Source organism: Asticcacaulis currens (assembly GCF_028550395.1).
Classification (GTDB): Bacteria; Pseudomonadota; Alphaproteobacteria; order Caulobacterales; family Caulobacteraceae; genus Asticcacaulis; species Asticcacaulis currens.
The window spans coordinates 400,055-490,502 of sequence record NZ_JAQQKW010000002.1; the positions used below are offsets into that span (position 1 = coordinate 400,055).

Below are 90,448 nucleotides of genomic sequence, written 5' to 3' on the forward strand. Positions count from 1 at the left end.
CGCTTGCGGATATCTTCAGCCAGTTCCGGCGTCGAGTCGGTGATGGTGGGCGCGAACTTGTCCGACAGGCCCGGCCACAGGCTCTTGTTACCGCCCGCTTCCGGATAGTCGTAGAAGCCCTTGCCATTCTTGCGCCCCAGACGCCCGTCGGCGACCATCTGCGCCACCTCTTTTTCGCCGGGGATGGGCACATAGGCATCGCCCATAGCCTTGGCGGTTTCGGAGGTGATCTTGACCAGCAGGTCGAGCGCCACATCGTCCATCATCTCCAGAGGCCCGCGCGGCATCCCCGTGGCGCGGCCGACATTGTCGATCAGGGCCGGGGCATAGCCTTCGGCCCACAGGTGCAGGCCTTCGGCGGTGAACGGGATGAAGCAGCGGTTGGCGTAGAAGAAGCGCGCGTCATTGACGACGATCGGCGTCTTGCGGATCTTCAGCACGTAGTCGATGGCCTTGGCCAGAGTCTCGTCCGAGGTTTCCTTGCCGCGGATAATTTCGACCAGCATCATCTTGTCCACCGGCGAGAAGAAGTGAATGCCGATGAATTTAGAGGCATCGACCGAAGCCTTGGCCAGCAGCGAAATGGGGATGGTCGAGGTATTGGTGCCAAAGATCGCCGTTTCGGCCTTATCGCCCGTATAGAGCTGGGCCTCGGCGTCCTTGGTGACCTTTTCTTTCAGTTCGGTGTTTTCAAACACCGCTTCGACCACCAGATCGGAACCGGCAATCTGCGTATAGTCTGAGGTCGGCACGATCAGGTCGAGCAGGGCCTGCGCCTTTTCCTGAGTCATCTTGCCGCGCGATACGGCCTTTTTGACAAGGGACTCGCAGTGAGATTTTCCCTTCGACGCGGCTGCGTCGTCACGGTCGATCAGGATGACGCGGATACCGGCCTGCGCCGACACATAGGCAATCCCCGCCCCCATCATGCCGGCGCCGAGAACGGCGACCTGTTTCGGGTCGGTCTTTTCCACGCCCGCCGGGCGGCCGGAGCCCTTGCCCAGTTGCTGCATGGAGAAGAAGAAGGTGCGGATCATCGCCTTGGCCTGCGGGGTTTGCAGGGTGTTGACGAAGTAGCGGCTTTCGACCTTGATGGCGCTGTCGAACGGCAGTTGCAGGCCTTCGTAAACGGCGCGCATCAGGTTCACCACGGCGGGATAGTTGCCATAGGACTGCTTGCGCAGCAGGGCATTGGCCATGATGAAGATTTGCGCACCCGCCGGATGGTAGGGGCCGCCGCCGGGAATCTTGTAATCCTTCTTGTCCCACAGGGCGACCGGATCGCCTTTGGTCCTGATCCAGGTTTTGGCCGCCTCGACCTCCTGACCGACCGGCACCACCTCGTGCACGATACCGGCAGACAGGGCGTCCTTCGGCTTGAAGCTCTTGCCTTCCGACATGGCCATCAGCGCCGCCTGCGCCCCGATCAGGCGCGTCAGGCGTTGCGAGCCGCCGCCGCCGGGGAAAAGACCGATCTTGATTTCCGGCAGGCCCACCTGCGTCTTGGGGCCGTCATTCAGCACGCGATAATGACAGGCGAGCGCCAGTTCCAGACCGCCGCCCAGCGCCAGCCCGTTAAGCGCCACCGCCACCGGCTTGCCGCAGGTTTCAAGCTGGCGATAGACGCGGTTCATCTCAAAGGCGGCGGCGAAACCGGCCTTCAGCGCGCCTTCGGGATCGCTAGGATCGGATTTGGCTTCCCACGCCCCGCCCAGCATTTCTTCGAGGTCAGCCCCGGCGCAGAAGCCGGTCGTCTTGCCCGACGTGATCACCATGCCCTTGACCTCGGCGTCGGTTTTGGCGCGCTCAGCAATAGCCAGCAGGTCGGCCAAGGCCTGCTTGGTAAAGGTGTTCATGGTCTTGCCCGGCACGTCGAAGGTGCAGAGCAGGATGCCATCGGCGTCGAGTTCGGTTTTGAAGCATTCCATTGTGTTTTCTCCCTCGACTGTTCTTAAATCCGCTCGATGACCGTGGCCGTAGCCATGCCACCGCCGACGCACAGCGTGACCAGTGCCGTTTCCTTGCCCGTGCGCTCCAGCTCATCGAGCACGGTGCCGAAGATCATGGCACCCGTGGCCCCCAGCGGGTGCCCCATGGCGATAGCGCCGCCGCAGACATTGATCTTGTCATGCGGAATATCGAGCGCCTGCATGTAGCGCAGCACCACCGAGGCAAAGGCTTCGTTCAGTTCGTAAAGGTCGATATCCGACACGCTCATGCCGAGCTTTTTCAGCACCTTTTCCGTGGCAAAGGATGGCCCGGTCAGCATGATCGACGGCTCAGAGCCGATGGAGGCCATGCCCTTGATGCGGGCGCGCGGCTTGAGCCCCGAAAGGGCAGCGGCTTCGGCCGAGCCGATCAGGACAGCCGCGGCGCCATCGACGATGGCCGACGAATTGCCCGGTGTATGCACGTGATTGACGCGCTCGATTTCGGGATAGCGCTGATTGATCACCGCATCGAAGGCCATTTCGCCCATCATGGCGAAGGACGGGTTGAGGCCGCCCAGCGTTTGCATATCCGTATTGGGGCGGATGGTTTCGTCGTGATCGAGACGGGTGACGCCCATCTGATCCTTCACCGGCAGGATCGACTTTTTAAAGCGCCCTTCGGCCCAGGACTGCGCCGAACGCTTATGCGATTCGACGGCGTAGGCATCGACGTCGTTGCGCGAAAAGCCCCACTTGGTGGCGATCATGTCGGCGGACACGCCCTGCGGCACGAAATAGGTCGGGAAGGCGGCATTGACGTCGATGGCCCACGCCCCGCCGTCTGAGCCCATCGGGACGCGACTCATGGCTTCGACGCCGCCGCCAATAGCCATGGTGGCCTCGCCCGAAATGACCTTACCGGCCGCGATATTGATGGCCTCAAGGCCCGAGGCGCAGAAGCGGTTGACCTGAATGCCGCCGGTCGTTTCCGCATAGCCCGCCGCCAGCACCGCCGCACGGGCGATATCACCGCCCTGCTCGCCCACCGGGGTCACGCAGCCAAAGGCCACATCATCGACTAGTGCCGTATCGAGACCGTTGCGGTCCTTCAGCCCCTTGAGCACCTGCCGCGACAGGTCCAGCGCCGTGATTTCGTGCAGGCTGCCGTCCTTCTTGCCTTTGCCGCGCGGCGTGCGCACCGCGTCGTAAATATAGGCGCCTGGGCTTAAGCTGGCCATTGCCATCCTCCTGAGTTTTGTTTTTGATCGCGCATCCTGAATACCGCTTCACACGTTCGGGGGGATGCGCGCATGGTGTTGCTTACTTGCGCCCGCTTTACGCAAACGTCAAGATAGACGTAAGGTAACATTCGCGAGACTTTTTCGTAGCGCGCTGATTTGACACAGCATTATTCCTTGATGACGAAGGCCTTGTGACTCTTCACCAGAGAGGCTTATTTGTCATACAAAGTTGACGCCCGGCCCGGATTTCTATAGTCCCTGAAAGGTGAGGCCACATAAAAACCGGAGGAACCCCATGACCGATGCTATTCTTCGCCGCTCCAAACCGGGGGCCGCTCTGGGTGAAGGCCTGTTGTGGTCGCGCCGCGACGCGTGCGTCTATTGGGTGGACATTCTGGGCAATCGTCTGCACGCCTTTTATCTGGCCGACGGGTCGGAAAAGACCTGGTACTTTCCCGATCATATCGGCTGGGTGATTGAGCGCGAAAAGGGCGGTTTTATCGCGGGCCTGATGAGCGGCTTTCACGAACTGAGCCTTGAGCCCTTCATCCTCAAGCACCTTCTCAATCCCTTCCCGCACGAGCCGGGTAATCGTCTGAACGACGCCAAGGCCGACGATCAGGGCCGCATCTGGGCCGGCTCGATGCACAAGCCGCAGGAAAAAAAGTCCGGGGCCCTGTACCGCCTGAATACCGATCTCAGCCACATCGAGGTGGATGGCCCGTATCAGGTGGCCAATGGCCCGACCTTCTCGCCCGATCATACCAAAATCTATCACACCGACTCAGGCGAAAACGACGTCTTCGTCTTCGACATCATAGACGGTGAAGCGGTCAACAAGCGGCTGTTTGTGCACTTCCCCGACGACTGGGGGTCGCCCGACGGCATGACCACCGACGCGCAGGGCGGCATCTGGATCGCGCACTGGGGCGGTGGGAAGGTCAGCCGCTTTACGCCGGACGGCGCGCTCGATTTTTCGATCGCCCTGCCTGCCAAACAGATCACCAATATCTGCTTCGCCGGTGACGCACTGGACCGCGCCTTCGTCACCTCCGCTGCCGTCGATCAGCCCGATGATCGTGAAGCGGGGACTTTGTTTGAAATCCCAAGTGAACTGTTGCGGGGCCATACCGGCCTTGAACCGCAAAAGTTCAAGGGGTAGGAACACCCAGCCGCCACCTCTCTTCGCCACGCAGGGGAGGAGATTTCAGGAAAAGCCATGACCACACCTTCGCTGATCGCCGCCGACTGGGGCACCACCAATTTCCGCCTGTTCCTCTATGATGAGGCCGGTCAGGTCATCGCCCGTCACGCCGCCAATATCGGCCTGAAAAACCTCGGCGTCCTGAGCTTTGAACAGGCGCTCCTCAGCGTGCTGAAAGGCGATTTCGCCGGTCTGGAGCACCTGCCCTTTCTGCTGTCCGGCATGGTGGGCTCGCGTCAGGGCTGGGTCGAAGCCCCCTACGCCGCCTGCCCGGCCAGCCTGCAAACCCTCGCCGACGGCCTCGTCAAGGCCCCGTCCGAGCTGGACGTCGCCATCGTCCCCGGCCTGTTCGCCGAAAGCCCCGGCACGGGCCTGCTCAACGTCATGCGCGGCGAGGAAACCCAGATTTTCGGCATTCTTCAGTCCGATCCGTCTGACGGCTTCTTCGTCCTGCCCGGCACCCATTCCAAGTGGGCGCTGGTGCGCGGCGGCAAGGTCGAATCCTTCTCGACCCACATGACCGGTGAAATGTTCCAGGTGCTCAAGGCCCACTCCATCCTTGGCCTTTTGATGGAAAACAGCACCGACAACGAAGAGGTGTTCCTGAAAGGCGTTGAGCGCGGCATGTATAACCGCGCTTTCCTGTCGGTCATCTTCTCGGTGCGCACCGAGGCCCTGTTCAATCACATCGCGCCGGAGCATCTGGCGACCTATCTGTCGGGCATACTGATCGGCGCGGAAATCGTCGCTGAACTGGAGCGCCACGGCAAGAGCCCGGTGCGACTGGTCGGTGACGGCGCGCTGGTCGATCTCTACGAAAAGGCGCTGGCCTTCGCCGGCTTCACCGACGTGACCCGCTTCGACGGCAATGCCGCCTCTGAATCAGGCCTTTGGGCGATTCACAAGCTCCGGAGTTCCAAATGACCCTTACCCAACGCTGGCAGGACACGCTGGCTACCCTGCCGCTGGTCGCCATCCTGCGCGGCCTCGGTCCCGATGAAGCGCTGGACGTCGGTGACGCCCTGATCAGCGCCGGCTTCAAGGTGGTTGAGGTGCCGCTCAACTCGCCGCAGCCCTTTGTCTCCATCGAAAAGCTGGCCGCGCATCTGGGCGACAAGGCCATTGTTGGCGCGGGCACGGTGTTGAAGCTGGACGACGTGCAAAAGCTGCACGATGTGGGCGGGCAGATCTGCATTTCGCCGAACACCAATCCTGAAATCATCCGCTTTGCCAAGGCGCTGGGCCTGATCTCCTTCCCGGCCTTTTTCACCCCGACCGAAGCCTTTGCGGCCATCGACGCGGGTGCTGACGCGCTTAAGCTGTTCCCCGCCGAACTGGCCGGCCCCAAGGGCCTGAAGGCCGTCAAGGCCGTGCTGCCGCGCAGCCTGCCGGTCTTCCCGGTCGGCGGCGTCGAGCCCGGCAATATGAAGGAGTTTGTGGCCGCCGGTGCCGCCGGCTTCGGCATCGGCTCCAGCGTCTATAAGCCCGGCGACACGCCGGAAATCGTCCACGCCAAGGCCACCGCCTTTGTGGACGCCTGGAACGCCTTAAAGGCCTAAGCCACAAACCCCTCTCCTTTTTAAAGGAGAGGGGTTTTTCATGCGGCGTCGAAGGTCTGACGCGCTTCGGCGATGCGCGGGTGATTATCCACTGCCCAAGCCACCAGTGCTGTCAGGGCGGGCATCAGCGACTCCCCCAGCGGCGTCAGGCGATATTCGACGCTGGGCGGCACGGTGGCGAAGACATGGCGGCTGATATAGCCGTCGCGTTGCAGATCGCGCAGGGTCTGGGTCAGCATCCTTTGTGAAATATCCGGCACGGCGCGCTTCAGTTCCCCGAAACGGTGCGGTTTGGTCGAAAGCACCAGCAGCAGCAGGCTCGACCACTTGCCGCCAATATGGTCCATCACATCACGTACCGGGCATGTTGATATATCGAACCCGGCATTCAGCACAGCCTCGGCAATCGTCGGTTCTTCCGCGCTCACGATTCTGAGGGGTTGCGCAGCCGAGTCCAGAAACCGGTTCCCACGTTTTGGGCTGCGCGCCAATGGTTCCCTTTTCATCCCTATCTCCCGAAATAGTGCCGTCTTTACAGGTACACAAAACTTCCTATTTTGCACATGATCTCGTTTTGAGACTAATGCGAAATATATAGAGAAAGGACCACTCCATGTCCACCATCCTCGTGACCGGCGCTTCGGGCCAACTGGGCCAGCTTGTCCTGAAGGCGCTCGAAGACAGCCCGCACACCGTCATCGCCGCCTCGCGCGACCCGTCGAAGCTGAACACGCCTTTTGCCACCCGCACCGCCGATTTTGACCAGCCCGACACCCTCGTTGCGGCCTTCACAGGCGTGGACCGCGTGCTGATCATCTCGACCGACGCCCTCGCTGTGCCGGGTCAGCGCCTGAAACAACACACCGCCGCCATCGACGCCGCCAGGGCGGCGGGCGTGCAGCACATCGTCTATACCTCCCTGCCCAATGCCGAGCCGGGTAACAAGATCACCTTCGCCCCGGATCACTACGGCACCGAACAGGCGATCAAGGCGTCCGGGATCGCCCATACGATCCTGCGCAATAACTGGTACATCGAAAACCTGATGATGAGCCTGCCGCACGCGCTGGAAACCGGTCAGTTCTATACCTCTGCGCCCGAAGGCCGCGTGGCCTATGTAGCGCGCGAAGACGCCGCCCGCGCGGCGGCGGCGGCCCTCAGTGACGCCCCCGGCGGCACCGTTACCGTCACCGGCCCTGAAGCCCTCACCTATGGCGACGTCGTGGCGATCGCCAACGAGCTTACCGGCAAGCCGATCAGCCTGATCCCCCTCACCGATGAACAGTTCGGCGGCGGTCTGAAGGCGGCGGGCCTGCCCGACTTCGTGGCCGACATGCTGACCTCGGCCGAAGCCGCCATCCGCGCCGGGCAGCTCGACGGTGTCACGGATACGGTAAAGACCCTGACCGGTCAGGCCCCGAAGACGGTGCATGAGGTGCTGACGGCGCTTCTGAAAGCGTAATCTCAAGTCGGGCGGCGGAGTAGCCTCCGCCGCCCGTCCGGTCTATACAGACGTGCATGTTGATTCATCCTGTGCACAGCGAAGACCTGAACGACCTGTCCCGACTGGGCCGCGACACCTTCACCGATACCTTCGGCCATCTTTATCCGCCGGAGGATCTGACGACCTATCTGGACGCGACCTATGCGCCGCAGGTGCTGGCCGAAGAGATTGAGGGCGTCGATCAGTTCTGGCGCCTCGTGCGCGACGATATGGGCCGCGCCATCGCCTATATCCAGGCCGGCCCCGTTGGCCTGCCGCACCCCGAAGCCGACCCGCAAACCCAGGGCGAAATCAAGCGCCTCTACGTGCGCAATGACGCGCAGGGATTGGGTCTTGGCAAGCAGTTGCTGGAAATGGGGCTCGCCTTTCTTAAGGCGCGTTATGGCAATGCGCCGCAGTGGATCGGCGTGTGGAGCGAAAACTACCGCGCCCAGAAACTCTATGACAGCTATGGCTTCACGCGCGTCGGAGACTATGGTTTCAAGGTCGGCGGCAGCACCGATCTGGAGTTCATTCTGCGTCGATAAGACCGTGGCGCAGCGCCTGAAGCAGGACCGCCGCATAGCCGTCCTTTTCCAGCGCCAAAAGGGCATCGGCCGGGCTCAGCCACTCGGTTTCGTGGTCCATTTCGATCTTGGTTTCAGGCCGCTCTGCCACAATGTCCGCCAGATAGATGCGGGCGTGGTTGGCGTAGGGCTTGCCGTCTGTATTGATAAAGTACTGCAACACCTCGCCCGCAAAGGCCCCCACTGACACCTCGAACCCGCCCTCTTCGCGGCATTCGCGGATCACGGCGTCTTCGGGGGTTTCGTCACCCTCGATGCCGCCGCCGGGCAGGTCCAGCTTACCGTCCTGCCGCATCAGGGCCAGACGCCCATCCCGCATAATGAGCGCATAGGCCGCGCTGCGGGCCAGATAGGTCAGGCCGGGCACCTTTATGCCATAAGCATTGAGCGCGGGCAGCGGCATTACTTGTCGTCTTCGCCGCGCAGGGCCTTCCACGCATCGCCGCGCCCGGCCACCACGTCCTCATAGGTCACGGCCGGATAGCCGAAGCCCATCGCCTTCGATTCGCGCCAGGCGTCGAGCAGAGCGTCGCGCAGGTCCGAAGCCCCCTGCCCCAGCCGCCCGACCATAAAGCCCTTGCCGCGCGTGTCGCCGTCATTGAAGCCGCCCGCCTTGTACAGTTCATAGAGCGGCGTGACATATTTCCAGTTGCGATCCAGACGCGCGCTGAAGCAGCGTTCCGCCGTATCGGTGCAGGCTTCGCTGGCCGACATGGCGGCGCGCACGTCCTCATTATTGATGTTGGCGCTGACGAAGGCGCTTTCCAGCGGCCCGTGGATCGGCTCCAGAGTGAAGTTCTGCGGGTTCGGATACTCCTTGCCCCAGCCATTATAGTGGATCGACAGGTGCAGGGGCTGAGACGCGTCGCCCACATAGTGCGACAGGATACCAATATCGCGCAGCGTCAGGGCTTCACGACGGCGGATCGCCTCTTTCAGCCACGCCTTGCGCTTGGGGTCGGTTTCATGCGCTTCCATGTAGGTCATGCCGCGCCAGTAGGCGAAATCCTTGACCACCTGCTGCCACGCATCGACCAGCGCATAGTTGAGATAGCCCGACTTCCACGGCATGACGTTCTTTGAGCGCAGAAGGGCGTCAAAGTCCGAGCGCGAGGCCGGTACGTCCTGAAGACGCACACCGGCGAGGGTCTTGCCCTCGTCGTCGAGGTCGATAAAGTGTGCCGAATCCCGTTCGAAATCGTGCACCTTGCCCGCCCCTTTCCAGGCGTCGGGCTCATTGGAATAGAAGCCGATATCGCCAATGCCTTGGGTGCTGCGCAGAAACTCCGGCATATAGGTCGGCAGGGCGCGTGCCGCCTCTTCGCCGACGATGCGGTGGCCGGTCGGGCCCCAGGCGAAGGCCGAGCCCGCCGAAAGCAGGGCCGCAGCGGTGAGCAGCAGAGAACGAAGGGTCTTCATGCGGGGAAACCTTTGAGAAAGGGTCATTTCCCCTCTCGAATAGCCGATTTACCCCGGCAACGCCAGTGCGGCTTGGGCAACCCGCGTTATCCCTCAGGTGCCAGAGTGACCTCAAGGCCATTGAGATCGTCGCGCATCAAAATCTGACACGACAGGCGCGAATTGCGCTTCACAAGGAAGGCTTCGTCCAGCTTTTCCTCTTCCTCGTCAGACTTTTCGATCAGTTTGGGCAGCCAGTCCGCGCCGACATAGACGTGGCAGGTGGCACATTCCAGCGCACCCCCGCATTCCGCCTTGATCGGCAGGCCGTTGTCGCGGATGATCTCCATGATGCGCCAGCCTTCGATGGCCGGCAGGGTGTGCTGCACGCCCTCGCGGTCGGTGCACAGGATATGGAGTTCGTCGCTCATGAGGGTGCCTTATCAGGGTTTGGTGGCGCATGGGGTTTGACGCGCTTTTCGTCCGAAACGTGCATCACACGTTTCGAAAAGCGCTCTAGCGGCCACGACCGGTGCCGACAAGCGATTTCAGCTCTTTAAACGGTTTAGCTCAAGTCCATGCAGATAGGCCGCGACATCCATCAGGGCCGCATCAAGGGCCGTCCTGACCTTATCCAGACGCCCTGCCGCCCCGGCCTCATCGCCACGTTCGGCCGCCTCGGCCGCCGACGAAAGCGCATTGGCCCCGATCCCGGCTGCAGCCCCTTTTAGCGTGTGGGCCGCGTCGCGCCAGCCGGGATGGCCCGTATCGAGCAGCGGCGCCCACAGTTCGGCCTGCTGCCGAAAGAGGTTCAGCACCTCTTCGATAACCGTCGTATCGTTCAGCGTATAGGCCTCAAGGTGTGCGAAATCGACCGCGCCGGACAGATCGCGAAACGCCATGATAACCCCTCTGTTGCTATGACCCTGTCACAGTGCGGCGCTTCGCGGCGCATGACAAGCGCTCAGTTCAGCCCCGGTTGAACCCGCTGCAAGGAGGCTTCCATGCCGTCCAGAAACACCGACCGCACATTGGCCATGCGACATTCGGAAATGAGATGGCGGGCCATCTGGGCATGGTCCAGCAAGGCCCGCTGCCATGCCTGCGTACAGGCTTCGGGCGTGATGTCCTGATTAAGGGGACAGACCTCGGCCCGCAGGCGGTCGTTAAAACGGATCAGTTCCTCAAGGGCCGCATGGTGGCGATATCCGCTCATCGTCTTACGCTTACTTTCTGTGACAAGCTTTTTGTGACGTGTCGGCCGGAAGCCCCGCGTCAAACTGTTACAGATGTCATTACTCTTTTTCGCATACCCGTGCAATCGCGATGCGTGCAAACCTCACGTGTGAACATAAAAAGGCCCCGGTCTCTCTACCCGGGGCCTTTATACCAACGGCCGAAGCGACTGAGCGCATTCGTCCGTTGAAAACTCGCGACGGTCCATGGCCAGGTGGAGAAAGCCCTCAGCCCGATGCGATAAATCCAGAATAGTCCGAACCTGATAAAGGGACGATAGGGGGAAGCCCCGAAAAGCACGAAGGCCCCGTAGAGAGACCAGGGCCTTCGGGCCGCAGCTTGACCGTTGCAGGTGGATCTGGATCAACGACCTTTTGCGGCGCGTGAAGCATAGAGGTTTGCGCATAAACATTCGATATGCCGAAAGGAAACCGTCCGTTCACAGCAGACTATCGGCCTCGCGCGCCCCGAAATGACGGGTGAAACCGAGGCTCAGGGTAAACACATGGCGCGATCTCAGCGCGGGTCTGCGCCAGTCGTCCCCATAGAGACGGTCGGCGCTGCCCTGAACAAAGGCCGTGGTCCGCTCATCGAGCCTGTGCCCCAGCGTGACTTCACTGCCCAGTGTAAAGTAACTGGCGCGGCGCGTGGGCGGAAGGCCAAGGAAAGGGCCTGAAAAGCGGGAGTCGGCCCATGCCCCGCGCAACTCCACGCCGATGGCGGTCCGCGACGACAGCCGCGCTCCGGCGTCATAGGACAGGTCGCCGGACCAGCCCTGATAACTGTTCAGGGCGCGGCGCAGGCGCAGTTCGACATCGCCGAAACCCGTCTGCCACTGGGAAAAGCCGCCAAATTCAACCGCGTCAGGCAAGGGGCGCGCGCCGCGCGGCAGCTTATCACGATAGGCTTGCCGATATTCCAGAACCGGCCCCACGCGCCAGCGGCCCCTTTCGGCGGCGGTCCACCTGACACCCTCATCCAGACTGACCTGCCAGCGATCCCCGACCCTGAGTTCGACAATGGGATAAAGGTCGCTGACCGCCTCAACCGCTCCGATATGGGCGGGACGGCGACGCCAGATAACCCCCACATCGCCACTGGCGCGCATTCCGAAAAGCGTGCTAAGTCCTTTGGGCACGACCGCCTCAGGGCGCTCAAACGACATGGATGACCGCTGAGAGGCCCCGGCCGTGTCGGGGGTGGCGACCACGCAGGCCACCGGCACGGAAGACGCGGTCACCATCGCCGGTGCCGCGATCACGCCTCGCCCCTTTCACCCCGCGCCAGAAGACCGATACCGGCGAGAATGAGAACGGAGCCGCCGACCGTCGCCAGATCGACCCGTTCATGGAAACCGAAAATGCCGATAGCGATGACCAGACAGTAGCTAATGGCCGTCAACGGGAAGGCGCGCGCCAGGTCCAGACGGTTCAGTATGGCCAGCCAGGCCAGAAGCCCGATAATCTCCACGCCGATCAGCGTCCAGAACAGCGGCGAAGTCGCCAGATGCAGGGCCAGAGTCAGGGCATCGCCCTGACCCAGCCCGTTACCGAGTGCCTTGGCCAGATACTGATAGGCGGCCACGCACAGGGGCTGGGTGATCATTAGCGGCACAAGCGCCCATTTTGACCGGGAGGGCGTCATGCCGCATCCCCGACCGGGTCGGCGGCAAACAGGGGCGACAGGCGCTTCAGCACGCGCGACACAAGGGCATTGCGATGGGTAAAGGCCATATCGGTGCGCACAAGCTGGCAGCCCAGCCGCAGCTTGTTGGCATAGGCCGCCTGCCCGGCCTGAAAAACGCGGATGCCGTTGTCCAGACACCACTCGATATTGTCGAACCACGACACGAAGTAGAGATTATGCGCGCGGCCGGCCTCGCCCATTACGAAAAACTTGTCGATCAGGGTGGTGTCGTCGTGCAGCAGCAGGTTGGCGGCCAGAAGCTCATCGCCCTTTAGATAAAGCGTGCAAAAGGCCCGGCCCGGCTTCGCGCTCAGCACCCGACGGAAATAGTCGGGGGTCAGTTCCTCCAGCACCATCTCGGCCCGTTCGCGGGTGGCGCGATAAAGAGCCATCAACGCCTCTTCAAAACCGTCAAGGCGGGTGACACGACGGACCTCCACGCCCTCACGGCCGCGCAGCTTGCGCCGCATGTCCTTGCGCGTGGCGTGCGACAGGCGCGCCAGATAGGCGTCCATGTCAGGAAAGTCGATCGGCAGGCAGGCGATCGGCAGGCCGGAGACCACGCCAAAGCCACGTTCGGCCAGCACCGGCGACCACAGGGCACGATCCGTTTCCACCAGATCTTTCACCGCCATCAGCGCGCCCCCGCGCTCACGCGCGGCCTGCAAAAACCCGTCGCGCAGGCCGCACGCAATCTCTGGCGCCCGTGAGGCATCGGCAATCCCCAGCATGGCCCTTTCGCTACAGGGCGAGCCCAGCGCCGCCAGAGAGGCCCGCAGAACCCACGGGGCCACTGTCTTGATCTGCGTGAGGGCGCGGCGCAGTTCGGGGGGATCCAGCGTCGTTTCGAGGTCATAGGACGTCAGGAAGGCCGGGGCGGCACCCACCACCCGCTTCCCGTCCAGTACACTGACGTAGAAGAAGCGAAACCCCGCAAGGCCGGACCGTTCAACCGCCAGATGGTAGGCATGATCCTCAAGCGCTCCGTCGAAACAGCCATCCCAGTCATCGGCGGCGATCCCGGCCAGCGAGTCGTGAACGCGGACCTCAAGCATCCGACGCCGGCTCCGCAAACCCCGGCATAACCGCATGAATGGCTTCAAGCGTGGCCGCGACGACCTTACCGCGCTCCTGATCGACGTGGACCATGTGGTAGCTGTTCTCCAGCACGACGAGGCGCGCCGAAACACCGGAGGCCTCCCGAAGGCGATGGGCGTTGGACAGGCTGCCGATATCATCTTCGCGGGCATGAACGAGGGTCAGCGGGGTGCGGTTATCCGGCGCGGCGCGCAGCACGGCCTGACCCAGTCGCCACGAGCCGGCCAGACTCTTGTAGGGCATACCCTCAAGCGCGCCGGGGATCAGCGCCTCCTGAGACGTCGCCGCCAGTTCGCGCAGGCGTTCGTCCTTGAGACCGAAAGGATGGCTTTCCTCTACGACATGCGCGCGCAGCCCCGGCAGGTACATGAGCGGCCAGGCCAGCGGGATGATCGCATAATGGGCCTTCATCGCCCAGCCGTCGAAGGCGAACAAGGGCGAATAGACGGTGCAACTGGCGATCGCACGCTTCTGGGCCAGCATAAAGCCCAGAAGACCACCGACGCAGATACCGGCCACATGCACCCGCTCATAGGCCGTGGCTTTTTCGTCATAGAGGCGGATCAGGCTGTCGAGCCAGTCGCGCCAGTCGGTTGCGATCAGGGCCGCATAATCGTGACCATGCCCGGCCAGGAGTGGGGTTTCCACGGCAAGCCCGTGCTGCGCCATCTTTCTGGCCACATAGCGCATTTCCGCCGGCATCCCGGTCAGGCCGTGCACCAGAATAACCAGATCGCGTCCGGTCTTCTCATGCGACAGGTCGCCCGTCATCATATTCATGCGCCCCTCCCCGCCACCAGCGCCACGCCGGACGCGATCAGGACGCAGGCCCCGACCTGCCGGGCGGTCAGTTTTTCTTTCAGAACCACAAGGCTGGCCAGAGGCACGGTGACATAGGTCAGGCAGTTGACCGGATAGGCCACGGCCAGAGGCAGGCCCCTCAGCACCAGAATCCACGCAATGGCCTGCACAGCCCACAGGCCAAGGCCCAGCCACGTCAGGGGATGGAGCAGCGCAGCCACCACGCCGTCCGTGGCATCGGCGGCGCGCTTGTAGCACAGTTCCAGCGCCGTCTCCGCGACGATGCACAGCCCCAGAAGCAGAAGGGCAATCATGACGCCCTCCGGATGTGCGGCAGCAGGCAGTCGCGCAACTGACGATTGGCTGCGGCGTTGATGCGCACGCTCTCCGTATCGAGTTGCACCTGCCACGGCTGGTCCATGGCCGCCTCTACCCGCTTCAGAACCGAGGCAAACAATCCCGGCCCATAGACGGGCAGGCTGGCGTCCCCGACGATATCCGCCCCACGCAGGCGGCGTCCGTCCAGCAGATGCGTCATCCAGCCGATCAGGCGGCTGAGGCGCAGATCGCCCTGATCCCAGTTGGTTACGGCGTCCAGCGGCGACAGGACATCCTTGTCTATGGTGATATAGACATCGTCCGAACCGATCATGCGATCTACGTGCTCAAGGAAGAGGGCGTCGCCTAACGTCTCAATTGTGAGAATGCGACGGCCAGCCACGACGCACTCTTCCCTGGCACCTGCGCGGAGGGGAAACGGGGTGAGAAGCCCCTCGCGCACAACACTGAGGTCGGCCCCCTTACGGGCGCTGCCCTCCATATCCGGACTGCACATGGCTACCGAAATGACCTGACGCACACCGCTGAAGCGCGCGACCTTCGCCGCCCAGCTTCCGCAGTGCATACCGGGCGAAAACCTGACCCAATCCGGGTGGTTATCGAAATGCAGCACCGTCATCCGCCGTTCGGGGGCCGTGTCGGCCGCCCGACGGATCAGCAGGGCGGACACATGGTGAAAATCCCCCGAACCGGCAAAGACCAGCGCCGGGCCCGACCCGTTCAGGGCCTCACGTACCCTCAGATCCAGCGCTTGCAGTGCCGCCGGACGCGACCACAGCCTGAGTGCCGGGCCCAGATCGCGCGCGTCGATGCGACCCGATTCCGCTACAAGGTCCGGCTGAAGGTCGAAAGCACCGTCCAGATCAAGAAGTCGCGCCGTCACTTTATTGTCCAACACACCGCCGCAACAGGCTGTCGAGCAGGCGGATAGCCAAGTCGATCTCGCCCTCAGTGATTTCGAGCGAGGGGGCTAAGGTGATGACATTCTTGTGGTAACCGCCGACATCGAGAATGAGGCCGTATTTTTCGCCGTCGATCTCGATCCCGCCGCGCAGCCCTTCCGCCTCCATGGCGTCCAGCAGGGCCTTATCGGGCGTGAAGCCGTCTTCCTTGCAGATTTCGCAGCGCAGGGCGAGGCCCAGACCATCGACATCGCCGATCTGCGGCCAGCGCTTTTGCAGATCTTTCAGCGCCTCAAGGAAATAGGCGCCTTTGCGCATGACCTTGGCGCCATAGTCCTCTTCGGAGACCATGCGCAGGGTTTCCAAGGCCACCGACGTGCCCATCGGATTGGCGTTGAAGGTGGAATGGGTCGATCCGGGCGGGAAGATGCCGGGATTGATCAGGGCCTCCTTGGCCCACAGGCCCGACAGGGGATTGAGCCCGTTGGTGATCGCCTTGCCGAAGACCAGAACGTCCGGCGTCACGCCGAAATGTTCTATGGCCCACAGCTTGCCCGTACGATAAACGCCCATCTGGATTTCATCGACGACCAGCAGGATACCGTACTGATCAAGGACCGCCTTCAGTTCGCTGAAGAAGTTCATCGGCGGCACGACGTAGCCGCCCGTCCCCTGAATGGGCTCGACATAGAAGGCGGCGTACTCGCACTGACCGGTCTTGACGTCCAGCACGCCATTATATTCGGTCTCAAAGAGGCGCTTGAACTTCTGCACACAGTGGTGACCGTACTCTTCCTTGGTCATGCCCTTCGGGCCGCGGAAATGGTACGGAAATTCGATAAACTGCGCGCGATCGCCGAAATGGCCGAACCGACGGCGATAGCGGTAGGACGAGGTGATGGCCGAGGCACCCAGCGTGCGGCCATGATAGCCGCCCTCAAACGCAAACATCAGGCTTTTGCCGCCGCAGGCATTGCGCACCAGTTTCAGCGAATCTTCGACCGCCTGAGCCCCGCCGACATTGAAATGGACGCGGCCCTTTTCGCCGAACTTGGTCTCCATATCGCGGGCGATAAGCGTCGCCAGCTCGATCTTCTCGCGGTGCAGATATTGCGAGGCCACCTGCGGCAGTGTGTCGAGCTGCCGGTGGGCGGCGGCGTTGAGGCGCGCATTGCGGTAGCCGAAATTGACGGCGGAATACCACATCTGAAGGTCGAGATAGCGCTGCCCCTTGGCATCCATCATGTAGGAACCGTCGCAGCCCGTAAAGACGCGCGGCGTGTCCATATAGTGGACGGTATCGCCATGGGAGCAGTATCTGGCCTCAAGCGCCAGCAGGTCGGATTCCGACAGGTCCTGTGAATCGTACATAGGTTTGATCCTTAGAGCGCTCTTCAAACAAAAAGCGATTTAAACCAAAATATTAGGGGGCTCAGGCCATCAGGTTACGGGTACCATCCCCGACGAGAGCGATACGGATATCGTCGAAGGTCTCGAACGGAATGAAGGTCCGGTTGCGTTCAGCGGCGTAGGTGGCCAGTCGGTCGCGGGCGAACAGGATGTCGGCGCGCTGGCTGACGCAGAAGTCGGAGCGGCCATCACCGATAAAGACCACCGGGCGTTTATCCGTCAGTTCGCGAACCACTGCGCATTTGCAGACCCCTGAGCCGGCGGCACAGCCCGGAACGGCGTGCGGCTGATCCAGACGGTAGGCTTCGCCTTCGAGGATCAGCCGGTTGGACACAACCGGCAGGCCCTCCAGCCCGTGCCGCGACAGGATACGCCGGATAAAACGATCCACGCCGTCACTGACGATGGTGAGCGAGATGCCCGCCCGGCGGCACCAGCCGGCAAAAGCGACAAAGCCTTCGCGCAATTGACAGCGATCCAGCACGGCATCGAGCGCGTCCTCATCCGTGTCGATCAGCGCAATCTGTCCCCGCATACACTCCGCCGCACTGATCCGCCCGGCGATCCAGGCCTCTTCCAGCGCCTGCCAATGGGGGTCTGCGCGATGCGTCAGCACCTGATCGGTCGTGTCGAGAACGGTAATCGTCCCGTCAAAATCGCAAAATACGCGCATGTCGTCGTCCTGTTGACCTTGCTGAGGGCGAAGCTAAACGGGCTGACTGACGCGAAACTGACGAGACGACGACGAAATCGCCTCCCCGCGAATTATATATTATTGAATTTAGTCATAGACTTGCCACATTTTTCTCTGGCACCGCCTCTACCAGGGGTCATTTCCAATGCCGCTTGGTATTAGGCATCTATTTTGGGTAGCATCAGGCGCGCAACCAGACCGGACAGACCGTCGCTACGGTCCACAAGCCGGATACGCCCCCCCAGCAGATCGGCCGCATCGCGCGCAATCGCCAGCCCCAGCCCCGTACCGTTGCGCGTATTGGTCGGCGCCCGCCAGAAGCGGTCAAACGCCTTTTCCTTGTCTTCGTCGCTCATGCCGGGGCCACGGTCGCGGATTTCGATATAGCCCGACGGCAGATTGACCGCCCGCTCGATGTCGATCACCAGCTCTGAGCCCGGCGGCGTATGGCCCATGGCATTTTCGATCAGATTGGCCAGCGCCAGCCGCAAAGCCGTATCCGAGCCGCGGAAGGCAAAGTCGCCCCCCTCCAGAGCGACATCGATGCGGCGCTCGGCAATGACCGGCGCAGCGTCGGCCAGCAACTGCCCCACAACCTCGCGCACGCTGGGGATCAGGGCGTCACTCTCTCCGGCCGCCCCAAGGCGGGCCAGAACCAGCAACTGATCGGCCAGCCGGGCGATGCGGTCGGTGGCGGCATTCAGGGCCATCAGACGCGGCTTCAATTCGGCAGGATCGTCGATACGGGCACATAGCTGCGCTTCGAGACTAAGCGCGGCCAGGGGCGTGCGTAACTGATGGGCGGCCATTTCGATAAAGGTCCGCTCGTGCAGCAGGCCGTCCTCTATGCGGCGAAACAGGCCGTTGATCACAGCGGTCAGTTCGCCCAGTTCGGCGGGCCAGTCTTCGGAACGCACGGGTATAAAGGGCGGGCTGCCCTGCTGCTGCGCCAGTCGCGCACTATAACCATCCAGATCGCGCAACCCGCTTCTCAGGCTGATCCAGATGATGACAAGCAGCAACAGGGCAATGCCGACAAACGGAGCCGCCAGTTGCAGCGCAATATTGTGCACCAGTTGCTTGCGCACCCCCAGACGCTCCCCCACCTGAACGATCGGATAGCCGCCAGGTGCTGCAAGCGTGTAGATACGCCAGACCTTGCCGCCGGAGCGCACATTATGAAAGGTCGAGTTTTCGCTGTCCTGCGGCGCTTTGACGTCCGGGCCGGTATCCGACCTGAACTGCAAGCGGTCCTGATACCAGATACGGAACATCCGCCAGTCGGCATAGGCGTCAAAGGCCTCACGGTCTTCGGCTGACAAGAGCGGCATGTCATCAACCGCCACCACCGAGCCTGTGGTCTTGCGCAGATCGCTCAGTTCGTCGCGCATAAGATTGACCAGCAGATTGGCCCCCAATACCAGTTGCTGATCGAATATCTCATCCACCTCGGACCTGACGGCGGTCGCGGCCACCCCGACAATGGTCAGGGCCCCCACGAGCGTGACCAGAGTCATACGGGCAAACAACCCCCGCGACAGGGATCGCGGCGTCAGAAGCAACTGAAGAAGATCGGGTATGCGCATCAGCGTATCACCATATAGCCCAGCCCCCGCGCACTGACGATGGTCTCCATACCCAGCTTCTTGCGCAGACCGTACACTGCCGACTCGACCGTATTGCTTTCGACGTCCGTGGCGTCGTCATATATGCCGTTTTCGATATCGGTTTTCGACACCCAGCGCCCGGCGCGCGTCACCAGCAGCGACAGGACGCGAAATTCGCGCGCTGTCAGCTTGATGGGGCGGCCCTCCTGACGCACGATCCGGCCTTCTATATCGAGTTCATAGACCCCAAAGCGCACAGCCCCGTTGATTTCGCCGCGCGTGCGACGGATCACGGCCCTCAGGCGGGCCAGCAGTTCATCGAGATCATAGGGCTTGGTCACATAGTCATCGGCCCCGTCATTGAGCGCCTGAAGACGGGTATCGCGCTGGCTGCGGGCGGTGATCACCAGTATGGGCAGGCCATGGCCGCGCTTGCGCAGGCGGCGCAGCAGGCTCAGACCGTCGCCATCGGGCAGGCCAAGATCGAGAAGGGCCGCGGCGAAGTCGCCATAGTCGAGGGCCTGAAGCGCCTCATCAAGCGTCAGCACCCAGTCCACGCCATAGCCCAGTTGTTCGAGCGCCGCCTTCAGCCCGGCCCCCAGACCCCGATCATCCTCTATCAGCAGAACCTGCATAAGGCCGCCATCTACTCCACGCGCGACACAATGAGTGAGGCATTGCTGCCGCCGAAGCCAAAGGCGTTACACAGGCTGTGGCGGATGTCCACACCTTCGCGCGCCGCATTGGGTACGTAATCGAGGTCAAGCTCCGGGTCAGGCGTACCGAAATTGACAGTCGGGACAACGAAGCCTTCGCGCACGGCCAAAAGACTGGCCAGCAGGCTGACTCCACCCGCCGCCCCCAGCAAATGCCCGTGAAAGCTCTTGGTCGCCGATACCGACAGACGGGCGGCGTGCGCACCAAACACCGCCTTGACGGCCTTGGTCTCCGATATATCCCCCGCCAGCGTCGCCGTCCCATGGGCGCTGACGTGGCCCAGCGCCTCCGGAGAAAGACCGGCATCCGTCAGGGCCAGAGTCATTGTTCGCGCCTGACCGTCGCTATTGGGGGCGGTCATATGCGTCGCATCGGACCAAGCCCCGTAGCCCGAAAGCTGCGCCAGCGGCTCAGCCCCTCGCGCGCGTGCCGCCTCAAGGGTTTCCAATATGAAAAAGACGGCCCCTTCCCCCAGCAGAAGCCCGCCCCGCTCATAGCAAAAGGGGCGCACAACCGCTTCCGGCCCTTGCCCCAGCAGGCGCATGGCCGTCCATATCCGCAGCATGGTCTGGGTCAGCGGGGCTTCGGTGCCACCGGCAATAACCCGCTGGCAACGACCAGACTGAAGGCGCGTCACCGCTTCGCCGATCGCATGGGAGGCCGATGAACAGGCCATGGCATAGCTCAGGCTCGGCCCCTTGCAGCCCCATGTGATGGATATCTGGGCCGCAGGTGCGTTGGCCATGCAGCGCATCAGGGTCTGGCTTTTGACGTCCTGCCGCTGGTGCCAGTCGAGCACGCTCTGTTCGATCGACTCCAGCCCGCCCCCGCCGCAGCCAACATAGACACCGGCCTCGTCAAGGCCGGGGCCCTTTCCCAAACCTGCCATGGCGAGGGCATCTGTGACCGCGGCCAGAGCCAGGACGGCACAGGCGTCCATCTGTTTGGTGCGGAGGGCATCCAGCCCCGGATCCCCGACCCGCCCGCCGGCAAAGCCCGTCAACTCACCGCCAAGCGGCCGCGTCGCGGCCTTACCGGAACGGTACAGTCGGAGGAGCTCCGCCATCGAATTGGCACCGGGCAGGCGCAGGCCGAACCCGGTGATGACAACCGCCGGCCGCGCCATGTCAGGCCGCCGCCTTTTTCGGCGATCGCTCGATCAGGGCCAGCAATTCGGGCATGGAGCCGACCGCATGGAGTTCACGGTCATTGATGGATATGCCCAGACGGTCTTCCACCGCCATGACGATTTCGATCATTTCGAGGGAATCTATACCCAGTTCTTCGAGGCTCGTAGCCTGACGAACGGCCGCTTCGGTCGTATTCATTTCCTTGGCGACGACCTGATAGAGAACGGTCGAGGGGGTCTGATCAATAGACACGGTCAATGCTCCCGGACACGCCGCGTCACAGCCGCGCACGCAGTCCAACAAAGGCCGTCACATTCTCACGAGGCCCTGTGTGACCTAAAGGGATGGCGATATCAAGGCAGGCCCGATTTTTCTACCAACGGCCGAAGATGCTGACCGCATCCGGCCGTCGAAGAAACGAGAATGTCTCATATGTGTCAGTGACATGAGACATTCTCGAATGGAATACCAAGGGTCATTTTCAATGACCCTTGGTATTCGGCCCTGTTTTTTGCCGGATTTGTGGTGTTGTGTATGTCTGACCAAGGAGGGCGAAATGTGGATAGGGATTGTGGCGCTACTGGGGATAGGGGCAACCACGCCCGCGGGTGTGTGGGTGACGCAGGACCGCGACGCCTGGGTCCGCATCGCCCCCTGCCCTGGTCAGACCGCCGTGCTGTGCGGGCGAGTCGAACGCCTCCTCGATCCCGCCGAGGCCAGTGCGAAGGACGAACACAATCCCGATCCGTCGCGCCGCCATCAGCCGGTGACCGGCCTGCAAATTCTCAGCGACTTCAAACCGACGGCACAGGGCTGGACCGACGGTAAAATCTACGACCCGGAAGACGGCCGCACCCATACGGGACTCACCTTACGTCTGGAGGGCAAGGACCGTCTGATCATTTCAAAGCCGCTGGGGGTTCTTAAGGCCGAGGTCGGACGACAGGTCTGGACGCGCGTGGCCCCCTAAAGCTCATGAAAACAGACGATCCGCCATCGGACATGACCGGAGGATCACACCGATAACCCATCATAATTTGAGGATTTTTTCAACTTCGCCGGACGCTGGCGGCAGCATCCCGACTCCCTCGACTTCCTGAACCGGAAAAAGGCGTCCCCTCACGGCGTCGGGACCGCTTCAAGCGCGAGCGTCTTTTGACGGCGAAATACACCCGTGGGCATTCTGTGCCTTTTTGAATTTCATCGCTTTGTACACACGCACTCATCCATGGCGTGTACGGCGACGAACAGGCCTGCACAATCTCATTCTCGAATAAGGCGCTGAACCCGTTATCCCGCCTCGGCGGCATCGCAAGCACCCGCACCGTTACGATCGTATCGCCAACGCTTGGCTCAATCTTTCAAGCTGAAGCGAGTGGTGACGTTCAGGGACAGAACCTCGCCCGTCAGACTATCCGGTGGGCGAGGTAGGGGTTGCGCCTCATTCAGCATGGCAAGTGCCGCACGATCAATATCCGCCGAGCCCGATCCACGCTCGATGCGCGACGTCAGGACGCGCCCCTGGCGACCCATCTGAAAGCTGAGGACGACCTCGCCTTCGACGCGACGGCGTTTGGCCTGCGGCGGATATATTTTGAACTGTTCAATATGGTGGCGAAGACGCGCGGCATAGGCCGCTGGGGGCGGGGCTTGAACCTCGCTCGGACGCGACGCACCGGCTGCGGCGAGCGGGGAAGTGGAGGCCGCGGCCGCAGGCGCACCCGCCGACGGAGGGGCCGCGGCGGGCTCGGTCCGAGCGGAGGCCGGAACCGCTTGCGCGGAGGGCATGGCTGCGGCGAGTGCCGACGAAGACGACGGCTGTGACGTCGAAACCGCTGTCTTCACAGGGTTTTCAGAGGGTTTGATATCCGCAGAGGGGGGTGTCTGTATCTCTGCCGCTGGCGGGGCCGTCTTCGCCACGGCTGGGCGCACCTCCATTGCCACCTCGAACACCGGGCTTTCAACCGGCGGGGGTGTCGGCTGAGGCGCCAGCCCCGCGACGGCCAGCAGGAAGCCCCCGTTCACCAGAACGGAGGCCCCCACAGCCAGGCTTTTTTGACCCTTGCTCGTCACCGCTGGTTTCAGAACGTTTTGGCGAGGCTCAGGCGGACCGTCTGACCCGCGGCCGGCAGATAGCTGAGGTGCGGCTGATAATAGGTGTCGAAAATATTGTCCCAGTTCAGACGCGCCTCGATCCCGGCGAGCGGGCCGGACACCGGGCGATAGTTGGCAAACAGGTTATGCACCGTGTAGGACTTGCTGGTGGCCGAAACGACGCCGGTGGTGGCGTTGTAGCTATACTGTTTGTCGGCGATATCGCCTTTCCAGCCGAGCGTGACCCCCGTTTCAGGGAACACCCAGCCCGCCGTGAGGTTCAGTTGCTCTGCCGGGAGGGTGTTAAACGCGATATTCGTCAGCTTGTTATAGCCATTGACCGTGGACCATGCCGCGCGCCCGAAGACATGGCGTGAGGCGTATTCGGCCTCCAACTCGGCCCCTTCGTAGCGCGCCTCACCGACATTGGTGTAGGCCGAGGCCGTGGTCGAGGTGCGCGTCACCAGGTTTTTGATATCGTTCTGGAACACGGTCAGCTTGAGGTTCAGACCGTCGCCTTTAGAGAACAGACCGCGCTTCGAATAGCTGGCGCCCACCTCGCGGTTTTCCGACTCTTCCGGCTTGAGATTGAGGCTGATGGTCTGGGCCGCACCGCGCGTGTAGATCTCATCCAGCACGGGCAGACGCTCGGTATGCGACAGCGAACCGAATAGTTTGACCTGATCCGTCAGCGTATAGAGCACCGCCAGCTTGGGCGAGGTAGCGTCCAGTTCGACGGAGGAAGGCACGCCGGTCGTGCCCACCACATAGGTACCCGCCCCCGGTTTCAGCTTCGACTTATCGTAGCGGATACCGGGTATGAGCGTCAGCTTATCCCCGATCAGGATTTCATCCTGCACATACAGGCTGACGCGGTTCATATCGCCTTCGGGGTGGGTGGTCGCGCCATTGGTCAGGCTGCCCGTCGCGCTGTAACGCGGGTTGCGGCGCTCCTGATGATAGGTCTGCACGCCGACGGTCAGGAAGTGCTCGACGGGACCGGTGGTGAAGGTCGAGACGTTCTCCACCTTCGCCTGCACGGTCTTGTAGCTGTACTGCGAGGTATAGCCGAGCGCGGCAGGCGAAAACTGGTTGTCGCGCTGATCCGTTTTCGATTCGTCGAAGGCGATCTGCGCCTTGAGGTCCAGCCAGTCATTGCCCTCAAAGGCGTTGTCGTAACCGATGACATAGTTGGTGTCGTCGGTCTTGCGGCGTACCTGACTGGTCGTAAAGGCCGCCTGCTGATCATATATCTGCCAGGAATCGTCGCTCCATTTCTGCGCTGAGGCCCAGACGCTGTGCTTGCGGTCGCCGCCGATATAGTAGCGGCCCTTGAGCAGCACCGACTCGCCTGCCGCTTGCGACGGGTTGACGATCTTGCCATTGCCATCGGTGTAGTTGCCGAAGTCCCGCTTATTGGCGACCAGCAGCACGTCGAGGTTTGGCATCGGCTTGGCCGCCAGAGTCGCCGACAGCAGCGTCCCCTCGCTGTTGCTGTCGTAGCCGCCTTTCAGACGCACCGCGAAGCGATCATCGCCTCTCAGGAAGTCCGAAGCGTCCTTGGTGGTGAAGTTGACCGTCCCGGCCAGCGCGCCGGAGCCATAGACGGTCGATGAGGACGGCCCGCGCAGCACCTCAACGCGCTTGTACAGTTCGGTATCGGTGAACAGGCTGCCCATGCGGTAGCCCTCAAAAAACTTGGTGACGCCATCGACCGTGAAGACCACGCGGCTGTCCGATTCTGACAGGGCGGTGCCCATGCCGCGGATGTTCAGCCCCTGCCCCAGAGATGAGACGCCTCCGGCCGCATCGACCCCGGCTACGCCTTCCAAAAGTTCGCCCACCGTACCGGCCTGCGCGTTTTCGAGGTCCTCCTGATCGAGCACCGTCACCGACTGCGGCGTATCGGTGGCGACCTTTTCCTTGCCCGCCGAGACGACGATGCGCCCCAGCGACAACTGGGTGGTGGCGTCGGCTGTCTTGTCCGCTTCCTGCGCCAGCACCGGCGCGGCAGACAGGATCAGGGCGTTAAGCGCCAGAGTACTGACGGCCGGCAGACGGTATGATTTGAGTGACATCCCCATACTTCCTTTCAGAAAAAATCGGCTGAGATTCGCCATGGACCCCACGTCCATAATTGCGAATAATTCTCATTTACTCGCCGACTACACCCTGAGGCGATGCGACGTCAAGCCACTTGCAAATAATAATGATTCTCATTATTGGATTCATGTCTTTCGGGCCACAGGGCTCTTTCAGGGATCACACGACATGACCGCCTATCGCTTTATCGGCATTACCCCGTTGCTTTTCTTTGGTTTATTGACGGCGCCCGCCCTGGCGCATTCGCCCTATCTCAAGCCCGCGGCCTTTACGGTCCCGGCACCACGCGACCACGTAACGATCGAAGCGGCCTTCTCGGACGGCGATCTGCGTCCTGACGTGGCCATGAAGTCGGACGCCTTCCATATGATCGCGCCGGACGGGACCGACACCCCCCTGCCCCCGGCAGCGACGCTGAAGGACGCGGTATTTCTCGAAGCGCCGCTAAAGGCCGAAGGCACCTATCTGATCTCGTCCGGCGTGCGTAAGGGCCGCGTGGCCAAGGGCGTCCTTCGCGACGGTGAGGTGCACTTTCTCGAAGGCCCCAATGCCGCCCGATCCGGCGAAACCGTGATCGACGTGCAGAGCCTTACGCGCGCCGATGTTTATGTGACACATGGTCGCCCCAGTCGTCCCGATTTTCGCAGCGACGGCGTCGAACTCTTCCCCGTTACCGCGCCCTATGACGCCTATGCGGGTGAACCCTTCACCGTACGCGTGCGTGAAAATGGCCAGGGTCTGTCGGGTCAAGGCGTCACCATCATCACCGATGGCCAGACCTATGCCACGCCCAGGGTTGGCGAACAGACGTTGCGCACCAATGACGCGGGCGAGGTTACCTTCACGCCGAAGACCGCCGGTCTCTACCTCCTTCAGGTGCGCGTGCGTCGCCCCGCTGAAGGTCAGGCGAACCTGTGGCTGAGCCACACCGCCACCCTCACCCTTGAAGTCCTGCCCCAATAACCTGTTCTGTAAGGATAACCCAGATGAAAACGTCTCTTCTCATAACCGCCCTCATCGCGGCCTCGGCCCCGGCGCTGGCCGCCTCACACTCCACCTCGACCTTTATCGAGGAACAGGACCTCAATGGCGACGGCAAGGTGTCGCTTGAGGAATTCAAGGCCGGTCGCGCCATCGAATTTCGCAAGGCCGACTTCAACGAAGACGGCAGCTTGAGCGAGGCCGAATACATCGGTGAATACGAAGGCCGCCTGATGGCCAGACTCAGCCGCATCGGCGACCCGGAAAAGCGTCTGGAGGAACAGCAACGCCAGATGCGTCAGGCCAAGGTCCGATTCGGCGTCCTCGACAGCGACAAGAACGGCGCCATCAGTCAGGCGGAACACCTCGCTTCGGGTCTGCGTATGTTCGACCTGCACGACCGCAATAAGGACGGGGTGGTGGATCACAAGGATGTGGTTCTGACCGAAGAAGCGGCAAAGAACGGCAAAACGGGCGAGTTTGTCAATCCTTAGAAAGATACGCGGAAAGGCCGTCAGGCGAGATCCAAAATGAGGATGCTTTTCCGAAAACGCTGCAACCAAAGAATCTGGAGCGGAATGTCAATGCCTGTAAACCGCATTCCGCTCTAAAGATTTAATTCCCAAATCATCGGCTTGCCGGTTTCCACCACAAAGCCTGCCAGAGCGAAACTGTGGCATGGGGTCGCCATGGGTCATTTCGGTGGTGATCATGTGTCGAACCTCAGGACGGAAACGGTTTAGTGTCGATGCGGCAGGCGGGCATTGAAGAGGTGCATGGTCGCTAACAGCGCCGCCCCCGTGACGCTCAGGGGCGTTTCCCAGGCTTCGGCCGGCGCATAAAATGCCGCCACGCTGAGCAGCCCCAACCCCGCAAAGGCCATCGCGCTCAGCCCTGCCCGTCGCCAGCCGCCGGAGCGGATCAGGGCAAACAGGCTCACCGGGGCGGCCAGCCCCACCAGCACCTGATGGACGAGCGGGTTGTCACTGAACACCCCCAGAAACGGCAGGGCCGCAAACACCAGCGGCATCACGAGGCAATGCGCCACACATAAACTCGACAGTCCCATAGCCAGCGCATCAAGGGTCCGGCTTTTGGAAACTTTACGCGCGGCCGACATGAGGCCTCCTTTTCAGTTGCGGTCCGATTGCGTTATATTATAACATATCAAAATTCAAGCACGCATGAGGCGCCCGTGACCAAACTTCCCGTGACTGTTCTGTCTGGTTTTCTGGGGGCCGGTAAGACGACCCTCCTCAATCACGTCCTGCGCAATCGCGAAGGCCTGCGGGTGGCGGTGATCGTCAATGATATGAGCGAGGTCAATATAGACGCCGCTCTGGTCAGGGGCGGTGACGCCAACCTGTCACGCACGCAGGAAAAGCTGGTCGAAATGTCCAATGGCTGCATCTGCTGCACCCTGCGCGAAGACCTGCTGGAAGAGGTGCGCGTGCTGGCGCAATCCGGACGCTTTGATTATCTGCTGATCGAAGGCACGGGCATAGCCGAGCCCATGCCGGTGGCGGCGACCTTCGATTTCGTTGAAGAAAGCGGCGTGTCTCTGGCCGATCTGGCCCGCGTGGATACCATGGTCACGGTCGTCGATACATTCAACTTCCACCGCGATTACGGCTCCTCCGATTTTCTGGCCGATCGTGGCGAAAGTCTCGGCGAAGACGATACCCGCACCGTGGTCAATCTGCTGGTCGAACAGATAGAGTTTGCGGATGTTATTGTGCTCAACAAGCTCGACCTCGTCACCGACGACCAGCGGCGTGACGTCGAAGGCATCTGCCGTCAGTTCAATCCGCTGGCGCGCATCGTCTATGCCGAAAAGGGCGTGGTGCCGCTAAGCGACATACTCAACACGGGTCTGTTCAATATGGAGCGCGCCCAGTCGGCCGCCGGCTGGCGACAGGCGCTGGAGTTCAACACCGTCCCCGAAACCGAAGAATACGGCATATCGAGCTTTGTGTACCGCGCCCGCCGTCCGTTTCATCCGGCGCGGCTGAAGGCGGTTCTCGACCGAGAATGGCCGGGTGTGTGGCGCTCAAAGGGCTTTTTCTGGCTGGCTTCGCGCATGGACTATGTGGGGTCGTGGTCGCAGGCCGGGGCCGCGGCCACTCATGAGTGGGGCGGCCACTGGTGGGCGGCCATCCCGCCGAACCGCCGCCCGAACGACCCGGAGTCGCGCGCCTTTCTGGATCAGGTGTGGCGCGCCCCCCATGGCGACCGGCGGCAGGAAATTGTGCTGATCGGCAAGGGCATGGATCAGGCGGCCCTGAGCGCCATGTTCGATGCGGCGCTGCTGACCCCGGCCGAGTGGCAACGCGGCCCCAAAAGCTGGGCAAAACTGCCTGACCCCTTCCCCGTCTGGGGACGCCAGAGCGAGCCCGCGTGACATGCCCCTGTGCGCAGAAAATCTGGCCGTGCGACGTGGGGACGCCCTTATCGGGCTCCCTGATCTGCACTTGAGCGCCGGTCAGACCCTGGCCCTGACCGGCCCGTCCGGGGCAGGCAAGACCTCGCTGCTCCTCTGTCTGGCGGGACTGATCGCGCCCGTAAACGGTACGGTGCAGTTGGAAGACAAGCCCCTCTGGCCCAGCAAGGCCATAGATCGCGCGCGTTTGCGCGGGCGGCGCATCGGCTTTGTCTTCGCCGACTACCGCCTGATCGACTCCCTTAGCGTTATGGACAATCTTCAGATGGCCCGCGCCAGCGCCCACCTGCCGCTGGATGTCGCGCGTGCCCATCACCTGCTCGACCGGCTGGGCATATCGGCCCTGACACACCGGCGCGCGGATCGCCTCAGTCAGGGTCAGGCCCAGCGCGTGGCTCTGGCGCGTGCGGTGATGAATGCCCCGGCCCTGATACTGGCTGATGAACCGACGGCGGCTCTGGATGAGACCAATGCCGCAGCGATGTTGTCGCTGCTGCTCGATCTGGCGCAGGACGAAGGCACGGCGCTGATCGTCGCCACCCACGATGCGCGGGTGAAGGCGCGTCTGGGCGCTGTCGCCGAAGTCGTAACGGGGGCGCTGACATGATGTTCGCGCGTTTCGTACTGGCGGGCCTGTGGCGCCGCTGGGGGTCCACCGCCCTGACCCTGCTGATCGGGGCCTGCGGGCTGGCCGGGCTTATCCTGATCCTGTGGGCCCAGACCGCCCTGCCCGAAGCGGTGAAGGCGCGCATTTCCGAAACCGACATGGTGGTCGGGCCCAAGGCCTCCGGTCTCGACCTCAGCCTGTGCTGCGCCCTGCATCAGACGCCCGCCCCCGGTCTGGTGTCCCTGAATTCTATCGAAGCCCGCCTGTCCGAGCCTGATCTCAAACCCTATATCCGCGCCAGTGTACCTATCGCGCTGGGGGACAGCGTCGAAGGCATCCGCATCGTCTGGACGCGACCAGACATCGTCGGCTTCTATCACGCCCGACTGGCACAGGGGCATCTGTGGGCGCAGCCGATGCAGATGGTCGCCGGCGCGCAGGCCGCAAAGACGCTGAATCTGCGCCTCGGTCAGACACTGGGCTCCAGTCACGGACTGGCCGGTGAAGGCGAAGCGCACGCCGCACGCTACACCGTCACCGGCATCCTGGCCCCGACGGGCGGCGTTATCGACCACCTTCTGCTGTCCGATCTGGGGTCTATCGCGTGGGTCCACGCGCACGGCCCGGACGCAGACGATCACGACCACGCCGAAGCCACAGACGGTCATCATGTCAATGCCGTTCTGGTCAGCTTCACCTCTCCCGTGGCACTGGCCGCGGCCCCTGCCCTGATCAATCAGAGCGACACCCTGTCGGCCGCCAGCCCGCAACTGGAACTGGCGCGGCTGCTCAGCCTCGTGCACCCGGTCATCTACTTCGCGACAGGGCTGTTTGTAGCCATCGGCGCTTTTGGCGCGCTGGTCCTGACTCTGTCGCTGGTACAGGCGCTGAACCGCCGGGCGCGTGACCTCACTCTGCTGCGGTTTATGGGGGCGACCTCTCTTGATCTTAGCCTGATCTGTCTGGCCGAAGCGCTGCTGATCGTCCACGCGGCGTTGGTGCTGGGCGTGGGGCTCAGCCTGTTGGGACAGTCCGCTCTCACCCACGTCCTGAGCGCCTATGGCCTGTCTCCTCACCCCGGCCTGCCCGTTGATCAATGGCCCTGGCTCTATGGGGCGGCCCTGCTGACCGCGTGCCTGAGCGCGCTTGTGCCCGCCCTGCGCCTTGCCCTGACCCGTGATGATGAAGGATTCCGCGCATGAGACGCCGCGACCTGATGTTTTTCCTGCCTGCCGCCCTAAGCCTTGCGGCCTGGCGCGAACAAAAGGCTTCGACCACCGATGGCGAACTGAGCGGCGAGCGTGCCTTTCAGCGCACCCTGCCGCGGTCATCCGACCCTTTGTGGGTGAAGCTGCGCCAGTGCAAGGTCAGCTATAACGCCAAAACCGCCCTCTACAGCCTGACCCCGACGGACGAGGTCAAGGCTCTGATCGGGCAAACCCTGAAGGTCCGAGGCTTCATCATTCCGCTCGATGGACTGGACCTGACGAAGCATTTTCTAATCGGCATCAACACGCCGGTGTGCCTGTTCCATCCTCCGGGCGAGCCCAATGAGGTGATCGAGGTGCGCAGCCTCAAGGCCGTAGCCTGGAACGACAAGCCCCTGACCATTGAGGGGCAGTTCAAACTGACCAGCAATCCGGAAATGGGCGTCTTTTTCGCTATGACGAATGCCAAGCCCGTTAAGGCGTAGGGGCTCTGTGGCACTTATGCGGGCACTTTCAGTATATGCAGTATCCGAGATAGGTGCTGGTGAACCGCCTGTGTGCGCTCAGCAGAGGTCATGCCACGCAAATCGCGCCCCAGACCCTGCAACCAGGTCGAAACCAGCGCGGCCGTCTGCCTGTCTGCCGCCGCACCCTCACGCGGAAGACGCCTGAGTGTCAGATAGGTGGTCTGACCGCGCGTATAGCGGATCATCGCCCCTACGCCGGACAGGCTCGGGTCGCGCGCCGCCTGCGATACCAGTTCCTCCATACCGCGCATGTGGTTCTGCTGCTGCGGATTATCGAAGAAATGCGTCATCCCCGCCATGAACTCGGCGCGACTTACCGTTTCTTCTGCGTAGGTTGGCGCCGTATCGTTGGCATCCGGACGGGTCAGGCGGGCATAGATGGCCGCCCATGCCGCCCCCAGAAGCGCATCGCTGGAAGAGAAATGATAGGTCGTCGCCCCCAAGGTCAGACCCGCCGCCGCCGCCGCTGCCCGGTGCGTGACCGCCGCCGCGCCGTCGCGCTCGACCAGATCGGCCGCCGCTTCGGCAATCTGGGCCTGCACAGACCCCGCCACCAGAACGCCCGGCGTATACCGATGAACTTCGGTCTGTACACAGGCGCGCAGAGGCGTGGTCCCGGCCTCCCCGCTCAGCAACAGGCGCAGCCAGCTCACGCAGCTTTCCGCGAGTACGGCCCGATCCAGCGCCGGTCGCCAGATCAGGCGGTGCATGAAGGCCTCGCCGTAAAAAAAGTGCCGCATCAGCGCGCTGTGAACCGAAAGGCCGGCGCGGGCGCACAACGCATCAAAGAAACGGGTCCACAGCGCCTGCCACTGCCGCGCAGCATCGGCATAACCAGGGTTCCGCCCGGCCAGCAGCAGGCATTCGGTCCACGCAAAGGCCAGATCCGCCGCCTCCGTGCACCACGCCTCGATCAGTCCGGCCAGGATGTGTCCGAAGGACTCTCCCTGCGCGGCGGACAGGTCCAGTGGCGTTAAATCCATCAGACGCGCCTCGCACCACTGGCTGGCGGCTTCGATGGCTTGCGCCTGGGCCGAACATAACATCTGTTCAAACCCGCCAAAATAGTAATTGATCTGAGAGGCTTGCACGCCCGCCTTCTGCCCGACGAGGCGCGCACTCATCTGTGCGCGACCGTGGCTGCGCCACATCCCGCCTACAGCCCGCAGCATACGCTCCGCAGCCGATCCCTTAGGGGAATCGCCCGCCCCGCCTTCTTGGCCCTGCAAAGCCTGACCCAAAACCCGTATAGCCATTCCAACGCCAACCCTACGCCTATATGCGCCGTCTATAGACCGGTTTGCAGCCAAAAAGCCACAACGTTTTGCGAAACGCACGCAGGGTACTGCCGTTGCAAATCCTTTATATAACCGTTCAAATTTTTACATACAAACGTTCTAACAACCGGTCAGATTAATCATTCTGGCTGGGGATAGTCATGACCGTCTTTACCTTTAACCGCGTGCGACTTGCCGCACAGACCGCGCTCATGGGCAGCCTAGCCCTTCTGAGCCTGAACGCTACTGCGTCCCATGCGGAGGCCGCAGCGTCCGCCGCCGAAGCGCCTGCCGATGCCCTGCCGGAAATCGTCGTGACGGCGCAAAAGCGCGAAACCCGGCTGCAAAAGACACCGATTTCGATTTCGGTGATGAACAAGGACGATTTCAGCAACCGCCATGTGCAGTCTCTGGCAGATCTCGGCGATGGGGCCATTCCATCGTTGCGCGTCGCACCTTTCTTCTCGCGTAGCTCGGCCCTGACCATCGGCATGCGTGGCGTCGGCAGCATGGGCGATGCCAACCAGCCCAGCCGCGATCAGGGCGTCGGCGTCTATGTCGATGGCGTCTATATGGGCCGTGCGCAGGGCCTCGGCATGGCGCTGCTCGACATCGAGCGCGTCGAAGTGCTGAAAGGGCCGCAGGGCACCCTGTTCGGGCGCAATACCGAAGGCGGCGCCATCAGCATCGTGACCAAAAAGCCCACCGGCGTCTATGGCATGAACACCACGTTCGGCCTGTCGAACTTCAATGGCTACAAGCTCGAATCGCACCTCAACCTGCCGGAAATGGACAATGTCAGCGTAAAGGCCGATCTGGTCCTGTCCAAGCGCGATGGCACGGTGAAGAACCCGCTGGACGGCGCGCCGGATTTCAACGCCTATGACAAGGGCGGCGTGCGCCTTGAGGCCCTGTGGCGGGCCAGCGACAGCGTCAGTGTGGATTATGCTTTCGACACCTCTCGCGATGCCAGCACACCCTATTATGTGCAACTCCTGAGCAAGGGCAGCCTGCCGCTGGCACCGTTGACCCCGACCCAGCCCGACCGCGCCAAAAGCGCTCTGATCGGCGTGCCACTGCAGCACAGCGTCGGCAATACCAGCGGCCATACACTGGTCATTGACTGGAAGCTGTCGGACGGCCTGAAGCTGAAATCCATCAGTTCGTATCGCAAGCTGACGCAGTCGCAGTTCGACAACGGCTCAACCGCCCTGTCGGTCTTCGCGCCCAACGGCAATTTCAGCCGCTACAGCCTCGCCAATTTCGACCAGAGTCAGTACAGTCAGGAAATCCAGCTGATCGGCGACAACTCGCAATTCCACTATGTCGGTGGCGCCTTCTTTTACCATGAATCGGTCGCCGACGACGCCTGGGCCCCCAACACGCTGCAATGGAACGCCACCGGTACGGGCTATACCATCCTGCCGGCTCCGGTGAACGCCACCCCCTTCCCTGATCGCGCCTCGACGGCGAAAACCGACAGCGCTGGTCTGTTCGGGCAACTGACCTGGACCCCCGACGCCTTTGACGGCAAGGCCCATCTCACCATCGGGGCCCGCTATACCGAGGACAAAAAGCAGGGCGAACTGCTCAAGGTCAACGGGGCCATACCGGTGGTCAATGGCGTGGCCGCCATCCAGCATCTGGACGCCAAATGGGACCGTATCGATCCGATGGTGACCTTGGCCTACGACGTGACCGACGATATCAATCTCTACGCCAAATGGAGCACGGGCTATAAGGCTGGCGGGGCCAATTCGCGCTCGCTGACCTATCGCGCCTTCGGTCCGGAAAGCGTCGAGGCGCGCGAAATCGGCCTGAAGTCGGAATGGTTTGACCGCAGCCTGCGCTTCAACCTCGCTGCCTATGACAGCGACTATAAGGACACGCAGATCGACTTCAACGCCGTCATTCCGGGCAATACGCGCGGCACGCTGGAAACCACCAATGCGGCGGGTACAGCCAAGCTGAAGGGCGTCGAAGCCGATATCACCTATCGTCCGTTGCGCGGCCTGATCCTGGGGGCCACCTACGCCACCAACTCGACCCACCTGCCCAAGGCTCCGAACCCCTTCGTCACCGGCAACCCGCTGGTCGCGGTCTATCCGCTGTATGCGCCGAAAAACGCCTATAGCGTCACGGTGGACTATAGCCGCCCCGTTGGCAGTGCCCTGTTCAAGGCGCATCTCGACGCCAATGGCGCCAGCGGTCAGAACACCAGCTCCGCCGATCCGACCCGCAGCGACAATTCGCTGATCGTCAACGGCCGTCTGGCTCTAGCCAATATCGCCCTGCCGGGTCAGAACACCGCGCTGCAACTGTCACTGTGGTCGCGCAACCTGACGAACGAAAAGCACGTTTTCATGCGTAACTTCAACGCCGCCCTGGGCACCTACGGCATCTATAACGAGCCGCGCACCTACGGCATCGAAGCCAATATCAGCTTCTAAACCCTATCCAGCCGGGGCGCCACCTGCGTGCCCCGGTTCACCTTTCCCTGCAAAACCTATCTGCGAAAGCTAACCATGTCCAAACCCGTCCGCGCCTTAGGTCTGTGCGCCGCGCTCCTCTTCGCCGCTGTGGCCCCGCAGGCCGTGGCCCAAGCCTCCACACCGGTTGCGGTCGAAGCCCGCTCTCGTTTGATCGCCATTGAAGGAAGCAACAATTTCCGCGACATTGGCGGCTACAAAACCGCCGATGGCCGTGAAGTGAAGTGGGGCATCCTCTATCGTTCGGCCGCCATGAACCGCATCACCCCAGCCGGCTTTGGGCAGTTGAAGGCGCTGGGCATCAAGACCAATGTCGATTTCCGCGCCACGCAGGAACGCGCCAGCGCCCCGGCTGTGTGGCCCGCCGACATGAAGGTCGCGGTCTATTCGCAGGACTACGACATGGACATGACACCGTTCATGGCCTTTTTCCAGAAGGGCACAGTGACCGCCGATGACACCCGCGCGATGATGGCGGGCTTCTACGCCGATGCGCCTTTCAAGTTTGCCGATCAGTACAAGCGCCTGATGCGCCTGATTATCGACGGTGAAACCCCGCTGGTCTATAACTGCTCGGCGGGGAAGGACCGCACCGGTGTCGCCACGGCGCTCATCCTGACGATCCTGGGCGTGCCGCGCGCCACTGTGACCGAAGACTATCTGCTGTCCAACCGCTACTACACCCCGGACATGCCCAAGGCGGGTGAAAAGGAAGACCCGATGATGGCCGCCTTCCGTCGCCTGCCCCCGGACGTGGTTCAGGCCCTGATGGGGGTCGATGCGCGCTATCTCGACGCCGCGTTTGCCGCCATTGAAGCCCGTGAAGGCGGCTGGGACCGCTATGTGCGCGAAGATCTGGGCCTCAGCGCCGCCGATGTGACCACTCTGAAGACGCGCCTCCTTAAATAGCCGAACGCGTTAGAGCGCAATTCGATAAAGTGGAAACCGCTCTATCGGATTGCCCTCTCGTAGCAGACCCTAAAACCTTCGGGCGTCCGGATGATCCAGGCGAACCTCGGGAATATCAAAGGCCCGAATGACGCCCTTGGGGCGGCTGATCGCATATAACCGGCGGCCCTTGACCGTCTTGTCCCAGACGAAGGCCTGCCCCTCGGCGGCGATGTCAATGGTTGCCAGATGGATCAGAACCGGCCCCAGACGCGGCTTGGCCAGCACATAAAGCTCGGTGCGGTCGTGCCCCAGCAGATAGAGCAGGCCGTCCGGGCCGATGCCGCCACCGGAGGCCGCATTAGGGGCCATGCGCGCCTGAACCGCGTCAGGGATCAGCCAGCCGCCGGTGCGTCGCCACTGCGCGTCATAGGTGACGATGGCGCTGTAGCGGCTGCTCTTGAACCCCGTGCCGCCCTTGTCGTCATAATGGGCAAAGCCCGCCATATAGCCGCCCCGATAGGGCTCGAAAAAGGTCAGAGAGCCTTCGTCCAGCAACCCCAGACCGTGGCTGCGTTTATGGGTCATGGTGCGGGCATCGAACACCTCGACCGAAGACCCCATAGGCACTTCGGGGAAGTTGGAATTGGCGCACCACAGTTCGTTATGGGCCGCATAGCACGAATTGATGTGGCGGATCGGCCCGTTGCGCGGGCTGGTCCAGCGGGCGATCAGCGCCCCGCTCTGCTTGTCGTACTTGCCGATGATCGAATTGACCACCGCATAGACGTAGCGGCCATCGACCGCCACGCCCTGACGGGCTTCCGGGGCAGGATATTCGCGGATCAACTTGGCCGTCCCGGTCTGCACCACCGGCGGCGTCCACTCTTCCAGCTTCGGGAAGCCGCTCGATTGAGCGGCCACGGGCGATACCGTCAAGGTCAGCAGGGCGGCAAGGGCGAGAGCGCGCATATCAGGCCTCATTTCAACGGCAGGGCATAGACAGCAATGTGATTGGCGACCGGACGCTCGCGCCCCGGTATGCCCGTATGGATGGGGCGGTTCAGCACATCCGGCTTGTGGTTGGCCCCCTCCCTGACAAGGGTCGAGGAACCGCCGCCATCCAGATTGATAGCATCCGCCGCGCCGAGCGCCACAAACAGGTCCGTCAGTTCTGTGAGGGTCGCCCCTTCGCTATAGCCCTTCTGGCGACCATCGACGACCACCAGCCAGGCGGTGTGGCCATCTGCCGACACACCGATGGCGGTGCGCGGGGCGCGGGTCATGGCGTAATTGTTATCGAAGGCCAGAAAGCTCTGCACGTGCCGATCGCTGAGGAGGCGCGGCCCCGCAGCGACGGCGTCGGTTTGCCCCGCCGGGCAGACCTGACCCTCGCGGATCAGCACCTGCGCCGCCTTGAAACAGACGATAGAGTTGACGCGGATATCGAGGTCGGTCTCGACCGGCGAGACCCTCTGCCCATGCGACAGGGCGGCACCGGAGACGTTAACCGGGTCGCCGCTCTTGGGGTAATAGTCGTCCGCCCCCTTGCTACCACCCGCAAAGGGCAGGAAGTAGCTGGCATTGATCACGATTTGCGCCCCGGAGCGGCGCTGATATTCGCTGGCCGTCAGCGCGACGTGTTCCATGCCTTTCGAGCGGTCGCCCGGCGTCACCTCAAAGTGCAAACCCGCCCGCGTCAGGTTCAGCGTCACGATATGCGCCACCATGGGCTCATCGCCGCCCCTCACCCGCTTCTCATAACGGACGCCGTCGAACAGCGGCGTGGCGGGGGCTTCGAGGCTGAGCGGCGGCAGGGGTTCGGCCTGAAGCGCCGCAGGGATAGACAGCAGCAGAAGCGCCGCAAGAACAGATTTCATGTGTTGAACTCACAAAAAGAAACGGACAGGCCGAAGCCTGTCCACAGCCTGCCTATTGCTTGAAGGCGACGCCCAGCCAGAACTGGCGACCGAAATAGTTGAGGTCACGCACACCGTACTGATCGTAGTTTTCGCGATGCTGGTCCGTCAGGTTACGGATTTCGCCGATGATCTGATAGCGGCCCAGAGAATAGCGGGCGGTAAAATCGACCTGCTTCCACGCCTTGTCATAACGGTTGGTCGAAGGGTCCGTCGTTGAGAAGGAGGTGTAGCGCTCCCCTGTATAGGCATAGGAGACGCGCGCCTTCAGCGGGCCGTCTTCGTAGAAGACCGCGACATTGGCCTGATGCGCCGGCTGACGGTTGAGACGGTCGGTACGCACGCCATTGGGAAGATCGGCACGGCCATGCAGGCGGGTATAGTTGGCCGATGCCCCGAAGTTCCTCAACAGACCCGGCAGGACATCGAAATTGTTCTTGATCACGCTGAATTCCAGACCGGAAATGGTGGAATTGGCCACGTTCTGAGGCTGGGTCACCGTATATTCGGCCCCGTCAATGATCGTCTTGCCCAGCGTTATCGAATAGATTTCATCCTTCAGGTCTTTGGCAAAGGCCGCGACCGAAATCATGCCCGCCTTGTTGGGGAAGTAGATTTCCAGAGCTGCATCGTAGTTTTTGGCCTTGCGCGGCTTCAGGTCGGGATTGCCGCGTGTCAGCGTGAGACTGCTCGCATTGAGACTTTCATTGGTGCCAAGATCGGAAGGGTTGGCGCGACCGATGGCCTCGAAATAGGCCGTGCGGAACTTAAGGTTCGGGAGGATGGTATAGCTAAAGACCACCGAGGGCAGGAAGTTGTCGTACGTGCCCTTGCGAGTCAGCGGCGTGACCGTGTTGCCATTGACGCGATAACCATTCACTTCGGTCGCCGTATCCTCGTAGCGGCCGCCAAAGATCAGGCTGTGGCGTTCACCGGCGTGGCGCAGTTGCACGTAAAGCGCATCGACGCCTTCGGTCACCACATAGTCGTTGCTGATGCGGTTGAGCGCCGTGGTGGCGGTGTTGAGGACAAACTTCGTCGGATTGGCGCGGCGATCCGCCTGAAACTTGTCGAAATCAATAAACAACTGGCGCGTCGTGGCATTGACCGAGGTGTAGTCGGCCGGCATCAGAACATCCTCCAGCGTCGAGGTCTGGCCCGCCGCCAGGGCGTAAACGTCCTGATAGCGGTCAAAATCGCGCGTCAGATCGCGCGTCTTGGCCCCGGCCCCGAAGCCCCAGCCGTGATCCCCACGCTCCATATTGAAGCGCCAGTCGAGCGAAGCCTCGGTGATATATTCGTCGCTGTCGTCCTCGTAGGGGGTGTAGCTGTTGAACTTGTAATTGAACGGGGTGAGGAAGGTCGTCGGGTTATCCAGCACCGCCGTCGGGATGCCGTCATTGATCGCGTAATTATAGGCATTAGCCGCCGAGGTGGCGAGATTGTACTGCAACTGGTTGGAGGCTTCGACGAAGGAGGCTTCCGAATAGGCGGCGCGGAACTTGACAATGTTACGATCGTCCGGAGTCCAGTCGGCGCTGGCCTGCACAATGGTCAGCGGCTTGTCGATGGGGAAGTCGTTGAACCGGACGAAGCCGCCGGCGGTCGTCACGCGCGCCTTGTTGCCGGAGGTCAGGGCCGTGTCGGTCGAAACCGTCCCGCGCGTCAACTGATGCGAATGGCGCAGTTCGTTATCGGCCTGAATATAGTAGGTCGTGGTCAGGGCGGTCTTCAGCGTCTCAGAGGGACGCCATTCCAGTTTCAGCGTGCCGCCGTAGCGATCGACCGAGTTGGGGTAGCTCGACCACAGATGCGCCGACTGCACCGGGACGCCGTTGGTCAGACTGTAGCTGCCGGGGACGAAGCGCTCCTGATCGCGGCGCTTGCGCGAGAAGGCCCCGGTGAACAGGACGCCGAACTGATCTTGGCTGCCGAAGGTCGTCGAAACCGTGCCGTCGAAACGGAAATTGGCCCCGTCGTCGCTGCTGCGGCCATAGCCCTTGCCGGGCACCTTCTGGCTGTCGCTGGTGCCGACAAAGGCGCTGCCGACCCAATAGAGCCCCTTGCGGTCAAAGGCTGAACGGGTGATCAGATTGAGCGTACCGCCAATGGCATTGCCTTCCATGTCCGGCGTGCGCGACTTGAACACCTCCAGGCGCTTCACCGCCGAGGTCGGCACGGACTCCAGATTGAGCTGACGGTTGCCGCGTTCGGAAGTGGCGATGGTCGAACCATCGAACGAACCGACGGTGAAGTTGGGGTCAAGGCCGCGAATGCCGACAAAGCGGCCTTCGTCCTCATCGAACTCGGTCTGCACGCCCGGCATGCGGCGGAAAGAATCCGAGATATTGTAATCGGGCTGCTGCCCCAGTTCGTCGCCGGTCATGAACTCGGCGATGCGCTCATCGGCGTCCTTCAGGATCATGAGCTGACGGTTTTGCAGGCGAAAGCCCGTCACAACCACTTCCTGCACCGGCTCAGCCGCAGGCGCTTCCTGCGCGTGAGCGGACACAAGGCCCGTAGCCATCATAGCCAGGGTCAGGGTCGAAACGCCCAGACCTAGTTGGGATTTACACATAATCAGCCTCCAGCACCCGAATTGCGATGACGGGGCAATTAAACCCATTATGCGTATTATTTATGACATTTGAACTGGAATTTCCGGATATGATTCCCGATTTCGGGCATTTATAGCGGAATTTAAACCCATTATGCGTAATTTAAAGAAGGGTTTTGCTTTATATTGACGCATCGTGTGTTATAAATGCGACGCCGCATTTATCTTGCAGCCTCCGCAACGCCAAGCTATCTGGCTGTGAGATTGCCCTATGACCCGACCGCCGTTTGACTGGACTCTTAATGCTTGCCCTGACCGATCCGTTGCTGCCGACCTCCGCCACTGAACGCCGCATACTCAGTCTGGTCCAGAGCCGTCAGGCCACCACGCAGGCCGACATCGTGGCGCACACCGGCCTCAAACAGCAGACCGTGTCGCGTACGGTAGGCGACCTGATCGAACAGGGCTTCCTGCTCGCCGGGGACCGCGTGGCTTCGGGACGCCGGGGACCGCCGGGTACGGCCCTGTCGCTGAATCCCGATCACCTTTTTACGCTGGGCGTGTCCATCATGGCCGACGCCGTCTCTGTCCTGCTGATGGACCTTGCCGGGCAGGATCGCGGCTATCGGCGCTTCACCCCGCCGGTCATGTCGCGCGAAGGCGTACTGGACGGCGTGCAGCAGGCCTTTGCCGATCTCTGCGCTGACGCAGCCATCAGCCCCCGACGGGTCATCGGCATCGGCATCGGCATTACCGGGTTTGCGCTGGAGGACGGGCGACGCTTCAATGGTCCACGCAGCCTTGATGAGTGGGCCGGTGTCGATGTGGCCGAAATCTTCGAAGAGACCTTTGGTCTGCCCGCCTGGGCCGATAATGACGGCAATGTCGCTGCCGCTGGCGAAAGTCTGGTTGGCATTGGCCGCTGGGCGCGCACCTTTGCCTATATGTATATCGCCACCGGCTTTGGAGGCGGGCTGGTGATTAACGGGCAACTGATGCGCGGTGTGCATGGCAATGCCGGAGAATTTGCCGGCTCCCTGCCCAAATTTGTTTACACGCCCCCCACACTGGAACTGCTGCGCCACTGCTTCGCGCGCCGGGACGAGGAATACGACACCATAGGCGACATGCTTAACGCGCTGAATATCCACTCGCCTGCGGTCAATGACTGGCTAAATCGTATCAGCGACTCCCTGTCTCTGGCCTGTTCGGCCTGCGCCGCTATCGTTGATCCGCAGGCCATCGTCATCGGGGGCCGCGTGCCACGCGCCCTGGCCGAACGCATGATCGAGCGCGTGGATTTGCGCCATGCGCCGCGGCGCGGTTTTGACCGGCCTCAGCCGCGCGTCGTTCCCTCAGAAGTCACCGGCGACGCCACCGCTTTAGGGGCCGCCGCCGTACCGCTCAAGCTGCGGGTGTTCAAAACCGAACTGTTTTAAGCCCTGTCATATCGGTGTGCGCAACGGCCTCTATGCTTAGCCTGTGAAACTTGCCAACATGCCCTCGCCGTCGCGTCTGAAGCTTGCCTATGGTCTGGCCAGCTTTGGCAAGGCCTTGTTGTGGAACGCCTCCAGCCTGTTGTTCATCTTTTTCCTGACCGAAGCCGTGGGCCTCGCTGCGGATGTCGCCGGTAGCATTATCGGCGCTTCACTTGTGCTCAATGCCATAGCGGACCTGGTGATCGGTCGTCTGATGACGCGCTTTGTCTCCCACGCCGCCGCAGCGGCGCGGGCTCAATTCTACGGCAGCCTGCTGGCCGGGCTGTGCTTCGTCCTCTTCACCTATGCTGGTCGCATGCCGCAGGAGGCGCGCCTTATCTACACCATCGCCGCCCTGATGGCGTTTCGCATCGCCTATGCCCTCTACGACGTGCCGCATAACACCTATTTCGCCCTAGCTTCGTCTTCGGACTCGGACCGTTTCGGTCTGGCCTCCATCCGCTATATCGCCAGCGGCGCGGCGACCCTGTTTCTGACCGGCGTCACAGCCTCGTGGGTGCGGCACACAGGCCTTCACCATATGGGGAAGATCAGCGTGGTGTCAGGCCCGGACTTCTTTCTGATCTCTCTGGCCCTCGTGACCCTGTCTTGCGGTTTTGCCTTCCTGCTGTCGCGGCACCACGCCGGCGAAGTCATGGTCTCACCACACACACCGGTCCCGCCCGCCCGCTTGGCTCTCACGGCAGGTGCAGGGCCCAGCCCGGCCTATCTTTATCTTATCGCGGCCATGGTGTGCGTTTCGGCCACCGGCCCTTTTTTCGACAAGCTGGAACCCTATTTCACCGCCTATGCAGCGCCGGACGCCGTGTCAGCGTTGGGCTTCATGACCTTTGTGGCGCTGGGCAAGCTGCTCAGTCAGCCGCTGTGGGCGTGGCTGACCCGTCGTCAGACACCGGAAACCCTATATACCCTTACCGCCCTGTTTCTGGCCGCCGCCTGCGTGGCCTTTTTTACCCTGAGCCGTCTGACCCCGCCCCTCACCCTGAGCATTGGCCTCCTCTATGGGGCCGCTGGCGGGGGTGTCTCCATGTACACCTGGGGGCTGTTCGCCAAGGCCGTGGCGTCCGACGCGGCTCAGGCCACCAAATGGTTTGGCCTGTTCACCTTTGGGGCCAAGCTGGCACAGGCCGCCGCCGTCTACGCGGTGGGGATGGGACTGGAACGCATTCCTTATCGCGCCGCTGGTCAGGGCGGCGACGCTATCGTCGCCCTGATGGTGCTGCCCTCGCTCGCCGGGGCTTTGGCCGTTGCGCTCATTTCCTTACGTCTGCGCAGGCTGTCGCTGCAAACCCCATCTACGTAGGGGCCCCGAGCAGGCTGCCGACACGCTGATTTCATTCCGCTCCAAAAAACAATCGCTTCAGCGGCAGAAGGCTGGCGCCGATAGCCGCGACCTCCCCGGAGGCTTCGGCCGGAACGATGCGCGCCACCGGTCGCGGCACGCTGCGGCGTTTCTGATCGAACAGCTCGATGTGCGGAATGACGCGATGCGCCAGCTCTGTAGGCATCTGCCCGCCCAGAACGATAGCGTCCACATCCAGTATGGCCGTGGCGTTCGAAGCGATAATGGACAGAGAATCCTTCACGCGCGCGATCCATTCTTCAATTGCGGGCCAGTCGGCGTTAAATCCCTGCACCATCGCATCGACCGTGTCGAAGGCCTCTCCCTCACGCACCACCAGTTGCCGCAACAGCTCCAGATTAGGAAATGGAAAGATGTGTGGCGGCAGGCCGCCGGCAAATTCACCGGCATTGCCGTGCCGCCCCCGCCACGGCTCGCCGTCAAGGATGACCCCGCCCCCGACGCCTGCTGAAATATACAGATAGGCAAAGCTGTCGGCCCAGCGCCCGACGCCAAACTGGCTTTCGGCCACGGCAGCGGCATTGCCGTCATTATCAGCAAGGGCGATCACACCAAAGCGGTCAGCGAACAGCCGCTCGACATCTATCCCGGCCCATTCCTCGAGATAGGTGGGCGTGTTGAACCCGCCGCCCGCGATGAAGGAGCCCGAAACGGCGATTCCTATACCGGTTAGCTGCGAACGCGCGTAGCCGACCGAACCGCAGAGTTCATCGAGCGCTTCATCCACCGCGTCCAGCGTGCGCGACACCCCCACCGGATTGAGCGACAGCCCTTTCTGGGCACGGGTCGCGCCTGAAAAATCACTAATGACCAAGGATACACGACCGGCCAGAACGGCAATACCGAGGCTGAAACCGTGTTCAGGCCGCAGCGACAATGCCGTGCTGGGATAGCCCCGACGGCCCTCGGCACTGACCCGCCCGCCCGTGCCCACCAACCCTGTCTCACCTAAGCGCGCCAGAATGCGCGAAACGGACTGCTGCGTCAGTTGGGTCTGTTCGACAAGCCCGGACTGGGTCAGGGCGCGATGGCGAAACAACAGGCCCAGAACGCGCCGATCATTGCGGCCAAGCTCGGGAATCAAAGGGATATCGATCTGCATGAGGGCCTCATACCCCATTTTATATAAAGACACACTTTATTTGTGCCTTGTCACATTAAATACACTTAAAGTGTGTTAATTGGCGCCTGACACGAAAATTTCCCGCTTCACTCTACACATTGTGTGTATTTTGAGCGTGGCTCCAAGGGGACCGTTATGACCAACCACCGCTCTCACTGGCGTAACCGCCTTTTCCTCAGCGCCGCCCTGGCCGGCCTCAGTGCCGCATCGGCCATGGCGCAAACCGCGCCGGATAAGACGGACCCGGCTGACGCTACCGAGGTGATCGTCACGGCGACGCGCCGGGCCGAGTCGATGCAAAAAGTACCTGTCGCGGTCTCGGTGCTGAAAGGCGACGATCTCGCTCGCGCCAATCTGAACGGGCTGCGCGAAATCTCGTCTCAGGTGCCGTCATTCAACTTCCGTCAGGCGGCTTCCTATAAGGATCAGGCGCTGTTTCTGCGCGGGCTGGGCACCTCTTCGACCTCGCCGGGCGTTGAACCCACCGTCTCCACCGTCATCGACGGCGTAGTGCTGGGCCGTCAGGGGCAGGCGTCGCTGGACCTGCTGGATGTCGAACGCATCGAAGTGCTGCGCGGCCCGCAAGGGACGCTGTTCGGTAAGAACGCCTCGGCTGGCGTTCTGAATATCGTCACGCGCACGCCGCGCGAAGCGTTCCGCGCCTACACAGATCTCGGCCTCTATGAAGGGAATGAATGGCGCGTGCGCGGCGGCGTTTCTGGCGCGATCATGCCCGGCAAGTGGGCGGCCAGCCTGAATGTCACGGCCTCACACTTCGATGGTAATGCGCGCAATGTGTTTAATGGCCAAAAGGTCAACGGCTACGATAATTACGGCGCGCGTACCAAATGGCTGTTCACCGTCTCAGACAGCCTGACCACCACCCTGACGGCGGATTTCTCGCACAACAAGACGACCGCCCCCAATGGTCTTGTCGCGCGCACCGTGAAGCTGGCTTATCCGACCAATGCGGTAACCTCGTCGCCCGCCTTTGCCACAGCCGTGGCCCCTGCCGAGGTCAGCGACACGACGCGCAACGTCAATATCAATTACCCAACCTATGCGCTGGACGATACCTGGGGCGTCGCGCTTCAGGCCGACAAGCGTCTGGGTGATTTTACACTGACTTCGATCACCGCCTACCGTTTCTGGAAAAACACGCAGTTTCAGGATCAGGACAAGCTGCCCGGCGCGGTGATCGGCCTGCCTCAGCAGCACGACCGCGGCGATCTGCATTACGACCAAATGTCGCAGGAACTGCGGCTGGCCTCGCCCAAGGGGGGACGCTTTGACTATGTGGCCGGTGTCTATCTGTTCCGTGGCACAGACAGCGAAGTCTATACGCGCACTGTGACTATACTCAGCGCCACCTCGACGACCATCCATTCGGGCACCTCGCGCTTTGGCGTCACCAATGACAGTGCCGCCCTCTTCGCCGAGGGCAACTACCATTTTTCGCCTGCCCTGAGGGCGGTTCTGGGGCTGCGCCTGACTCATGATGAGGTCAGCTACCGCTTCAACCGCATCTCCACCTCACCGGTGGCGGTGACCGGTATTCAGGCCCCCTACGCCAGCGAAGGCCAGACCGACGCCACCGAAATGTCCAGTCGCGCCGGGCTTCAGTACGACCTGTCCGCCTCGGCTATGTTCTATGTCACCTATTCGCGCGGCTATAAGGGACCGGCCTACAGCCTCGCCTTCAGCACCCTGCCGCAGGACACCATCGCTCTGAAACCGGAACTGTCCGATGCGGTGGAACTGGGGCTGAAGTCGCGCCTGTTTGACCGCCGCGTAATGGCCAATTTCGCCGTCTTTGAACAGAAGGTGGACAATTATCAGGTGCCCTTCTTCGACACCTATAATGGCTCATCGGTTACCCGCCTGATCAATGCGGGCAAGGTGTCCACGCGCGGCGTCGAAGGCGATGTCAGCGCCCGCGCCAGCGACGCACTCAGCCTGTCGGGGTCTTTTGCCTATACGGATGCCAAGATCGAGCACTTCCTCTGCCCGCCCGGCGCGGCTTCATCGTGCTTCGTCGATGGCGGCGTGCTGACTTTTGCCCCGAAATGGAAGGGCGTCGCCCGTGCCAGTTACCGTCTGCTGTCTCTTGGCACGACTGATGTCCTGATCAATGCCGACGTTACCTACCGCAGCCGCACCCAGTACAGCATCAACCAGACCCCGGATACGGTCTCGCCTGCCTACACCCTGTGGAATGCCAGCCTCAGCTACCGCACCGCTGGCGGGTTTGAAATCAATCTGATCGGCAAAAATCTCGGCGATACGTCCTACTCCCCCTATCTGCAACAGTTCGGTCAGGGGGTGACGCGATTTGTACCGCGCGACGACCAGCGTTATATCGGCATCAACCTGCACAAGGATTTCTGATCATGACCAATGGATACAGCCCCACCACCGGCTTATCAGGTCAGTCGCGCCGCGGTGTCCTCTTCGGTGTCACGGCGGCCGCTTCCGCCTCATTTCTGAAAGCGGCTGCCGCGGTTGCGCCGGCTGTGGACGGGGGGCGCAAATTCATGGCAGATGGCCGCGTCCGCGGCTTTGCCGGCAATACCCTCATCTGCCATTTGCCGCAGCAGGGCGCCGACAGTGCGGCGTTTAACGCCCTGCTCGACATCTATCGCAATGCGTCGGATTACCCCTTCCTGGCAAACGCCACCCTGTTGCCGCCGTCCAGCTATCATATGACGATCTTTGGCGGGGCGAATGATCAGGGCCGCGGCAAGCCCGGCCAATGGCCGCAGGGCGTGCCCAGCGACCTGCCGCTTGAGGCCTGTCATCGCCTGATGGCCGAACGCCTCAAAGGTTTTCGCTCTGGTCTGAACCTGCCTATCCGTATGAAGGTCGATCTGGAAGCACCGGCCCCCGAAGGCGGGGCCATAACCCTGCCCTTGCTGCCGGTCGATGCCGCCCAGTCGCAACAGCTGCGCGACCTGCGCCGCCGCCTGTCCGAGGCCACCGGCATCCGTATCAGTGATCCGGACACCTATGGCTTTCACATCTCGCTGGCCTACTGGATCAAGCCCCTTACGCCTGAACAGGCTAAGGCATTTGACCGCGCCCACCGGCAATGGCGCACCACCTTGTCAAAAGCCGCCCCCGTCATCGCGCTGGGCGCGCCGGAATTCTGCGTTTTCAAGGACATGTTCGCCTTTGAACGGCAGTTTTATCTTGAATAACAAGGCCGCAGTATGGATGGTGGCCTTATAATACCGAGACTGTCTCATATGCATCAGAGAGATGAGACAGTCTAGAAGGGCATACCAACCGTCATTTTTAATAACCCTTGGTATAAACTCAGTCTGCACATAGAAGGAAACGTCCTTCGATTGCATAGCCCCTCAAACCTATTTGGCTCAAGCGTGGCGGGCCGAAATGTGCCCGAAGAAGACGTTGCGGGCTCTAAAACCCTACCAATTAGAGCGAAATGACTTTAAGCTGAATCGCCATTTTGCTCTAAATTTTTGTTTTGTCGCGATGTTTTTGCGGAAAACCGCTCACACTTTTCCGCACATCGCTCTAGCGGACGGTAGAAACTTCGGGCAGCAGAAGTGGTCCCTCCAATCTATTCGACAAATGATTTATGATCGACTCATTGACCGCCAAGCATCTCAATAAGAGGGCCAGGTTCGTCGGTCTGGATCGTATTAACACCTTTTGTGATCATAGCTTTCCAGGTGCGACCGCCGTCGCGCAGGGCGTCAAGGTCGCCGCCGTGACCGATTACGCTGATCACGCCGACCGAGGTCAGCGTGTTGGCCCAAAGCCTGACCTTGTGCGCTTTGGTTTCGGCCGCAATGGCCTCGAACTCGGCCTGAGTGGTGAAGACCAGCTCGATGCCGACCGGCTTTTTGGGACCGCTCAGCTGCTGACGCGCCACCGCTTCGATGGCATCGCCACCGGGATCGGAGCGCCAGTGCCCGACGATGGGCATGAAGGGCGTCTTCGCATACAACGGATCTTCGACCAGCGGCGTCCCCAAAGTCTTGGCCAGCTTCTTGACGAGCACCTGATCCGACATACCAGCGGCTTCGACCTCGGCGATGACCTGCGGGTAGATGTCTTCCTTGATGTCGAGATTGAGCATGATGCGCCCCCGGGCCGCCGCCAGTACCTCGGCCAGTGTCAGGACACGCTCATCGGTCAGGGTCGGCGATATCTCGCCGCCAAAGTTCTGGCGCAAGCGCAGGCTGAGCACCTCCGACAGGGTCTTGTCGGCCAGCTTGCCCGAGCCATTGGTGGTACGGTCCAGAGTCGCATCGTGCAGGATGACCAGTTGGCCGTCCTTTGTCCGCCGGACATCGACCTCGGCCATATCAACCCCCAACCTTACGCAGTGTTCCAGCGCCAGTCGCGAATTTTCCGGCGCTTCGTCGAGACCGGCAGAAGGGACCGCGTTGTGACAGGCGCGATGGGCGACCACAAAAACCCCGGCATCCGGATTGTCCAGCTTCTGACGGATCAGCTCGACCGGGGTCGCGGCCAAGGCCGGAAAGGCCAAAGCCGCACTAAGAGCATAGACAAGGGTCTGGGTACGATACATAAGGATACCTTCCGGATAACAACGCAATAAATGAAAATGTCAGAGCGGAATGACGCGAAACTTCCGGTCATTCCGCTCTGATGACGAACCTTTTGGGGATACAGGTTCGAACTTTAGAAGGATGGGGTGAAGCGGAGACCGATCCAGTAGATGGTCGGCACGGAATAGGTGTCTTTCAGCAGGTTCTTTCCCGGCCCTGTCAGGCTGGTCATGCGCTCATGGCCGACATTGGAGGCTTGAGCGAAGACGGTGACGCCATTGCGGACCTTGTAGCTGGCTTGCAGATCGACCTGTTCACGCGGGGCCCAGTACATGTCCTGCCAGAAAATGTCCGGCACGATGGAGCGCAAGGCCTTGCCCTGTTTGTTATAGGCCGCGCGCAGTTCCAGACCGTCGTGGCTGTAGAAAACCGAGGCATTGACGATCGAGTTGGACTGACCGACCAGCCCCTTCAGGCGGCGCTGGGTGCCACTCGCCTGCAGGACGTCCATCGACCCTTCCATCACCGACCAGTTGGCGCTGAAGCCCACCGGGCGCAGGACCGGGTGCAATTGTTCCAGCGAGTTCATGGTCGCCGCCAACTCGACGCCGTGCACCGAAGCCGAGGTGGCATTGATCGGACGGCTAACCGCCGCATTGACGTAGGTCACGCCTTCATAGGTATAGCCGAAGGTCGTAGCGCTGAAAATTTCGTCCTGGATATCCTTGTTGAACAGAGCCAGAGAGACGAGACCGCCGTCGCGGTTATTGAGCTTCCAGTTAAAGGCCAGATCCACATTGTTCGACAGGCGCGGCTTGATATCCGGATTGCCGATAGTAACCGTGACTCCCAGCGCATTGGGATTGCCCTGATCCGTGGAGGCCACGAAGTTGATGGCACTGCGGGCGGCATAGGCGTCGTAGCTGGGGCGGCCAATCGTCTGGCTGGCACCGAAGCGCACGTCGATGCGATCGGTGAGATCATAGCTGATCAAGGCCGACGGCAGCACGAAGTCGTAGCTGGAATTGGCCTTGCGGTCCTTCCACACGCCGTTGATACGCTGACGCCCGGCACTGTCCAGATCGACGCTGTCGTAACGCAGGCCGAACTGCGTGCGCAGACGGTCGGCATTGTAAGCAACGAGGCCATAAAGGCCCGCATTCTTTTCGGTCAGATCGAAATTATCCTGATTGCTGAAGGCGTCCTGATTGGTGCGGGTGAATTCGCTGGCGGCATGGCTGTAGAAGGCGGCCCAGGCGCGTTGCGGATCAATGGTCAGCAGGTTCAGCTTGCCATTGCTATACATCAGCGGCGCGCCATTGTGCCCGGTGACGCTCGCCAGGGTAAGCGGGCTGGTCAGCGTATTATTGGGCGTATATTCGTCGCGATAGACGTTATACTCGACCTGGCTCTCGGTATAGGTCACCCCTGCGCCAAAGCCGAAACCCTGATCGTCACGTCCCAGATGGCGGGTGTAGTCCAGCTTCACGCTGTTGACGTTATTGCTGGCCGAGCGCTTGTAGTTCGGACGGTAATAGAAACCCTGATAGTTGTTCAGGTTATAAAAAACCGTCGGATCGACGTCGAAACTGGCATTTAGGCCGGAGGTATCATAGTTGAAGCCAAGGGACGGCATGGGCGTGATGGTCGTCCCCGCGCCCGGCGCATTATAGGTCAGGCCGGTGATGAACTTCACCATGCTGATCGGCTCGCGATAGGTGGCGCGCGAAAGGGACACACGCCCGCTCAGAAGCTGATCGTCGGGCAGCGTCCAGTCAAAGCCACCCTGCGCCAGCGCCGTGGCATTGGTCATTTTCTGGACCGAATAGCCGACTTCGATGGTGGCCGCGGGATAGCGGCCGGAGGTCGGCGTCAGATTCTGGACCGTGCCGCGGTTGCGCGGGTCGATAAGCAGTTCGTTGCGCGCCATGGTGTCGCGGAAGCGGTAATAGCCCAGGGTCGCGAAAGCATAGAAGGTGTCGCTGAAGCGCCCTTCCAGCTTGGTGGTCAGACCCGCGCGTTCGCGGCTGTTTTGAACGTACCAGTATTTGTCCTGCTGCGGCACAGCGATGCCGCTACCCAGATTAATGCCTGATTGTAAAACGCCCGCTGAATTATAAAATCCATAATGCACCGTATCGGTGGTCATGTGGGTGTTGGTGAAGGTTTCAAGCTTTTGATAGTTGGCGGAAACCACCACACCAAACTGTTTGGCCGAACCGAAGGTCAGGCTGCCGGTCGAAACCAGACGCGCGCCAATACGCTCCTGATCATTGGGCTTGCCCACATCATTGGCGCCGCCCAGCGAGGCTTCGGTAGTCAGGAAGGGCTTGCCGCCGCGCTCAAAGGCCGACCGCGTACGCAGATCGACGGCTCCGCCGATGGCATTGGGGTCGAGATCGGCGCCAAAGGTCTTGATGACGCGCATTTCGCTGATCATCGAAGAGGGCAGGAGATCGAGACGAACGCCGCGGCCGTTCGAGCCGAGATTGGCGTTCGGCGTACCGGGCGACGCGAGCGGCATACCATCGACGGTCACATTGTTGTAAGCGGCCCCCAGACCGCGGATCACCGGCGTGGCCGCTTCGTCGCGCGGATGCTCGTTGTCCGTGGTCGGCAGGGCGGCCAGACCCGGCACGCGGCGCAGCGCTTCGACGATGGTCAGGTCCGGCAGGGCCTGTACCTCATTGGCGCTGACCACGTCGGAGACTCCGCGATAGCCGAGCTTGGAATTGATGGCCTTCAGGTTCGAGCGCTTGATACCGGTAACGACGACTTCAGCCACATCGTCCTTGGCCTTGTCCGCTCCGGTTTCGGCCGACGTCTGCGCCTGGGCCGCGAAAGCGCTGGTGGCCCATACGAGCGCCATGAGCCCCGGCCGTGTCAATAGACTGGTCTTCATCTTGATAACCCCTCAGATGGTTGCTTTTCCCGGCAATCCGGGAACCTGAGAGCGCTTATGAAGAGGGTGCGCGACACATTTATTTATTTTTTTGAAAATAAATCGACTAGGGATTCACAGCCATTTATGGCTACTCACCGCGTGGATGGGGACCAGCCCCGCCCCGATACAGACAGCCAGACTGCCGATTGAGGAGGCAAATATCCGAGGCATTTGACCGGGATAATGATTATCCTCCCAATTAACCAGTCGCTTAGCCAAGCCTGAAAGGATGGCCTCAGGCAGGGCCCCGGAAATGACGATCGCCCCGGGGTCCATCCAGGCCGTGCCGCAGGCCACAGCAAGTTTCAACTGCTCGGCCACACGGTCCATCCACGTCTCGAACAGGGGGCGATGGGCGTCCATAAGGCTGTCTATGGCGCGCAGGTCATTGATGGGGATGCCCTTACGGTTGAGAAAGCGGATCAGGTCGATACCGGATGGACGCTCTTCCAACATACCGGGAAACAGGCGTCCCACCTCCCCGGCATTACCGTATTCGCCCCGATAAAGCTCGCGCTCAGCGATGATCCCTCCCCCAATCCCATGTCCCAGAAAGAAAACCAGTGCGGAACTGAAGCGCTGAACGATATTTTCCTGATAATATTCGGCCAAGGCGGCCGCCGTCGCATCGTTTTCGATCCACACCGGCACACTGAGACTATAATTAAACACCTCTTCCAAAGAAATATCGCGCCAGCCCTCCAGCCACTGCACGACCGCGCGACGTTCCATCGGTCCGACAATAGGACCCGGCACGGCAATACCCAGACCGAGGAAGCGCCTTTGGGTCAAGCCGATCTTTGCTGCGAGTTTCGAAAGACAGGTTTCGACCACACGGGCAAACTCGACCGGATCCTTGCTGTCAAACGGCTGATCTAGTCGGGCCAGGAGCTGACCGGCGAAATCGACCAGAACCACCTCGACCCATCCTGGGTGGCAGGTCGCTCCCGCCGCATAGGCCCCCTGCCCGGAAATGCGCAGGGGCACCATCGGACGCCCTCTCGACGCCAGCGGTTCGCTACTGGCCTCCTCGATTAGACCCAGAGAAATCAATTCTTTTGACAGACGCGTGGTCGCCGCGTGGCTTTGCCCCAGTGCAGCCGACAGCTGCGAGCGCGATGTGGGGCCGTAGATGCGAATATGCCAGATGATGCGCTTTTGCAGCTCAGACAGAATTATCGGTCGGATGCGTGGCGCTTGCATGGGCGTGACTTAATTCCTAAACCGAAAATAATTATCTGTGTATGTCCTGTTTCGTCTGCTGACAAGGCTGCGTCTATGCCGACTTTCTCGCCCGCTTCTTCGCCACCCTTTCGCGAGCGGTTCATCTATGCGTCCGGCAATATGGGCAAGAGCTGGGTGTGGGCCACCTTCGACAGCGTACTGCTCTACTATCTCAGCACGGTTCTGGGGCTGCCGCTCTCGGTCGCGGGTCATATCCTCATGCTGTCCCTGCTCTGGGACGGGGCGTCCAACCTTCTCCTTAGCTACGGGGCAGACCGGGTGAACAACCGGCACGTCTTCCGTTACTTTCTTCTGTCTGGCGCCCCCCTCTGTGCGGCGTCGTTTTTTTTGATCTTTTACGGCAGCAACCCGCAGGTCCCGCCTCAGGCCTTGTGGGTCGGGATGCTGTGCCTCCTCTGCCGCACCGGCTATACGCTGTGCGATGTGGCGCACAATTCCATGCTGGCCAACATGTCCACCACCTCACAGGGCGCATCATCCGTTTCGGCTCTGCGGCTGATCTTCAGCGCCACCGGCAGTATCGGTGTCGGGTTGGGATTCAAATACGCCCTCGCCAGCCCACCCGAACAGCAACTTGCGGCCTTTGTGAACGTCGCGGCCTTAGGGGCAAGCCTTTATCTGGTTATGGTAAGCCAATCCGCGCTCCTGCCCCAAAGCCGGATCAGGTTGAGCGACACCGGGGTGACGATCGGCCTTCTCTCGACCATTCGCCGGCTCTTTCGCGATAAGACCTTTCAGACACTCTGTGTGCTTGCCTCGCTGCACGCCGGCATCATCACCCTGTTTTACAAAGGCTTGCCCTTTCTAGGCAAGACCGTGCTCCTCAATGCCTCATGGTCGGGGGACGCTCTGATCTATATAACGATCGGCAAGGTCGCCGTGCTGGTCGGCGTGCAGTTCGCAGTCTCCCGACTGCCCTCGCTGCACGCAGTGTTCCGACTTTCATATGCGGCTCTTGGCCTGGCCTTGGTGCTTATCGCGGTCACGATGAGCGGATTGTCACCGGCCCTGCCGCCGCTCCTGTTGCTGATCGGCGGAGCCGAAGCCGGGATCGGCATGTGCCTGTGGGCCATGCTTTCGACCTTCGTCCATGCCGCTGCGGTCCGCGACGGCCTGTCGCTGGCCCTGCCCTTCGGCGTCTTCCTCGCCCTCCTCAAAGCGGCCAATGGCGTCGGGAGTGAGATATTCACCAGCGGGATAAATCTGGGTGTGGCGATGGGCTGCACCCAAACGTCAGCTCTAATTATCACCACGATCATAATGCCGATTTCGGCCTGCCTGTTATCTTTTATTTTGGTCAAACAACTGAGGCAAAAGGATGAAATCCCTGATACCAAGGGTCATTGAAAATGACTCATGGTATGCCTTTCGAGAATTTTTTCATGCCTTTGATACATATGAAACATTCTCGACCTTTCAACGGCCGAATGCGGTCAGCATCTTCGGCCGTTCGTATAACAAGGCCGCCGGTATGGACGGCGGCCTCACACGGTCAGTATTTGTAGTTGACGCCGAACCAGACGGCGCGACCATATCTTTGCCCTTCGTACCAGTTGGGCACGCCCTTCACCGCATTGGCATTGGTGAAGCGCTGTTCGTCTTCGAACAGGTTCCACACCTCCATCGACAGATCGAAATGTCGGTTCAGGCGATAGCCCAGTTGCATATCCGTCTGCCCATAGGCGGCCAGTTTCAGATCGCCTGAACCATCGACGCTGAGTTGCTGGGTTTGCGCACTGGCGTAGCGCCAGGCGATGCGGCCTGACAAGTGTTCGCCCTCATAGAACAGCGCCGCATTGGCCAGCTTTTTCGACAAGCCTTCCGGAGCCACGGAGCGCACGACCTGCCGGTTGGCTCCGATCAGGTCTAGCGACCCGTCATTGAGGGTGAGGTTGGCGCTGAAACCCAGACCCGCCAGCGGTCCCGGCAGGAAGCTCAGGCGATCCTTGACGAGGCTGAGTTCGACGCCGCTGATTTGCGCATCGCCGCCATTGTCCGGCTGCACATAGTAGGAGTCGATGACTCGGTTGGTGGCGTCAGTATATTTGTACGGCGTTTGCAGGTCGAAGATTTCGTCCTGAATGTCTTTGCGGAACACCGCCGCCGAGATCAGGCTACGTCCGCCGTCGAAATAGTATTCCAGCGAGGCATCGAGATTGGTCGAACGGCGCGGCTTGAGGTCCGGATTACCCCGACTGTAGATGCCATTGTCATTGGGCGGGGTTTCGCCGCGCGCCAAATCACGGATGTCCGGACGCCCGATGGTGCGGCTGGCCCCCAGACGCAGCAGCCACTGATCGCTGATGAAGTATGTGGCGGCCACCGACGGAAGCAGGTCGCTATAGTCGGCCTGTGTGGTGACAAAGGCCGCGTTTTCGGCACGGTTGAAGCGGTTGAGCGCCTCGGTCGCCGTCTTTTCATAGCGCAGACCGCCAATAACACGCCAGCGCGCCGACGTGTAGTCGGCCAAGGCGTAACCTGCCGTCACCGCTTCGCTGACGCGGTAGTCCATGCCGTTAACATAACCTTCGCGACGGCTGAAGCTCGTCGCCCCCAGCCCTTCGGCATAGGCCGACAGAGCGTCAATATCGGCATAGACCACCTTGTCGTTCGGCGTGCCGGGGAAGCGGTAGTCGGTGGCCTTGATAAACGGGCGGAAGTCGGCCGAAGCGACCGGGTTGCGCCAGCGCAGATTGCTGGCCGTATAGTCGATGCGGGTTTCACGCCATTTCAGCCCGGCCTTGAAGCCCAGACCCTGACCGGCGGCCGGGCGGCGCGTCCAGTCGGCGCGCACCGTATCGACGTCCTTGGCCAGTTCTTCCTTGTAGCGACGATAGCCATTGAAGGCGTAGTTGGCCGGGTTGACGAACTTCGGCGCGCTGGCGGCATCGAACTGATAGGCGTAGGTGGTGCCGTCAGAGCTATAGGTGCCACTCAACGGCCCGGCATAGTAGAGATCAACGCGCGGATCGTCCTGATAGGAGATGCTGGACGAAGACGAGCCTTTCAGGCTCAGCGTGTCACGCCCCGTCAGCGCATAGTCGAGACCGCCCGCCACGGTCAGGGAGCCATCAACACCGTAGCGCACCTTGTCCGTGCGGCCCGTCGCCGTCGCCTTGCTAAAGGTGCCGGTCGTGAGATTGGACACGGCGGCGTAAAGCGCGTGCTTGTTCTTGTCGATGACGATGTCGGAGTCGAAATAGCTCAGCGAGACATAGGCCTGAAGGGCGGAGACCGGGCGGAACTCGAACTTGGCGGTCGCCCCGGAACTGTCTTCCTGACGTTGATAGAAATAGCCACCGACCTCTTCGGGCAGCGCACGACCATCGCCGACCGGCCCGAACCAGGCACCGGGCTTCAGATTGTCACGATGTACAGAGCGGCCATTGGCGTCGAAGACCACGCCGTATTTGCCGTCGCCAAAGGTCGTTCCCGCCGACAGCTTGCCCTTCACCGAGCCCTTCATGTCGTCCGGTGCGACGTTTTCTTCGTAGCGACCGCCAGACACCCCGACCGACAGCCACGGCTTTCGCGCATCAAAGGCGCTGCGCGTCACCAGATTGACCGTCCCGGCAATGGCGTCGCCATCGAGGTCCGGCGTCGCTGACTTGATGACCTCGACCTGCTTCACAAAGGTCGAGGGGATGGCTTCAAGATTGGCACCGCGCAGATTGCTGTCGAACGGACGCGGGGCCACCGAGGCCTCCTGCCCGTCGAGCGTCACATTGACGAATTCCTGACTGAGGCCGCGCACGCCGATATAGAGGCCGGCGCCTTCGTCCTGAAACGTAGAGACCCCGGCCACGCGACTGGCTGCTTCGGCCAGATTCTGATCCGGCAGCTTGTTAAGATCGTCCGAAGCGACCACGTCGCTGACCTGAGCGGCCTTGCGCTTGGCGTCGGCAGCGCGCTGGTTCGACAGGCGCGTTCCGCGCACCACCACCTCCGTGACCGCCTCTTTGACCGCCTCAGGGGCCGGCCTTGCCTGCGCGTCCGAAGACTGAACCTGCGCCTGCGCCCCCGTCGTCAGAAGCGCGATAGCCAGCGCCGATGCGCTGGTGGCTGTGACCTTGCTAACCATTGTCCCGTCCTTGTCATGCTCACGGCTCAGCGCCGCCCCCGCTTCAACTAACACGCTTTTGTGACATATTTAATATCTAAATGATATTTAATATGGCGCCTTGCAAATCATCGCGTTAGGAATAAACAGGCGGTATGGACGATTCCTACATATTAAGCGACAGCGACCGTCAGGTGCTCGACGTCATCTGGCGGCTGGGGCCGATCGCGCGGGTGGACATCACGCCCCTGACCCGTCTTTCGACCATGTCGGTGACGCGCATCACCCGCGAACTGACCGAACAAGGCCTGCTGACCGAGGATGTGCGGCGCGCCGGCGGGCGGGGGCAACCGGCACGACCGCTGATGGTGCGCGCCGATGCCGCCTACGCCGCCGGGGTTTATTTCTCGACGGGATTGGTACAGGTGGGACTGATCAATCTGGCCGGGGTACTGCTGGGCGAAACCCAGGTGCGTACCGATATCGCCACCCCCGCCGATGTGGCGCGGCTGGCGCTCACCCATGTCGAGCGGCTATGCGCCGAACAGGGCGTTGAACCCGCCCGCCTCACCGGCATGGGCTTCGCCCTGCCCGGCGACTTTATCCGCGACCGCCGCAGCCTCAACGCCCACGCCCTGTTTCCGGGCTTCCGCGGCGAAGACATTGGGGCCGAGCTTCAGGCCCACCTGCCCTGCCCCGTGTTTATCGAAAATGACGCCGCCAGCGCCGCCCTGGGGGAGCGGCTGATGGGTATAGGCCAGACCATAGACGATTTCTTCTTTGCCCATATCGGGCACGGCATCGGCGGCGGTCTGATCCTCGGCGGGCGGCTCTATCGCGGCGTCAACGGCAATGCGGGGCTGATCGGTGTGCAATTTGCCAATGACCGGCCGCGCCCGTCGGGTCAGGACCTGCTCGAAAGCCTGCGCGCCGGGGGTGTCGCCGTGAAGGACTTTTCCGATCTGGAGGAGCTGCGCCCGCAGACCTGCGCCCCGCTACGCACCTGGATCAACCGCGCGGCGGCGCAGTTGCGCGAAGGCCTGTGGATCACCGCCCGACTGATCGACCCGCGCGCCGTGATCATCGGGGGCCGCCTGCCGCACCATATCCTGCAGGAGATCGTGGTGCGCATCGACGATGAGCAGTTCTGCAACGAAGGCGTCATGCTGCCGCGACCGCGCGTCATCGCCTCGTCCCTAGGGTCACAGGCGGGCCTGATCGGGGCTGCCGCCCTGCCCTTCTATTCGCGTTTCTTTGGCGATTCCTGAACATTTTCGGTATCACAGCCGCTTTTCAGGACCGGATTGCAGCGCGCATAGCCCGATGGAAAACGAACCTCATAGGGTCCAAAGCGCCGGTCTGGCCACGGATAGTCGGTCGCGATGAGCTGCGCCCCGCTGGTGAAGGCTTCGCGACGCCGCGTTTCCTTGCTGAGATCGCTGTCCTCGCCGCCCGCATCGGCGCGCGTATAGACAAGAAAGCCCTGCCTCACCAGCGCTTCGATCTGTCTCGCCTTGGGCTTGGGTCGCATCAGCCACGCCGTGCGCGGATCATCGGGTGTGCGCGCCACGAACAGAAGCGGGGCCACCACGCCGGAGGTAAAGTCGGCATAGGCGTCCTGTTTTTGCGGATCATCGAGCAGCAGAAAAATAACCCGACCGCGCAAGGCGTCCAGCGCCGGCCAGCCTTCGGCGCGCACGGCGGCATTGACGCTGGCATAGGCGCCCTGCACCTCAGCCGGACGCACGATCTGCGCCGGGGGGAAGACCGCCTCGATCTCGGCGTGCAGCCGCGCCCAGGCCTCCCGCCCGAACGGCGCCGCCGCAGCGGGCACGTAGGCATTGGCCACCGGCGGTTTGCGTCCTTCCTTGGCCTCGATCTGCACAAAGAGGGGCAGATGCCCCGGATGCGCCTGCGACCAGTCGCGGATGATTTCCAGACAGCGCGTAAAGCGCAGGCAGCGGCTGCGCACATCTGTATCGGCGGCGTGAAACACTTTCAGACCGGGTTTGCGCAACTCGCCTTCAGGATCGACCGGGGCTACAGTGGCCGCGACCTCCGGCGACAGGGCCTTGAGAAACCCCGGATCGGCAAAACGCCCGCCTTGCGGATCATCGTGCACATCCAGCTCAAAGACCCGCAACCCTCTCTCAAGCTGGGTTTGCAGGGGCGCGTGGGTGTAATCCAGCGCCGGAACCAGACGCCTGGCTGGCCACTCCGCGCTCTCGGCATAGCCGGTTTCGTCCATAAGCCGGAACAGGGCGGTATCCGGTGCCACATGGTAAGAATTATGCGTGCCAACAAACTGAAGCTGGTTCAGGCGCACGGCCGTGGACTTTGACGCGGGCTCAGCCCCGGCCCATGCACCCATAGCGCCCCAAAGAGCCACCGTCACTGCTGCTGAATATCGCCACGCCATACGCCGCCACCTGTGCCGTTAGTCAAATTTAATACCGTTTAGATATTTAATGCGACATAATTGCGACGATTTATGTTATTGTCACTATCGCCCCCTAAATTATCCACATGCCCCCTTCTGCGCAGCCCTTGTCCCATCGGCGTCTTCTGACCTACGCCTCCGGCAATTTCGGCAAGACCCTGTTGTGGGGCACGGTGGACACGACCCTGATGTTCCTCCTGACCGATTATCTGGGGCTGGAGGCCGGATGTACCGGGGCACTGATCTTCACCTCTCTGGTGCTGGACGCCCTGCTTTATCCGTGGGCCGGCCATTTGGCGGATCGTCTGCGGACACCACTGGGCCGCTATGGGCCGCTGATCGTCCTGGGCACCCCGGTGGCCGTAGCCGCCTTTATCCTGCTGTTTCTGCTGATCCGCATGGAGGCCTCGCTATGGCTTATTGCGGGTACACTGGCTCTGTTGCGCATCGGCTATGTCGCCCTCGACCTGTCGCACAATGCGCTGCTGGCCCCGATTTCAGCGGCGGTGCAGGACAATGGCCGCATCGCTCTGGCGCGCTTTCTGTTCTCCTCTCTGGCTACCCTGCTGCTGGCATTAGCCCTGCCACGCCTGATCCGGCCGGAGGACCCGGCGGCCGGCTTCGTTTGGGTAGCGGTCCTTCTGCCGCTGGTCGCCGGTGTCGCCATTCTGGTGGCCTGGGTCGCTGTCCGGGAGTGGGACACAGGCGCGCCGCTCGCCCGTCACGCGGGCGGAGTCACCATGCTACTACGCGATCGGAACACCTTGCGCATCCTTGCGGTGGGCGCGACGGCCTCGCTGTTTTTGCCCCTGTTCAACAAGGCCTGCGTCTTTTTCACCGCCCACTGGATCGGCAATGCCGCTCTAACCTCATGGCTTCTGGGGGCTCTGGTCGCCGGTCAGGTGGCCGGGCTGCCGCTATGGCTTTACCTGTCGCCGCGCTGGCCCAAGACGCGCATCATGCAAGTGGCGCACGCCCTGAGCGCCGCGGGCTTCCTTCTGGCGGCCCTGAGCTTCGCCGTCCTGCACGCTGCCTTGCCGCTGCTTATGGCCTGCGCTTTTGTGGCGGGGATGGGCCTCAGCGGCGTCTATGCCCTGATCTGGGCCCTGCTGTCTGACGCCGCCCATGCGCTAGAACAAAGGACACAGGCGGCGGTGGGCGGGCAACTCTTCGCCTGGGCCATATTTCTGCAAAAAGCCGCCATGGGCGTAGGTGCCGGTCTGTTCGGGCTGGGCTTAAGCTATTCGGGTTATCAGGCCGACGTTGTGAATGATGCGGCCCGGCAGACCTTGTTCGCTTTCACTTTTCTGTTGCCCGCCCTAGGCAGTGTGATCTGCGTAATCCTGCTTAACGCCACAGATCAGACCTCTTTGCCGACTAATCGATCCGGACATTAGCTGAAATCCGCGCCGGTTATGACGCCATCGGCGTTTTTGTCCTTCTTTTTGAAGTCGGCAATGCTGTCATTGACCCACTCTTCCAGCGTCACGAAGCCGTCCCCGTTGGTGTCGCACTTCATGACCCAGCCCACGCGCTTTTCAATCATCGGATCGTTCGGTGCGGCCGATTTGGAATAGTTGGCCGTCGCCTCTTCTCTGGTCACCTGACCGTCTTTGTTGGCGTCCATCGCCTTGAAGGTAGCGGGTTTGTTGAGCGTAAACTCAGCCTGCGTGATCTGCCCGTCCTTGTTGCGGTCAAGGTAGGTATAGGCTTGCGGAATGTCCTGAGCCGAGGCGGCTGAGGCCGCCACCAGAGACACAACAACGATACCGACATTTACAACCTTGTGCATGTTTCCACCTTTGTTCTGATTGCGTGCCGCGTTCGGGGCATCTGTTCACCACCCCTGCGCAGGCCGTGAAAGATATATAGATAGATATAAAATTTGGCTAGACATATTTTCCGACGGCTATATCACTACGACTAACGAAAATATCTACGGGGAATACAATGAAAGCCTGTTTCCTTGCCGGGACCGCTCTCGCGGCGGCGCTTTTGACCACCCCCGCCTTTGCAGAGCCCGCCAAATTCGCCGACGTATTTCAGGACCACGCCGTCGTCCAGCGCCATATGGAGACGAGGGTGTGGGGTACCGCCAGGCCGGGTGATACACTCACTGTCAGACTGGGGGCCGTAAAGGCGTCCACCAAGGCTGGGGCGGACGGAAGCTGGCGCCTCACCCTGCCGCCACAGGCCGAAGGCGGCCCCTTTGACCTGAGCGTGAGCAATGCGGCGGAGGAAACCACAACCCTGAAAGACGTCGCTATCGGAGATGTATTCCTGTGCGCCGGTCAGTCGAACATGGCCTTCCCGCTCAGCGCCAGTATCAATGGCAAGGCCGAAGGCGCCAAGCCCGTCGATCCGACCATCCGTCTCCTGAATATAGAAAAAACAGGGGCCATCCGTCCCGCCAGTGGCTTGCCCGTCACGGCGCGCTGGACCTATTCCGGCCCGGACACCGCGCCGGGCTTTTCGGCCGTCTGCCTTCTGACCGCGCGCGAATTGCGGCAGGACACGCCGGTGACGATCGGCCTCATCTCCGCCGCCGTCGGTGGGTCGCCTATCGAAGACTGGATGAGCCGCGACGCCCTGAAAGCAACCCGCATCGGCCTGTCGAACGTCGCCTTGCACGATGCCTATGCGGCCAGCGTGGATGAGGGACGCAAAGAGTTCGGCGACCGCACTGAAGCCTGGTGGGCAGGGCGTAAAACCGCCGAAGAACCGACATGGCGCGAAGCGGGCTATGATGACAGCGGCTGGCAGAAACTCACCCTGACCAAACGCTGGCAGGAGGCCGATCAGGTCGAACTAAAAGGCTTTAACGGCACGATCTGGCTAAGGCAGCACATCACCCTGACCGCAGCGCAGGCGGCCAGTGCCGGGCAGTTGCGTCTGGGCATTCTGAATGATCTCGATGCGACCTTTGTCAACGGGGTGCGCGTCGGGGCCGAAGATGGCGATGCCGAACGGGTTTATCCTGTTGCCAAGGGGCTGCTGCGCGCCGGAGACAATGTGATCGCTATCCGGCTGAACGGCACCTACGGCAATGGCGGCGTCAAGGGCCCTCCCAACAGCCGCGCCCTGCTTATCGGCAATGACAGCCTCCCCCTGTCCGATCAGTGGCTCTATCGCATCGCCGCTCCGGCCACGCTCTCAGGCACGCCGCCGCGCGCCCCGTGGGCCGCGGGTCGCGGCTACACCAACCTCTATAATGGCATGATTGCCCCGCTCCTGCCATATGGCCTGAAAGGGGTGATGTGGTATCAGGGCGAACAGAATGCCTCGGCCTATAATGATTACCGCCTACTCCTCCCAGCCCTGCTGGCCGACTGGCGTAGGAGCTTCAAAAGCGACCTGCCCTTCTATATTGTTCAGCTTCCCAACTGGCGCTCCCGCACCGATGTACCGGCGGAGTCGAATTGGGCCGGGCTGAGAGAGGCCCAGCGCGCCACCGTCAAAGCAGACAAAAAAGCCTATCTGGCGACCACGATTGATCTGGGCGACGTCAATGATGTTCACCCGGTCAACAAACGTGATGTGGCCAGCCGCATGGGCCTGCTGATTAGGAAATACAGCTACGGTAAGGACCTGATCGCCAATGCTCCGGACATTGAGGGTGTTACGCGCGAAGGCGATGATCTGGTGCTTCAGTTTGACGCCTATGGTTCGCGACTGGTGACCTACAGCGCTGATCAGGCCATCGGTTTTGAACTGTGCGACAGCCAGAAGACCTGCCGCTACGTTGCCGGTCGCGTGGCGGCCGATACGGTGCGCCTCAGCGTGCCCGCGGGATTGACCCCGACCCTGCTTCGCTACGCCTGGGCCGATACGCCGGTCGTCAACCTCTACAGCGCCAATGGTCTGCCTGTGACGCCGTTCCAGTGGGACCTGAAAAGCAGCCCGGCCAAATGACCACGGACCGTCGCCGGTTTTTGACCGGTTCGGTCGGTAGCGGTCTGTGTCTGGCCGGCGCAGCCGCCGTCGGCTCCCCTTTACGCCCTGACGCCGATCAGGCCGTGTGGCAGTACCATGTCGATATGTCGGCTCAGCGTTCGCACGCCTATCTGTGGACGCCGCCCCGTTCGAAACGCCTGCGCGGCCTGATCATGGGGCAGACCATCGTCATCGAAAAGGCCCTGCTGGAAGACCCGGCGATCCGCGCTATGGCGGCACGGGAAGATTTCGGTCTCATCTGGTTTAACCGCAACTGGGGCAATCGCTACGTCTATAGCGAGCCGCGCCGCGATGACCGGGTCGTGCAAGGGGCGCTGGATGCCCTGGCCGCGCTGAGCGGTTTCGAAGAACTGACCTGGGTGCCGTGGGTGACGATTGGTCATTCCGCCTCGCAGGCCTTCGCCTTTAATCCCGCCTATCAGAACCCGGATCGGGTGCTGTGCATCATCAGCGCCAAGGCCGGTTTGGGCAGGCCGCCAGAGTGGGACAAGACGGCGAGCCTGCGCCACACCCCGGTGCTTCAGATCGGGGCTGAACTGTTTGAACTGGGGCCCGCGCGCCGCCTAAGTCCGATCGACACCACGGCGCGGCAGATGGCCGAACACGCCCGAACCCATCCCGACACCGTATCGATGGGTCTGACCCAGACTGGCAGCGGGCATTTTGAATGGTCGCCCGATCTGGGCCGTTATGTCGCCGCGTTCATCTCGGCGGCTGCCAAAGCCCGCCTGCCGGAAGCCCTGACTCGTGATTTTCGCTTCAATGAGACACCGGAACGCGAGCTGTGGCTGGTGGACAGCGCTGTGCCGCCCCGGTTTGCGGCAGCCCCCGCACCGCTTTATCAGGGACCACGGGAGACGGCGATGCGCGTGTTCAACGGGCATCTGGCCAAGGCACTGAGCGCTTTCTATGCCGGCCATAACAAACGGCCCGTCTGGATCAGCTTTGATCACCAGACACCGTCTGCCAATGGACAGGGCTTGCAGACGCTCGACTTCACACCGGAAGCCGATGGGTTGAGCTTTAGCGTCTCGGCACGTCTGCAAAGGGACGACAGCGATACGGGCGGCTCAGCCCCGCGGGGTGGGCTGCATTTCCGGGTCGTCGGCTGGGGCTGGAGCTGTGTCCGGACGGGCCCGGCCACCTTCCGCGTGCAGTTCAACCGTGCCGAGGATAATATCGACAAGATACTGATACTGGCGGAATATCCGGGCGACCGCACGCACCGGCCCGTGGTGCAGCCCGTGCTTATCCGCATCCCGCTCACCCATGACGAGGGACTGGAGCAGACGCTTAGCTTTGACGCCCTGCCGGATGTCGCAAGCCCGCACGGCCGGATACGCCTGAATGCTCGGTCTTCGGTGGGGTTGCCGGTGTCGTTTTTCGTGCGGTCAGGACCGGTCCTTATCGAAGACGCCCACTATCTGCGATTTGCGGACGTGCCCGCCCACGCCCGCTTCCCGCTTCGTATCGAGGTGGTGGCCACACAATGGGGCCGCGCCACAGGCCCTGCCGTCAAGACCGCCACGCCCGTATCGCGGGTCTTCTATCTTCACCGGCCACATTGAGTTTTAAGCCAATTTTTAGCGGTTAGATGCCTCAATATCGGTCTGCGAGTCGAACAGAATTCGACCCTGACGCAGGGCGTGACGACTTTGCTGTAAATCCGGTGGCAGGGCTTTGCGCAGCGCATCGACATACAGGCCAATACGGTCAAACGGGATGGCCGCCAGAGGCGAAAGCCCTGCCACAGCCCTTGTCTTTACCGCCGGCGACAAATCGAAATCCGCCGGGTTGGTCAAACCGGGATCGCGGTCAAAAACCGCATTGCTCGCCGTGTCGATGGTCACGCTTCTGGCGAGATCAAAGGGCTTTTGCGTGTTGATCAGTATGTTCTTTTCCAGCACATTGCCGGTCGGCAATTGCGGGCTCATTTTCAGCGTATTTAGCACCTCGCCATAGCGGCTGGACCACGGCGGCTCTGCCGTATTGAGCTGATTGAAAAGACGGCCCAGGTGCGACGAATGGAGGCCGTAATTCCGGCTCACGCCGCGATCGTCCAGATGCAGCCCCAGACGACACGCCATCACCAGATTGCCAATAATCTGATTGCCATGACCTCCACCGATAAACGGGCCGCTGGCCAGCCGGAAACAGATATTGCCTTCGACGCGGTGCCCTGACGCGCCATCGTCAATATAGACGCCATTAGCGCCGGCTGAGCTATGGATGAAGTTATGGCGCACGATATTGCCAAGTCCGGCCCAGTCGCCATTGGTATAGATGCCACCCAGATCACCGCTGTCGAGCCCGATATGATGGATCTCGTTTCGCTCGATGAGAAGATCATTGCCCTGATAGACGATACCGGCATTGGGGCCATCGTGGATCAGATTGTTGCGCACCCGGTTGCCGACGCCATTGAGGGCGATGGCTGGAGAAATGCGGGCCTCTTCGCCAAAGTTTCGGATATGGTTGTTTTCTATCACCACATCGCCGGGGGTCAGGGTCTTGCGATCCCCGCAGGTGACGCGCACGGCAAACCGGCCAATATGTTCAAGGTCGCAGCCGCGCACGCTGTGCCCGAAGCCGCCCACCATGTCGATGGCACCGCCGCCGATATTGCGAAGGCGCAGGGCCTCAAGCGCAATCTCCCATCCGCCGTCGATGCGCATGGCCCCGGCGCGACCGCCGGCAATCTCAAAGCCGCTGAACCGCACATGGCTGACGCCTGAAAGGTGGATCATCGGCGTATTGAGCGTCGTAACCTCAAGAGAGGCAGAGGGCTCCGGAAGCCAGATCAACAGACGCCGCCCGGCATAGTCGTAGCACCACTCCCCCGGCGCCTCTATCTCCTCGGGTAGGTTGAAGGCGTAATAGGGCTCCTTGCCGTCGCCCTTGCGCGTGCCATTGATCAGGGGGGTGTACTTCGACCCTATGCCCAGACTGACCGGCGCAGCGAGCGTAATTGTACGCGCAGCCGTATCCAGAGAGGCCACCTTGACCGACTGCACGCTGAAGGGCACGCGCCAGAAGCCGGTGAGCCACAGCTCCCCCTTTTTTACCGCTGCCGCCCAGGTCGCCGGGTGGTCACCGCGATAGCGAAAGGTGCCACCACGCGGCGGGGCAATCCCACTATCGAGCACCTCGGCTATGGTCGTATAACCGCCCTTGGGCCAGCGAGACTGAGGCAGTTTTTCACCTTTGTGGATGACGCTGAACAGCCCCCCATTGTCCTCGAACACCGGCGGCAAGGCGGGCGGCAGGTTTACCCCCGCCGCCGCGAAATCGAACGCGACAAGATTGCCCCGGACCTGCGGACGCACGCGGGCGAGCAGGTTGATATCGTCGATGCGGCGAGCGCTTTGGGCCGAGAGTCTGACCCCTCCGAACAGACGCACCTCAGCCCCCGGCAGCGCGCGATAGGTCACCGGGGCCTGCGCCGTACCGCTATCTTCGGCCGTCAGTTGAAAGGGCTCGTTGATGAAATAGGTGCCGCTGTGCAGCGAGACACAACAAGGAGCAGACACCCCGCCCCGACGCAGGGTGCGCAGGCGGTCGCGGGCCCCGGTGAGCGTGCGCAGCGGACGGGCAGCGCTGCCATCGGCGGCATCATCGCCGTCAGGGGCTACATGCAGGTCCAGACCCGTGGCGGCCCCGACCCCACCCGGCAGGACCAAACCCGCCCCGATGATCCCCAGAGCCTTGGTGACGAAGCGGCGGGTCTTCATCGGCCATCCCCCCCTATCTGCCGGATATCGCAAAAGGAGGCCGACGTATCGAATGCCAGACGCACTGGCTCAGCCCCGGAGGCCTCCAGCCGCAGGCGGTCCCGGTCTTCCCAGACGGTTTTGGGTTTGGCCTGACCGGGGGCCAGCGGAAACAACAGGACACGAAAACCGGGGGCGCGGCTGCGGCTGGCGATCACCAGCCGCTTGTCGAGGCCGAAGCTGCGCGATCCGGCCAAGGCATTGACCTCCGATTGCGCTTCCAGCGTGTCGCGCCGCTCAAAGGTTTCAAGGCGGAAGGACGGTCGGGTCGTATAGTCGATGGCGCGTTGCGGTTCATTCATGGCCAGCACCCGCACCAGAAGGCGCGGCGCGCTGCCTTTAGCGCGTTGCCCGGAGGTGTCGATCAGCACCATGTCATTGCCCGCCAGTTCGATCAGATCGACCTCTGGCCCCGTCTGCATCAGCCATTCATAAAGGCGTTCGCTGTTATCCTTCTGAATCTCATCGGCTATGATCAGCCAGGGCGACGGCCCTTTGCGGAAATAGAGAGAACGAAATGCCTTCTGAACCGGATTGAAGGCATAGCGTACCGGCCAGCCATCCTCGTCCCACTGGCGCGGATCACCGCGCTCAAAGCCGCTCCAGAAGGCTGTGACACTGGGCCGGGTATCGCGCTGTAACGGAATGCCACGATACTGTTCGCGAAAGCGTGCCGCTTGCGCGGCATAGTCCTGCCAGCGCTCATAACGGAACAGTTCGGAGTGTGCCGGTTCGGTCAGGATCTGCTTTGGCCACGCCCAGTCATAGGCGGCCTTATGGCTGCACAGGGCGGTAATGGCGTCAGGCGTTTCGGTGACGCGCAGCCATTCACCCGGACCGGGCCAGTAGCCTTGTCCCTTGCCGTCGATCAGTACGCTGTTGTGGTGGCGGGTTTCCGGGGACCGGAAATTGTCCTTCGCCCACACCTTGCCCAAAGCGGCGAAGGTAAAGGCCCCGCGATCGGCGTGTTCATGACTGGAGCCCACCGAATCCAGACGGTTTTCAAAGGTCAGAAAGGCCGCCGTATCCGACCAGTCGGTGCGGGTGTTCAAAGACCCGCGCGTCCTGTCATACAGGGTGACGGGCCGGGCCGGGTCCAGTGGCACCGGCGTGCCGATCTCCTCTGCCCAGATCAGGGCTTCGATCAGGTGCACGTCACCGTAAAAGGCATTGAGACGCTTGGTCTTGGTCTGATTATCAACGCCGGACAGGCCATATTGATGCGCCCACAGGGCCTGCACGCGCGGATCATCTGGAAAATGATAGAGCCAGGCAGCGAGGGTCCACAGGGCGGGTCCCGTATCGCCGCCGTCACCGCGGCTGATATAGGCGTCGGCACCGGGCGTTTCGCAATGCAGATACCAGTCCAGCGCGGCGCGATGGTGGGCGTGACTCAAAAGGCCCTCACCCCGCCGGTCAGCCGCCACCATGAACGGCATCCCCCACACAAAACCAAACTGTATATAGCCGATAGCCTCGGTAGAGACGCCGTTTTCGGTAAAGGCGTAGTCCAGATAGTCTCTGGCGATCTGCACCCCCAGCCGATAGACGCGCGGGTCATAGCCCGCCTCCCCCTCGATAGCCAGGGCCAGCAGGGGCTGCTGGAGGGCCACCATGACATGGTTCCAGTTGCGGAAATGGTGCGGCAGGCGCGCCCCCTCCCACAGACGCCCATAGGTGACGCGCGCAATCAGTGCCCGCAAAATCTCCCGCTGGGCCTCCGTCATAAAGCCATGCGCAAAATCATAGCCATAGCCCAGAAGCTGATAGGCCAGAACGTCGCGCATACCCTGCCCGCTGCGGCTCGCGCCGGTCAGCGAGCCTGACAGCTTGACGCGCCAGACGTCGTCATTCATCGGCTCGGACAGCGCCTGTTCAATGTCCGGCGCAATCAGCCCGGCATAGGTGGCCAGCGCCGTCGCCGCGCGCGTACCCGTTGTCGTATCCCCTTCGATGCAGGCGATCAGGGCCTGAAGCACAACCCCGTATATCCACGGCTTGTAATGGCCCACCGGTGGAGGGAAACCACGGCTTTTCACCAGCGCCTGAGCGGCAGTGAGGTCACCGGCAGACAAAGCGTCGTAAAAGGCCTTACCCAAACTGTCGGGTTTGGCCAGAGCCGTCTCGACCTTCTGCCGGGCGGCGTTGAGCAGGTGGCGACCCGTTTCCGTGCCCTGCCAGCGCCGACGGATTTCGGGGATTTCGGCCTGAGTGAACAACAGGCGCGGGTGTTGACCTGCCGCGGGAGGCGGCACAAGGCGGTCAGCCCGCTGGCCACGGCGATCCTGCCCCGCCGCGACCTTGGGTGACGGGGGATAGGGGTAGTCGCCATTGAGCACGCGCTCGGCGTCGAGTTCGCCTTTCAGATGCGCAGGTACCCGTTCCGCTGCCGTCGCTGCGGCACCTGTCCACAGCAGGGGAAGGGCCGCGACGCCCTTCAACAGATCACGCCTGTGGTGTTCGCTCATCGCCGCCTCGCCTGTTCTGTATTGCCGTCAGATCACTTCGGCCTGCCATTGCCCTGCCCGACCTTTGGCGTACCTGACGGTCTCCACACCCCCGGCGTGTCTGAGGGTCAGGGTGGTGCGATCGGCTGACCATTGGGTTTGCGGCAAGGCTTCGCCGGAGCGATGCGGATAGAGCAGGATGCGGAAGGCGGGCTCGCGGCTGCGGCTGGCGATCACCAGACGCTTATCGAGGCCGAACGAGCGCGACCCGGACAAGGCGCCATTGGTCGCCTCCGCTACCAGCGTGTCCCGGCGTTCAAACGTCTCCAGACGCGAGGACGGACGGCTTTGATAGTCGCGGGCCTTGTCGGGCTCACCCAGATTGAGGATACGCACCAGCAGCAGGCGATCCCCGGTGACGGGCTTTGGCAGACCGTCCGCGCTGCGTTTGACCGAAGCGTCACACAGGATGATGTCGCTGTTGGTCTGAGCGCAGATTTCGGTATCCGGCCCCGTCTGCATCATCCATTCGTACAGATGGCTCTCATCATCCTTGGCAATGTCATCGCTGACCAGCAACCAAGGCCGGAGTTTGCGCGCGAACAGGATCGAACGAAATGCCTTCTGCACCTGGTTATGCGGCAGGCGCACGGGCCAGCCGTCTTCGTCCCACAGGCGCGGATCGCCTTGCTCAAAGCCTTTCCAGAAGGCGACCACGGACGGACGGGTGTCGCGCTCACGCGGCACGCCCGCATAGTCGCGCTGGAACTTCTGCGCTTCGGTCTTGTAGTCCGCCCAGCGGGCATATTTGAAACGTTCGAAGCGGTCAGGGTCTTCGGTCAGGATCTGCTTCGGCCAGAACCAGTCGTAGGCCGGCTTGCAGTCGCACGCGGCGCGCACATAGTCCGGCGTCTCCTGAAAATCGAGCCATTCGCCCGGCCCCGGCCAGTAGCCCTGCCCCACCCCGTCAATCAGAATGGTCGAATGGTGGCGAGACTCGACGGAGCGGAAATTGTCTTTGCCCCAATCGCGCCCCAAGGCCGAAAAGGTGAAATGACCGCGATCGGCGTGTTCGTGGCTGGCCCCCACCGAGTCGATGCGGCATTCAAACTGCACCTGCGCGGCGTCGCGCGTCCAGCCGGAGCGGCTCATCAGCGAGCCTCTGAGCGGATCGTGCAGCGACAGGGGCAGTTTGAGGTCGGCCACTTCGGTGGGCATAACCGGCGCGACATCCTGCGCCCAGATCAGCGGCTCGATCAGGTGTACATCCCCGGCCAGAATATTACCGGCGGCCGACGGGGCTGCGCCTTCGCCGCCGGACGCGCTGCGCATCAAAAGCGACCACAAAACCGACACGCGCGGATCATCGGGGAAGTGATGATGCCACATGGACACGGTCCACAGAGACGGGCCCGTATCGCCGCCGTCACCATGGCTGATCCAGTTCGTCTGCGCCGGCGTCAGGGCCTGAAGATACCAGTCGAGCGTTGCGCGATGGTGGCCGTGGGTGAGCAGATTTTCGCCCCGGCGCGTGGCGGCCACGAACAGGGGCGCGCCCCACACAAAGCCGAACTGCGAATAGCCGATGGCCTCGGTCATCATGCCGCTCGGGGAAATACCATAGGTCAGATAGTCGCGGGCAATCTCAAAACCCAGTTTGACGACGCGCGGATCGTAACCTTCTTCCCCTTCGATGGCCAGCGCCAGCAGGGGCTGCTGCATGGCGACCATGATCCAGTTCCAGTTACGGAAATGGTGCGGCAGGCGCGCCCCCATAAACAGGCGGCCCTTGGTGGCCAGCGAAATCGTGCGACGCACTGTGTCGCGCTGCTGCGGAGTCATGAAGGCGTGACCAAAATCATACCCATAGCCGACCAGATGATAGGCCAGACCATCGCGCAGCCCCTGATTGCTCTTCGGCGAGCCGGTGATCGGGCCGGAGGTCTTGGCCCGCCAGACATCATCATTCATGTCGCCGGACAGGGCCGTTTCCAGATCGGGCCGCACCATCTCGACATAGGTGGCGAGTGCCGAAGCCGCCTTCTGGCCCTTGTCAGTGTCGTTAAAGATCAGGGCGTCAAACAGTTCCAGTACGACGGCATAGAGCCACGGCTTATAGTGACCGACCTGCGGCAAGGGCCCCTTGGCGGCGGCCAGTGATCTGGCAGCCGCCAGATCGCCACGGCTCAGATGGGTGTAAAACAGCGTGGTCCACTGCCCCTCGGCACGCAGAAAGCGGTCGGTCTTGCGCCGCAGATTGGCCAGCAGTTGACGCCCCGCTTCGGTTGTCTCGGCGCGTTTGCGAATAACGGGCACATCGGAGGGCGAGAACAGGATGCGCGGATGTACCCCGGCCTTCGGCACGGCCGTCACGCGGTCGGCGCGGAAACCGCGACGGTCAGCCTTAACATCAAAAGCCGGAGACGGTGGATACGGATAGACCCCGTTCAGCACCGCCTCCGCACTCAGCTCGCCGGGCAGCCGTACAGTTGGCGCAAAACCTGTCTGACCAAAGGCCGACGTTGCCGCGGCGCTGGCGGCCACACCGGAGATCAGGAGTGCACGGCGGGACAGATGTTGTGGCATTGAACGGACCCTGTAGATTTATGATATTGTTATCTTGAGACTTTATATTCGTCAGCTTCCCCAGTCAGGCTCCCGGAAGAGATGCGCAGACACAATCTCAAAAAAAAGCGCCGCCTTGACGGTCGGCGCTGAGGCTTGGCGAAACGCAATCAGGGAGGGCTGATCCGCCGGATTATACATATCGTTCAAAAATTGGTCTGGCAATAGAATTTAGATATCTAAATACCAATTCTTCTAATCCACCCACTCAGGGAAGGGACTCAACGCGGAAATAGTCGAAATCGGCCGAGCCATTGCGCGTCGCCGTGAAGGCGGGCGTACCGGTAGGAGCGCTGGCGAATATGCCGATCTGCGCCCCAACCCACTTACCGGGACGGGTCAAAAACGTGACGCCGAAAGGCGTATAGGCCTGACCTGATTGACGATAGGCAAAGGTCAGGCGGGCGTGTTTTTCGCGCGTCAGCGACAGCCACGGCCCTTGCCCCTCTGGCAGGGGGACACTTTGCCACTCGGCCTTCGCCTCTGCTTTCAGGCAAAGCGGGCCCGGCTCAACCTTCAGAGCGGCCACGATCTTCTCCGACCCGCCCGCTTCGGCCTCCGAATTCTCCACTTGCACGAGATAGAGTCCGTCCGCGCGTTTCTCTACGCCGATCCAGGCGTAGCGGCGCCCCAAGACCACCAGACCGGCGCGCTCACCGGTGCTGACGGGCGCGAAATCGAGGCAGGTTTCCGCCGCAAAACGCTCACCCGGCAGTTTCTGGCTGAGCACATTTCCGGCTTCATACAGACTGGCTGGCATAGGCACCGCGTTCAGCCGCGCAAAGCCCGGACGCGCCGTCAGGTCGATCCAGTTATCCGCCGGATTGGCATTCCATTGCCAGTGCAGGGACAGCCTGCCCTCAAACCTATCGCTACCGCTTAAGTGCAGAGGCTGGTCTTGGGAGGCGCGGGACGAGGCTGTAGGGACGGTGCCGTGTTTAACCGGTTGCCCCGTCCCATCACCATCCGGGTCTTCGCCGATGATGGGCCAACCATCCTTCCAGGCGACAGGCTCCAGCCAGACCACCCGGCCAAAGGAATCCGCATCCTGAAAATGGATGAACCCGTCAGCCCCCTTAAGCGACACCAGCGCCCCCTGATGCGGGCCATTGACGTCGGTCGTCCCCTGATCGAGTACATTGCGCGCCTCATAAGGGCCGGCGAAATGGCGCGAACGGAACACGCCCTGCCAGCCCTGTTTGACGCCCCCCGCCGGGGCAAAAATGTAATACCAGCCGTCACGCTTATAGACCTTGGGCCCCTCAATGGTCGTCCACGGTAAAACGCCCACGGCGGTCTTGACGGGCGGCAGGGTAAAGCCGGCCACAAGGACAACAGGCTCTGCCTGCGTCTGAACGCGAGTGCCATCCCCGGACAACGGATAGGCCAGCAAGCGGTTATTCATGCCTGCGCGGCTTTTGGCGAGGCCGATGACCAGCCAGCCCTGGCCGTCATCATCCCAGAAAGGCGTTGGATCAATAAATCCCTTACCGGGCAGGATCAGTTCAGGTTTTGACCACGGCCCCTCCGGCTTTGGCGCGCGCGTCATGTAAATTCCGAAATCCGGATCGGGATAATAGATGGTCAGATAGCCCTGATGATACCGAATAGACGGGGCCCAGACGCCGCCACCGCGTCGTGGGGTAGCAAAGTGCGCCTCCGGTACCAGCTTATCGAGCGCATGCCCGACCAGTCGCCAGTGCACCAGATCATCGGACACAAGGATGGGCAAACCCGGCACATTGGCAAAGGACGAGGCCGTCATCACATAGCTGGTCCCAAAGGCCGTCACATCGGGATCGGAATAGTCCTGCGGAATGATCGGGTTTTCGTACCGTGTCTGCGCCAGTACCGCAGCGCCTCCAAAGCTGGGACTTGTGCACAGGAAGGCAAAACTCAAAAGCCCCGCAAGCCGATACATCCGCAGCATCCACCCTCTCCTTACATTATTGACAACCGGCCATACCCGATCCGCAAGACCCTTAGTTGCCAGACCTTGTAGTCAATTCCTATTTAGATTAATTTTTAGCCTGACTACACATTATTTTCACATCGAGTGCACATTCATGACAGAAACCCCGTTTGGCAAGCTCTACGAGACCGTCGTCAATGTGATCATTGAACAGATCCGCCACGGCAAATACCGGATATCGGATAAACTGCCGCCCGAACGAGAGCTGTCACTGGAATTTAATGTCAGCCGGCCAACGATCCGCGAAGCCATGATCGCCCTTGAGGTCATGGGGATCGTCAAGACGCGTAAAGGCTCAGGCGTGTTCATTGCCAATGCCCAACCGGCGCGCTTTGACGGCTTTGACCTGAAGGTCGGCGCCTTTGAACTGGCGGAAGCCCGCCTCTTCTACGAGGGCGAGACAGCAGCGCTGGCCGCCTTGTCGGCCACACCCGAAGACATTGCCAGGCTGGAGCAGTTTTTGCAGGATATGCGTATCGAAGCGGCGAATGGCCCCGGCATTGAGGAGTCTGACAAAGACTTCCATATCGGCATTGCCGAAGCCACACATAATGCAGCCATGATCGGCGTAGTTAGGTATCTCTGGGATCTTCGCCGCACAAACATGCTTCCTATGTTCGCCGATGCACAGGTAAGGCGAAAGGGTTACACCCCCGCCCTGAATGAACACGAGCAAATCCTGGAGGCGATCAAGTCACATGATGCCGCTAGGGCAAGAACCGCCATGCGCGATCACCTTCACCGCGTCGTTGAGATGATGCTGGACTCGACTGAAGACGAACTGATTTCAGAGACCATAAAATTCAATACAAATCAGAAAGATAAGCTCAACAGGCGCGTTGCCCTCTGAGGCATTGACTGACAAACCGTCTGACCGCCAATTATTGCATTTTGGCATCACCCCCCTCTTTTCTGACACAAATCGTCCATAAAAACTGAATTTTATGGACAAATATTTTTATGTCAGATATCTCGTGAAATAGGCCTGACCAAAAGGCGATAACATATATACGGGAAATGGAAATGCTCAGACCGGTCTCACGCGCATTCTGCTTGTCTACCGCCAGCCTCGCCGCCCTTTCGGTGGCTCTGTTAGGCGGCGAAGCGGTCGCGCAAACGGCGTCAAATACGTCAGCCGCCCCCCAGCAGGATATCGAAACGATTGTGGTTAGCGGTGTACGCGCCAGCCTGAAGCGCGCACAGGACGTCAAGCGCGATGCGGTTAACGTCATCGAAGCCGTAACCCCCAACGACCTGGGCCAGTTCGACGACAACTCGGTGGCCGATGTTCTTCAGCGGGTTCCTGGGGTGCAGATCGAGCGCGATGACGCGGCGACCGATGGCGACCGTATTTCCATCCGCGGCCTTGGACCCAATTTCGTGCAGACCTCTTTTATGGGCCGCACGCCTATGTCCTCGGGCAGCGAAGGCCAGCGCAATATCCGCTCGTTCAACTTCGATACTGTGCCGCAGGAACTGATCAACGGGCTGATCGTTGCCAAGACGCCGACTGCGGATTTCATCGAACAGGGCCTGGCCGGTTCGGTCGATATCAATATTCTGAAGCCGCTTGATGCCCGTTTTGCCAAAAAGAAGAATATGTTTGCCTCGGTGGAAGCCCGTGCGACCTATTCCGATCTGGCCAAGACCACCAAGCCCAGACTGAGCTTTGTTGTGGGCGGGCGAAATAAGGACAAGACGTTTGGCTGGTATCTGTCCGGTCTGCATTCCGAGCAGGATGCCCCGACCTATCAGGTGCAAAACCGTGACGGCTATACGCCCGGCGGTACAGCGAATCGCGCCACCTTCCGGGTCGATACCAATGGTGACGGTATCTATAATAATGGCGACACCTTCTACACCAACGGCGTGTCGTCCTGCACGACCGCGCCGGCCATTGCGGGCGTGGCTGTTGTCACAACAGGCCCCAATGCGAACAATGCAGTGGCCTGCGACAATACGCAGTTCGATATTTTCAACGGAATCCTGTCGAGCACACTCCTGACGAAGCAGCAAACCCGCGACGCTGTTGGTCTTGCGCTTCAGTGGCGACCGAAGCAAGGCGTTGATATCACGTTCGATTATCAGCATTCCGAAAATGATAACCAGAACCAGCGCTATACGCTTAACACCAGCCTGAACAGCGGCAGCGGTACGGGCGGTGCGGTACCGATCAACAATGCGACGGCGTTTTTCGCGCCCAATTCGATCATTATCGACACGACGGGCGGCCCGACCGCCAACCCCTACATCCGTGGCTGGAACGGTGCAGGGCTGATCGGCTATCTGGGCAGCGAAGGTAGCGGGACGTCGGATCTGGCGACAGCGACCAACACCAACTTCCGTGACGTGCTTCAGGTCACCACTTCGACCGGAAACTTCTCCAACAAGACCGTAACCGACATGGCCGGCCTGAACTTCAAGTTCACCGGCGACAAGTGGTCGAACACCACGGACATTTCGGCCTCGCGCAACAAATACAATCAGTCCTTCACCGTCATCGAACTGCGTCAGCGCTACCGAAACGCCTTCCGTCTCGGCGATATCGGTTTCAACATCATCGACGGCTATCCGGTCGTCACCAACCTGGACAAGCTGAATATCGCGGCCGTGCCGGTGACGACGGATGTGTTCAACTCCGCCAGTTGTGCCACGCGTATCTGCGTCGAGTATAATCAGACGGGTTCGCTGGGCCTGGGGGCGACAGCCGCCGACCAGTACCGTAACGCCTATAACGGCCTGTTCTCGCTGGGCTCGCAGGTGCGTCGCCGTGAGACGCAATTTGACGGTACCAACTACGGTATTCGCACGGATTTCAAATACGACTTTGACGACGGCTTCTTCCAGTCGGTCATTTTCGGACTGCGCTTCTCTGAGTCCGAAATCGACTCTGTGACCTCGGTCGTGCGCCGTTACGCAGGGAATATGCGCAGCACCGCACTGGGGGCCAACTGCACGGCGACGGATGGCATTGCCTGCATCAGCGCGGCACAGTCAGCCTTCGTCAAGGCCATCACCCAGAATGCGTCGGGCGGTGTTGATACCGTCACCCTGGCACCCGGCACTCCCGCTCAGATCAACATACTGAAGATCAATGCCGATGGCGCCTGTGCCGCCAATCCGGGATTTTGCACGGATACGCTGGCCAATGGCGGTCTGATCGCACGTCCCAACTCCTCCTTCACCTACAAGGAACGCATCGTTGCGCCCTATGTCGGCCTGAACTTCAAATCGCGCTTCATGGGGGCGCCTTTCCGTGGCTCCATCGGCGTGCGTCTGGCCTCTACCCGGTGGGAATCCACCGCCGGTCAGGTGGCCAACTATAATATCGTCATCCCGACGACCGGGGGCGGCCCGACCGTTGCTCAGTGTAAAAACTCCGCTCAGTTGTCGCTGGTGGCCGGGGCCTGCCCGACCATTTCCATCGTTACGGGCTCGACGCGTGTGAACACCAATACGGGCGTGATGGCTGCCAACGGTTCCTTCCCGGCAACCGCGACCGCGCCGCTGACTCGCGGCCTGACCTCGGAAGGCGACACCTACCTCGACGAGATCTACTTCGCCACAGTTCCGGGCTCGCTGCGCAACCCCAATACGATCAGCGTCGAAGGCAACTATGTCGATGCCCTGCCGTCGTTCAACCTGAACTTCAGCCTGACTGAGAACATGCGTCTGCGTCTCGGCATAGGCTACGTCGTGTCGCGCCCCGACCCGTTCCAGATTTCGCCGGTGGCCTCGGTCAGCCTGACCGACAACGATGCCTACGAACAAAGCATCGCCAGCTCGATCGTGGCGGCCATGGCCGGCGGCGTGCCTTACGAACAAGCTGTACAAAGCACCGCCGTGAAAACCGCTCTGGCCACCTCTACGGCCAATATCATCACGGCGGGCAATCCGGAGATCAAACCGTTCCGGGCTAAAAACTACGATCTGACCTTTGAATATTATACGCCCAACGATGGCTCGATCGTGGTCTCCGCCTTCTACAAGGATGTTAAGGACTTTATTATTCAGGCGCTTATGGACGATGTTGTCTTCGTCGATGGTTATAATTTCGACTCGACCATAGACGCTAACACGACGGCGCTTACGGGTAAGCCCATCCCGTTCCGCGTGCGTAAATACATCAATTACTCTGATGCCGAGGTCTATGGTTACGAGTTCAACGTGAACCAGCCCTTCACCTTCCTGCCGCGCCCGTTCGACGGCATGGGAATCAATTTCAACTACACCTATGTGGACAGCAAGTTCGACAAGGACGTCGGCAATTACGGCTTCGGCTTCCCCGGCTCTTCAAAGGACAATGTTAATGCCGTTCTCTATTACGGTGACAAGCTGTTCGACGTGCGTCTGGCCTATAACTACCGCTCGGCCTATATCCGTGCCCTGGCGGGTACGGGCAGTCAGTCGAACCTGACGCGCTTTACCGCGCCTCAGAAGAAGCTGGACCTGTCCATCACCTATAAGCCGACGCCAAACCTTCAGGTGCGTCTGAACGCCACCAACCTGACCGATCAGGACCGCTACGACTACTCCTTCAGCGAAAGTGCGGTCATGGACCGTTTCGCCTCGGAGAAGGTCTATACGCTGAGCCTGCGTTATCGGTACTAGGTGGCAAGGGCAGGGCGTTTCCGGTGCCCTGCCCTTCTTCACCGGTCACCTGCCTGTTTGATTGCGGCTGACGCCCTTAAAGATGTGCGCCTGTGCGGCCTTGGGCCGGGCGGGCATTTCCACGCCGCCATAGCTCCGCCAAGGTCAATCATGAACCGTCGCCAACTTCTTGTTTCTGCTGCGGTCCTGCCGCTTTTCGGGACACGCCCGGCCTTCGCCCAGGATTTGCTCGCCAGATCACCACTGGCGCATATCGACAGCCCGAAACCGCCGCTTCAGGATATCCTCAACGGCACCATCAAAGGCCGCCGCTTTGATCGCTCCGATCGGGTCGAACCGGTGATGGACCTGTCGGGTTTTGACAAGACGCAGCTCTATTCGGTGCCCAAACCGGGGGAACATCCGCGCCTCCTGTTCTCGCGCCGGGACATACCGCGCATCCGCGCGCAACTTACAGCTTCGCCGCGTGCCAAGGCTCTGTGGTCAGACCTGCTGCGTCTGGCCGCAGGCGTTGAAACCGCCCCGAACGACTGGGCCTCGCGCGTCTATCGGGCCCTCGCGCAGGGCGACCTGACGGCCGTGGTGGCGCTTCAGAGCGATCCGGCCAGCCCCAATGCCAAGGGACCTCCCGGCAGCACGCGCAACACCTTACAAATTTTACTTTGGGCTCGCGCGCTGAAGGCCTTGCTGGAAGACGATGCCACAGTCGGCCGCGAAACCGCGCAGGCCGTCGATACCTATGCCCGCTTCCTGCGCCCGCAGGTCAGGGCGGCTCTGGCCAGCGCCAATACGGAAAACTACTGGAACTCGACGCGCCCGGTTATGGGCGATTCAGCGACCGTGGCCTTCCTGTACGATTTCAGCCAGCCTTACATGTCGCGCGAACAGGTCGAAAATGTCCGCAGTCTGATTGTGGAGGCGACCAGCCGTCGCTACGGCCTCGGCATGGACCTGCCGCCGCACTGGCGCAACTGGAACTTCATCGGCATGGCCGCCATGTTCCCGCTGATGCAACTGGCCATCGAGGGGGAGCCCGGCTACGAGCCGCGCATCGTCGAACGCGGTTTCGAGGTGGCCAGAGACTACATCCTCTATGGCAATTCCGAAAACGGTATCGGCCGCGAAGCCATGGGCTATCATACGCTTGGTATGTTACACGCGGCCTCGTTCAAGCTGGCTATGGCCAATCGTGGGCGCAATCTGTTCGGGCTGGTGCGCTGGCGGCGCATGTTTGACCGCTGGATGGTGTGGGCCATGCAACCCTATGGCGGCGCGTGGGCCAGCGAGGGCGATCTCGGCACCTACCCGCCCGCGGCCGCCTTGATGGGACTGGCGCGCAGTCTCTATCCCAAAGACCCCTGCATCGAACAGGTGGCGGCCCAGACGCCCAATGCCAACAAGCTGGATGGCTGGACCGAAGACATGCTGGTCGCCCTGCTCTACCCCTCGGACCTCAGCTCTCCGGCCGCCAAACCGGGTGCCACTGGCTGCACGGAGGGCTGGCCGCTATCGCTGTTCGACGCAGAACGCGGGGTCATGTTTGCCCGTAGCGGCTGGGGGACGAGCGACCTCTCACTCCAGATCGTGGCGCGTAACGACACCCTCAATGCGTCGCACGACCACGCAGATCGAGGCGGCTTCTACCTCTCCTCGCATGGCCGCACCTGGGCCATTCCGTCTTTGAGAGAAACCCAGAGCCAGTATCACTCCGTCATCCTGATCGACGGAAAAGGGCAAGGCTACTTCCCGACGCCGGCGACATGGACCAGTCACACCCTCTCGCCGCAGGGGGCCACCGCTACCATCGACCAGTCCTACGCCTATAACTGGCGCTGGATGAAGTCGTCCTTCCTCGCCACCGATGAGCAATTAAAGGCCGAACCGTGGCTGGACGTGTTCCGCGGTGCACGCGACCGTCTCGCCAGCCGCTACCCGGCTGCGGCCTGGCAGCGCGACCCGCTGCCGATGATCCGCAAATATTACGAACCCAATCTGGCCGGTGACCCGCGCATGTGGGGGGATGAGGATGCGTGGGTGCTGCGCACGCCCTATAACCCGGTTAAAACCGCCATTCGGCGCTTCGCCATGGTCCGGGCCAAACAGCCCTTTGTGCTGATTTCCGATACGATCGAGAAGGACGAACAGGAACGCCTCTATGAGTGGCACATGGTCGTGCCGAGCGATGTCGAACTGTATCAGATGTCCGGTCAGGACATTATTCTGGGGCCGGTGACCGGCAACCGTGTGGAGCGCAGACGACCGGATGGCGGTTTCAAAGACTCTGGTATGCCCGTCGCTACCAAGGGCGCGCCCATGTTGCTGGTGCGCATCCTATCCATGACCGAGGCCGAGGTGCCGGATGAGGCGCTCAACCCGGTACTGGAAACTCTGCACTACGTGAAAACCGATGACACACACCAGTTCGCCGGGCGCTCTTTCGGTTTGGGTAAGCGACTGTGTCTGCCTGTGCGGACCAAGCGCGCCGACTATCGCGTCATGCTCCTGCCCTATAGCCACGGCGATGCCCTGCCCAAAACCGAATGGCAGGGTGACGTCCTGCGCGTCACGACCGCTTCCGGGGTTTCGCGTATTCAGTTCGGTCGTGCGGGGAGTGATACAGGGGAACTCATCATCCTTGAGGCCGCTTCGTGACGTCGGTGGCCTTGCCACATCCGCGGGAACCGGATGAGATCATCCCTTTGAGCGGTACAGGCCTGAATGAACTGACCGGCACGGTGCCCGATCGCTTCTACACCCGTGTTGCGCAGTGCGAATTGCACCGCTTCGCTGTCAAAGGCGCCAAGCACGCGGCGCTGGTCCTGATGGGCGGCGGCTATCTGGCGCTGGGCTATGACAAGGAGGGGATCGAAACAGCCTTATGGCTTAATGGCATGGGGATCGAGGCCTATGTACTTGTCCACCGGCTGCCGGGGGCTGAGGCCGACCACGGCGTCCATCCCCCCGACATCGCCCTGACCGATGGCTTGCAGGCTGTGGCCTATCTGAATGCTCAGGCGTTCGACACCCGCTACCTTGTGGGCCTGTCCTCTGGCGGTCATCTGGCGGGCGTCCTGTCGTGTCAGGACGCCTGTGCCCACTGGGCCGGGGCGGTGATCGCCTACGCGCCTCTCAATGCCAATCATAAGGCCTATAAGGCCCCGAAGGGCAAGCCGGACTATCCACCGCGGGAAAAGCAGGCCTTTTACAACGCCTGGCCGGTCGGGATTCAGCAGGAAACCCACGCCATACCCAGACTCCCCATCTTTCTGGCCTATGCGCTGAGGGATGAGATCGTGCCCATAGATCACCTGGTCAATCTGGTCTCTACCGCCGCCAGCAGCGGCCTGAACGTCGAAGCACACGTCTTTGCCGATGCGGAACACGGCTTTGCCTTCCGCGATCTGAAAGGGTCAGTGGCTCAGTGGCCACAGTTGGCGCGGGCGTGGATGGTCCGCGTCGCTGAGGCGGGTCGCCAGCCTCACGCCCACCGATTGCAGCCTATATAGCCATTTGGACAGACAGGTTTTGTCTGTTCGACTTTAACGGTCAAATCTTACGGAAGGCGTATTTCCGGTCTCTTTTTTCAAAGGGATACAAGGGGTCATGCAAGACGGGTCGTGCCTGCCGTGCGGCTGGTAAAGATGAAGACCATGGAGGCAATGGCTTCAACCTTCAGATAACTTACCTAAATGTCTTGACATAAAAATCTAAAAGCTACATGTCCAATTTAAAGGCCACGTCAAAAGTGATCAGGATAAGATGAGGAACCCCTTGGGAGACACGGTGCCGGATAAGGACGCACGCGCAGGCGTGACGTCTCAGCCTGCGCGACTCCTGTGTCTTCATTCGATTCACGACAATCCCGGCGAAGCACCCGTACAGAGCGCCTTTCGTGATCCCGCCTTTCTGAGCACCCATCACTTCACCGCCGACGTTCTGCACGACCATAAGGGACTTCAGACGGCCGTCGCCTACGGTTATCATCAGTTGACCGCACAGATACTGGCGTGGATTGAGGCCCGGGCAGCGGAAATCGACGTCTTTATCACGGCGCGCAAAACCGCTGGTCTTCAGGCCCTGGTGTCCACAGACCTGATGACCTTGCCCGTAACAGCCAAGGCGGAGATCGACGACTACAGCCTGTGGAGCGACGCGGGTCGTCAGTGGCACAAGGCGGTATTTGACGCGGTTTTTCAGCGCTTTCCGCAACTCGACGGCATAGTGGTGCGTACCGGTGAAGCCTACGACCACGACCTGCCGCACCACTTTGGCCGCGCGGCCTTTGACGCCTTGTCCCCTGCCGAGGCGGTTCTGGCGCATATCGACCTGATCAGTTGGCTGCGCACTGTGGCGTGCGAAGGTCACGACCGCCTTGTCGTCTATCGTACCTGGGCCTTCGGCGGGATCCACACCTCGCCAGATATCTACAGGACGATTGCCGACGCCGTCCCGCCGCACGACAAGCTGATCTTTTCCAGCAAGCATACGGCCGGCGACTTTCATCGCGGCTTGCCCTTCAATCCAACCCTTGGCCAGTCGCATCACCGCCAGATCGTCGAGGTGCAATGCCAGCGTGAATATGAGGGCAAGGGGGCCATTCCAAACTATATCGCGCGTGGCGTCATAGACGGCTTTGAGGAAACAAAAGGCCAATACCCCGGCAGCCTGAGCGACCTCATGGCACATCCAAACTTTTCTGGTATCTGGGTATGGTCAAGGGGCGGCGGATGGCGGGGGCCGCACATCGCGCACGACTTCTGGCCCGCCCTGAATGCGTCCGTACTGGCGGCTTGGGCGGCAGACCCGCAAGGTGGCGAAGAGAAGGCCTTTTTTGAAGTCGCCACCTCTGATTTCGGCTTTGATAACACCAATGCGCAACGCCTGCGTGAGCTGTGCCTGATTTCCGAAGCTGCTGTTGTAAAGGGCAAGCTCAGTCAGGTCGCGGCCATCAATCCCTACTGGTGGCGCGACGAATTTCTGGGCGGCATCGTACCCGACGCCGTCAATGCTGAGGCGCATCCGGAAAAATGGGGTATTCTGAACAACAGTTTTGCCGCCATCCGCCAGCAAGGGCTGGCGGAAGCGGTGTTGGACGAAAAGGCCGCGGCGCTCGATCTGTGGCAGCAGGCCGTCAGCCTTAGCCGTGACCTGACCTGTAAGAACCCGCAAACAACTGCGTTTATCCGTCTCAGCACTCTCTATGCCTTTCACCTTCAGCGCCTCATCAACGCGGCCTGGACAGCCTTCCTCATGGACGGCACGCCGGGTGCCGAAGCGATCATAAACGCGGCTCTGACTGACTACGATCAGGCTTGGGCGGATTATCGCCAACTGACGGAAGCGCCCTTGTGCCCGACCCTGTGTCAGCCCTTTCGCTTCGTCAACACGCCCCCCACCTTTCACGACCTTTACGGGATGCAGTCCGGCATCGACGCGCTGAAAGCGCGCTACGGGCTCGTCACAACCTATTGATTCAGGAGGAAACCATGCCCAACTCGGTTTTTGGCATCGAGGCATCAGAGGTCAAACACAAGATCGGAAATCTCATCGTCGCCCTGACGGAGATTGAAGACACGACCGGTGAGTTCCTCCAAGTACTTGACGATGGCCGCGTCATCGACACCAAGGGCTGGAACGGCTGGGACTGGACGCACGGCGTCGCCCTGTTTGGTCTGTGGAAATACCATGAGCTGACCGGCGACAAGAAAGCGCTGGACGTCATCGTGGCATGGTTCGAAGATCATTTTGCGCGCGGTACCCCGACCAAGAACATCAATAGCGCCGCGCCCATGCTGACCCTCGCGCACCTTTACGAAGCCTATGGCGACCGCAAGTATCGCGCCTATCTGGATCGCTGGGGGGAGTACCTGATGCACGATCTGCCGCGCACCGAAGAAGGCGGGTTTCAGCACATCGTTTTCAATGGGGAAAACCGCCAGCAACTGTGGGACGATACACTCTTTATGTCGGTCCTGCCCCTGACCAAGATCGGCTTGCTGCTGGATCGCCCCAAATATGTTGATGAGGCCAAGCAACAATTCCTGACCCATATCAAGTATCTTTATGACTCCCGGTCCGGTCTGTGGTTCCACGGCTGGACCTTTGAGGGCCGCCATAACTTCGCCAATGCCCTATGGGCGCGTGGCAACTGCTGGGTGACCATCGCTATTCCGGAATTTATCGAGATGCTGGACCTCAAGGAAGACGACTTCCTGCGGCGTTACCTGCTTGACACCCTGCACGCTCAGGTGTCGGCCGCCGCGCGGCTTCAGGACGAAAGCGGCCTGTGGCACACCCTGATGACCGACGAAAGCTCCTATCTTGAAGCCTCGGCCACAGCCGGTTTCGCCGCCGGTATCCTCAAAGCGGTGCGCAAGCAATATCTGCCGGCGGCCTTTGAGCAGACGGGGGTGCGGGCGCTCAAAGGGGTTCTGAGCAACATCAATGCGCGCGGGGAGTTGGAAAACACGTCATTTGGTACCGGCATGGGGTCTGACCTTCAGTTCTATAGGGACATCCCCCTGACACCCATGCCATACGGACAGTCCTTGTCCATGCTGGCACTGACTGAATTTCTGCAACGCACCTTGTAAGGGCCAGTCCTCATGAAAGCCCGCCGCATCACCCCCTTCACCTACGTTTCCTATGGTGCCACCGATATATTGGGGGCCGGAGCCGTGGGTGTAACCGGAGCCTGGCTCCTTTACTTTTACACCACATTCTGCGGTTTAACGGCCATTGAGGCGGCCACGATTTTCGCTGTGGCGCGTGTGGTCGATGCAATAGCCAGCCCCCTGATCGGCTTTATTTCCGACAATTTTGGCGGCACGGCTATTGGCCGTCGCTTCGGACGGCGACGGTCCTTCCTGCTGATTTCGGTCTTCCTCTTGCCCTGCTTCGCCCTGATGTGGGTCAGCGGACAATCCTTCTGGTATTATCTGCTCACCTACATCTTCTTTGACTTTGTCTATGCCGCTGTCCTCATTCCTTATGAGACTCTGGCTTCGGAAATGACGAGCGATTACAAGCAAAAAGCCAAGTTTGCCGGAGCGCGCCTGCTGTTCGGTCAGGCGGCTTCTCTGCTGGCGGGCGTTCTGCCTGGCCGCATCGTCGATTTTATGGGCAAGGACGACGCCAATACCTTCCTCTATCTGGGCCTGATCTTCAGCGGTCTGTTCATGATCGCGGTTCTGCTGACCTGGTCGCAGTCGTGGGAGCGCGACCGGACCGGAGAGCCACCCGAAGCGCCGCGACGCGGCAATCCCATCCTCAACCTCTATGGCGACCTGTGGTCCACGCTCAAGATACGCACGTTCCGCATCCATCTGGGCATGTACCTCAGTGGCTATATTGCGATGGATGTGTTCAACGCGGTCTTTGCCTATTTCGTGGTCTTTGCTCTGGGCAGCAGTATGGTTCTGGCCTCTAACCTGCTGGGGACCGTGGCCTTCGGGCAGTTTTTTGGGGTTATGGCCGCCATAAGCCTGTGCCTGACCCTGCAACCCGCCCCCACCTATCGGTTAGCGATTGTGCTGTGCGGGGCCGGGATCACCAGCCTGCTCGCCATATATCTCGTCAAACCTTCTGACCTGAACTGGTGGCTTTATGGGGCCATTGCGCTGGCAGGCCTCGGTCGCGGCGGTCTGGCCTATATTCCGTGGAACCTCTACAACTACATGGGCGACATTGATGAGGTGATTACAGGCAAGCGCCGCGATGGCACCATTGCCGGCGTTATGACCTTCGTCAGAAAGGCCGCGCAGGCGCTGGCCGTCATGTCGGTCGGGGCCGTGCTGGAATGGAGTGGTTTCGCCGCCAAGGCGGCCACGCAGTCGCAGGCCACCAATTTCGTAATCGTCTGCGTCCTTATCGGGGGCACACTGACCCTGATGGTCACCGGCTTTGCCGTCTCCACGGGCCTCAGCCTCAACAATAAGACCCATGCGGTACTGTCCTCGGTGGTCAGCCGTCTGAAGGCCGGTGAGTCCGAGTTTTCCGAGAGCGACAAGCAGACGGTTGAACGCCTGACCGGGTGGACGTTCAGCGCCCTGTGGGGACGTGGTCCACTCAACCGCAGCACCCGATGGACCCGTTAACGTCATGAAACGTTCGCACGCGACCTCCGGTCTGAATCGTCGGGATTTAGCCGGGATTTTGGGGGGCGCTGTTCTGGCCGTGCCCGGACTGAGCCCCGAACGGGGACACGCGAAGGACAAGCCGACAGAAAAGGTCACCACCTCCGACTGGCAGGGCATGGGGCTATATGTGCGTCTGTCACAGCACGATCCGGACTATAACAACCGTCGCGTTTCCGAGGTGCGGCTCCCCCTTAAGCCCGGCCGTCAGGACATAGAGTTTGCGGCCGGACGCTGGGCCATAGAGGTCGAGATCACCGACACGGGGGCGGGTGGGCGCGACGTCCGGGTCTCTTTTCGTCTTCTGTCGGGGACGGGCCTGAATTTGTGCCTCGCCGTCGATATGGACTGCGCGCCGTGGTCGGCTGAGAACTATGTGCTGATGCCGGGCGCCGTCTATAACGGCAACCGCTTCGACTTCCGCCGCCTGCAATATTCACCCAAACTCTACGAAGTGCAGGACATCGGACCGGACAAGCCACCGCTGATTACCGACGTCCCGCGCCTGTCTCTGGGCGATCAGCCCTCCATTCTTCAAGAACGATCGGGTGCCCTGTCCACCCCGGCGATTGGCGTCTTTGACCCGACGGCGCATCAGGGGCTGTGGCTGCGCACCCAACAGGCCAATGAGGCCGGTGATCTGGGTCTGACTATCCGCGAAAGCCGCGACCGCCGCAAAGCCATCCTGTCGATTACCTGCCCGGTTTTACGCGAAGAGACGCTTTACCGCTTCATGGATAACCGTCAGGCCAGTTGGGACACCCCGCTCTCGGCCAAACCGGGGGATGCCTTTACCCTGCCCTTCACCCTGTCACGCTTTGCCTGCGAGACGGTTCAGGGCCTGTTCGACCGTCTGGCCGACCACAGGCAGGCATCCTCCGCACCGGTTTTGCGTAACACCCTGCCCTATTCCGAAGCCATGCGGACACTGGAAGACAAGTTCAACCGCCTCAACTACGCCGAACCGGGCTATTATTCGGTGGGGCTGCGTGAAAACGTCCTGCAAGACTGGCAGATAGGCTGGACAGGCGGCATGATGAGCACGCTGCCCCTGCTGGCGGCCGGCTCGCCGCAAACACAGGCGCGCGTGCTGAATATGTTTGACTGGCTGTTCCCCAACGGTCTCAGCCCCTCAGGCTTTTACTGGGACAGCGGAGCCAAGGGCACGCAGTGGTACGGCGGCGATATCCGTAAGCCGCACACCAAAAACTGGCATCTGATCCGCAAAAGCGCCGACGCCATCTATCTGATTCAGCGGCAGTTCGCTCTGATGGCCAAACGCGGCATCGCACTCAAACCGCACTGGGTCGAGGGCCAGAAACGGGCCTGCTCGGCCTTCGTCAAGCTGTGGCAAACCCACGGGCAATTGGGCCAATTCGTCGATTCCCTCACCGGTGACATACGCGTCGGAGGGTCGTGCAGCGGAGCAGCAGCCCCCGCCGGTCTGGCTCTGGCGGGTAGCTTTTTCGATGTGCCTGAATACAAACAGGCGGCGTTGGAAATCGGTGCCTACTTTTATGAGCGCTTCACGGCGACCGGACTGACCTATGGCGGGCCCGGAGACGCGCTGCAATGCCCGGATTCGGAGTCGGCCTACGGGCTTGTTCAGTCCTATACGGCGCTCTATGAGATGAGTGGCGACGCCCTGTGGCTAAGCCGTGCCCTACAGGCGGCGCGACAGTTCGGTAGCTGGGTCGTGGACTATGATTTCAAATTTCCGGCCATCTCGGCCTACGCCAAGCTGGGCATAGCCACGACCGGCGGCGTCTATGCCAACGCGCAAAACAAGCACAGCGCACCGGGCATCTGCACCGCCTCTGGCCACGAGCTTCTGAAACTCTACCGATACACCAAGGATACCTACGTGCTGCGTCTGCTGCATGAGATGGCGCACAATATCCCGCAATATCTCTCCCATCCGAAAAACGACATACCCGGCCAGCCGCATGGCTATGTCAGCGAACGGGTCAATCTGACCGACTGGGAGGGGCCGGACACGATCGGCTACGTGTTGCCGCTTTCGACCTGGGCCGAAACCGCGCTGATGATGACGACAACAGACCTGCCCGGCCTCTATCTCAACCCGGCAGAGAATCTGTGTGTCGCTTTCGACAATATCGAGGCCTCTGCGCAGTTCAGGCCGTCGCATATCGAACTCACCCTTTACAACCCCACGGCCTGCAATGCGGGGGTTAGCCTGATGATTGACCGTGATCCGGGGCGGCCCTTAGGCGAAGGCTATGTTCAGGACCTGCGCAAACTTAATTTGAAAGCGGGAGAGCGCAGAACCTTGAGGGTATAGGGCTTAGACGACGGTTAGCCTTACATAGCTATCCGCTTGCGAACGTTTTCGCGCTTTTCCGCAATCTCACGCCGCGCACGCTCGATCTCTTCACTCTCGGTCGCCTGAAGCATGTTGTTCATCACGCGCGTCAGGTGTTCGCGCATGGCCAGACGCGCGGCCTGTGCATCCTTTTGCTTCAGCGCATTCAGAATGGCCTCGTGTTCATCCAGCCTGACACGGAATCCCGCCTGCGCGGCGGCCATCTGAAAATGCTTGTAGATGATCGACTCCTGACCAATGTCCCACAGCATGGACACCACATGCACAATGGTGGCGTTCTGGGTGGCTTCGGCAATTTTCATGTGGAATTGCCGGTCGGCAGGACCGCGCGCGGGCCCGGCCTTTATTTCGCGTTCCATCTCCTGCAGGATGGCTTCCAGCTCAACGATATCTTCCGGAGTCACCGTCACAGCCGCCACCGCCGCCGCCTCGCCTTCAAACAGGATGCGCGCCTCGATCAGCTCAAAAGCGCTGGTCTTCAGGTCGGTTGACGGCGTGCTTTCGGGGACATCCTCGGTTACGAAGATACCTGACCCTTTGCGCACCTGTACCAGTTTGATCACTTCGAGGGCCGTCAGGGCCTCCCGCATGGTTGGGCGGCTGATATTGTACTTGGCCGCTATGTCGCGTTCAGGCGGCAGCTTCTGCCCCGGCTGATAGACCCCGGCTTTAATGTCTGCGGCAATCTGGGCTGCCACTTGTTGATAAAGCTTTTGTTTGATGGGAGCCACGAGTCACCTGCCTGTCTGACAATTTGTCTTACATATCTCACTGTAGGCGAATTTACCAGACCAAGTTCCACAAGTGGTTTACAAATCGGAACAATTTTCGCGCTTTAAACGGCTTCTGGCTGCCAAGCGTTGTGAGATATCCGGACGACAGGTCATAAGAGGACTCAGCCACGAAAAACACGAAAAAACACTTCGTCTCGACCCAAAAGTGTTCTGAACCATAGCTTGCTATGAGGCTTACATCACCCAACCGCCGTCGATGATGTGGGCGCGGCCAGTGGTGAATTTGGATTCGTCCGAGCCCAGATAGACGGCCAGCGCCGCCAGTTCTTCCGGCTTGCCGAAGCGGCCCATGGCCTGACGCGCGGTGAAGTCCTTATAGGCCTGCTCAAAATCGCCCGTGTCGTGCAGCCGTTGCAGCAGCGACGGCGTCTCCACCGTGCCGGGGCAGATGGCGTTGCAGCGGATGCCCTGCGCCACGAAGTCCGCCGCCACCGACTTGGTCAGGCCGATCACCGCCGCCTTGGTGGC

At 61.3% G+C, this 90,448-nt stretch carries 71 protein-coding genes and 1 pseudogene (1 of these 72 only partly in view); 32 read left to right on the forward strand and 40 right to left on the reverse strand.

Translation table 11 applies throughout. The annotated features are described in order from the left end of the window. Together PQU94_RS05020 and PQU94_RS05025 are read right to left on the reverse strand one after the other, a co-directional pair. Positions 1–1,928: the 5' portion of an FAD-dependent oxidoreductase gene (locus PQU94_RS05020; RefSeq protein WP_272740390.1), read on the reverse strand. 295 nt of this gene lie to the left of the window's left edge; 1,928 of the gene's 2,223 nt are visible here — the first part of the coding sequence; the start codon lies at positions 1,926–1,928; its stop codon lies beyond the left edge, outside the window. A 23-nt stretch (positions 1,929–1,951) separates the two neighbouring features. Next, positions 1,952–3,169, reverse strand: a complete 1,218-nt coding sequence (locus PQU94_RS05025) for an acetyl-CoA C-acetyltransferase (protein WP_272740391.1) — start codon at positions 3,167–3,169, stop codon at positions 1,952–1,954. 298 nt (positions 3,170–3,467) lie between these two features. Here PQU94_RS05025 and PQU94_RS05030 point away from each other — a divergent pair, with 298 nt between their 5' ends. Genes PQU94_RS05030 through PQU94_RS05040 form a run of 3 tightly spaced genes read left to right on the forward strand, consistent with a single transcriptional unit; the run spans position 3,468 to position 5,935 of the window. After that, on the forward strand, positions 3,468–4,334 hold the full coding sequence (locus tag PQU94_RS05030) for an SMP-30/gluconolactonase/LRE family protein (protein ID WP_272740392.1): 867 nt from the start codon (positions 3,468–3,470) through the stop codon (positions 4,332–4,334). A 57-nt stretch (positions 4,335–4,391) separates the two neighbouring features. Then, positions 4,392–5,300, forward strand: a complete 909-nt coding sequence (locus PQU94_RS05035; protein WP_272740393.1) for a 2-dehydro-3-deoxygalactonokinase — start codon at positions 4,392–4,394, stop codon at positions 5,298–5,300. Next, positions 5,297–5,935: a 2-dehydro-3-deoxy-6-phosphogalactonate aldolase gene (locus PQU94_RS05040; protein WP_272740394.1), complete on the forward strand. Its 639-nt coding sequence runs from the start codon at positions 5,297–5,299 to the stop codon at positions 5,933–5,935. The genes PQU94_RS05035 and PQU94_RS05040 overlap by 4 nt, the downstream gene beginning before the upstream one ends. A 38-nt stretch (positions 5,936–5,973) precedes the next feature. Here the strand turns inward: PQU94_RS05040 and PQU94_RS05045 are convergent, their stop codons facing one another. After that, a complete protein-coding gene (locus tag PQU94_RS05045) occupies positions 5,974–6,363 on the reverse strand; it encodes a winged helix-turn-helix transcriptional regulator (RefSeq protein WP_272740395.1) in 390 nt (129 codons plus the stop codon). Positions 6,364–6,548: 185 nt separating this feature from the next. Between PQU94_RS05045 and PQU94_RS05050 the strand changes: the two genes are divergently transcribed. Beyond that, positions 6,549–7,397 carry an SDR family oxidoreductase gene (locus PQU94_RS05050; protein ID WP_272740396.1) on the forward strand — a complete coding sequence of 283 codons (849 nt, stop codon included), beginning with the start codon at positions 6,549–6,551 and terminating at the stop codon, positions 7,395–7,397. Positions 7,398–7,453: 56 nt separating this feature from the next. Further along, complete coding sequence (locus PQU94_RS05055) at positions 7,454–7,966, forward strand: GNAT family N-acetyltransferase (RefSeq protein ID WP_272740397.1); 513 nt, start codon at positions 7,454–7,456, stop codon at positions 7,964–7,966. On the opposite strand, the gene PQU94_RS05060 is transcribed toward PQU94_RS05055, so the two are convergent. The 17 genes from PQU94_RS05060 to PQU94_RS05140 form a co-directional block, all read right to left on the reverse strand. Further along, positions 7,950–8,408: an NUDIX domain-containing protein gene (locus PQU94_RS05060; protein ID WP_272740398.1), complete on the reverse strand. Its 459-nt coding sequence runs from the start codon at positions 8,406–8,408 to the stop codon at positions 7,950–7,952. The genes PQU94_RS05055 and PQU94_RS05060 overlap by 17 nt on opposite strands. Further along, the gene (locus PQU94_RS05065; protein ID WP_272740399.1) at positions 8,408–9,424 is read right to left on the reverse strand and encodes a phospholipase C/P1 nuclease family protein; all 1,017 of its coding nucleotides are present in this window, start codon (positions 9,422–9,424) and stop codon (positions 8,408–8,410) included. Before PQU94_RS05065 ends, PQU94_RS05060 begins: the two co-directional genes overlap by 1 nt. A gap of 86 nt (positions 9,425–9,510) precedes the next feature. Next, positions 9,511–9,834: a 2Fe-2S iron-sulfur cluster-binding protein gene (locus PQU94_RS05070; RefSeq protein ID WP_272740400.1), complete on the reverse strand. Its 324-nt coding sequence runs from the start codon at positions 9,832–9,834 to the stop codon at positions 9,511–9,513. Positions 9,835–9,951: 117 nt separating this feature from the next. After that, positions 9,952–10,305, reverse strand: a complete 354-nt coding sequence (locus PQU94_RS05075; RefSeq protein WP_272740401.1) for an Hpt domain-containing protein — start codon at positions 10,303–10,305, stop codon at positions 9,952–9,954. A gap of 62 nt (positions 10,306–10,367) precedes the next feature. Beyond that, a complete protein-coding gene (locus PQU94_RS05080; RefSeq protein WP_272740402.1) occupies positions 10,368–10,619 on the reverse strand; it encodes a hypothetical protein in 252 nt (83 codons plus the stop codon). Between the two features lie 459 nt (positions 10,620–11,078). Beyond that, positions 11,079–11,900: a MipA/OmpV family protein gene (locus PQU94_RS05085; RefSeq protein WP_272740403.1), complete on the reverse strand. Its 822-nt coding sequence runs from the start codon at positions 11,898–11,900 to the stop codon at positions 11,079–11,081. Then, entirely contained in the window at positions 11,897–12,283 is a 387-nt protein-coding gene (locus tag PQU94_RS05090) for a DMT family transporter (RefSeq protein ID WP_272740404.1), read from the reverse strand. Before PQU94_RS05090 ends, PQU94_RS05085 begins: the two co-directional genes overlap by 4 nt. Further along, positions 12,280–13,380, reverse strand: a complete 1,101-nt coding sequence (locus tag PQU94_RS05095) for a GNAT family N-acetyltransferase (protein ID WP_272740405.1) — start codon at positions 13,378–13,380, stop codon at positions 12,280–12,282. The genes PQU94_RS05090 and PQU94_RS05095 overlap by 4 nt, the downstream gene beginning before the upstream one ends. After that, complete coding sequence (locus PQU94_RS05100; RefSeq protein WP_272740406.1) at positions 13,373–14,203, reverse strand: alpha/beta hydrolase; 831 nt, start codon at positions 14,201–14,203, stop codon at positions 13,373–13,375. The genes PQU94_RS05095 and PQU94_RS05100 overlap by 8 nt, the downstream gene beginning before the upstream one ends. After that, a complete protein-coding gene (locus PQU94_RS05105; protein ID WP_272740407.1) occupies positions 14,200–14,538 on the reverse strand; it encodes a DMT family transporter in 339 nt (112 codons plus the stop codon). The genes PQU94_RS05100 and PQU94_RS05105 overlap by 4 nt, the downstream gene beginning before the upstream one ends. Further along, positions 14,535–15,446 carry an arginase family protein gene (locus PQU94_RS05110; RefSeq protein WP_272740408.1) on the reverse strand — a complete coding sequence of 304 codons (912 nt, stop codon included), beginning with the start codon at positions 15,444–15,446 and terminating at the stop codon, positions 14,535–14,537. Before PQU94_RS05110 ends, PQU94_RS05105 begins: the two co-directional genes overlap by 4 nt. A gap of 1 nt (position 15,447) precedes the next feature. Continuing rightward, the gene (locus PQU94_RS05115; RefSeq protein WP_272740409.1) at positions 15,448–16,836 is read right to left on the reverse strand and encodes an aspartate aminotransferase family protein; all 1,389 of its coding nucleotides are present in this window, start codon (positions 16,834–16,836) and stop codon (positions 15,448–15,450) included. Positions 16,837–16,897: 61 nt separating this feature from the next. After that, the gene (locus tag PQU94_RS05120) at positions 16,898–17,548 is read right to left on the reverse strand and encodes an MtnX-like HAD-IB family phosphatase (protein ID WP_272740410.1); all 651 of its coding nucleotides are present in this window, start codon (positions 17,546–17,548) and stop codon (positions 16,898–16,900) included. A 179-nt stretch (positions 17,549–17,727) separates the two neighbouring features. Next, positions 17,728–19,155, reverse strand: a complete 1,428-nt coding sequence (locus PQU94_RS05125; RefSeq protein WP_272740411.1) for an ATP-binding protein — start codon at positions 19,153–19,155, stop codon at positions 17,728–17,730. Next, a complete protein-coding gene (locus PQU94_RS05130; protein ID WP_272740412.1) occupies positions 19,155–19,811 on the reverse strand; it encodes a response regulator transcription factor in 657 nt (218 codons plus the stop codon). The genes PQU94_RS05125 and PQU94_RS05130 overlap by 1 nt, the downstream gene beginning before the upstream one ends. A gap of 11 nt (positions 19,812–19,822) precedes the next feature. Next, positions 19,823–21,019, reverse strand: a complete 1,197-nt coding sequence (locus PQU94_RS05135) for a beta-ketoacyl-[acyl-carrier-protein] synthase family protein (RefSeq protein WP_272740413.1) — start codon at positions 21,017–21,019, stop codon at positions 19,823–19,825. Position 21,020: 1 nt separating this feature from the next. Then, entirely contained in the window at positions 21,021–21,275 is a 255-nt protein-coding gene (locus PQU94_RS05140; RefSeq protein WP_272740414.1) for an acyl carrier protein, read from the reverse strand. A 304-nt stretch (positions 21,276–21,579) separates the two neighbouring features. Here PQU94_RS05140 and PQU94_RS05145 point away from each other — a divergent pair, with 304 nt between their 5' ends. Both PQU94_RS05145 and PQU94_RS05150 read left to right on the forward strand, forming a co-directional pair. Further along, complete coding sequence (locus PQU94_RS05145; protein WP_272740415.1) at positions 21,580–21,993, forward strand: DUF2147 domain-containing protein; 414 nt, start codon at positions 21,580–21,582, stop codon at positions 21,991–21,993. A 283-nt stretch (positions 21,994–22,276) separates the two neighbouring features. Then, positions 22,277–22,366: pseudogene (locus PQU94_RS05150) on the forward strand (IS5/IS1182 family transposase); the annotation flags it as partial. Positions 22,367–22,376: 10 nt separating this feature from the next. On the opposite strand, the gene PQU94_RS18155 reads toward PQU94_RS05150, so the two are convergent. Continuing rightward, complete coding sequence (locus PQU94_RS18155) at positions 22,377–23,066, reverse strand: energy transducer TonB family protein (protein WP_272740416.1); 690 nt, start codon at positions 23,064–23,066, stop codon at positions 22,377–22,379. A gap of 38 nt (positions 23,067–23,104) precedes the next feature. After that, positions 23,105–25,195 carry a TonB-dependent receptor domain-containing protein gene (locus PQU94_RS05160; protein WP_272740417.1) on the reverse strand — a complete coding sequence of 697 codons (2,091 nt, stop codon included), beginning with the start codon at positions 25,193–25,195 and terminating at the stop codon, positions 23,105–23,107. Positions 25,196–25,388: 193 nt separating this feature from the next. Between PQU94_RS05160 and PQU94_RS05165 the strand changes: the two genes are divergently transcribed. Both PQU94_RS05165 and PQU94_RS05170 read left to right on the forward strand, forming a co-directional pair. Next, positions 25,389–26,183: a DUF4198 domain-containing protein gene (locus PQU94_RS05165; protein WP_272740418.1), complete on the forward strand. Its 795-nt coding sequence runs from the start codon at positions 25,389–25,391 to the stop codon at positions 26,181–26,183. A 23-nt stretch (positions 26,184–26,206) separates the two neighbouring features. Then, a complete protein-coding gene (locus PQU94_RS05170; protein WP_272740419.1) occupies positions 26,207–26,695 on the forward strand; it encodes an EF-hand domain-containing protein in 489 nt (162 codons plus the stop codon). A gap of 245 nt (positions 26,696–26,940) precedes the next feature. Here PQU94_RS05170 and PQU94_RS05175 read toward each other — a convergent pair whose 3' ends face one another. Then, positions 26,941–27,321 carry a MerC domain-containing protein gene (locus PQU94_RS05175; RefSeq protein WP_272740420.1) on the reverse strand — a complete coding sequence of 127 codons (381 nt, stop codon included), beginning with the start codon at positions 27,319–27,321 and terminating at the stop codon, positions 26,941–26,943. Between the two features lie 75 nt (positions 27,322–27,396). Here PQU94_RS05175 and zigA point away from each other — a divergent pair, with 75 nt between their 5' ends. The 4 genes from zigA to PQU94_RS05195 are packed head-to-tail and all read left to right on the forward strand — an operon-like array spanning position 27,397 to position 30,941. Then, the gene (zigA, locus tag PQU94_RS05180; RefSeq protein ID WP_272740421.1) at positions 27,397–28,602 is read left to right on the forward strand and encodes a zinc metallochaperone GTPase ZigA; all 1,206 of its coding nucleotides are present in this window, start codon (positions 27,397–27,399) and stop codon (positions 28,600–28,602) included. A gap of 1 nt (position 28,603) precedes the next feature. Continuing rightward, the gene (locus PQU94_RS05185) at positions 28,604–29,248 is read left to right on the forward strand and encodes an ABC transporter ATP-binding protein (RefSeq protein ID WP_272740422.1); all 645 of its coding nucleotides are present in this window, start codon (positions 28,604–28,606) and stop codon (positions 29,246–29,248) included. Next, positions 29,245–30,450 carry an FtsX-like permease family protein gene (locus tag PQU94_RS05190; RefSeq protein WP_272740423.1) on the forward strand — a complete coding sequence of 402 codons (1,206 nt, stop codon included), beginning with the start codon at positions 29,245–29,247 and terminating at the stop codon, positions 30,448–30,450. Before PQU94_RS05185 ends, PQU94_RS05190 begins: the two co-directional genes overlap by 4 nt. Continuing rightward, positions 30,447–30,941 (forward strand): DUF3299 domain-containing protein, encoded by a 495-nt coding sequence (locus PQU94_RS05195; RefSeq protein WP_272740424.1) that lies wholly within the window; start codon positions 30,447–30,449, stop codon positions 30,939–30,941. The genes PQU94_RS05190 and PQU94_RS05195 overlap by 4 nt, the downstream gene beginning before the upstream one ends. 14 nt (positions 30,942–30,955) lie before the next feature. On the opposite strand, the gene PQU94_RS05200 is transcribed toward PQU94_RS05195, so the two are convergent. Further along, on the reverse strand, positions 30,956–32,155 hold the full coding sequence (locus PQU94_RS05200; protein ID WP_272740425.1) for a TetR/AcrR family transcriptional regulator: 1,200 nt from the start codon (positions 32,153–32,155) through the stop codon (positions 30,956–30,958). A gap of 266 nt (positions 32,156–32,421) precedes the next feature. Here PQU94_RS05200 and PQU94_RS05205 point away from each other — a divergent pair, with 266 nt between their 5' ends. After that, on the forward strand, positions 32,422–34,710 hold the full coding sequence (locus tag PQU94_RS05205) for a TonB-dependent receptor (RefSeq protein WP_272740426.1): 2,289 nt from the start codon (positions 32,422–32,424) through the stop codon (positions 34,708–34,710). Positions 34,711–34,785: 75 nt separating this feature from the next. After that, a complete protein-coding gene (locus PQU94_RS05210; RefSeq protein ID WP_272740427.1) occupies positions 34,786–35,658 on the forward strand; it encodes a tyrosine-protein phosphatase in 873 nt (290 codons plus the stop codon). A gap of 69 nt (positions 35,659–35,727) precedes the next feature. Here the strand turns inward: PQU94_RS05210 and PQU94_RS05215 are convergent, their stop codons facing one another. Genes PQU94_RS05215 through PQU94_RS05225 form a run of 3 tightly spaced genes read right to left on the reverse strand, consistent with a single transcriptional unit; the run spans position 35,728 to position 40,134 of the window. Beyond that, positions 35,728–36,609: a hypothetical protein gene (locus PQU94_RS05215; RefSeq protein WP_272740428.1), complete on the reverse strand. Its 882-nt coding sequence runs from the start codon at positions 36,607–36,609 to the stop codon at positions 35,728–35,730. Between the two features lie 8 nt (positions 36,610–36,617). Further along, positions 36,618–37,517: a phosphodiester glycosidase family protein gene (locus PQU94_RS05220; RefSeq protein ID WP_272740429.1), complete on the reverse strand. Its 900-nt coding sequence runs from the start codon at positions 37,515–37,517 to the stop codon at positions 36,618–36,620. A gap of 52 nt (positions 37,518–37,569) precedes the next feature. Then, positions 37,570–40,134 (reverse strand): TonB-dependent receptor, encoded by a 2,565-nt coding sequence (locus PQU94_RS05225; RefSeq protein WP_272740430.1) that lies wholly within the window; start codon positions 40,132–40,134, stop codon positions 37,570–37,572. Positions 40,135–40,415: 281 nt separating this feature from the next. Here PQU94_RS05225 and PQU94_RS05230 point away from each other — a divergent pair, with 281 nt between their 5' ends. Together PQU94_RS05230 and PQU94_RS05235 are read left to right on the forward strand one after the other, a co-directional pair. Further along, positions 40,416–41,552: an ROK family transcriptional regulator gene (locus PQU94_RS05230; protein ID WP_272740431.1), complete on the forward strand. Its 1,137-nt coding sequence runs from the start codon at positions 40,416–40,418 to the stop codon at positions 41,550–41,552. 43 nt (positions 41,553–41,595) lie between these two features. Next, positions 41,596–42,915, forward strand: a complete 1,320-nt coding sequence (locus tag PQU94_RS05235) for an MFS transporter (RefSeq protein ID WP_272740432.1) — start codon at positions 41,596–41,598, stop codon at positions 42,913–42,915. Positions 42,916–42,946: 31 nt separating this feature from the next. Here the strand turns inward: PQU94_RS05235 and PQU94_RS05240 are convergent, their stop codons facing one another. Further along, entirely contained in the window at positions 42,947–44,077 is a 1,131-nt protein-coding gene (locus tag PQU94_RS05240; protein ID WP_272740433.1) for an ROK family transcriptional regulator, read from the reverse strand. A gap of 156 nt (positions 44,078–44,233) precedes the next feature. On the opposite strand from PQU94_RS05240, the gene PQU94_RS05245 reads away from it, so the two are divergent. Both PQU94_RS05245 and PQU94_RS05250 read left to right on the forward strand, forming a co-directional pair. After that, a complete protein-coding gene (locus PQU94_RS05245) occupies positions 44,234–46,486 on the forward strand; it encodes a TonB-dependent receptor (RefSeq protein ID WP_272740434.1) in 2,253 nt (750 codons plus the stop codon). Positions 46,487–46,488: 2 nt separating this feature from the next. Then, entirely contained in the window at positions 46,489–47,295 is an 807-nt protein-coding gene (locus tag PQU94_RS05250) for a DUF1868 domain-containing protein (RefSeq protein WP_272740435.1), read from the forward strand. A 413-nt stretch (positions 47,296–47,708) separates the two neighbouring features. On the opposite strand, the gene PQU94_RS05255 is transcribed toward PQU94_RS05250, so the two are convergent. The 3 genes from PQU94_RS05255 to PQU94_RS05265 all read right to left on the reverse strand — a co-directional run bounded on the left by PQU94_RS05255 (position 47,709) and on the right by PQU94_RS05265 (position 52,786). Further along, positions 47,709–48,659, reverse strand: coding sequence for a glycerophosphodiester phosphodiesterase family protein (locus PQU94_RS05255; protein WP_272740436.1), 951 nt, complete (start codon positions 48,657–48,659; stop codon positions 47,709–47,711). Positions 48,660–48,772: 113 nt separating this feature from the next. Continuing rightward, positions 48,773–51,508, reverse strand: a complete 2,736-nt coding sequence (locus PQU94_RS05260; protein WP_272740437.1) for a TonB-dependent receptor — start codon at positions 51,506–51,508, stop codon at positions 48,773–48,775. Between the two features lie 147 nt (positions 51,509–51,655). Continuing rightward, positions 51,656–52,786, reverse strand: coding sequence for an ROK family transcriptional regulator (locus PQU94_RS05265; protein WP_272740438.1), 1,131 nt, complete (start codon positions 52,784–52,786; stop codon positions 51,656–51,658). Positions 52,787–52,861: 75 nt separating this feature from the next. Here PQU94_RS05265 and PQU94_RS05270 point away from each other — a divergent pair, with 75 nt between their 5' ends. Continuing rightward, the gene (locus PQU94_RS05270) at positions 52,862–54,175 is read left to right on the forward strand and encodes an MFS transporter (protein WP_272740439.1); all 1,314 of its coding nucleotides are present in this window, start codon (positions 52,862–52,864) and stop codon (positions 54,173–54,175) included. Between the two features lie 145 nt (positions 54,176–54,320). Here the strand turns inward: PQU94_RS05270 and PQU94_RS05275 are convergent, their stop codons facing one another. After that, complete coding sequence (locus PQU94_RS05275; protein WP_272740440.1) at positions 54,321–56,909, reverse strand: TonB-dependent receptor; 2,589 nt, start codon at positions 56,907–56,909, stop codon at positions 54,321–54,323. 134 nt (positions 56,910–57,043) lie between these two features. On the opposite strand from PQU94_RS05275, the gene PQU94_RS05280 reads away from it, so the two are divergent. Then, a complete protein-coding gene (locus PQU94_RS05280; protein WP_272740441.1) occupies positions 57,044–58,156 on the forward strand; it encodes an ROK family protein in 1,113 nt (370 codons plus the stop codon). Here the strand turns inward: PQU94_RS05280 and PQU94_RS05285 are convergent. Further along, entirely contained in the window at positions 58,129–59,307 is a 1,179-nt protein-coding gene (locus tag PQU94_RS05285; protein WP_272740442.1) for a Ca2+-dependent phosphoinositide-specific phospholipase C, read from the reverse strand. The two genes, PQU94_RS05280 and PQU94_RS05285, sit on opposite strands and share 28 nt — an antisense overlap. Positions 59,308–59,414: 107 nt before the next feature. Here PQU94_RS05285 and PQU94_RS05290 point away from each other — a divergent pair, with 107 nt between their 5' ends. Then, positions 59,415–60,725: an MFS transporter gene (locus tag PQU94_RS05290; RefSeq protein ID WP_272740443.1), complete on the forward strand. Its 1,311-nt coding sequence runs from the start codon at positions 59,415–59,417 to the stop codon at positions 60,723–60,725. Here the strand turns inward: PQU94_RS05290 and PQU94_RS05295 are convergent. Beyond that, complete coding sequence (locus tag PQU94_RS05295; RefSeq protein WP_272740444.1) at positions 60,722–61,120, reverse strand: EF-hand domain-containing protein; 399 nt, start codon at positions 61,118–61,120, stop codon at positions 60,722–60,724. The two genes, PQU94_RS05290 and PQU94_RS05295, sit on opposite strands and share 4 nt — an antisense overlap. A 158-nt stretch (positions 61,121–61,278) precedes the next feature. Here PQU94_RS05295 and PQU94_RS05300 point away from each other — a divergent pair, with 158 nt between their 5' ends. Beyond that, positions 61,279–63,240, forward strand: a complete 1,962-nt coding sequence (locus PQU94_RS05300; RefSeq protein ID WP_272740445.1) for a sialate O-acetylesterase — start codon at positions 61,279–61,281, stop codon at positions 63,238–63,240. Next, positions 63,237–64,850 (forward strand): hypothetical protein, encoded by a 1,614-nt coding sequence (locus tag PQU94_RS05305; protein WP_272740446.1) that lies wholly within the window; start codon positions 63,237–63,239, stop codon positions 64,848–64,850. The genes PQU94_RS05300 and PQU94_RS05305 overlap by 4 nt, the downstream gene beginning before the upstream one ends. Positions 64,851–64,865: 15 nt before the next feature. On the opposite strand, the gene PQU94_RS05310 is transcribed toward PQU94_RS05305, so the two are convergent. The 4 genes from PQU94_RS05310 to PQU94_RS05325 form a co-directional block, all read right to left on the reverse strand. Continuing rightward, positions 64,866–67,013, reverse strand: a complete 2,148-nt coding sequence (locus tag PQU94_RS05310) for a right-handed parallel beta-helix repeat-containing protein (RefSeq protein ID WP_272740447.1) — start codon at positions 67,011–67,013, stop codon at positions 64,866–64,868. After that, positions 67,010–69,520: a hypothetical protein gene (locus PQU94_RS05315; RefSeq protein ID WP_272740448.1), complete on the reverse strand. Its 2,511-nt coding sequence runs from the start codon at positions 69,518–69,520 to the stop codon at positions 67,010–67,012. Before PQU94_RS05315 ends, PQU94_RS05310 begins: the two co-directional genes overlap by 4 nt. A gap of 27 nt (positions 69,521–69,547) precedes the next feature. Beyond that, a complete protein-coding gene (locus PQU94_RS05320; RefSeq protein WP_272740449.1) occupies positions 69,548–72,085 on the reverse strand; it encodes a hypothetical protein in 2,538 nt (845 codons plus the stop codon). A 247-nt stretch (positions 72,086–72,332) separates the two neighbouring features. Next, on the reverse strand, positions 72,333–74,054 hold the full coding sequence (locus tag PQU94_RS05325; RefSeq protein WP_272740450.1) for a glycoside hydrolase family 43 protein: 1,722 nt from the start codon (positions 74,052–74,054) through the stop codon (positions 72,333–72,335). Positions 74,055–74,190: 136 nt separating this feature from the next. Between PQU94_RS05325 and PQU94_RS05330 the strand changes: the two genes are divergently transcribed. The 8 genes from PQU94_RS05330 (at position 74,191) to PQU94_RS05365 (ending at position 89,144) form a co-directional block, all read left to right on the forward strand. After that, complete coding sequence (locus PQU94_RS05330; protein WP_272740451.1) at positions 74,191–74,946, forward strand: FadR/GntR family transcriptional regulator; 756 nt, start codon at positions 74,191–74,193, stop codon at positions 74,944–74,946. A 173-nt stretch (positions 74,947–75,119) separates the two neighbouring features. Further along, complete coding sequence (locus PQU94_RS05335) at positions 75,120–78,707, forward strand: TonB-dependent receptor (protein ID WP_272740452.1); 3,588 nt, start codon at positions 75,120–75,122, stop codon at positions 78,705–78,707. 150 nt (positions 78,708–78,857) lie between these two features. Further along, positions 78,858–81,359: a hypothetical protein gene (locus PQU94_RS05340; RefSeq protein ID WP_272740453.1), complete on the forward strand. Its 2,502-nt coding sequence runs from the start codon at positions 78,858–78,860 to the stop codon at positions 81,357–81,359. Continuing rightward, the gene (locus PQU94_RS05345; protein WP_272740454.1) at positions 81,356–82,213 is read left to right on the forward strand and encodes an alpha/beta hydrolase; all 858 of its coding nucleotides are present in this window, start codon (positions 81,356–81,358) and stop codon (positions 82,211–82,213) included. The genes PQU94_RS05340 and PQU94_RS05345 overlap by 4 nt, the downstream gene beginning before the upstream one ends. A 304-nt stretch (positions 82,214–82,517) precedes the next feature. Further along, positions 82,518–84,179, forward strand: a complete 1,662-nt coding sequence (locus PQU94_RS05350) for a hypothetical protein (RefSeq protein ID WP_272740455.1) — start codon at positions 82,518–82,520, stop codon at positions 84,177–84,179. Positions 84,180–84,193: 14 nt separating this feature from the next. Beyond that, a complete protein-coding gene (bglB, locus tag PQU94_RS05355; protein WP_272740456.1) occupies positions 84,194–85,300 on the forward strand; it encodes a beta-galactosidase BglB in 1,107 nt (368 codons plus the stop codon). 12 nt (positions 85,301–85,312) lie between these two features. Beyond that, positions 85,313–86,803, forward strand: a complete 1,491-nt coding sequence (locus PQU94_RS05360) for an MFS transporter (RefSeq protein WP_272740457.1) — start codon at positions 85,313–85,315, stop codon at positions 86,801–86,803. A gap of 4 nt (positions 86,804–86,807) precedes the next feature. Further along, positions 86,808–89,144 (forward strand): hypothetical protein, encoded by a 2,337-nt coding sequence (locus tag PQU94_RS05365; protein WP_272740458.1) that lies wholly within the window; start codon positions 86,808–86,810, stop codon positions 89,142–89,144. A 20-nt stretch (positions 89,145–89,164) separates the two neighbouring features. Here PQU94_RS05365 and PQU94_RS05370 read toward each other — a convergent pair whose 3' ends face one another. After that, positions 89,165–89,917: a FadR/GntR family transcriptional regulator gene (locus PQU94_RS05370; protein WP_272740459.1), complete on the reverse strand. Its 753-nt coding sequence runs from the start codon at positions 89,915–89,917 to the stop codon at positions 89,165–89,167. A 237-nt stretch (positions 89,918–90,154) separates the two neighbouring features. Then, positions 90,155–90,448 (reverse strand): SDR family oxidoreductase (locus PQU94_RS05375; protein ID WP_272740460.1); only part of this gene is annotated, 294 nt, incomplete at its 5' end.

What these genes read in the sequence shown, in the direction of transcription:
- PQU94_RS05190 (WP_272740423.1), top strand. Translation starts at nt 29,245, where the DNA reads ATGATGTTCGCGCGTTTCGTACTGGCGGGCCTGTGGCGCCGCTGGGGG.
- PQU94_RS05215 (WP_272740428.1), bottom strand. Translation starts at nt 36,609, where the DNA reads ATGCGCGCTCTCGCCCTTGCCGCCCTGCTGACCTTGACGGTATCGCCC.
- PQU94_RS05285 (WP_272740442.1), bottom strand. Translation starts at nt 59,307, where the DNA reads ATGGCGTGGCGATATTCAGCAGCAGTGACGGTGGCTCTTTGGGGCGCT.
- PQU94_RS05205 (WP_272740426.1), top strand. Translation starts at nt 32,422, where the DNA reads ATGACCGTCTTTACCTTTAACCGCGTGCGACTTGCCGCACAGACCGCG.
- PQU94_RS05265 (WP_272740438.1), bottom strand. Translation starts at nt 52,786, where the DNA reads ATGCAAGCGCCACGCATCCGACCGATAATTCTGTCTGAGCTGCAAAAG.
- PQU94_RS05060 (WP_272740398.1), bottom strand. Translation starts at nt 8,408, where the DNA reads ATGCCGCTGCCCGCGCTCAATGCTTATGGCATAAAGGTGCCCGGCCTG.
- PQU94_RS05320 (WP_272740449.1), bottom strand. Translation starts at nt 72,085, where the DNA reads ATGCCACAACATCTGTCCCGCCGTGCACTCCTGATCTCCGGTGTGGCC.
- PQU94_RS05025 (WP_272740391.1), bottom strand. Translation starts at nt 3,169, where the DNA reads ATGGCCAGCTTAAGCCCAGGCGCCTATATTTACGACGCGGTGCGCACG.
- PQU94_RS05185 (WP_272740422.1), top strand. Translation starts at nt 28,604, where the DNA reads ATGCCCCTGTGCGCAGAAAATCTGGCCGTGCGACGTGGGGACGCCCTT.
- PQU94_RS05135 (WP_272740413.1), bottom strand. Translation starts at nt 21,019, where the DNA reads ATGGCGCGGCCGGCGGTTGTCATCACCGGGTTCGGCCTGCGCCTGCCC.
- PQU94_RS05275 (WP_272740440.1), bottom strand. Translation starts at nt 56,909, where the DNA reads ATGGTTAGCAAGGTCACAGCCACCAGCGCATCGGCGCTGGCTATCGCG.
- PQU94_RS05090 (WP_272740404.1), bottom strand. Translation starts at nt 12,283, where the DNA reads ATGACGCCCTCCCGGTCAAAATGGGCGCTTGTGCCGCTAATGATCACC.
- PQU94_RS05095 (WP_272740405.1), bottom strand. Translation starts at nt 13,380, where the DNA reads ATGCTTGAGGTCCGCGTTCACGACTCGCTGGCCGGGATCGCCGCCGAT.
- PQU94_RS05315 (WP_272740448.1), bottom strand. Translation starts at nt 69,520, where the DNA reads ATGAGCGAACACCACAGGCGTGATCTGTTGAAGGGCGTCGCGGCCCTT.
- PQU94_RS05230 (WP_272740431.1), top strand. Translation starts at nt 40,416, where the DNA reads ATGCTTGCCCTGACCGATCCGTTGCTGCCGACCTCCGCCACTGAACGC.
- PQU94_RS05335 (WP_272740452.1), top strand. Translation starts at nt 75,120, where the DNA reads ATGCTCAGACCGGTCTCACGCGCATTCTGCTTGTCTACCGCCAGCCTC.
- bglB (WP_272740456.1), top strand. Translation starts at nt 84,194, where the DNA reads ATGCCCAACTCGGTTTTTGGCATCGAGGCATCAGAGGTCAAACACAAG.
- PQU94_RS05260 (WP_272740437.1), bottom strand. Translation starts at nt 51,508, where the DNA reads ATGGCGCTCGTATGGGCCACCAGCGCTTTCGCGGCCCAGGCGCAGACG.
- PQU94_RS05030 (WP_272740392.1), top strand. Translation starts at nt 3,468, where the DNA reads ATGACCGATGCTATTCTTCGCCGCTCCAAACCGGGGGCCGCTCTGGGT.
- PQU94_RS05195 (WP_272740424.1), top strand. Translation starts at nt 30,447, where the DNA reads ATGAGACGCCGCGACCTGATGTTTTTCCTGCCTGCCGCCCTAAGCCTT.
- PQU94_RS05250 (WP_272740435.1), top strand. Translation starts at nt 46,489, where the DNA reads ATGACCAATGGATACAGCCCCACCACCGGCTTATCAGGTCAGTCGCGC.
- PQU94_RS05270 (WP_272740439.1), top strand. Translation starts at nt 52,862, where the DNA reads ATGCCGACTTTCTCGCCCGCTTCTTCGCCACCCTTTCGCGAGCGGTTC.
- PQU94_RS05210 (WP_272740427.1), top strand. Translation starts at nt 34,786, where the DNA reads ATGTCCAAACCCGTCCGCGCCTTAGGTCTGTGCGCCGCGCTCCTCTTC.
- PQU94_RS05080 (WP_272740402.1), bottom strand. Translation starts at nt 10,619, where the DNA reads ATGAGCGGATATCGCCACCATGCGGCCCTTGAGGAACTGATCCGTTTT.
- PQU94_RS05050 (WP_272740396.1), top strand. Translation starts at nt 6,549, where the DNA reads ATGTCCACCATCCTCGTGACCGGCGCTTCGGGCCAACTGGGCCAGCTT.
- PQU94_RS05310 (WP_272740447.1), bottom strand. Translation starts at nt 67,013, where the DNA reads ATGAAGACCCGCCGCTTCGTCACCAAGGCTCTGGGGATCATCGGGGCG.
- PQU94_RS05145 (WP_272740415.1), top strand. Translation starts at nt 21,580, where the DNA reads ATGTGGATAGGGATTGTGGCGCTACTGGGGATAGGGGCAACCACGCCC.
- PQU94_RS05170 (WP_272740419.1), top strand. Translation starts at nt 26,207, where the DNA reads ATGAAAACGTCTCTTCTCATAACCGCCCTCATCGCGGCCTCGGCCCCG.
- PQU94_RS05035 (WP_272740393.1), top strand. Translation starts at nt 4,392, where the DNA reads ATGACCACACCTTCGCTGATCGCCGCCGACTGGGGCACCACCAATTTC.
- PQU94_RS05115 (WP_272740409.1), bottom strand. Translation starts at nt 16,836, where the DNA reads ATGTACGATTCACAGGACCTGTCGGAATCCGACCTGCTGGCGCTTGAG.
- PQU94_RS05340 (WP_272740453.1), top strand. Translation starts at nt 78,858, where the DNA reads ATGAACCGTCGCCAACTTCTTGTTTCTGCTGCGGTCCTGCCGCTTTTC.
- PQU94_RS05255 (WP_272740436.1), bottom strand. Translation starts at nt 48,659, where the DNA reads ATGTATCGTACCCAGACCCTTGTCTATGCTCTTAGTGCGGCTTTGGCC.
- PQU94_RS05055 (WP_272740397.1), top strand. Translation starts at nt 7,454, where the DNA reads ATGTTGATTCATCCTGTGCACAGCGAAGACCTGAACGACCTGTCCCGA.
- PQU94_RS05220 (WP_272740429.1), bottom strand. Translation starts at nt 37,517, where the DNA reads ATGAAATCTGTTCTTGCGGCGCTTCTGCTGCTGTCTATCCCTGCGGCG.
- PQU94_RS05325 (WP_272740450.1), bottom strand. Translation starts at nt 74,054, where the DNA reads ATGCTGCGGATGTATCGGCTTGCGGGGCTTTTGAGTTTTGCCTTCCTG.
- PQU94_RS05330 (WP_272740451.1), top strand. Translation starts at nt 74,191, where the DNA reads ATGACAGAAACCCCGTTTGGCAAGCTCTACGAGACCGTCGTCAATGTG.
- PQU94_RS05165 (WP_272740418.1), top strand. Translation starts at nt 25,389, where the DNA reads ATGACCGCCTATCGCTTTATCGGCATTACCCCGTTGCTTTTCTTTGGT.
- PQU94_RS05040 (WP_272740394.1), top strand. Translation starts at nt 5,297, where the DNA reads ATGACCCTTACCCAACGCTGGCAGGACACGCTGGCTACCCTGCCGCTG.
- PQU94_RS05160 (WP_272740417.1), bottom strand. Translation starts at nt 25,195, where the DNA reads ATGTCACTCAAATCATACCGTCTGCCGGCCGTCAGTACTCTGGCGCTT.
- PQU94_RS05245 (WP_272740434.1), top strand. Translation starts at nt 44,234, where the DNA reads ATGACCAACCACCGCTCTCACTGGCGTAACCGCCTTTTCCTCAGCGCC.
- PQU94_RS05120 (WP_272740410.1), bottom strand. Translation starts at nt 17,548, where the DNA reads ATGCGCGTATTTTGCGATTTTGACGGGACGATTACCGTTCTCGACACG.
- PQU94_RS05070 (WP_272740400.1), bottom strand. Translation starts at nt 9,834, where the DNA reads ATGAGCGACGAACTCCATATCCTGTGCACCGACCGCGAGGGCGTGCAG.
- PQU94_RS05225 (WP_272740430.1), bottom strand. Translation starts at nt 40,134, where the DNA reads ATGTGTAAATCCCAACTAGGTCTGGGCGTTTCGACCCTGACCCTGGCT.
- PQU94_RS05130 (WP_272740412.1), bottom strand. Translation starts at nt 19,811, where the DNA reads ATGCAGGTTCTGCTGATAGAGGATGATCGGGGTCTGGGGGCCGGGCTG.
- PQU94_RS05290 (WP_272740443.1), top strand. Translation starts at nt 59,415, where the DNA reads ATGCCCCCTTCTGCGCAGCCCTTGTCCCATCGGCGTCTTCTGACCTAC.
- PQU94_RS05280 (WP_272740441.1), top strand. Translation starts at nt 57,044, where the DNA reads ATGGACGATTCCTACATATTAAGCGACAGCGACCGTCAGGTGCTCGAC.
- PQU94_RS05300 (WP_272740445.1), top strand. Translation starts at nt 61,279, where the DNA reads ATGAAAGCCTGTTTCCTTGCCGGGACCGCTCTCGCGGCGGCGCTTTTG.
- PQU94_RS05200 (WP_272740425.1), bottom strand. Translation starts at nt 32,155, where the DNA reads ATGCTGCGGGCTGTAGGCGGGATGTGGCGCAGCCACGGTCGCGCACAG.
- PQU94_RS05360 (WP_272740457.1), top strand. Translation starts at nt 85,313, where the DNA reads ATGAAAGCCCGCCGCATCACCCCCTTCACCTACGTTTCCTATGGTGCC.
- PQU94_RS05100 (WP_272740406.1), bottom strand. Translation starts at nt 14,203, where the DNA reads ATGAATATGATGACGGGCGACCTGTCGCATGAGAAGACCGGACGCGAT.
- PQU94_RS05075 (WP_272740401.1), bottom strand. Translation starts at nt 10,305, where the DNA reads ATGGCGTTTCGCGATCTGTCCGGCGCGGTCGATTTCGCACACCTTGAG.
- PQU94_RS05065 (WP_272740399.1), bottom strand. Translation starts at nt 9,424, where the DNA reads ATGAAGACCCTTCGTTCTCTGCTGCTCACCGCTGCGGCCCTGCTTTCG.
- PQU94_RS05175 (WP_272740420.1), bottom strand. Translation starts at nt 27,321, where the DNA reads ATGTCGGCCGCGCGTAAAGTTTCCAAAAGCCGGACCCTTGATGCGCTG.
- PQU94_RS05295 (WP_272740444.1), bottom strand. Translation starts at nt 61,120, where the DNA reads ATGCACAAGGTTGTAAATGTCGGTATCGTTGTTGTGTCTCTGGTGGCG.
- PQU94_RS05240 (WP_272740433.1), bottom strand. Translation starts at nt 44,077, where the DNA reads ATGCAGATCGATATCCCTTTGATTCCCGAGCTTGGCCGCAATGATCGG.
- PQU94_RS05125 (WP_272740411.1), bottom strand. Translation starts at nt 19,155, where the DNA reads ATGCGCATACCCGATCTTCTTCAGTTGCTTCTGACGCCGCGATCCCTG.
- PQU94_RS05305 (WP_272740446.1), top strand. Translation starts at nt 63,237, where the DNA reads ATGACCACGGACCGTCGCCGGTTTTTGACCGGTTCGGTCGGTAGCGGT.
- PQU94_RS05365 (WP_272740458.1), top strand. Translation starts at nt 86,808, where the DNA reads ATGAAACGTTCGCACGCGACCTCCGGTCTGAATCGTCGGGATTTAGCC.
- PQU94_RS05105 (WP_272740407.1), bottom strand. Translation starts at nt 14,538, where the DNA reads ATGATTGCCCTTCTGCTTCTGGGGCTGTGCATCGTCGCGGAGACGGCG.